The sequence below is a fragment of the Streptomyces flavofungini genome, assembly GCF_030388665.1.
In the GTDB taxonomy this organism is placed as follows: Bacteria; Actinomycetota; Actinomycetes; order Streptomycetales; family Streptomycetaceae; genus Streptomyces; species Streptomyces flavofungini_A.
Map to the genome: position 1 here is coordinate 8,718,346 of NZ_CP128846.1, position 115,343 is coordinate 8,833,688.

Genomic DNA, 115,343 nt, shown 5'->3' on the forward strand with positions numbered 1-115,343 from the left:
CACGGCGCTGCGCGACACGCTGTCCCTGGTCTTCCTGGGCGCCCTGACCGGCATGCTGGTGAGCGCCACGGTCGGCACCGCGGTCCTCGCCGTCACGGGCGCGCTGCGTCCTGGCCGCGTCCGGGCGACCTGGTCGGTGTGGTGGACGGGCGACGCGATGGGGGTCCTGCTCGTCACGCCGCTGCTTCTGGTGCTGTTCGGCGCCTCGTGGCCGCGGCGGGTCCCCGTGGCACGCTGGGCCGAGGCGGCGGCCCTCGCGGCGGCCACGGCCGCGGTCACGCTGCTCGCGACGCGCACCTCGCTCAGCCTGTCGTTCCTGGTCTTCCCGTTCCTCATCTGGGCCGCCTACCGCTTCCAGATCCTCGGCGGCGTGGCCTGCGCGCTCCTCGTGTCCGTGCTCGCCGTGCCCGCGGCCGCCGCGGGCACCGGCCCGTTCACCGGGCACGACGTCGCGACCCGCATGCTCGTCCTCCAGGCTCTGAACGGATCCGCCGCCCTGACGTCCCTGGTCCTCGCCACGGTCGTGGCGGAGCGCAATCGCAGCCACGACCAGCTCGCCCGCGTCCACCTCCAACTCTCCGAGCTGGTCCCCCAGCTGACGCCCTTCAAGGGCCTGCCGACGGGGAGACAGGCGGAGGCCGGGAACAAGGACGCGACCTGACCGCACGGCGGCAACGCGTCCACGGCCCGGACCACGGGGACACCTGCGGCCCGGCCGCCGCCGGAGTCGGCTGGGACAGCGGGCACCTCGACGACAGCTCGGCCTGCGGCCACGTCCCTGGACGGGGCGTGCGGCCGTGGGCGATCCCGTCGCGCAATGTGCCGAAGACGAGCGGCACATCGAGCCCGTGGCAGGCGCCGAGGACGCCGCCGAGACCGGTCGCCTCCCAGGTGAGTTCGTACGCGTACGTGGTGCCGCCGCCCTCGGCGTGCGCCTGGGCCAGATGGAGGCTGGGCATGCGGAACACCCAGTCCGACATCACCAGGTCCCGCAGCGCGGTGGGATCGGCCGCCGCGGGCCCCGTGCGGTATGCGTGTCGACCGGCGTCCCCGGGAGCGAACCACGCCAAGGTGTCGGCGGCCTCCTCCTCGCTCACGACGCCGAGTCGACCCGACAGGACGGTGAACAGCCGGGTCTCGTCGCGGGTGTGACCGGCCATCAGGGTCACCTCGGCGCTCTGCCCCGCCCGGAGCGCCTCCCAGGGCGCACGGGGCAGCACCTCACCGTCGACGACGGGCGCGAACGGCATGCGCGCGCGGGCGGCCCGGCCCCACCGGGGCTCGTACGGGGCGATCTTGTGCAGGACGGCGTCGGCGGCGTCCCGCAGGGCGTCGGGGGTCGCGGCGGTCACGGCGGCCGACGTCGGGGCTGATCCCAGCTCGGCCGCCACGGCGGTTCCGATGTCCGCGGCCGGCGCGGTGCCGTAGAAGGGGCCCGGCACGCTCTGCGCCACCGCCCGGTGGAAGAGCCCGGACGCGCGGGGCATGGCGAGGAGCGCGGCGATCGCGCCCGCACCCGTGGACTCCCCGAAGAGCGTCACCCGGCCCGGGTCGCCGCCGAAGGCCGCGATGTTGTCCCGCACCCACTGGAGCGCGGCCACCTGGTCGAGCAGGGCGCGGTTGGGTACCGCGCCCTCGAAGTGCCCGTAACCTTCGGCTCCCAGGCGGTGGTTGAACGTGACGACCACGGTGCCGCGCCGGGCCGGCGCCGTGCCGTCATAGGTCGGCCCCGCCGAGGTGCCGAACAGGTAGACCCCGCCGTGGATCCACACGAGCACGGGCAGGCCCGCCGCCGCGCCCGGGTCGGGTGTCCGGACGTTCACCGTCAGCCAGTCCCCGGACGCCGCCGTGGACCCGGGCCCTCCCATGGGGCCGAACGCCCGGGACTGCGGAGGGGACTCGCCGAATTCGTCGGCGTGCCGCGTTTCCTCCCACGGCAGCGCCGGCACCGGCGCCGCAATGCGAAGGGCGCCGATGGGCGGCTGTGCGTAGGGGATCCCCCGGAAGACGGCCACCTCGCCTTCCCACCGCCCGCGGACCGTCCCGCACTCCGTACGGACGTCGGACACGCGCTCAGAACCAGAAGCAGAAGCGTTCACGCCGGTCTGCCTTCCCTCGGGGGGGGGGTGCCCGCCGACACGTCGCCGATCCGGGACGAACGGACTACGGGCCGTAGGGCCGGGGCACCCTGGTCGGCACGCCGGTTCAGGGCGCCCCGGTCGGAACGTCCGGTTCGAGACCCACCTGGCCTGGCTCTCGGGGTGGTCCAGGTCGGTGCCGACCCCGCTCAGACGGCGGTCGGCCGCCAGGGAGCCGATGCGGCGGCCCTTGCTTGCGTCGCTCCAGGCGATGACGAACTCGGGGCGACGGCGGGGGCGGCGAGTCGTACGTTCATGTGAAATCCCGTCAGGGCGGGGCGAGTTGGGTCGGTCGTGCTGGGCCGAGCAACTCCTCGGGCCGCCCTCGCCCTCAACCCCTCACAGCGCGGGACCGCTGCCGTCGGTCAGGGCCTGTTGTCCACCAGGTCCTGGATCTGCGGATAGATCTTGTCCATGCGCGTGCCCACGTTGTGCGGGCAGGAGCCGCCCCAGTGCAGGGCGATCACCTTGTGGGAGGCACCGGCGAGGACCGGGGAGCCGGAGTTGCCGCCCGAGGTGTCGCAGGAGTACCCGACGTCCTCGGTGCCGAGCTGGGGGTTGCGGATCCCGCAGAAGGTGCCGCCGTCGCCCTCTTCGTAGATCGATATGCGCTTCGGCTTGGTGTCGCCGTGGCCGGCGATGTAGGCCCGCTCGCCCGAGACCGGCGCCCGGGTCTCCAGGAACAGGGTGCCGAACTGGGTGATCCGGTCGAAGTCGTCCACGCTGAACAGCGAGAAGTCGAGGGCCGGTGAGGTGCGGAGCAGGGCGTTCGCGCCGACCTTGGTCCCGGGGCGCGGATCGTTGCCGCCGCAGGTCGCGCAGTCGTAGTCGAACTGCACCTCCATGGTGTCGAGTTCGGCCTGGTTCCTGACGCAGTGGTTGTTGGTCATCATGTGGTTGCCGCGGCCGACGCGCCACGCCGTGCACCAGCCGCCGCCGTTCTTCAGCATGCGGGCCACGCCGCGCGAGGCGGCGTACTGCGCGGGATGGCTGGTGCGGTAGCAGACCGCGTCCCTGCGGCCGTCGGCGCCGCACACGCTGCGCGGGTTCTCGGCGGTGATCTCCGCCTCGGAGTAGCCGCGCCAGTAGCGGTCGATCGTGACGTGCGACCCCCGCTTGCCGCGGGTGTGCAGGGTGACCACGGCGGTGTCCCCGTCGACCGACATGGCGGCGAAGCCGGTGCGGCCGTGCCGGGTGTACCCGGCGTCGTCGTGGGCGGCGGCCCCGCGCGTCGGGTCGCCGCGGTAGGTGTGCACCTCGCGTCCGGTCGGGTCCGCGACCGTCACGTAGGCGTCGGGGGCGAGGTCGAGCCGGGCGAAGTGCACCTTGACGTACGCCGCTCCGGGGTGGCGGATCCGCTGTCGGGTCGGGGCTCCGGCGGAGCCGAGCCCGAGGTCCACCGCCTTCTCCTCGCCGACCGTGGGGATCGGCGCGGTCTCGGCGCGCGGCGGAGCGGCGTCGCCCGCCGCCGTCGGTGCGACGGGGACGAGGACGGACGTGGCCACGAGCGCGGCGGCCACGATGATGCGTCTCAACACGGTTGCCTCCATGGGGGTCGGCCGGAAGCGGACCGCTGCGCGCGACCGCTTCGACCCCACCAAGGTAGGTGTGGACATGACAAGACGGGAGAGGTGTACCGGCCACTGGTCACCGGCGGGGGTCGGCCACTCCCGCCCGTCGTCCCCCGGACCTGTGCGGGCCCGTACGGGAGGCCACTTGGGCGCGGGAAACGCAACTTCGACAGGGTCCTCGCAGGCAGCTACCTTCACCTGGCGTTCGGCGATCGCCCACGGTCGCGGGGGAGTTCCTCGAGCTGTGCCACCCGTGACGGGGTGAGTCCGTCACGGCCCGAGGAGCCCCCGCCCCATGCGCGAGCGGCCGCACCGGGTCCACATCAGGCACCCCCGACCAGGGAGAGACGCATGCCCCATCTCGCGCTGTACACCTTCGGCGTCCTGAAGTCACCTCTCGCCGATCCGACCCCCCTCACGCGTGAACTCCGCGACAGCGGCGAGGTCGTCTACCGGACGATCAGCCGGCACCCCGGGTACGTCGCTCGCGCTGAGGCGGCGGATCGCGCCCGGGGCACACACTTCGACGTGGACTGGGGTGTGTGGGGGGAGTTCACCGTGCCGACCTGGTACAGCAAGGGCCGTACGGCGGAGACCGCCGCCCTGGACGCGACCCTCTCCCTCTGGACCGGCCCGCGCCCCGCCTTCGACGCCATCTACACGGGTGTGCACCGCGAGGCGCTGAACAGGCGTCACGACTGGTTCGAGCGGACGGAACACCCGAACTACGTGTGCTGGTGGGTCCCCGACGGCGCGATACCCACCTGGCAGGACGGAGTTTCCAGGCTGGAGCACCTTCACGACCACGGCCCCGCGCCGCACGCCTTCACCTTCCGGCACTCGTTCGCCCCGGACGGAACGCCGGCCGGGGCCCCTGGCCGCTAAGGCTTCTCCGACGCCGCGGGCCCGGCGCTCGGCGGCGGGTCGGCCCGCCACTCGGCGGCGATGCCCCGCATCAGGGGCGGATAGACCAGCAGGTGCCTGAAGGGCCCGATCGCGGCCATGTAGGCCTTACCGAACAGGCCGTTCGGTTTGACGAGCACGGCCAGCTGGCCGCGGTAGCCGCCCTTGCCGTCGGGGACCCAGCCCAGGTGCAACACCCCGTGCATGGTCCGGTTGCTCACCTCCGACGCCCACTCGTCGTCCGTGAGGAAGACCGAGCGGAAGGGGAGGCGGTCGAACTCGGGCCCGAAGGGGCCCTCGCGCAGATCGTCCGGCAGCCGGTCCCGCAGCGTCGCCACCCGGGTGCCGACACCGGAGTCGGCCTTGTCCCAGCCGAGCAGCTTCCCGAGCTTCCAGCGGATCGCGAAGAGCGCGCGGGCGATCCGGGACGGGTTGTCGGACGTGTCGCCGCCAGCGGTCTGCCGCACCAGGTGCGGGAAGTCGTCGGGGCCTCCCGGGGTCGGCAGGGCCCACACGTCGTAGAGCCGGAAGTCGCTCGTGATCTCGTGGACCCGCCAGGGCCGCGACGTGTGCGCGGTGTCGGGGAGTTTCATGCGGGGAACCTCCGTCTGCTCGATTCGTGGATGACGGCGCGGGAGTGAGCCCTTCGGGGCGTACGAGGTCGCGTACGGAGCCGCCTTACGGCGAGTGAGCGACGCCGAGCACGCCCGCGACGGCCCGGGCCGCGAACAGCTCGTCGTCCGGGGCCTGGCCTGCCAGCGCGATCACGGTGCCTTCGAGCGCGCCGACGAAGGCGAGTGCGAGGGCCCTGGTCGGCCGGCCCGGCGGGATGGTGCCCGCCGCGCGACCGGCGTCGATGAGGTTGGCGCAGCGGGTGAGGAGGGTCTCGTAGTTCCGCTCGACCTCGCGCCCGACGGGATGGTCCTGGCCGCTGAACTCGAGGCGCAGCGCGATCGGAACGCGCGCCACGTCGCGCCGGCAGAAGACGGCGTGGCCGCGCGCGAGGGTGAGCAGCGCCGCGACGGGCTCCGGCTCCTGCTCGACGAAACGCGCCACCTCGTGCCAGTAGGTCTCGCGGAACCACGCGCACACGGCCAGGGCCAGATCCTGCTTGTCCTTGAACTGGTGGTAGAGCGCACCGCGTGTGTAACCCGCCTCGCGGGCCACCTGCTCCAGCTTGAGGTGGCCGTAGCCGTAGCGGGACAGGCCCCGTGCGGCCGACTCCAGCAGCGCGGCGCGCGAGCGCGCGCTGCGGTCGGCCTGGGTGGCGCGGCGACGGCCGGGACCGGCCGCCGCGGCCGGACTCTCCCGCGCCCCGCCGCGCACGTCCTCCACCGCCTCGCCTCGCACGTCCGGGGTTCGCATGGCTGCTCCGCTCGGTTCGCCGCGTCGGATGACCGAAGTCCCGCTGCAGGAAGGCCGGTGGCCCTCCCTCGCCAGCAGCCATACATGCACGTGTGTATGTTACCGCGGAGGGGGATCCTCGGGCGAACGCGCAGGTAGGGTGCGCAGCCGGAAACCGGAAACCAGGTCGCCCGGCGTCGCGCGCAGCGCCGACACCGTGGGGCCGGAAAGTGAGCAGTCAGATGCAGCCGACCTTCGTCCTGGTGCACGGAGCCTTCGCGAACTCCTTCTCCTTCGCGCCGCTCCAGGCCGAACTGGGCCTCCTCGGCCACCGTTCGGTCGCCGTCGACCTGCCCGGTCACGGATTCGCCGCGACGTACACCCGTGCCTATCAGGCGCCGCAGGACCCGGAGGGGCTCGCCGCCGCACCCGGCGGGATCAAGGGCGTCACGCTCGCCGACAACGCCGCCCATCTGATCGGGATCCTGGAGCGGGCCAAGCGCAACGGCCCGGTGATACTCGTCTCGCACAGCCGCGGCGGCATCACGGCGACCGCCGCGGCCAACGCGCGACCGGACCTCATCGACCGCATCGTCTACGTCTCCGCCTGGTGCCCGGTCGACCTGGACGTCAGCGACTACTACGCCGCGCCGGAGATGGCCGACGTCGACGCCGCCTCCCTGGCCCTCGCGATGGCCGGGAACCCCGCCGAACTCGGCCTGCTCCGCGTCAACTTCCGCACCGCCGATCCGGCCGCCCTCGCGGCGTTCAAGGCGGCCTTCCTCGCCGACGGCACCGACGAGGAGTTCCTGACCTTCCTCAACACCTTCCAGCCCGACGAGAACCTGGACGTCGGCACATCCGCCGACCGGGCGCAGGCCGCGACCTGGGGCCGGATCCCGAGGACCTATGTGCGCCTCGCCGACGACACGAGTCTGCCGCTAGCCCTGCAGGACCGGCTGATCCGCGAGGGCGACGCGCTGACCCCGGACAATCCCTACGATGTCCGCACCCTGGCGGGCAGCCACCTGAAGTGGCTGACCCACCCGGCCCCGGCGGCCCGGGTCCTCGGCGAGCTCGCCGCGCCGTTCCTGGCCTCCGCCCGATCGTGATCGCCGCAGGGTGAGGCGTACGGCGGTCCGCCTACCGCCGAACTCCTCGGTACGTCCTGCCGCCCCGGCGCGGCAGCGCCTCAGGCACCTCCTCGGGCGTCGCCGTCGTCTCCACCGCCAGGTGCAGTTCGGCCCTGGTGGTCGCCGACGACAGCTCCAGGTCCAGGAGCTTGCCGCACTCGGCGAGCCAGGCCGTGAGGGTGGACCGGTGCAGCCCCAGCTCGGCGGCAGCGGGCGCGGTGCGGCCCCGGTGCCGCAGCCAGCAGCGCAGGGTGATGCGGAAGCGGGTGTCCAGCGGTTCGAGCAGCCCCGACGCCCAGCGGACGGCGTCCTGCCTGCTGAGCAGTTCGGTGGGCAGGGGCGGGTCGGTGCGGAGCCGGGGCGGCGCGGTCGACCGGGCCGGAGGCACGGGCAGGACCGGGGCGGTCATCGGGGCGGCGGCCTGCGTGGACACCGGCAGGGGAGCGGCCGGGGCACGCAGCGCGAGCAGCAACTGCGCCTGCACGGTGGGGTGGTCGAGATCCACGGCCAGGAGGGCCGCGGCGGCCCGCAGTCGCGCGCGCACCGTCCCCTCGGACACATCGAGGGCGGGCGCGGCCGTCAGCGCCGAGCCCGATCGCAGCCACGCCTCCAGGGTCCGGCGCTGCTCCCGGTCCAGGGGCCGCAGCACGGCCGCGGACCAGACGCCGAGGCGGTCGGCAGGCACGACCCGGAGCAGCCCGTCGGCGCCGAGGCCGCTCGCGACGGCCAGGCGGCCCGGGGTGGCGCCGTGCCGGGCGGCACCCGCCTCGGCCCAGGCGGTGGCGAACATGTCGAGGGGGGCGGGCTCCGCCGCGCCCCCGGCCAGCTGGTGCCGTTCGGCGATGCGCGTGATGAGCGTGCGCGCCGACGTGTGGTCGTCCTGTCCGCCGTGGCGGGCGACGGCCACCAGCTCCGTCCCCTCGAGGCAGACCAGCATCCGGGGGCCGCCGAGCACCGCTCCGGGCTGCGCCGCGCGCCACAGGGTCTGGTAGGCGGCGTGCACGGTGCGCCCGGTGAGGCGGTAGACCGTGGCGTGCGTCGCGGTGCCGTCGCCCAGGACGGAGACGGCCAGGGCGTGCTGGCCGTGCAGCAGGAGGTTCAGCACGGCGGCGTGCAGGCGCTGCTCGGTGCCGCGCACGTCGTCCGCCCGCCTGGCCCGTACCCGCAGCAGGTCGGCGGTGGCCTGCGCGATGAGCGCGACGTGGGCACCGGGTGTCCGCCCGGGTCCGACGACGAGCACGGAGCCGGAGGCGTCGCCCACGTGCCGGACGGTGAGGTGCGCGTGCGCCTGGGGGTGGGCGGCGGCCCGCTCCCCGTCGGGGCCCGCCGTGCGGGGGGTGCTGTGGACGGCGCCGACCGAGGGGTCCACGAGGACGGCCCAGCCGTCGGCGAGCGCGGCGGCCTCGGCGACGAGGACGGCCCCCGAGCGTGCCGCCGCCCGCGTCAGGCGCTGCGCCCATTGGCCCGACGGGTCCTGTGCGGCGGGGGTGGGCGCGGGTCCCGCGGGGTGCTGCGGGCGGCCCGCGCCCCCCGTCGTCATGAGATCCGGGCGACCCCGCCCCACCCTGCCCGCTCCGTGAGCCGGCCGGTGGTGGCGTCGGGCCGCCAGTTGGGCCAGGACACATAGCCGGGCTCGACGAGTTCGAGGCCGTCGAAGAAGGCGATCGTCTGCTCCGGCTCCCGGAAGATGTAGGGGATCGCGCCGGAGTTGTTGTACTCCTCCTGGACCTCCCGGTGCCGCTCGTCCGCGGCGGTGGAGTGGCTCAGGGACACGTAGCTGCCCGAGGGCAGCCGGGCCACGAGCCGGCGCACCAGCGACAGCGTCTCGTCCCAGTCCACGATGTGACCGAGGACGTCATTGATCACTAAGGCGATGGGCCGGGCCATGTCCAGGGTCTTGGCGGCGCCCTCCAGGACGGCGTCGGTGTCCCGCATGTCCGCGAGTACGTAGTCCATCGCGCCCTCGGGCGTGCTCTTGCGCATCGCGTGGACGTGCAGCAGGACGAGCGGGTCGTGGTCGACGTACACCACGCGGCAGTCGGGCGCGATGCGCTGGGCGACCTCGTGGGTGTTGTTGGCCGTGGGCAGCCCGGCGCCGACGTCGAGGAACTGCCTGATGCCCGCCTCCCGCGCCAGCCAGGTGACGCTGCGGATGAGGAAGCCGCGGGACTCCTGGGCCATCGGCTCGATCATGGGGTACTTGTCGCGGTAGGCGTCACCGGCGGCCTGGTCCGCGGGGAACCAGTCCTTGCCGCCCAGCCAGTAGTTCCAGACCCGCGCGCTGTGGGCGACGGACGTGTCGATCTGCAGGGGGTCTGTCGGCTCGGTCATGACAGTGCCTCTTTCGACTTGTCGGGGTGGAGGGCGGTGGCGCAGGAGTAGTCAAGGAGCAGGCGGTAGTCGGTCACGGTCGTGGGCGCGTCCCAGATGTCGGCGGCGCCGACCGGGCCGCCCTCCCGGACCACCCGGTCGGGGATCTCCGGTGCCTCGACGCGGTAGATGGTGATGGCCGGCTTTCCGGTGAGGGCGTGCGGGGGGCCGTCGAGGGGGTGGACCTGCAAGGTCACGTCCGTCCGCTCGGCGGCGGCCCGCAGGGCCGTCAACTGCTCGGTCATGACCCGGTCGTCGCCGACGCGGGTGTGCAGGGCCACGGCCGACATCAGCGCCCAGATCCGGGTCTGCTGGGTCCGCAGCCGCTCCTGGCGCACCATCAGGAGTTCGGTGCGGGCCTCCTTGGCGGCGGCCGACAGGTCGGGTCGCAGGGCGTCGTCGACGGCGCGGGCGTAGTCCCGGGTGCGTAAGAGGGCGGGGACGAGGGCCGGTTCCCAGGCGCGGATGATGCTGGTCGCGGATTCCACACTCATCAGGTCGAGTTGCCAGGGGTCCATGACCGTGCGCCACGGATGCCACCAGCCGGGCAGGTTGGCGGTCGCGAGCTTACCGAGGAACTCCTCGATCTCCGCGTCAGGTGCCCCGTACGCCCCGAGCAGCGAGCGGACCTGGCCCTCGTCCAGGGACGTCTGGGCCTGCTCGATCCGGCGGACCGTGACCGGGTGGGCGCCGAGGGCGTCCGCGGCCTGTTTGCGCGACAGCCCCGCCGCCTCGCGAAGGATCTTGAGCCGGGTGGCCAGAACGAGATGCGCGAGGGTCGGACCTGACCTTTCGCGGGCCAAGGACCCTCCTTCCGACACTCTCCGCAACTTGCGGACAGTGCACACCTTGTCGCTTGCAATCTGTGTGCGCAACCCTTTGAGTATGTCCATGGCGACAGCCGACGGGAAACCGGTCAAGTCGCCGTGCACTGCCTGAGCTTGCTTCGGCTGGAGTTGACGTGTCGGCGAGCCCGAGAGAGAGCGCGTCGGCACACCATGCGGCTGTGAGCCCCGTCGAGGGACATCACCAACTCCTCGGGCAGAAGGGGGAGATGACATGCTGACACTGGGCATGCTGGTCGGCAGGGCGGAGCTGGAGCTCGCCTTCGCCGGAGGTGTCGACGCTGCCCGGTTCGAGGCAGTCGGTGTGGCCGGATTGACGGCCCTCACCGTGTCGCAGCTGCTGGAGGGCGAGCCCCAGCGGCGCCTCGATGCCGGATGCCTCGTCCTGGTCACCGGGCTTCAGTTCCGCTCCCGGGGCCGGGCGGAGGTCGCCCTGGAGACCCTCGTGGAGCAACTGGCCCTGGACAAGTGCGCCGGCCTCGTGGTGAGCGTCCCGCCCGGCGCCCACCAGCCGCTGCCCCAGCCGATCCGCGATCTGTCCCACGCGCTCTCCGTCCCTGTGCTCGTCACCACCGGCCCGCTGCGGGAGTGGGCCAAGACGCGCCACCGCCTCCAGGAGAGCCGCCTCGCCGGGGCCGAATGGCGCGCAAGCCAGCTGAGCACGCTGGTGCAGCAGGTACCGTCCGAGCTCGCCGACCCCCGCGCGATGCAGCGCATCACGGACTGGCTCGCCCGCGCCCTGCAGGTGCAGGTCCTCGTCAGCGACCCGCACCGGGTGCTCGCCGCCTCACCGGCCACGGCCGCCGAGGCGCTGGCCCCGGCGATCATCCACAGCTCCGTCGACGGCGCGGCGTCCGGCCGCACGTCCGGGCCGCACACCCGGCTCATATCCCTCGGTCCCGCGCGCGGCGCGGGCACGGTCCTCGCCGTCGCCCGCGGCACGGCCCCCTTCGACGACGCGGAGGTGCGCCTCCTCGGGCACGCCGCGAAGCTGCTCGGCCTGCTCGACCAGGCCCGCAGGGAATACCGCGCGGCCGCGGAGACCTCCCGCGCGGCCCGCAGGGCGGCGGTGGAACTCCTCCTCGACGGCGAGGTGGACAAGGCCCGCAGGGTGCTCGCCGCCCAGGCGCCCGGTCTGCTCGACGCCGACACCGTCCGCGTCTTCGTCGTCGACGTGCCGTGCGCCCACCGGGACGTCGCGGTGCGCCGGTGCGAGGTCGCCATGGAGGGCCGCGCCCTGGTGATCGCCGACCCGCGCGCCGACCGGCGGATCCTGGTGGTGCAGCCGGTCCACCCGGGCCGCGCCGACGACGGCGTGGGCGCCGACCTGACGCGGCTGGTCGCCGCCCTCGGTGCCGAGGCCTCCGTCGGCGGCAGCGGCGTCTACTCGATGTCCCTGCTCGCCGACGCGCTCCGGGAGGCCGGCGCCGCCCAGGGGTTCGCCCTGCTGCAACCGGACGCGGCCGCGCTCGCCGCGCCGAACACGGACCTGATCAGCCTGCTCCCGCCGCGCGACGCGCAGGTGTGGGCGAGAGAGCTGCTCGACCCCCTGATGCGCCACGACGGCCAGTGGGAGCAGATGCGCGAGACCCTGTCGATGGCCCTCGCTCACCCCTACACCGTCGCCGCGCGGCGGCTGAACCTGCACCGCAACACCGTCACGCGCCGCGTGGCCCGGGCCGCTGAGGCGCTGCGCGTCGACTTCGCCTCCGTCGCCGACCGGATAGCCGTCGGCCTCGCCCTGGAGCTGGTCACGCACCGGGAGCCGCCGCGGTCCCTGACGCCGGGCGCGTACGCGCCGACCCTTCAGTCCCTCCTCGCCTCGCCCCAGGTCACGGCGTGGGCGGACACCCTGCTGCGGTCGGCCAGGGGTGACCGCAGGGACCTGCTCACGACCGCCACGGTGTGGCTCACCCACGAGGCGCACCTGGAGCCGGCCGCGCGGGCCCTCGGCCTCTCGGAGGCCACCGTGCGCTCCCACCTGCGCGCCCTGGAGGCGCACATGTCCCGGGACCTCGGGTCCCTCAGCGGCCTGCGCGACCTGCAGTTCGCCCTGCACGTCGCGACCGGGAAGGTCGAGATCGCGGAGCCCCGCGGCGTCCTGGTGCAGGCGACGTGACCCCCCGGGGTCTCCTCGCGTCACGGGGGGGGCGCGAGGAGACCCCGGGGGGCGCGGCACAGGACGCACCCGAAGAACAGCGTCACGGGAGGCTCACGAAAAACGGAGGCATCGCGCACCCTGACTGGGTACGCTGTACGCTATTCATGCCGGACAGCTGTGCGAGCCGTACCAAGGAGCCCCCGTGAAGGTCACCCCCGCAGACAGCCACACCCTGATCCAGGTCCGCGGAGCGCGGGAGAACAACCTCAAGAACGTCTCCCTCGACCTGCCCAAGCGGCGCCTCACCGTGTTCACCGGAGTCTCCGGCTCCGGCAAGTCCTCGCTCGTCTTCGCCACCATCGCCGCCGAGTCGCAGCGCCTGATCAACGAGACGTACACCGCCTTCATCCAGTCGTTCATGCCGAGCGTGGGCCGCCCCGACGTCGACGAGCTGCGCAACCTCAGCGCCGCGATCGTCGTCGACCAGGAGCGCATGGGCGCCAACTCCCGCTCCACGGTCGGCACCGCCACCGACGCGTACACGATGCTGCGGATCATCTTCAGCCGCCTCGGCGAGCCGAACATCGGCACGTCCGGAGCCTTCAGCTTCAACCTGCCCGACGGCATGTGCCCCGAGTGCGAGGGCACCGGCGAGGTCTCGACCGTCGACGTGGACCAGCTCCTGGACCGCGAGAAGTCCCTCAACGAGGGCGCCCTGACCCTCCCGTACTACGCGGTGGACTCCTGGAGCTGGCAGATCATGGTCAACTCCGGCTTCTACGACCCCGACAAGAAGCTCAAGGACTTCACCGAGCAGGAGTGGGCCGACCTCCTGCACAAAGGCCCGGTCAAGGTGAAGGTCGGCTCCAACGGCTTCACGTACGAAGGCCTCGTCGCGAAGATGCAGCGCACCTGGCTCGCCAAGGACCGCGACGGACTCCAGCCGCACATCAGGGCCTTCGTCGACCGCGCCGTGGTCTTCCGGCATTGCCCGCTCTGCGAGGGCGCCCGCCTCACCCAGGAGGCGCTCTCCTCGCGGATCGGCGGCGTGAACATCGCCGAGTGCTCCGCGATGCAGATCAACGACCTCGCCGACTTCATCCGCTCCATCGAGGACACCGGCACCGCCCCGCTGCTCGCCAACCTCCTCGACCTGCTCGACTCGCTCACCGAGATCGGCCTCGGCTATCTCAGCCTCGACCGTCCCTCGGGGACCCTCTCCGGCGGCGAGGCCCAGCGCGTGAAGATGGTCCGCCACCTCGGCTCCAGCATCACCGACGTCACGTACGTCTTCGACGAGCCGACGATCGGCCTGCACCCGCACGACATCCAGCGCATGAACGACCTGCTCCTGCGCCTGCGCGACAAGGGCAACACCGTGCTCGTCGTCGAGCACAAGCCGGAGGTCGTCGCGATCGCCGACCACGTCGTGGACATCGGCCCCGGCGCGGGCACGGCGGGCGGCGAGATCTGCTATACGGGCGACGTGGCGGGCCTGCGCGCCTCGGGCACCCTCACCGGCCGCCACCTCGACCACCGCGCCCGGCTCCGTGACACCGTCCGCACCCCCAAGGGGCACCTGTCCATCGAGGGCGCCGACGCGCACAACCTCAAGGACGTCTCCGTGGACGTGCCGCTCGGTGTCCTCACCGTCGTCACCGGCGTGGCCGGGTCCGGCAAGAGCTCGCTGATCCACGGCTATCTGTCCGGGCGGGACGGTGTGGTGGTCGCCGACCAGTCCCCGATCCGCGGCTCGCGCCGCTCGAACCCGGCGACGTACACGAACCTGCTCACTCCGATCCGCAACGCCTTCGCCAAGGCCAACGGCGTCAAGGCGGCCCTGTTCAGCGCCAACTCGGAGGGCGCCTGCCCCAAGTGCAACGGCCTCGGGCTCGTCTACACCGACCTGGCCATGATGCAGGGCGTCGCCTCCGTCTGCGAGGAGTGCCAGGGCGAACGCTTCACCCCGGAGGTCCTCACCTACCGCCTCAACGGCAAGAACATCAGCGAGGTCCTCGGCATGTCGATCGCCGAGGCGTACGACTTCTTCCCCTCGGGCCAGCCGCACACCATCCTCGGCCGCCTCGCCGACGTCGGCCTCGGCTATCTGCGCCTCGGCCAGCCCCTGAACACCCTCTCCGGCGGCGAGCGCCAGCGCCTGAAGCTCGCCATCCACATGGCCGAGAAGTCCTCCACGTACATCCTCGACGAGCCGACCACCGGCCTGCACCTGGCCGACGTGGACAAGCTCCTCGCGCTCCTCGACCGGCTCGTCGACGACGGCAACTCGGTCATCGTCATCGAGCACCACCAGGCCGTCATGGCCCACGCCGACTGGATCATCGACCTCGGCCCGGGCGGCGGCCACGACGGCGGCGAGATCGTCTTCACCGGCACGCCCGCCGAACTGGTAACGAACGGCGACACCTTGACGGCCCGTCATCTCCGGGAATACGTCGGGTCCTGATCGCCGTGGTGGGCGGGGCGTCGACCGGCGGCCCGCCCACCACACCCGGGTGTGACCCAGGACACGACCATGGACCACTCACTTCTCGGCGTGCGAGCGGTCATCCCTGCACGTCCCGCGCGGCGGTTCCGGCGGCCCCGTGCCGCCGGAGTCCCGCGCCTTCGAGGTGAGGAGAGGCGTGGCCATGGGCACGAGGACGAACGCGGAGCGGATGCTCGGCTGGGTGGAGGCGGAGCGACTCGGCGTCGCCGACCTCCTCGCCGATCTCGACGACGCCGAATGGAAGGCGCCCTCGCTCTGCGCGGGCTGGACGGTGCGGGACGTCGCCGCCCATCTGACGCTGTCCACGCGCACGACGTGGCGCATGGTGCTCGGCGGCGCCCTGCGCGCCCGCGGGGACTGGAACCGCATGGAGGCCGAGTTCGCCGTGCGGCGTGCGGCGGCGTTCCCGCCCGCCGAACTGATCGCCCAGATCCGGGAGACGGCGGGGTCGCCCCGCCGGGCCCCCATGGCGGCCCCCGCGGATCCCCTGGTCGACTTCCTCGTCCACGGACAGGACATCGCGCGCCCGCTCGGACGCACCAGAGCCATGCCCGCGGAGCCGACGGCGGCGGCCCTCGACCACGTCGTGGGCAGCCCGTTCTACGGCGCCCGCAAGCGCCTGCGCGGCCTGCGCCTGATCGCCACCGACGCGGACTGGTCGACGGGCGACGGGGCGGCCGGTGCGGAGGAGGTGCGGGGCCCGGCGGCCGACCTGCTCCTCCTGGCGACCGGGCGTCCCGCCGGGCTCGCGGGGGTGTCCGGGCCGGGTGCCGCGCGTCTGGCGGCGGTGCTCTAGCGCCTCGCGCGCGACCGGTGCTTGTGGGGCGGGAAGGGAGGGGCGGTGGCGGGGGACCGGTGCGATCACGCCATTCGTGTCAGCGACTGTCGCGAAGAATTCCGGGGAGAGCTGCGGCCCCTGCGAGGTCATGGGGTACGACGGTCACGGGGGAGCGTCACAAACCGGCCGTGATGCCGAACTCGGGGGCGTCCGGCGCGAAGTTGGCCGAACCGGGCATGTCCCAGATGCTTGCATGGGGCATGAAGTGAGGGTCGGGACACCGCACCACCCGTCCGAGCGCATCGGAGGCCCCCATGGCGCAAGCCGCCCCCTTCCCTCAGGACCGCACCTGCCCCTACCACCCGCCCGCCGGATACCGGCCGTCGAGCGGTCAGGGCCCGGTCAGCCGCGTCACCCTCTACGACAACACCGAGGCCTGGCTCGTCACCGGGCACGCCGAGGCCCAGGCCCTCCTCACCGACCGCCGCCTCTCCACCGACCGGCAGAATCCCGCCTTCCCGATGATCGCCGCACGCTTCGAGCTCTCCCGCCGCGAACCCCTGGCCCTGCTCGGTGTCGACGACCCGCTGCACAACAAACAACGCCGCATGCTCATCCCCGCGTTCGGGGTGAAACAGGTGGCGGCGATGCGCCCGCGCATCCAGCACATCGTCGACGGACTCCTCGACGCCGTCGTCGCCCAGGGGCCACCGGCCGAGCTGGTCTCCGCGTTCGCCCTGCCCGTGCCGTCCATGGTGATCTGCGAACTCCTGGGTGTCCCGTACGCCGACCACGACTTCTTCGAAGACGCCGCCCGCCGCATCCTGCGGGGCGCCACGGCCGAGGAGTCGGAGGCGGGCCGCGTCGAACTCCTCGACTACCTGGGCGACTTGGTCGACCGCAAGGCCAAGGCGGCCGACGGCGGCACGGGTCCGGGCGCCGCGGCCGATGCCACCCCCGACGGCGTACTCGACGAGCTGGTCCGGGAACGGCTGCGCGACGGCAGTCTGGACCGCGACGAACTCGTCCGCATCGCCCTCATCCTGCTCGTCGCCGGGCACGAGACCACCGCCAACATGATCTCGCTCGGCACCTTCACCCTGCTCGAACACCCCGACCAGCTCGCGGCTCTGCGCGCGGATCCGGACCTGACCCGCGACGCCGTCGAGGAACTGCTGCGCTTCCTGTCCATCGCGGACGGGCTCGTACGCGTCGCCACCGAGGACATCGAAGTGGCCGGGCAGACCATCCGCGCCGACGAGGGCGTGGTCCTCGCCGCCTCCACCATCAACCGCGACACCGCCGTCTACCCCGACCCCGACGACCTCGACGTGCGCCGCAGTGCCCGGCACCACCTCGCGTTCGGCTTCGGCATCCACCAGTGCCTCGGCCAGAACCTCGCCCGCGCCGAACTGGAGATCGCCCTGCGGTCCCTGCTCGCCCGCCTCCCCGACCTGCGGCTCGCCGTCCCCGCGGCCGAGATCCGGATGAAGCCCGGCGACACGATCCAGGGCCTGGTCGAACTCCCCGTCACCTGGGGGCGCGGCTGATGCGCGTCACCATCGACACGGACGTGTGCATCGGCGCGGGCCAGTGCGTCCTGACGGCACCGAAGGTCTTCACGCAGGACGACGACGGCTTCAGCGAACTGCTCCCCGGCAGTGAGGACGGGGCGGGCGACCCGATGCTGCGGGAGGCGGCGCGGGCCTGCCCGGTGCGGGCGATCACCCTGCACACGGAGACGTTCCCGAGGGAGGGCCGGCACACCGAGGCCTGAGCGGCCACCGAGGCCTGAGCGGCCGAGCGGAGACCGCCGTGCCGACCCCGAAGTCCGACGGGGGGCGGCACGACGGCTCCGGCCGATCGTCGGCGTACGTGCCGCGCCTGCCTGGCCCGAACGCCAGGTCACTGCCCTGGCCTGGGACACTGGTGCGATGCGCATCCGAGCCCCGCACCACGGTGAGTTGACCCGCCTCCAGGACATCGAACGGGCCGCCGGTCGCTGCTTCCGTGACATCGGCATGCCGGAGATCGCCGACGACGCACCGCCCACCCTCGACGAACTCGCGGGTCACCGACGGGCCGGGCTCGCCTGGGTGGCCGTGGACCCCGCCGATCCCGCCGAGGTGCCGGTGGCCTACCTCCTCGCCGACCGCGTCGACGGCGACCTGCACGTCGAGCAGGTGTCCGTGCACCCCGACCACGCCCGCCACGGCATCGGCCGCTGTCTCCTGGACCACCTCGCCGACCGCGCCGCGGCCGACGCGGTCCCCGCGCTCACCCTCACCACCTTCAGGGACGTGCCGTGGAACGCCCCCTACTACGCGCGGTGCGGCTTCGTGCTCCTCGACGACGCCGAGCTGGGCCCGGGGCTGCGGGCCGTCCGGGAGAAGGAGGCCGCGCACGGCCTGGACCGCTGGCCCCGGGTGTGCATGCGACGCCCCGTGCCGCCGCCCGCCGCGCCTCTCCGGTAGGCGTGGGAGGGGCGGGAGGAAGAAGGGGAGCGGCGAGGGGCGAAAACCGGCCGCAGTGGGCCAGGCCGGGGTCTGTGACGGTCGGAGGGCTTCATACCGAGTTGGTCTGGACCTATCATCGGTCGGCATGAGCGGGCGAGCGTACGCCCTCGGGCCGGGGCGGGCGCCTCGGCTCCGACAGGACGTCCCGCTTGCGGGAGCCACGCCGCGCGCCGTTCAGCACGCAGAGGGACCTCTCCTCCCTGTTCCCGTCCTTCCCCCTCGGCACAAGGAGAGATCACGCATGTCCTCACCGTCCCGTCCCCCTCACTCCGCTCACCCGGCTCACTCCGCCGCCTCCCCTCACGCCGCCGACTCCTCGTCCCCGCCCCCGTCTCCCTCTCCTCACACCTCCGTACCGACGGGCACCCCGCGCCGCCGCGCCCTCGCGGCCGCCGCCGGACCCCAACCCGGCGCTGACGTCGGCCTGTTGGTCCTGCGCCTCGCGGTCGGCCTCACCATGGCCGCCCACGGCTCGCAGAAGCTCTTCGGCTGGTTCGACGGCAACGGCCTCGACGCCACCGCGGCCTTCTTCGCCTCCGACGGCTACAAGGCCGCCAAGACGATGGCCTGGGTCGCCGCGCTCACCGAGACCCTGTGCGGCCTGGGCCTCGCGATCGGCCTGCTCACCCCGCTCGCGGGCGCCGGGATCCTCGGCATCATGCTCAACGCCATGGCCGTGAAGTGGGGCGGCGGCTTCTTCAGCCCCGAGGGCGTCGAGTACGACATCGTGCTCCTGGCCGGCGCGGTGTCGGTGGCCCTCGCGGGGCCCGGCCGCCTCGCCGCCGACGAACTCCTCCCGGTCCTGCGGGACCACCGGTTCGCACGCGGGGTCGCGGCCGTTGTGCTCGGCGCGGTGTCGGCGGCGTTCGTGCTGGTGGTGCTCCGCGACTGAGGCGGTCACGGCTGCCCCCGCGCTCCCGTGCCCAAGGCACTGCAGGCGGCTTCCGCGACCCGGCCCGGGGTCACGTCCGCCGGGCCGTGGGCCAGGAAGCCGTCGGCAGTGCCGCTGAACGTGATGCGGCCCGAACGGAGGACGGTGACGTGGTGCGCCTCGGCCGCGAGGTCGATGACGCGGTGCGCCGCGGTCGGTCGCGGCTGTTGATTCAGCCCCGCTTGCCGAGGCCTTCTCTCCGACGCGCCGGCTGTGATGGGCTGGGTGGCAGAGTTCGCTGAGGGGGAGGGTGAAGCCGGGTGGGGCGCCGTGAGAAACCGATCGATCCCGGGGCGGGGCCGGTACAGGGATCCGCCTTCGCCCTGCGCACACCACGCGGGGAGGCAGGTAGTCCGCCCTACCGGGCCATGGGCGCCGAAGAGATCCACGCCGCCAACGTCGGCACCGCGCCCAAGCTCAACGGCCGGGTCACGCTCGTTGACCACGACCCCCGCTGGCCCCTGGTCTTCGCCGCCGAGGCCGCACGCGTCGGCGGCGCGCTCACGGACCTCCGGCACACGATCGAGCACGTGGGGTCCACGTCGGTGCCCGGTCTGCCCGCCAAGCCGGTCATCGACATGCTCCTGACTGTCCCGGACCCGGGGGAGGAGGCGACGTACGTGCCCGTGCTCGAACAGCTCGGCTACACCCTCGCCATCCGGGAGCCCGACTGGTACCAACACCGAGTGCTGCGCCGGTACGACCTCGCGCCCGGCGCCGCGTCGGCGAACCTGCACGTGTTCCCGGCCGGCTGCGAGGAGACCGCTCGCATGCTCCGGTTCCGGGACTGGCTGCGCGCCCACGACGACGACCGTGATCTGTACGCCCGTACCAAGAGGGCGCTGGCGGAGCGGACATGGGAGTACCTGCAGAACTACGCCGACGCCAAGACGGGCGTGGTCGAGGAGATCCTGGCGAGGGCGGCGGGCGCGGGCGAGGAGGCCGTCGACCCGCCGGGTGCCGACGAGCCGGGCGCACGGGATGCCGAAGGGCCGGGTGCCGAGCGCTGAGCGCCGAGCACTGGCCCCTGTTCCCCGGTCACGGACGACCGCGGGGACTACCATCGCGTCATGCGACCGGCTCGTTACAGCGACGAAGACCTCGAACAGCACTCCCTGCGGCGAAGGGTCGCGGACGACGGCCAGCGCTCGGGGTTCGAGCACGACGTCGACCGGATCCTGTACTCCACGCAGTGGCGCGCGCTCGCGGGCAAGAGCCAGGTCGTCGCCAGCGGTGAACTCGGCGCCTACCACACCAGGCTGACCCACTCGATGAAGGTCGCCCAGCTCGGGCGGAGGATGGCCGAGCGTCTGGAGCGGCGCTACGGCGGCCCCAACCCGGCGCTCGTCGAGGCGGCCTGCATGGCGCACGACATCGGGCACCCGCCCTTCGGCCACGCCGGCGAGACCGCGCTGCGGGCGACGATGGACGAGCTGCGCGCCGTCGGCGGGGCGCTCGACAGCTTCGAGGGCAACGCGCAGACCCTGCACATCCTCACCTTCCTGGCCGCGCACAAGTACCCCGGCCACCGCGGCCTGCACCTGACCCGGGCCTGCCTGGACGCCGCGACCAAGTACCCCTGGGAACGCGCGCCGCGCGACGTCGACCCCGCACGGCACACCAAGTGGGGTGTCTACGCGGTCGACCGGCAGGCGTTCGCCTGGGTGCGGGCGGGCCGCGGCGACGACGCGGTGCCGGTCGAGGAGCAGGTCATGGACTGGGCCGACGACGTCACGTACGCCTGCCACGACGTGGAGGACTTCTACCGCACCGGGCTGATCCCGCTCGCCGCGCTCTTCCCGCCGCCGGGGGCCGCGGGCGGCGACACCGAGCGCGAGACGCGGCGCTTCCTGGACTACGTGCAGGCCAAGCGGCTGCGCGCCGGTGCCGCCTTCGACCGGGACGAGGCGGTGAGCCTGCTCGCCGACATCGCCAAGGCCCTTTCGGTGCCGGGGCCCTACGCGGGGCGGCACGCGGACGACGTCGCCGTCAACGCCCGGACCGCCAAGCTGATCGACCACTTCACCCGGGACATCGACCTCGAGGTCGGCGGCCCGGCGGCGATCCGGCACGGGGCGCGGCTCGTCGTCCCCGCCGAGCGCCGGGCCGCCTGCGACCTGCTCAAGGAGCTGGTCTGGTGCTACGTCATCGACCGCCCGGCCCTCGCCACCCAGCAGCACGGAAAGCGACGTGTCGTCTCCGAACTGCTGCGCTGGACCCATGAGTCGCCCGGACTCCTGCCCACCGACCGGGCCGAGGAGCTGGAGCTGCACGGCGACCCGCTGCGGGCCGCGGCCGACCACGTCGCGTCCCTGACCGAGGGCCAGGCCACGACTCTGCACCGCCGTCTGTCGGGCACCAGCCTGGGATCCGTGAGCGACGCAGGGTGGCTGTGAGCGTCCGAGCCGCCGGGCGTTCCTGCTGCGCGAGGCGGTCGGCGGTCGCCCGCGGCTCCGCCCTGTACTCTCGCGGGTCCGGTCGAGACCGCGGTCGAGCGCGTCGTACTCCGCCGCTTCGAGCAGGTCCACGACGGTGAGGGCCGGCCACCGCATCGCCATCGTGGTGTCCGTGGCGTCGGCAGGCGTGCGTCGAGACGTGCGCGGCGGTACTCGAGTCGCCGGTCACCAGGTAGTAGTGGACGCGCATCGAGGTGAGGGCGGGGCGGGCTGACTTGGCCCCACCATCACGCCGCCGGACAGCGCGTTCGTCACCTCCGGCGGTGATCCGGAAGCGTCCCACGAGCCCGAGCTGATCACCATCCGCACCCTCTGCGTGCCTGACCCGACTGCTGAGCGCTGTGCGCGTCAGCCGGGCCTGGGCGTCACCGCTTGAGCGCGAGGCCCCCGTGCTCGCCGATGGCCACCGGAGCGGGGGACCCGGGGGCCGGGCGCCAGAAGGGGACCGAGACGACGCCGGGGTCCAGGAGTTCCAGGCCGTCGAAGAAGGCCTCGATCTGGTCGACGGGGCGCAGGTAGTAGGGGACGGCGCCGGTTTCGTTGTAGGCGTCCTGGGCCTGTTCGTAGTCGGCGTCGACGCCCCGCGAACCGTCGTTGACGGAGAGGTAGCTGCCGGAGGGCAGTCCGTCGAGGAGGCGGGCGACGATGGTGCGTGCCTGTTGGTAGTCGGCGATGTGGCCCAGGATGTTGCTGAGGATCAGGGCGGTGGGGCGGCTGAAGTCCAGCGTCTCGGCCGCGGCCGCCAGGATGCGGTCGGGGTCGGCGAGATCGGCGTCCACGTAGGCTGTCGCGCCCTCCGGCGTCGAGGTGAGCAGGGCACGGGCGTGCGCGAGGACCATCGGGTCGTGGTCGGCGTAGACGATCCTGGTCTCGGGGGCGAGGCGCTGCGCCACCTCGTGGGTGTTGTCCACGGTCGGCAGGCCGGTCCCGATGTCCAGGAACTGCCGGATGCCCGCCTCCTCGACCAGGTACGTGATGTTGCGGGCCAGGAAGGCGCGGCTGCTGCGGGCGATGGTGACGATGCCGGGGTAGACGGCGCTGTAGGCGTCGCCGGCCGCCTCGTCGACGGGGTAGTTGTCCTTCCCGCCCAGCCAGTAGTTCCAGATCCGGGCCGAGTGCGGCACCGACGTGTCGATGTGCGGTTGCGCGGCCGGGCCGGGCGTCGTCGAGGGGTCGGTCATGGCACCGTCCGTCTTCTGCCGTGGCGTGAACTGTCTCACCGCACAAGGTACGTCCCGATGACCTTGTCGGGGACACCGGTACACGCTCCCGCGCGGGCGGTCTCGGGCATGGGCGGGCGGACGTCAGCGTTCCGGATCCGTCGCGACCGCGCCGCCGCTCCGCTCGCCGGTCCCCGGCGCGCTCGACTCCCGTACGACCAGCTCCGGTGCGAGCCGTATCGCCCGCTGCGGGGCCTCGCTGCGCCCGGCGAGGCGGCGGCTGAGCAACTGCGTCGCCTCCGCGGCCAGTTCGTCGACGGGCTGGCGGACCGTCGTGATGCCGGGGGCGGCGAGCGCGGCCATCGGGATGTCGTCGAAGCCGGTGACGGCGATGTCGCCGGGCACGTCCGCGCCGAGCTGCTGCAGACGCTGCAGCGCGCCGACCGCGATGAGGTCGTTGGCGCACACCAGCGCGTCCGGCCGGGCGTCCCACACCAGGTCGACGGCGGCCCGGCCCCACTCCACGGAGAAACCGCCGAGCGCGACCCGTCCGGGCGCGCCCGGATCGAGGAGGGCGGCCCCGGCCGCGTACGCCGCGTGCCGCTCGGCCGCTGCCGACGCCGTCCCGGCGGCGCCCAGATAGCAGACGCGGCGGCGGCCCGTCGCCGCCAGATGACCGAGGACGAGGGACATGCCCGCGGCGTTGTCGACCGCCACGGAGTCGGCGATGCCCGGGCCGCAGCCGCGGTCCATCAGGACCAGCGGCACCCGGGCGGCGGCCGCGGCGACCGCGTCCCGGCTGCGGTGCTCGTCGGCCGGGATGACGAGGAGGGCGTCGACGCGGCGGCTCAGCAGGTCGTCGATGTACTCGGCCTCGGCCCCGGGGTCGTCGTCGCAGTCGGCGAGCAGCACGGCGCGGCCCTCGGCGTGCAGGGCGTGGGTCAGCTCGCGCACCAGGGCGGGGTAGAACGGGTTGGTGATCTGCGGCAGGACCAGGCCGACGGTGCCGGTGGAGCGGCCGCGCAGGGCGCGGGCGGCCTGGTTGGGGCGGTAGCCGAGGGCCTCGGCGGCCTCGCGGACGCGGCGCGCCGTCTCCGGACCGACGGGGCGGGTCCCGGCGAGGACCCGGGAGACGGTGGCGACGGAGCAGCCGGAGGCCCGGGCCACGTCCCGCAGTGTCATGTCGGCCACGTCTCGGTCCCCCTTCGGTGCGTTTCGGAAAACGTTATCAACGGCTGCCGTTGGCGACCAGGGATTCTTTCGCCCCGGTGGGAGGTTGGGGCAGGCGCGCGCCACGGCGCGTGGATCGGGAAGTGCCGCAGGTCATTGACAGAATTTATACTCCTCCGGAAAGTCTTTGGAGAACGTTTTCCCGAGCGCCGCTCCGCGGTGGCAGCTCAGCCGAACAAAGAGGTTCCGCCGATGGCCCGAAAGATCATCCTCGACTGCGACCCCGGACATGACGACGCGATCGCCATGCTCCTCGCGCACGGCAACCCGGACGTCGAACTGGTCGCGGTCACCACGGTCGTCGGCAACCAGACCCTGGAGAAGGTCACCCGCAACGCCCTCTCCGTCGCCCGCATCGCCGACATCACCGGCGTCCCCTTCGCCGCCGGCTGCCCCCGCCCCCTGGTGCGCACGGTCGAGACGGCCCCCGAGATCCACGGCGAGAGCGGCATCGACGGCCCCGTCCTGCCCGAGCCGACCCTGGACCTCGACCCCCGCCACGCCGTCGACCTCATCATCGACACGGTCATGGCGCACGAGCCCGGCGAGATCACCATCGTGCCCACCGCGGGCCTGACGAACATCGCCCTCGCCGTGCGCAAGGAGCCGCGCATCGCCGAGCGCGTCCGCGAGGTCGTCCTCATGGGCGGCGGCTACCACACGGGCAACTGGAGCGCTGTCGCCGAGTTCAACATCAAGATCGACCCCGAGGCCGCGCACATCGTCTTCAACGCGGGCTGGCCCGTCACGATGGTCGGCCTCGACCTGACGCACCAGGCCCTCGCGACCCCGGAGGTCACCCGCCGCATCGCCGGGGTCGGCACCCGCCCCGCCGTCTTCGTGGGCGAACTTCTCGACTTCTTCGGCGCCGCCTACCGCGAGGCCCAGGGCTTCGAGCACCCTCCGGTGCACGACCCGTGCGCGGTCGCGTACGTCATCGACCCGAGCGTCATGACCGTACGCAAGGCACCCGTGGACATCGAGCTCACCGGCACCCTCACCCTCGGCATGACGGTCGCGGACTTCCGCGCGCCCGCCCCCGCCGACTGTCGCACCCAGGTCGCCGTCGACCTGGACCACGAGCGGTTCTGGGACCTGGTCGTGGACGCCCTCGAGCGGATCGGGGACGTGCCCGCGTGAACGCCTCCCTCGCCGAACCCGCACCGTCCGCCGCCTCTCCCGGCGGCCGACCCGGCCGACCCGTCCGTGTATGGGTCCTCGTCACCGCGCTCCTCGCGGCCTGCTTCGCCTTCCAGCTGAACGCGAGCATGCTCAGCCCCGCCCTCAAGAGCGTCGAGGACTCCCTCGACGCGACCTCCGCCGAGGTCGGCCTGACCCAGACGGCGTTCTTCACGTCCGCCGCGCTGTTCTCGCTCTTCCTGCCCCGCCTCGGGGACCTCATCGGCCGCCGCCGCGTCCTCGCCGCGATGATGGCGCTCATGGCCGTCGGCTGCGTCGTGGCCGCCCTCGCCCAGAGCGTGCCCATGCTGTTCGTCGGCCGCGTCATCCAGGGCGTGTCCGGGCCGACCGTGCCGCTCTGCCTGATCATGCTGCGCAACGAGGTCCACGAGCCGAAGCGGTACGGCACGCTCCTCGGCGTCATCACCGCCGTCAACGGCGGCATCGCGGGCGTCGACTCCATCGCGGGCGGCTCCCTCGCCGACCACTACGGCTTCCAGTCCGTCTTCTGGGTCATGGCCGTCGTCGCCGGACTCGCCATGGTCCTCGTCGTCACCCTCACCCCGGAGTCCACGGCTCGCGCCTCCGGCGCCGACAACCGCATGGACTGGCCGGGCGTGGCGCTCCTCGTCGTCTCCGTCGGCGCGGCCCTCATCGCCCTCAACGAAGCCGGAAAGCTCGGCAAGGCCGACTGGCCGCTCGTGGCCGTGCTCGCCGTCGTCGCCGCGCTCGCCTTCGCCGCGTTCTGGCGCGCCGAGGACCGCAGCGAGCACCCCCTCGTCGCGACCCGGCACCTGCGCCGGCGCTCCACGTGGGCACTGCTCCTGACCACGGTCCTGACGATGACGGGCGTCTTCGCCGTCATGAACGGCCTGATCCCCGCCTTCGCCCAGAACGCGGACGCCGGGTTCGGGATGAGCGCCGAGACGTCGGCCTGGTGGACCCTCACCCCGTACGCCCTCGCGGGCCTCGCCATGGGCCCCCTCGCCGGGCGCCTCGCCGCCACCCACGGCTACGGCAAGGTCCTGCGCCTCGGCCTCGTCGGCTCGGCCGCGACCGTAGCCCTGATGCTCGTGACCCTCCAGGCGGACTCCCGCGCGCTCCTGCTCGTCTCGTCGGTCCTCATCGGCGTCACCTACGCGGGAGTCGGCAACATCGTCCTCAACGGCCTCGGCATCGTCCTCTCCCCGAAGGAGAACCCGGGCTTCCTGCCGGGCCTGAACGCCGGCGCCTTCAACCTCGGCGCGGGCCTGAGCTTCGCCCTCCTGTACGCCGTCCAGACCGCCGTCGAACCGTCCGACAAGACGTCCACCGCGGGCTACTCGGCCGCCATGATCGCCGGGGTCGCCCTCATCGGGGCGGCGTTCCTGACGTCCTTCCTGATCCCCAAGCCGGTGGAGGCGGAGGCACACGAGTGAGGCCGGAGGGCCTGCGGCCGCGCGCCCAGGGTGGGAGGAGCGTGGTGAGGCGGTCTCTGCGACGTGCTCTTTGCGACGGGTCCCAGCGGTGTGACCTCAGCGGTGTGACCGCAGGGGTGTGACCTCAGCAGCGTGACCCCAGCGGTGCGATCCCTGTGATGCGGGCGCCCCATCCGCTCGGCGGGTGGGGCGCCCGCGTGCGTGCGGGTTCGGCGCCGGTGCCGGGGCGGGCGCCATGAGCCCGTGGGGCAGGATGGGCCTCGCACCGGCGGGCTGCGGAGGGGGAGTTGGTATGGGCTACGAACTGCACGCGGTGATCGCCGACAGCGAGTTGCTGCGTGGCGCCGCGCGCGAGGTGGCCGCCGCCCGCCTCGCGCCGCTCGGCCAGGGCCTGTCGCTCATGCCGATGACCGAGGCGCTCTTCGACGCCGTCACGGACGGTGGACCCGTGCGCCTCCCAGGATTCCGGCGGCTGCCGGGCGGCTCCGGCGTTCTCCTCGCGAACTGGTCGGCCGCGGGTCCTGTGGCGTATGTGGAAGCCGAGTACTTCGGTGGCGTGGGCGAGCAGCAGGCCGCCGTGTGGGACGAAGGCGGGCTCGCCCTGGGGCCCCTCCGGCTGGGGGAGGGGCAAGCCCTTCCCGCCGCCGGGAGCCCGATCTCCCAGGCGCTGCGGCGGCTTGGGGTGGTGGCGGGCGCGGCCGAGGACGAGTTCGCGGCGGTCGGGCTCGGGCGGCATCGGGACCCGGAGGCGTGGCTCGCCTGAGGGGCGCGTACCGGAAGCCGGCCCACCGCGGTGGCGAGCACGGCGGCCCCCGCCACCGCGATCAGCGCCGGTCCGCTCCCCGCCTCCGCCGCGACCTGCGCGAAGACCGCCGCCCCGACGGCCCCTCCCGCGAGGTCGAGGGTGCTCAGCCACGACATGGTCTCGGTGATGCGTCCCTCCGGCGCGAGGTCCCCGCCAGTCGTCCGCAGCGCCGCGAAGACGGAGCCGATGGCGAGCCCGGCCACCGGGCAGACGAGCAGCACGACCGGCGGCGAGACGCGTGCCGCGCAGGCCAACGCGCCCGCGCCCGCCGCGAAGACGCACAGCAGCACTCCGAGCCGGCGCCCGGGACCTCCCCACAGGGCGGGCACGGCCCCCAGGACCAGACCGCCCACGACGCTCCCGACGGACAGGGCAGCGAGACACCACCCCGCGTACGCCGCCGTGCCGTGCTCGCGCGCGTAGCTCGGCAGCACCACGTCCATGCCGGTGACGGCGCACACGAACAGGCCGTCCACGGCGAGGAGGCGGCGCAGCGGCGCGCTCCGCAGGGGCCCCCACAGCCCCGGCGGCCCCAGTGCCCCCACCCCCTGCCCGCGCCGCGCGACCGGTCGTGGCGCGGCCGGGAGCCCCGTAAGCGACCAGACCGCCGCGGCCGAGAGCACGGCCACCGTGATGAGCGGAGCGTCCGGTGACACCGACACGCTGAGCCAGCCCGCGAGCGCGGGCCCGACGATCAGCGCCGCACCCGTCATCGCCGAGTCGAGCGCCATCGCCGTACCGACGACGTGGCCCGCGGCACCCTGCCCGACGGCCCGCATCATGACGGCGACCGGCGGCGTACAGGCCCCGAGGAGCGCCGCGAGCGCGAGCAGTCCAAGGGGCGAACCCCGCTCCCGTACGACGACGACCAGGACCGTGCCGACCCCGAGTTGCCCGGCGAGACAGCACAGCAGCACCGGACGGTGGGAGCGGCGATCCACGAGCCGCCCCCGCACCGGAGCCGTGAGCCCTTGCCCGATCGCCGCACAGCTCATCGCCAACCCGGCGATTCCGTACGAGTGGTGACGGCTGATCAGGAGCAGTAGGCCGAGCGAGGTCATGCTCGTGGGCAGCTTCGACAGCATGCCGGTCGCCGCGATCCGCCAGAAGCCGGGGACCTCGCGGAGCGCGCGACAGCCGGACGGGGTGCGGTGCGCGCCGGGTCCGGCCCGCTGGTCTGCGGGCGTCGCGGGCCCTGTGGACTCCGTGGCCTCGGTCGGCTCGTCCGATGCCGATGCCGATGCCGATGGCGGGGTCACCGCGCGCGGAGTGCCGCGACGCACCAGTCGAGGACCGGGGCGAGGCTGTCCGGTGGGGGCCAGCCGTTGACGACGGCGAGCAGCTCCAGATACCGGTCCCGCTGGGGGTCGTTCATGCCCTCCAGGCGGGACAGGAGCCGTCGGCGCAGGTCGTCGGGGTCGAGGCGGCCACCGAGTATGCGCGCGTAGTGGGCCGTGAGGTCGGCGACGACCGGCCCGGCCTCGGGGCCGTCCGGGGCGATGCCCGCCGCAAGGGCGGGGCCGACCCGTGTGCGCAGGGCGTCGGCGAGGATGCGGGGCAGGCCGGTGGTGTCGTCCGGGGCCCGGTCGGCCGCCAGGTCGTGGGCCATCCCGTGCAGGCCGGCGCGGAAGCCGGGGTCCTGGAACAGCTCGGCCAGCTCCACCCACGCCTCGATCTGCTCCACCCCGGGATCTGCGGGCAACTCAGGTGTCAACGACTGCCGCACGCCGACGAACTCCGGGTGCGCGTGCAGGCCGTCGAAGACGGAGGAGAGGAAGTCGTCGATGAGGCAGCGCCGTTCGGCCTCGGAGAGCTTGGCGAGCCGGTGCACGAGATCCAGCTCCTCGGGGGTGGAGCCGCGCCGTGCCACCGCAGTCAGCACGGCACGCCGCCGTCGCAGCCCGCGGATCTGCACGTCGAGCGCCTCGGCGTGCGCCGCCGTGACCTCGGCGAGCGTCAGCTCGCGCTCGACCACCTTGCGGATCGTGTCGAGATCCAGGCCCAGATCACGCAGGGTCCGCACGAGTTCGAGCCGGGCGACGGCCTCGGTGCCGTAGCGGCGGTAGCCACCGGGACTCCGGTCCGTCGGCTCGACGAGGCCCCGGTCCGAGTAGAACCGGATCGTCTTGACGGTCAGCCCGGTACGCCGGGCCAGCTCACCGATCGAGTACAGCACTTCGTCGCTCATGGGCCCACCTTGCAGTCTCCCCCCACGGGAGACTCAAGCGGCTCCGCGGCCCCCGAGGCCGATTTGACCTTGAGCGCACTTGAGGTTGCAGGATCGAGGTACGTCCTGGGAAAGGGGATGGGGCATGGAGTCGTACCGCTCGCGGCTGGACCCGTACGGGGCGCTGTCGGCAGCAGAGCAGCATGAGGTGGAGGTGGGGGTGGGGGAGAGGGCCGGGGAGAGGGCGGTCCCGCCCGGTGACCCGGCCGGGCGGGAGGCCGCGCGGTGTGGGCTCGCGCTCGTGCGGGCCTACGCGCGCGAGGACGCCGCCGGGGTCGCCGCCGCCCTCGACGGCGCGGACCCCGGTGCCGTACGCCAACTTCCCTTCGTCACCGGGGACATCCTGCGCCTGGTCGTCGGCATCGTCCTGTCGGCGCCGCGCACCCTCACCCCGTCGGACGTCGCCCGCGCGGCCGACGCCATCGCCGCGGCCGGTCCGCCCCACCACGAACTCGCCGTGTCCCAGGCGGTGCGGGCCTGGGCCGACGGGGACGACGAGGGGCTGCGGGCGTGGGGGCAGGACGGAGTGGGGTGTGCGCACGGGGCCGCCGTCCTGGCGGCCGCGCTTGCGGTGGGCGCTTGGGGGCGGGAGCCGTTCCTCGGTCTCCTGGAGACGTTCGACGAGGTGGTGGAGGCCTACGGGTAGCCCGATGGGTGCGGGGTGCGCGGCCGGGTGAGGTGCCGCCCCGGTCAGGGCCCCTACGCCGCCGGCTTGCGCAGCAGCATCAGGTAGTAGTCCAAGTGGTCCCGGCAGAAGGAGCGGTAGGGGCCCATCAGCGGATCGGTGTGGGTGAGTGCCTCCTTGCCGAAGCGCTCCTCGATCTCGGTACGCCGGTCCTGGTACAGGGTCGACATCAGCTCGGCGCAGAGCACGGCGTTGGCCGTCATGTCCTGCGCCCGCACGATCCGGAAGCCGGTCTCCTCGATCTCGCCGACGAGGGTGGTGAAGGGCCGCAGCGGCGGACAGGTCCACAGGCGCGTGTACGCCGACGACTGCTCCTCGGTGGGCGTGCCCCGCAGCGCGAACTCCGTGAAGAGCAGGTGCCCGCCGGGCCTGAGCACCCGCAGGGCCTCGCGCAGCGCGGCGGGCCGGTCGGTGAGATGGGGGACGCAGTCGATCGACCAGGCCGCGTCGAAGGAGGCGTCGGCGTGGCTGAGGTCCATGGCGTTGCCGTACGCGAAGTCGACGCGCTCGCCCGCCGGGTGCCCGCGGCGCCGGTCCTCGCAGCGGGCCAGCTGGGTCTTGCTGACGGTGATGCCGCGGACCCGGCCGCCGGTCCGCTCCGCGAGGCGCAGGGCGGGGCCGCCGGTGCCGCAGCCGATGTCCAGGAAGTGCGGGGCCCGGGTGGGGCCGACGGCGCCGTGCAGGGTGTCGATGAGGAATTCGGTCTGCCGGTCCTGCGCGAGGTCGGCGAGGCCGACGAGCGACGTGACGGGCGTGGGCTCGCCGTGCGGCACGAACATGCCGATGTGCAGGGCCGCCGACCCGATCGTCATGGCGAGCAGATCACCGAACTGGTCGTACATCGCCCCGACGTCGTCGGGGGTGGGGTGCGAAGTGCCGTTCGCGGCGCGTGCGTTCGTCGTCGGGTTCGTTGCCAAGGCGGTCTCCTCCGGACAGGTGCGGGCCGCCGGGCCCGCGCGGACAGGTCCGTTCCCGTGCACCCGTCCATTCCACCCGCCACGGAGGCCCCCGTGACGACGCAGTCAAGCCACGCCCGACACCCCCACGAGGGGTGGGAATTAGCCATTGCAATCGCATTCCGTGCGGGTCTCCGGAAGGGATATGGAGAGCGCGCAGAGGCGCGCGGCAGGGAAAGGGCCGAGGAAGCCGACCCTGGAAGTTCGCCGGAATCACCTCGGAAAGGGTCCCTCCGGAACCCGTTCCCGAGTACACCTCGGAGTGCCTTACGATTGTCCGGCTTCTGTCACGGTGCGGCGGTGACGCGTTGGCTGACTTGTTCTCCTGTGGCGTCCTCGTGCTAGGAATACGGGGCGCGCCGCAGGGACGTGAATCGTCCGGCGCGAAACGCATCGCATTGTGCTGTCAGTCGGTCCCACAAGGGGCCACAGGGGGAAGAGGTAACACCGTAGTGAACCGCATGCGCACGTCCGCCGCTGTCCTGGCCACCGCCGGGGCCATCACCGCCGCTCAGCTCGGCCTCGCCGGTGCCGCGTCCGCGTCCGAAGGACCGGTCGCCGCCCCGTCCGCTTCCAAGGTCGCGCCGCGGAGCGCCGGCTGCCCGATCGACATCGTCTACACGTCGAGGTTCTACACCAACTCGAACGGCTGGGTCACCGGCAACGGCCTGTACTTCGGCCTGAAGAACAAGAGCACCAAGAGCTTCAAGAAGGTCACCTTCACGGTGACCAACGTGAAGAACATTCGCTTCGGCAGCGCCAAGGCGAAGGGCGGCAAGGTCACCCGCAAGACGTCGAAGACCGTTTCCGTCCACACCAAGACGCTGAAGAAGAAGGCGAGCCTCGGCGTTCAGGTGCGCACGCGGCTGCTGAGCACCAGGTCCTACAAGGTGAAGTTCACCGTCCGCGGCAACGGCTGGAACTGCGCGGTGAAGCAGGGCACCTGGGGTCGCTGACCTCAGCCCGAGGGAGGGCCGGGGCGCTGCCCTGATCTCCTGACGACATGAGCGGAGCCCGGTCGACCTCGGTCGACCGGGCTCCGCTGTGTTTCGGCGTAACTCATGATCTTGCCCCGCGTTGGTCTGCCTGGGCCGCCCTGTCCGGGGACACCGGACAGCTCCCGGCCCGATCAGAGGGACCCGAATCGTCAGCTCCCAGTGCCTCGCCGAGGGGCCATGAGGGACACGCTCGAAGGAGTGCTCAGCATGTACAAGCTCACCAAGAAGGTCGCCGCCGGGGTGGCCGCCGTGGTCGCCGCGCTCGGTTGCGTCATCGTCGCCGGACCCTCGGCCGTCGCTGACGGCAAGTGGTGCAACCACTCGGTCTGCATCGAGACGTACGACTCGGGCACCTACCTCGGCCGGGTCGAGGTGTCCGTCACCAACACCAACCAGCCGAACCGCATCTCCGCGCGCGTGTGGACCACCAACGGCTGGTCCGCCAGCACCAAGGTGGAGGACGTCGCCAAGTTCAGGACGTACCGCGACCAGGCCTACCCCCAGCGGCACTTCCCGGCGGGCACCCGGCTCTGCGCCGAAGGCTTCCGCGGCGGGGCGAGCGTGGGGCTGCCCTGCGTGACCATCACCAACTGACGAGGGCGACCGTCGCCTCAGTCGCCCGAGCTGTCCTGGAGGAACCGCTCCACCTCGCTGGCGACCCCGGACCTGGCCGACGAGGCCCGGCCGCCGGTGCGGGTGGAGCCCTCGTGGACGCCCAGACCACCGGACCACACGTAGCCGAACGCCGGTTCGCCGTCGATCGACGGGCTGATCTGGATGTCCAGCTGCTTGAGCTTCGCGGCGGGCGCGGCGGCGTACAGCGTGGCCGTGACGCGGCGCTGCGGGTACAGATTGAAGTCACGGACAGCGGCGCCGGCGAACTCGTCGACGAACGCGCCGTGTCCGTCCCTGCCGACGCGGACGTCGTAGTGGCGCGGGTGATCGTGCAGGTCGATGGCGAAGTACGTGGAGCCGCGGTTGTCGAAGGTGACGTCGAACGCGACGTACGTCAGGCCCTTGGCGTCCTCGTCGCGGCCGCGCTGCGGTGTGGCCCTGCGGAGGTGGTGCACCCGCACGCGCAGCCCCGCCCACTCCTGTGACTGATACTCCTGCCAGTCCCCGACGACGTTTGGTATGTCCATCATTCCCACCTTTCCAGGCGTAAGCCTAGGAGGAACGGGCGCTGAGGGAGCCCGTCCCGAGGGGTGACGACGACCACGCGCACGCGGGGGCGGTCGGCCACGACGCTGTGCCGACCGCCCCTCGCGGCTACTTCCTGAGCTTGCAGACAGCCGTCGCGGTCTTGCCCGGGTCGCTCTCCGAGCGGGCGGTGAGCGTGACGCGGTTGTGCCGCTCGGCACCGGGACGCGCCTTGACGGCGACGTCGACCTCGACGGAGCCGCCCGCCTTCGCGGTCGCGAGCCGGTTCGGCAGCCAGGTCGACCAGCCGCGGGCGGAGGACGTGGCGCTGAGCCGGTAGACGTCGGAGGTCAGATATCGCCCCATGGCCTTGGGGTTCTCCGGGTGTCCGGACTGCGGCGGCCGCGCGCGCCCGGTGTTCTCCAGGTCGAAGGAGCACACCGCCCGGCGGTCGGGGTCGCCCTTGGCGTGGCCGCGGCTCAGGTCGGCGCCGCGGCGCTGCGGGCCCGCGCCGTCCAGGGACTTCACGGCGACGGTGTACGAGAGCACACCGGCGCGGGTGCGGTGCAGGTCCAGGACGTAGAAGTGCAGGCGGTTGGCTCGGTCGACGTACTCGTACTCACTGCCGGAACCGGCTCCGGCGTGCAGGAGCGCGTCGCTGAGCTGCCGGTAGTCGCCCATGGTGATCTTCTGCGTGCTGCCGTCGGGGCGCTTGAAGTCGACCATGTCGATGTCTTCGGGGTGGGAGTCGACGACCCAGGCGAACGGGGCGCGGTCCTGGTTCTTGGTCTTGCTGAGCAGGACGCCGTTGTCGGGCGTGAAGGAGTCCATGCCCATGCGGTCGACGACCTCGACGGTGTAGTTGTTGTAGCCGCCGCCGTCGCACAGGGGATCGGTGGCGGTGTCGCAGGCCGGGGACAGATCGCGGTTCATGGCGATGTTGACGCCGCTGAGGCCCTTGTCACCGGGGGGCGCGGAGCGCGCGGTGACGCGCGCGACGACCGTGCCGGAGTCCTTGAGCGCGTCGCGGTCCAGGCGCAGCACGTTCTTCTCGTCGACGATGCCGAGCTTCAGCTTGTCCCGCAGGATGTGCTGGGAACCCATGGACGCGCCGTGGGCGGCCGGGATCTGCCAGCGGGTGTGCGGGCCGCCGGGGCCGTTGAAGGAGCCGCGCGACAGCATGCTCCAGATGCCGGTGTAGGCGCGGCGCGTCGGCGTGCCGTAGGGGTTGTTGTAGTTGTCGGCGATGCCGAGGATGTGGCTCAGCTCATGGGCGTACACGGCCATCCCGGAGCTCTCGGCCTGGGTGGAGGAGCCGCCGGAGGCGTTCGGCCAGATGCGGGCGGCGGCCGCCCACGAAGTCCACGGCACGTAACGGGTGTTGGCGGAGTTGCCCCCGGTGGAGATGGGCGCGGGCGGACCCCACTTCGCGGGCACGTCCTGCGGGGAGGCGAACTTCATCTGCCCGAACTCCTGCCAGACGGACGACTCGTCCTGCCCGGCGGTGAGATAGAAGATGAAGTCGTACTTCGCGGTCTCGGCCTCGCCCACGTCGGCGACCCACGCCGCCTTGCCGTCGGCGCGGATGTCCTTGCCGCAGCTGAAGCCGGTCGGGCAGGCGCCCGGATTCATCTGGGGTTCGATGCCGTACTGGAAGGACTTGTGCGGCATGCGGTAGACGCCGAAGGACGTCAGGTCGACGCCGATGCGTCCGCCGGAGTCCTCCATCCAGTACTCGTTGATGGTGTGACCCCGATTCAGCGCGCCCGGCTTGTTGAGGAAGTCCCGGTAGAACGACGGAACGCGGCTGCGCGGCACGTTCGACGCGCTGGGCTGCGGATTGCCGAACAGGCTTGATCCCGCCGGTTTGGTGACCGTGAACTCCTCGTCGGGGTAGTCCAGAAGGACCAGGGCGCCCTTGAACGTCCGCTTCGTCGGCTCCAGGTCGGGGTTGGTCCAGTCGGTGCCGGGGACGGAGCGGTAGTCGGCCCACGTCATGTCGTCGGGGTTCTGCCAGCGCTGCGGGTCGATCGGCTGGACGAGCGGGTGGCCGCCGGAGGGCTCAGGGTCGGCCTGGGCGGGGACGGCGGCGAGCGGGGACAGGACGAGGGCCAGGAGCGCGGCGAGGAGAACCGCGCGGCGGGCTCGGGGGTGCGTCGTTCTCGCGCGTCGTATGGGTGTGCGGCGGAGGAACAAGGCTCACCTCTTGCCGGAGGGGTGTGGACAAGAACATGACAAGCCGGTCAGCGGTACTTTCCGCCTGGGCCCGCTGGGGAGTCAACAGGCTTTTGGGACGGGTCTGCCCGGTGATGCGCGGGCCGTTCCGCTCGCGCGGGCGTGCAGCTCAAGTGTTCCTCTGAAGCGCCCGGCCCGGGGGTTGCGGCCGCCACCGCGCGGCGACACTGCCGTCAAGTCCGTTGGTCCAGGGGGTGGTTGGCGTGCAGATGCGGTTCAGGCGGTCCACGGCGGCGGGGGGAGCCCGCGGCCCTGGACGTCTGCGACGTGGCGTGCCCCCGGTGGGGCGCAGCGGGTGGTGGACAGCGCGGTGATCGCGCTCGCGGGGCGCGGGCTGCTCGTGGCGCGGGCGTCGCGGGTACGGGCGTCGCGGGTACGGACGACGGGTGCGGGCGAACCCGGGCGCGAGGGAGCTCGACCGCCCCTGCGCCCGGTCGAGCGGGCCCTGCTCGCGGCGTGCCCGCCTGACAGGAGCCGGAGCGTCTACGTGGTGCGGCGCGGGGTTCGCGCCGACCGGGTCCGGGGTGCGGGGCGCCGGGTGCGTCACGAGGCCGGTGCGCCCGATTCCGGGATCACGAGGCCGGTGCGTCCGATTCCGGGATGTCGAGAACGTCGAGGAAGGCGGCTGCCGCCGGTGTGCGGCTGTGGCGGCTCCAGATGACGTACTCCACTCGGGCCGGTGCGTCGGCGACCTCGACGGTGGTGACGCCCGTGAGGTGGGGCGCGTAGGCCGAGGGGAGCATGGCGACGCCGAGGCCCGGTGCGACGAGGCGGGTCATGTAGTCGGCTGCCGTCACCTCGAAGGCGACGTCCCGGCTGAGACCGGCGGCTGAGAAGGCCTGGTCCGACTGGAGGCGTCCGGCGGTGCCCGCGGGCAGGTCCACGAAGGTCTCGTCGGCGAGCCTGCGCAGGCTGACCGACGTCCGTCCCGCGAGGGGGTGGTCGGGCGCGACCACGGCCACGAGCCGGTCGCGGGCGAGTTCGTGGGCCGCGACGCCCCGGGGCCGTGCCGTCGTCGGCAGGCCGAGGAAGGCCACGTCGAGGGAGCCCTCCCTGACCTGCTCGATGAGGTCGTCGCTCGCGCCCACGCGGAGGCTGATCCGCACCTGCGCGTACCGGCGACGGAAGTCCCGCAGCGCGCCGGGGACGTCGACCGCGGCGACGGTGGGGATCAGGCCCACGGCGAGTCGGCCGCGTACCTCTCCCACCGCGGCGGCGACCTCGGCCGCGGCCCGCTCGGCGGCGTCCAGGCACTGGCGGGCCGCGGGCAGGAACGCGGCGCCGGCCGGGGTCAGTCGCACCCGGCGGCTGGTGCGCTCGAAGAGCCGAGCGCCCAACTCCTTCTCCAGGCGCGCGATCTGATGACTGAGGGCGGACTGGACGACGAGACACCGCTCGGCGGCGCGGGTGAAGCTGTTCGTCTCGGCGACGGCGACTACGTACCGCATCTGCTGGAGCTCCATGGTGATCCATCTTGTATCGAGATCGATGAGCTGACAAACATGTGTTGGACTCATTGATCGCGCCGGGCGAGGCTACGGGTATGACAAGTCCTGCAGCACCGAGAGGTTCCGGCGGAACCGGCGCGGGTGCTCTCCGAGGGAATCTGCCCCGCATCGCCCTGACGGCGCTCGCTCCCGCCGTGTGGGGCACGACCTACGTCGTGACGACCGAGCTGCTGCCGCAGGGGCACCCCCTGTTCGCGGGGCTGCTGCGCGCGCTGCCCGCCGGCCTCGTCGCGCTCGGAGTGACCCGGACACTGCCGCGGGGCGCCTGGTGGGCGAAGGCAGCGGTGCTCGGCGTCCTGAACATCGGCCTCTTCTTCCCGCTCCTGTTCGTCGCCGCCGAACGCCTGCCGGGAGGCGTCGCCGCCACGCTGGCCGCGGCGTCGCCCCTCATGGTCGCCGTCCTCGCCGTGACGGTCCTGCACGAGAGCCCCTCCGTCCGGCGCTTCGTCTGGGGAGCGGTCGGTGCCGTGGGCGTCGGCCTGGTCGTCATCCGCCCGAACGCCGGGTTCGACGCCGTCGGCGTGGTGGCGGGCCTCGGGGGAGCGGCCACCATGGCGCTCGGCGTGACGCTCACCAAGCGCTGGGGGAGGCCCGCGGGGGTCGGCCCCACCGCGTTCGCGGGCTGGCAACTGGCCGCCGGTGGGCTGTTCCTGCTGCCCCTCACCTTCCTCGCCGAAGGGGCGCCGCCCTCGGTCGACCTGCCCGCCGTACTCGGCTACCTCTGGCTGGGCCTGGTCGGCGGCCTGATCACGTTCGTCCTGTGGTTCCGCGGCATCACCACCCTGCCCGTCACGTCCGTGGCGGTGCTCGGCCTGCTGTCGCCGCTGGTGGCCGCCGTGCTCGGCGCCGCCGTGCTCGGCCAGACGCTGGGAGCGGTCCAGCTCGTGGGGTTCGGGCTCTCACTCGCGGCGATCGTCGCGGGGCAGCTTCCGCCGTCGGGGCGCACACGTGAGGCCGCACCCGCACCCGGCCCTGCAGCCACGCCCACTCCTCCATCCGCATCCGCATCCGCATCCACTCACACTTCCACCTCTGCCTCCTCACCGCTGTCGAAGGGAACACCCCGATGAAGATCGCCGTAGTCGGAGCCGCAGGCATGGTCGGCTCCCGTGTCGTCACCGAAGCCGCGAGCCGAGGCCATGACCTCATGGCGGTGTTCCGCACAGCACCGACGGCCGACCTGCCACCCGGCGTGACCGCCGTCGAGGGCGACGCCACCGACCCCGACCACATGAGCGCCCTCTTCGGCGGCGCCGACGTGATCGTGGCCGCCACCCGCCCTGCCCCCGGCCACGAACACACGGCGGTGCCGACCACGAAGGCGCTGCTCGACGCGGCCGCGGCGGCGGGCACCCGGATCCTCGTCGTCGGCGGCGCCGCACCCCTGCGCGCCCCGGGACACCCCGACCGGCTCGTCCTCGACAGCCCCGAGTACGTGCCGCAGGAGTGGCGCGACGTCGCTTCCGCGAGCGCCGCCCAACTGGACGCCTGCCGCGCGCACCCGGCGGCCGACTGGGTCTACCTCAGCCCGCCCGCCGTCCTCGAACCCGGCCGACGCAGCGGTACGTACCGACGCGGCACCACCACCCTCCTCACCGACGCCGACGGCATGTCCCGGATCTCGGCCGAGGACCTCGCCGTCGCGGTCCTCGACGAACTCGAGAACCCGCGCGAGGAACGGCACTTCACGGTCGGCGAGAGCTGACGGGCACCCCCGCGGTCGGGGCCACGACGGCCTGCGGCAGGATGGAGCCGTGCCGACCGAGACAGAGCGAATCGAGCTGAGCGAAGACGAACTGCGGGAGATCACGGGCTACTCCGCCGAGTGTGCCCGCCGGGTGCTCGCCGTCTTCGAGAAGGAACTCCCCGCCGACACCCGCCCACGCGAGGCCATCGAGGGGGCGGAGGCCTTCGCCGCGGGGGAGCGGCGCACAACCGCTCTAAGGCAGAGCGCGTGGGCCGCGTACAAGGCGGCGAAGGAGGCCGAGTCACCCGCTGTGGCCGCCGCCGCGTGGTCCGCGAGCCACGCGGCGGCGGCCGCGTTCCTCCACCCCAAGGCCAGCGCCCACCAGGTCAAGCACGTGGTCGGTGCGGCGGCGCAGGCGGCGTTGGCGGCGGAACTGGTCGCCGGCGACGCCCCGGGCGTCGCCGCGGAGACACTGGAATGGGCGCGTCGGCACGCACCGGCAGCGGTCGGCGCGGTCCTCGGCCGCCTGCCCGCCGCGCCTGCCGGGGGCGGGCGCGTGGGCGAGTTCATCCGTGACCTTGACACCGCGCTGCGCGCCTGAACCTCGCTTGAAGGCGCCGACCTTCGCGCTCGTACCGCGGGGAAAGACACAGCACGGTGCGCCGAACGGCCCGTCAAGCCACCGCAACCGCGCAGAAATCGCCGCGCTCCACACCGACCCGCACTGACCCGCACCGACCCGCACAGAAAATGCCGCGCACCTCAGGCATCCCAGGCGCTACGGTCCTGGGATGCTTGATGAGGACGGATACTTCGGCGAACGCATCGCGGCCACCTACGACGAGTCCTCGGCGGACATGTTCGCGCCGGAGGCCGTGGACCCGCCGGTCGACCTGCTCGCCGAACTGGCGCGCGACGGGAAGGCGTTGGAGTTCGGCATCGGCACCGGCCGGATCGCCCTGCCCCTCGCGGCCCGCGGCGTCCCGGTCCACGGCATCGAGATGTCCCGCGCGATGGTGGCCCGCCTGCGGGACAAGCCCGGCGGTGACGCGGTCGGCGTCACCATCGGCGACTTCGCCACGACCCGGGCGCCGGGCGCCTTCACGGTCGCCTACCTCGTCTACAACACGATCAACAACCTCACCACGCAGGACGCCCAAGTCGCCTGCTTCCACAACGCCTCCGACCATCTCCTGCCCGGCGGCACCTTCGTCGTCGAGGTCGGCGTGCCGGACCTGCGCCTCCTGCCGCCCGGCCAGACCGCCGTGCCGTTCCGTATCAGCCCGACCGAGTGGGCCTTCGACACCTACGACGTCGCCACCCAGGCGATGAGCTCGAACTACGTCACCATCACCGACGGCCGCGCCGAGCACTGGGCCGTCCCCTTCCGGTACGTGTGGCCCGCCGAGCTGGACCTGATGGCGCGGCTCGCCGGACTGCGGCTGCGGGACCGGTGGGAGGAGTGGTCGCGGACGCCGTTCACCGGCGAGAGCAAGAAGCACGTGTCGGTGTGGGAGAAGCCCGTCGACTGACCGCTCGGACGCATGGGTGCTGAGACGGCCGACCTGGCGGAGGTGGGGCGGCGGCGTGACGGCCGACCTGGTGACGACGGATGGGCGGCGGGACGGTTGACCCGGCGACGACGGGGGTGGCGGGACGGTTGACCCGGCGACGGCGGATCGGCAGGGCGACGGCGGCTCCGGCGACCGGGCCCCACGGCGAAGCGACCTGGGACCTCACGCACAAGCCCTCGGTGCTTCACGGCCAAGTGGCCCCGTGCCCTAACCACCAAGCCGCCCATGGCTCCAGGACCGGCCCTCAGGGCCTCAGGTCTTCAGGGCTTCAGGTCTTCAGGGCCTCAGGTCTTCAGGGCCTCAGGTCTTCAGGTCTTCAGGTCTTCAGGTCTTCAGGGTCGAGCTGGCCAGGCTCCACGGTGAGCCCCCGAAGCGGAGCCCTCAGCCGAAGCCACCCACGGCCTCAAGCCGAAGCCCCCAAGTCCTCCACGGCCTCCCGCTCAAGCCCCCCAGCCTCACGCCGAAGCCAGCAGCGCCCCCGCCGCCCGACCGAAGACCCGCGCGGCCACCCGTGCCACCACCGGGTCGAGGGCGCGGGGCAGCCACCGGATCCGCAGTTCCTCGCGCCAGACGACCCGTGCCCCCCGGCCCTCCGGCCGCACCTCGATCTCGGCCCAACCCGTCACCACCGTGCCGCGCTTCTCCAGTCGGCACAGCCCGCTGTCCGCCGCGTCCGGCGGGCGCCAGACGGTGACCTCCATCGGATCGTCGAACGCCAGCGGCCCGACCCCCGAGCGCGCCGTGAAGACGGTGCCCAAGCCGTGCGGCGGGCCGGAGACGGTGACGCGGGTCAGGGGCACGACCTTGCCGTGCCGCTCCCAGTCGGTCAGCCGCCGCCAGGCCTCGGCGGGGCTGAGGACAGTGGCGCGTTCGACGCGGAAGAGGGCCATGGGGGGATCGTAGGCAGCGGGCGGCACGGAACGGGCCGAGCCGCGGCGGTGGACGCGAGTCGCGCGTGGTCCGCGGGGCGGCGTCTGCGCGCGTGGTCCGGGGCGTCGCGGGCGGCGGGCGCCCGCGACGCCTTGCGGAGGTGCGGCTGCCCCGCCGACGCCGGCAGCCGTACCTCTCCCGCACCGCCTGAGGGGGAGGCGGTACCGGGCACCCGTGCCTGGCAGCGCGGGACACCTCCGCGCTGCCGGTGCCCACCACGCTCCCGGCCCCCGGGCGGCGGCCTCATCCTCCCGGGCGGCCGGACGCCCCGGCATCGGTAATGGGGAAGAATCCGTATACGTAGCGGCGGACCGGTTGATCGCCGGGCGGCTCGCGCCATGCGTACGCACTCCGGGCGGGTCAGTCCGCGAGCGAACCGGGGATCTCCGCCCGTGAACGGAGGCCGAGCTTGGTCAGGATGCGCTCGACGTGCGTGTCGGCGGTCCGCTTGGAGATGACCAGGCGTTCGGCGACCTCCCGGTTGGACAGGCCGCTCGCCACCAGCGCGGCGACCTCCCGTTCGCGCGGGGTGAGGGAGTCCGAGGCCCGCGCCCGCCGCGCCCCGGGCACGCTCCGCGCCGACGGCGGCACGTCGACGTCGGCGCGCACCGACTCCAGGATCTCCGTGCCCGTCATCCGCGCCCCCAGGCCGTGCCAGCGCGCGAACGCGGCGGCGCCGAGCGCGTCCCGCACGGCGTGCTGCGCGGCCTCCTGCTGTTCGAGGAGCGACGGGAGCATCGCCACCGGGTCGCCGGTCAGCCGCCGCGCGCCCTCGGCGTACCCGAGCAGCCACGCCGCCCGGATGTACCTCCCCTGCCCGGCCGCGTGCCAGCCGAGGCCCAGGCAGCACAGCGCGGCGACCAGGACGTCACCGACCTCGCTGACCGCGTCCAGGGCCTGCCGCAGCGGTGGCGCGCTGTCCTCGTGCCGCCCGGCGAGCCACAGGATGACGCCACGCACCATCAGCGTCGAGGCGTACAACTGCCGGTCCCCGGTGCCTTCGAGGTGGGCGAGACCGGTCGCGCACAGATCGAGCGCCCCGTCGATGTCGCCGAGCACGGCCCGCAGCAGCGCGGCCTCGTAGTGCACCACGCCGATGCCGAGCGCGTCCCCGGCCGCCACGATCCGCAGCCGCCCCCGCTCCAGCGCGGCCAGGCCCTCGTCGACCTCGCCGCCGAGGGCCCGCATCGCGCCGAGGTACGGTTCGGCGAACAGCAGCACCCGCTCCTCGCCGCACCGCAGGGCGACCTCCCGCGCCTGCGCGAAGCGGCCCGGAGCAACCTCCAGGTCACCGCTCCATACCCCGAGCACCCCGCCGAGCAGCAGCCCCCAGGCCCGCTCCCAGCAGTCGTCGGGCACCTGGTCGAGCCCCTTGTCGATCCAGTACCTGCCCTCCGACAGCGTCCCCGCGGTCCGCCAGAACGGCGCCGACTGGGCCGCCAGCCACAGCCCTTGGCGCTCCCGGCCCGGAGTGGCGAACGCGTGGCCGAGCGCCGCCCGCACGTCGGCGACCTCGGCGCGCATCGACCGGAACAGCTCGGCCTGCGCGTCGGTGAGGAGGTCGTCCCACAGCCGCTGGCCCAACCGCCGGTAGTACGCGAAGTGCGCCTCGCGCACCGCCTCCGTGCCGTCGGCCCCGGACAGCCGCTCGGCGCCGTACGCGCGCAGCGTGTCCAGGAGCCGATAGCGGCCCGTGCCCGCGCCGAGGTGCTGCACCACCGACTTGTCGACAAGCCCGACCAGCGCCTCAAGGACGTCCTCCGGCGCCAGTTCACCCCCGCCGCAGACCTCCTCCGCCGCCGCGAGGTCGAAGGACCCGGCGAACACCGAGAGCCGCGCCCAGAGCTCGCGCTCCCGGGGCAGGCACAACTCGTAGGACCAGTCGATCGCCGTACGCAGCGTCTGGTGCCGGGCGGGGGCGGTGCGCCGCCCGCCGGTGAGGACCCCGAAGCGCTGGTCGAGCCGCGACACCAAGTGGGCGAGGGGAACGGCCCGCAGGCGTACGGCCGCGAGTTCCAGGGCGAGCGGGATGCCGTCGAGGCGGCCCACGAGCGCGCTGAGCTGCGCCCGGTTGTCCTCGCCCGCCGTGAAGCCGGGTGCCACGGCGGTGGCGCGCTGCACGAACAGCTCCACCGCGTCGTCGGCGGCGAGCGGCGCGAGGGCCAGGCACTGCTCACCCGGCACGTCCAGGGGCTGCCTGCTGGTGGCGAGCACGCACGTGTCGGCGGCCTCGCGGAGCAGCACGTCGCAGAGTGCCGCGCAGGCGTCCACCAGATGTTCGCAGGTGTCGAGGACGACCAGGAGCCGACGGCCGCGCAGATGGGCCACGACCGCGTCGAGCGGCTCCATCCCCACCTGCTCGGGCAGTTCGAGGACGGCGGCGAGCGTCGCGGGCACCAGCTCCGGGTCCCGCAGGCCCGAGAGCTCCGCCAGCCAGACGCCGTCGGGGAACCGCTCCCCGAGCCCCTCGGCCGCGCGCAGCGCCGTACGGCTCTTGCCGACCCCGCCCGGTCCCACCAGGGTCACCAGCGGGGCCCGCGCGAACGCCGCCCGCACCCGGGCGATCTCCGCGGTGCGCCCGACGAAGCTGGTCCGCTCGACCGGCAGTTGCCCGCCGCGCCGCTGCCCGAAGCCGAAACCCATGACGCCCCCGTGCCCGTCGACCGCCGCGTCCCGGGCAGGCCGACCGTCGTCTCGCTCGCTGTCTCAACCACTTGTCTCGAACGCCGCACGGGATACGTACTCCGTTTCTGTACGTATGCGTACGGCCGCGCAGTGTCAACGCAGCGAGGGGGGCTTCGGTGACGCCCCGGACAGCGCTGACGGTGCCGACCGTGCTGTCCGGGGCGGCTGCGCTGTCCGAGGCGTCACCTACGAGAGCCGTGCGTGGCTCACCTGCGGTGGCTCACATCCGGGGGTCGTCGGCCACCGGGACGGCCGGGGCGACGGGAGCGGCCGGGCCGCCGCGGTCGGCGCCGTTGTCCGCCGAGCGCTGGGACCTGGCCGGGGCCTCGGTGCTGCAGAAGGCCGGTTCGAGGGTGTTGGTCAGGCCCTGCGTCACCGAGGTGTTGTTGGAGGCGTTGCCGAAGACGACGGCGGTCTTCTTGCCGTCGCGGGTGGCGAAGGACTGCGTCTGGAAGCCCTGCACGATGCCGCCGTGGCCGTACACCGTGCCGCAGGACAGTTCGATCGCCCGCAGCCCGAGACCGTAGGAGACCTTGGCGGTGGGCGTGGGCAGGGTGGTCGTCATCTCCTTCACCGACGCGTCGGTGAGCAGACCGCCGGAGCGCCCCTTGAGCAGCTTGGTGAGGAACCGGTCCAGGTCGGCGGCGGAGGAGATGACGGCGCCCGCGCTGCCGACCCAGGAGCCGTTCTGCTCGGTGGAGTCGAGCAGCGGCTTGGTGCGGTCGTCGTTCGTCAGGTAGCCGGTGACGTGCTTTCCGGTGATGGCCTTGGAGGGGACCACGTACGAGGTCTTCTTGAGCCTCAGCGGCTCGATGATCTGCTTGCGCAGGGCCTTGGCGTACGAGCCGCCGGTGAGGTGCTCGATCGCCATCCCGAGCAGGACGTAGTTGGTGTTCGAGTACGCGTACTTGCTGCCCGGCGTGAACTGCTTGCCGCGCTTCACCGACATCGCCACCATGTCGGCGGGCTTGTAGACGGTGTTGCGGATGCGCTCCTCGAACGCCTTGGTGGTCTCCTCGCCCTGCTGCTCGAGCAGGTCGTTGGTGTGGTCGTACACCCCGGAGCGGTGCTGCATGACCTGGCGTCCGGTCATGTCCCAGCCCACCGGCAGGGTGCCCGCAGGGAGGTAGTCGCGCAGCGGCTTGTCCAGGTCGATCCGGCCCCGCTCGGCGAGGCGCAGCACGAGTACGGCCGTGAACATCTTGGTGTTGCTGCCGACGCGGAAGCGCCAGTTGGCGTTCATCGGCGTACCGTCGAGGTCGGCCTTGCCGACGGCCACGCTCTGCTTGGGGCCGACGTGGTCGCGGACCTCCGCGAACGCGCCCGGCGCGCCGGCGGCGACGGTGCGCTCCAGTGCGGCGCGGACGGCCGCGGGGTCGGCTGCCGCCGTGTTGCCGCCGGTCGCGGCCTTGTCCCCGGCCGGCTGGGCCACGGCGGTGGTCGCGCCGACCGCCGCGAGCACCACGCCGGTCACAGCCACGGTCGCCGAACGGGCGAACCCATTTCTCACCATAAGAAGTTCCCCACTTGCCTGTCGGGCCCCGGTCTCGGGCCCATGTGATCGAGATCGTAGCGGGCGACCGCACGCCACACTCTCAACTTCTCATTATGCAAAGTTAGCTGATGCCCTGTCGGAGGCCTACTGGCCGTGGGAACATGCCTCTGTATGTGCAACTGCGTACGCGATATTCGGGCAACTCCAACGAACTGGAACTGAAGACGGCGCGCCGCCTTGCGGCGGGGGAGGACTGACGTGACAGAGAGCGCGTTCCACGCGGGCGACATCGACACGAGCGTTCCGCATCCGGCCCGGATGTACGACTGGTTCCTCGGCGGGAAGGACAACTACCCCGCCGACTGGGCGGCCGCGGAGGAAGTGGTCCGGCTCATGCCCGGCGCCAGGGAGACGGCGTGGGCCAACCGTGAGTTCATGCACCGGGCCGTGCGCTTCGTCGCCGGCCAGGGGGTGCGGCAGTTCCTGGACGTCGGCACCGGTATCCCCACGGAGCCGAACCTCCACCAGATCGCCCAGGACGTCGCCCCCGACGCCCGCGTGGTCTACACCGACAACGACCCCATCGTCCTGCGTCACGCCGAAGCGCTTCTGCGCGGCAGACCCGAGGGCCGCACGGCCTACGTCCAGGCCGACCTCAGAGACCCCGAGTCGATCATCGAGTACGCCCGGGCGCACCTCGACTTCACCCGCCCCATCGCGCTGTCCCTGATCGCGCTCCTGCACTACGTGACCGACGAGCAGGACCCCCAGGGCATAGTCGACACCCTCCTGGAACCCCTGGCCCCCGGAAGCCACCTCCTGCTGTCCCACGTCACCCATGAGTTCGCCCCGGGCATCTGGGAGCGCATCGACGAGATCTACCGCAGCGGCGGCACCCCGGTGCGGGCGCGGTCGCACGCCGAGGTCCGCGCGTTCTTCGCCGGGCTCGAGGTGTGCGATCCGGGGGTCGTCGTGGGACCGAAGTGGCGGCCGGACGCGGCGATGAGGATCGGCGACGAGGGCAAGTCGGTCTATGTGGGGGTGGGGCGCAAGGTGTGAGGGGGCGGGCGGCGCCGACGGGCGATGGGGGGCGTCAGACCAGCGACCAGGAGAGGTCCGAGGAGGCTCGCGGGGTCAGGGCGCGGGCGAGGTCGTGTGAGGTCATGGTGGTCGGTTCCCATCCTGTGCGTAGGTGTGGTCGATCCGGCTGTCCGGGCGAAATTGACACTAGGTCAACTTGCCCCGGGGTTCAAGTGGCTACGATTCACGGGTCGTGTACAGCCAGCCGCACTGGAGTCCCCATGCCCGCACGCCATTTCGATGGCCCGCGACTGCGATCGGCGCGACTGGAGGCCGGGTTCCGCAAACAGGCCGACCTCGCCGCGGTCCTGGGGGTGTCCCGCTCGGCGATCGCGACCTGGGAGAGCGGCCGGGGCCCCGACGGTGAGCGCCTTCCCGCCATCGCCAAGGCCGTGGGCAGGGATATCAACGTCCTCTTCCCCCGGCACGGCGCCCCGGACCTCGCCGACCTGCGGTGCGACGCCGGGTACGCGCAGTACGAGATCGAGCGGCGGGTCGGCGGCAAGGACGCGGTGGGCGAGGCCGAGCGCGGCATCCGGCGCCTCGCCCCCGACCTGGCCACGGCCCTGGCCGCTGCCTACGGCGTGAGCGGGGACGCCCTGCGGGCCGCGGAGGACCGCTCCTTCGGCGGCAGCGAGGCGCCGGCCCCGACGACGCTCGCCGAGAAGATCGCGTACCTCCTCGAGCACACCTACCCGGACCGGCAGCCCCCGTCGGACGCGGAGATCGCCCGCGGTGTCAACGCGGCCGCGGGAGCCGAGGTGATCTCCGCGGAGGGCGTGCGGGGCCTGCGCACCGGCAGGATCGCCGAGGCCTCGCCCGTCGTCCGGCAGGGCCTGTCCCAGGTGTTCGGCGTGTCCGAGTTCTTCTTCCAGCCGAACGACCTGATGGTCCGGCAGCTCGTGGAGGGGCTGCGCACCCTCAAGCTGGCGCGCGCCGGCCGCATCACCCATATCGCGGCCCGCGGCCTGGGGGACGAGGGCCTTTCGGCAGACGTGCTGGCGGTCGTGAACGACTTCGTCGACAACTTCCACGAGGAGTGGGAGCCGCCCGAGGGCGGGCCCGCGGACCGCCAGGGCCTCTCCGGAGGGCGGGTCCCGGCACCTCCGCCCGCCGCGCCGCTCAGCCCGGCAGCGCGCGCAACGCGCGGGAGAGGGTGACGAGTTGCTGTACGTCGGCTTCCCGGTCGCCCACGTGCGGCAGGCGAAGCGGCGTACCGTGCTGCGGCCCTGTGTGTCCGCCGCGCACGTCCTTCGCCGCGCGCCGCAGGCGTACCGCCAGGTCCTCGGGGGTCAGGGACTCCAGAGCCGGTTCCGCGGTCGGGTCGCGGCGCAGGTGGGGACTGATGCGGACCAGGCCGTCGCGGCACTCCACGACCCGGCGTGTGTACGCGCGGTGGGCCCGGCGGCTCCCGGCCGGGTCGGGCAGCACGGTGTCCGGGTACGCGGTGGACAGCAGCAGCCACAGCGGCTCCAACTGGCGGTGCACGCGACGGTGACGGCGTCGGACGCGCCACGCCGTGAAGCGGCTGTGCGCCCCCGGCCAGGTGACACCGAGGACGAAGACCGGGGTGGAGACCACGAGGAGCACGCTCGACGAGAGGGTCAGCCAGTCCGGCACGGCGACGCCCTGGGTGCGGACGACGGCGAAGCCCGAGCGGACGGCGGTGGAGCCGATGTGGCCCAGGAGACCGACGGTGGCGAGCCAGAGGCCGACGGCCTCGTGACCGCGGGACATGCGCGCGTAGCGGTGGGTCCTGCGGCACGACACGGTGTACGCGTACATGAGATACACGCCGAGGCCCAGGTAGAAGGCGGCGACCTGGGGGATCGTCATGTCGGCGCCTTCGAAGGAGCTGCGCAGCGCGCCGCCCTGCGGTGCCGTCGCCGCAGCGACCGCGATGACCACCACGAAACCGAGCAGCCCCAGCGCCTCCAGGCGGACCCTGCGCCGGGTCGGCGGGCCCTCGTCGGCGGAGTACAGATAGAAGACCATGAGGCAATAGCTCATGCACAGGAACAGGATGTCCGCCAGGAGCTTCGCCGCGCCGACGCCGAGCGCGCCGTCGACATCCGCCCTGACCCCTTCGCCGACCAGCAGATAGGGCACCGCGGCACAGGCCAGACACAACGTCAGCCAGCGCAGCGGAAGACTCCTCGGCGCACGGGAGACCTGGTAGAGCTTCCAGACCGTCGCGATCGCCAGGGTCAGGCAGAAGAACCCGAAGTACATCTACAGCCACCCGCGGCTGTCGCCGAGCGCGGAGTGGACCCTGCGCAGTTCGGGGTCGGCGGCCGGGGCGGGCGCCACGCCGTCGAGGACGAGCGCCCACTCCATGACGATCGTCGCCGCCAGCTCCGCCTCGCACTCCTGCCCGTCGTCGTAGGCGCAGCGCCCCATGACCCGCCGCACCGCGTCGGGGCCGAGCCCGGGCACGGTGCGCGTCCAGGCGTCCCACTGGTCGTCGCCCGGGCCACTCGTGTGGTCGCCGCAGATGTGGCCCATCACTTCGTGCAGGATGATGTGGTCCTGGTGCATGGGTGACGTGTGCTGCTGGTAGAGCACCAGGTCAGCGCGGGGGGTGTACACCCACAGTCCCAGCGGGCCCGGGACGGGCAGGGGATGGGGGCGCAGGACGAGCGGGCGCTGCCGCTGCCGCTCCACCGCCCGGCACAGGGCCGTGACGCTCAGCGGGGGCTGGACGCCCAGGTCGCGGAGCTGGCTGCGCAACCGCCGTCGCAGCGCGCGCTCCGCCGACCGTTCGCGACGGGCGGCCAGAATCCGGTGGGTCAACAGGCCGAGCGTTCCGCCCCGGTGATCTGTCGCACCCGCTCGTGCCGTGCCGACTGCCGCTGTGCCGACGTCCGTCGCGCCTGGGCGCTCCTCGTTTCCCACGGGCTCCACGGGATCGACGCTGGGCGGCATCGGCATCTCGCTACCTTCTTCCTGGCCGGGCTCGCGCTGCGCGCATCGAGCCGTGATGCGTCGCTGGAAGCCTGTCGACGGAAGTGTAAGGACACCATCGGTGGCCTTAATCCCGGCATTTAGTAAGATCTCTGACTTTTGGTGCTACTCTCCGTTGCGATTCGGCAATCATGAGCAACATGTAGAGGTGTGCGTGAAGGTCGTCTGCGTCGGAGGCGGGCCCGCGGGTCTGTACCTCTCCATCCTGTTGAAGCGCCAGGACCCGGCCACCGAGATCACCGTGTACGAGCGCAACCCGGAAGGCTCGACCTACGGGTGGGGCGTCACGTACTGGCGCGGGTTGCTCGACAAGCTGCACGCGCACGACGCCGAGTCCGCGCGTGCGATCGAGGAGCACTCCGTGCGGTGGCACGACGGGGTGGCCCACGTGCGGGACCTGACGACCCGCCACCGCGGGGACGAGGGCTTCGGGATCGGGCGGCACCGGCTGCTGCGGATCCTGGCCGACCGGGCGAGAGCCCTCGGCGTGCGGATCGAGTTCGCGCACGAGATGGAGGCCGACGCGCTGCCGTCCGACGCCGATCTCGTCGTCGCGGGCGACGGGCTGCACAGCGCCCTGCGGACCGACGCCGCCGACCACTTCGGCACCGAGGTCAGGGCCGGGCGCAACCACTACACCTGGCTCGGCACCACCAAGGTCTTCGACGCCTTCCACTTCGCCTTCGTGGAGACCGGGCACGGCTGGGTCTGGTGCTACGCCTACGGGTACGGCGCCGAGGGCAGCACCTGCGTCATCGAGTGCGCCCCCGAGACCTGGAGCGGCCTCGGCCTCGACCGCGCGGACGAGGCCGACGGACTCGCCCTCCTCGAGGAGCTCTTCGCCGACCTCCTCGACGGCCACCGCCTCATCGGCCGCTCCGCCGGCGACGGCCGCCCCCAGTGGCTGACCTTCCGCACCCTCACCAACCAGCGCTGGTACCGCGACAACGTCGTCCTGCTCGGCGACGCCGCCCACACCACGCACTACTCCATCGGCGCCGGTACGACCCTCGCCCTGGAAGACGCCATCGCGCTCGCCGACGCGCTGCGCGCGCACCCGGACCTCCCGGGCGCCCTGTCCGCGTACGAGCAGGAGCGCAAGTCCGCCCTCCTGCCGGTGCAGAGCGCGGCACGCTACAGCGCCCAGTGGTACGAGAACCTGCCCCGCTATGTCGAGTTGCCGCCGCACCGCATGTTCGCCCTGCTCGGGCAGCGGCACTCACCGCTCCTTCCGCACCTCCCGCCGCAGCTCTACTACGGCCTCGACAAGGCCGTGGGGCAGCTGACGGCGCTGCGTCGGCTCAAGCGCTGGCTCGGCCCGAAGATCGCACGGGCCGCGCAGACGCGCGCACCGGCCTCCCGGTAGGGGCCGGTCCCGGGCCCCGCCCTGGTGGGGGCGCGGCCCGGACGACTGCGGCGGCTTCGTAGAGTTGGCGCCATGCCGGTGGAATCCCCCCTGATACAGAGCCTGCGGACAGCCGTCGCCGCGGCGCCCGACGACGTCCCCCTGCGGCTGCACCTGGCCGCGCTGCTCCTGGACGCGGGGCACGGCGACGCCGCGGTGGCCGAGACGGCCGTCGCGCTGCAGCACGCCCCAGGGGACGCCGAGGCCCGGCAGTTGATGGCGCGGGCGATGGGGGTGGGAGGACCGCCCGAGGCCGCGCCCGCGCCGGAACCCCCTCCTGCCGCCCCGCAGGAGACCCCGCCAGCCCCGGCGCCCGACTCCGCCCCCGCCCGTCCGGGCTTCGACTGGAAGGCCGCCCAGGACCAGGTCGGTGACGTGCTCCCGCCCCGGTTCGTCGAGGCGCCGCTCGCCGTCGACGGGAGCGGGGACGCGGGGGACGCCGCCGCGTGGGACGTGGAGAAGCCGGGCACGGTCCGGCTCGCCGACGTCGGCGGCATGCAGGAGGTCAAGGAGCGCCTGGAGGCCGCGTTCCTCGCGCCGCTGCGCAACCCCGAGCTGCGGCGCGTGTACGGCAAGAGCCTGCGCGGCGGGCTGCTGCTGTACGGGCCGCCGGGCTGCGGCAAGACCTTCATCGCGCGGGCCGTCGCCGGTGAACTCGGCGCCGCGTTCCTCTCGGTGTCGGTCAACGACGTGCTCGACATGTGGATCGGCAACTCCGAGCGCAACATGCACGAGATCTTCCGCACCGCGCGCCGCCAGGCCCCCTGCGTGGTCTTCCTCGACGAACTCGACGCGCTCGGCGGCAAGCGCAGCCGCAGTCAGAGCAGCGGCATGCGCAACACCGTCAACCAGCTCCTGACCGAGCTCGACGGCGTCGACGCGGGCGCCAACGAGGGCGTGTTCGTCCTCGCCGCCACCAACGTGCCCTGGGACGTGGACATCGCCCTGCGCCGCCCCGGCCGTCTCGACCGCACCCTGCTCGTGCTGCCGCCCGACGGCCCGGCCCGCGAGGCGATCCTCCGCTACCACCTGCGGGAGCGGCCCATCGAGAACGTCGACCTGGGCAAGCTCGTCAAGGCCACCGACGGCCTGTCCGGCGCCGACCTGGCCCACCTGTGCGAGGCCGCGGCCGAGAGCGCGCTCCTGGACTCGGCGCGCACCGGCACCGTGCGCCTCATCGGCATGAAGGACCTGCTCGCCGCCGCGCGGCAGGTCGTGCCCTCCACCGAGCCGTGGTTCGCGTCCGCGCGCAACGTGGCGATGTACGCCAACGACGGCGGCATGTACGACGACCTGGTGGCCCACCTCAAGAAGAAGCGGAAGCTGTGACCACGATCCACCCCGCCGTCGAGCGGGCCGACGCCCTCATCGACCTGGCGCGGTACGACGAGGCGGGCGCGCTGCTCGCCCAGCGCATCGCCGAGGACCCGGCCGATGTCCGCGCCTGGGCCAAGCTCTCCCGCTGCCACCTCGACGCGGGCCGCCCGGACGAGGCGCTCGCGGCGGCCGACGAGGCCCTCGGGCTCGACCCGGAGGACGTCGGCGGGCTCCTCATGCGGTCCTACGCGCTGCGCCGGGTGGGCGGCGCCCGCATGCCCGAGGTCGAGCAGGTCCTGCGCGAAGTGGTCCGCCTCGCCCCGGAGTACTGGCTCGGCCACGCCCTCCTCGCCGACGTCGTCTTCATCACCAACATCGTCAGCCGCGGCCAGGCCAACGGCGGCCAGGTCACACCCCAGGACATGGACACCTCGGCCCGCCTCGCCGAAGTACACGTCAACGAAGCGCTGCGGCTCGCGCCCGAGGAGGTCTACGGCTACGAGGTCGCGTACAAGATCGCGTCGCTCTCCGGCAACGGCACCGTCGCCGACCAGCTCGACCTCGCCATCCTGCGTCTCGACCCGAACCACCCGCAGGCCCTGGAGCGGCAGACCCGCAAGGCCGCCGACACCCCCGGCGTGAAGGCCGTGGAGGCCGCCGACCTGTACGCCGCCGGGCTCGCCGCCGCCCCGGACTCCGAGGAGCTGCGGCGCGGCCTCGACCACGCCACGTACCGCATGCTGCGCGGCGTGCGCTGGCTCGCCCTGCTGTTCCTCGGCCTCGGCGCCGCGATGATCGACCTGTTCGCCGTCGACGGCGAGACCCAGCGGGAACTGCCCGTCGAGCTCGGCCAGCGGCTGTGGTTCCTCGTCCCGACGAGCGCGATCTGGGCCGTCGGCGCCCTGCTGCGCTACCGCCGGCGGCGCACCGGCGTCCGGCTCAACGTCCAGTCCCTGCTCCGGCGCGGCCGCTGGGCGTGGGTCGTGGTCGCCCAGGCGGCCTGGGCCATGCTCTGCACGCTCGTCCTCACCCAAGTGCCCTGGACCGACCGGGCCGTGCCGACGGCCCTCTTCTGGGCCGGTCTGGCGCCGACGTTCGCCACGGTGTGGTTCGACCGGAGGAAGACGGGCTGAGCGGGCCGGTGCAGCCCGCGCTCCGCCACGGACATTGGATACTGGCTGCTGACGGCTCCGCCCGTCCAGCCGACAGCTCCGCCCATCCAGGAGAAGCGCCGTGAGTGAATTCGAGGCGATCGACGCGCTGCTGGCGGGCGCGCCCGACGCCACCCCGCTGCCCCCCGCCGAGCGGCGCCGGCTGCTGCGCGAAGAGCTCGGCCTCTCACGGGCGCAGGTCGCCCGCGCCATGGGGGTCGGCTCGTCGACGCTCGCCGCGTGGGAGGCGGGGCGCGATCCCAGCGGGGAACTGCGCGGCCGGTACGTGTACTTCCTCCGGCAGGCCGAGGAGCGGCACGGTCGGCGGGTGGCGGAGCGGGGCAGTGTCCCGGACGGCCAGGCCGGGCCCGGCTCCCCACCGGCGGCCCCGGAACCGGCCGCGCCGGAAGCGGCCCCGGTACCGACCGCGTCCGCCGGTCCCGCAGCCACCGACGACGACCAGGGCGAACTCGCCGAGCCCCGCCCCTGCGTGCTGTGCGGTCGGCCCGCCCGGCATCAGGTGGAGGGCTATCCGCAGCATCTGGACCCCGCCGAGTGCGCCGCGCCGGCCCCCGAGCCTCCGGCCGCCGCGGCCCAGCCCCCGGCCCGGGAACCGGAGTCCCGTGCCCCCGCGCCGCGGCCCGCCTCCGCCGCGCAACGGGTCGTGCGCAGCCCCGGCCGGGGCATGAAGGTCGTCCCCGTGGGGCGGCGCGCGCAAGCCGCGTCCGACGTGCCCGATCTGATCGGTGACGCGGTCGCCGCAGCGCTCGCCGCGGCTTCCGGCGACGTGGAGGCGGCCACGGCGGCGCTGGTGAAGCGGGCGATCCCGGATGCGATGGCACTGCTCGACGAGACCCGCAAGGGCGCCCGCTACGACGTGGTCGCCCATCCCTGGGTCCCCGACATCCTGCGCAAGCAGACGGCGCGCGGCGCCGACCGGATCTGGGAGGGCCGCCCCAAGTGGACCCGCGGCGAACTGCCGCCCGGCGCCCACGAGGTGACCGCGCTCGACATCAACGGCGCCTATCTCTCCGCCCTCAAGACCCATCTGCCGATCGGCCAGCTGGAACACTCCACCGGCTTCGACCACGACCGCCGCCGCGCGGGCGTCCACCTCATCACCCCGCCCGACTGGCACCACGACGACGTCCTCCCCAACCCGCTGGGCAATCGCGACGAGCCGGGCCCCCTGTGGGTCACCGAACCCACCCTCCGGCTGCTCCTTCGCCTCTCGGGACCGAAGTACGGGCTGTGCGACCCGCCGGAGATCCACGAGTCGTTCACGTCCGGCGCCACCGAGAACCTCCTGGAGAAGTTCCGAGTCGCCCTGAAGGACGCCCGGGACGCGGCGATCGCCGCGGAGGACGAGGTGACGGTGGAGTACGTCAAGGCGATGTACTCGAAGTTCGTCTCGACGATGGGTGAGTCGAACTACAACCGTGAGCTGTACCGCCCCGACTGGATGCACCTCATCCGCTCCCAGGCGTTCGCCAACCTCTGGACGAAGGCGTACAAGGCGCACTCCGAGGGTCTCGCCGTCGTGCGCGCCATGGGTACGGACGAGCTGCACGTCATCGGCGACTGGCGAGCCGTGTTCCCCGAGGGGCGCGGGGTGACCGAGGTGAAGGTCAAGGACACCTACACCGTCGGATCCCCGGCGGTCACCAGCGGTACCAGCGACCCCTGCGCCCACCCACCCCTGCCGGACGGACGATGAAGCCGAGCAGCCACGCCACGAGGACGACGGCCGCCACCAACCACAGGAACTTGAGGGCGAAGCCCGCGCCGAACAGCACGAGCGCGATCAGCAGAACCAGCAACAAAGGAACCATGTCTTTGCACCTCCGCCACACCGAGTGCCCCTTTTCAGGGGTGCCATGCGCGAGGTGAAGGCCGGTCAGACGCGGATCAGTACCGCCGCACCTCGGCGACCTGATCGCCGTCGGGTACGTCCGTGACCGTCACCGCGTCCGTCGGCACGCCGAGCCCCCGCGCGATCGCCGCCGCCAGCCCGGCGAAGTCCCGGCCCGCGGGCACGGGGACCTCCTCGCCCTCGCCGTAGCTCTCGATCGCCTTGGTGAAGTACGTCGGATGCCAGGCCCCGACAGCGCCCCTGACCTCCACCGACGCCACCTCGCGCCCGGCCACCAGGGACCTGACCCGGTCCAGGATCCGGTCCGAGCGCAGCTCGCCCGGGACGTGGAACAGGCTCGCGTGCGCGCCGACCGCGCCGCCCGAGCGGAGCTGGACGGTGACGGTCAGACAGCTGGTGACGCTGGGGTACAGGAGCGTTCCGCCCGGGGCCGCCTCCTTGACCTGGCCCTCCGTCACCACGGTCGTCGCCGCGGTGTCGGCCTTGGCGGGGGCCGCGGCCGGGCGGGCCACCGGCCCGGCGCCCTCGGCCGCGTGGCCCGGAACGGTGCCCGAGAGACAGACCACGAACGCCGCACCGGCCACCGCGGCGGCCGCGGAAGGCCGCCGGGCACGCCGGACCGCCGCCGCGCCGAGGGGCGTGGACCCGGCGTACGTCTGCGGCTTCACTTGTTCACGTGGGGACAAGGGAACAACTCCTGGCTCAAAGGTCCGTGGCTCGCCGGCCCCGGGGCCGGCGAGCCACGGAGAGGTGATCGACGAAGCGGCGCCCGCGACGCACTCGGCCGCGGGCCGCGACTGATCACTCTATGTCGGGCTATGCGGTGCGCCGAGCCCACCAGCGTGCCGTCCCCGAGGTGTCCCGCAGGGCGTTCGTCGCGCAGTGCACCTCCCCGCCGGCCAGGTGCGCCCAGGCGAAGTTCTCCACCCAGTGCACCCGCACCCCACCCGTGGCCAGCGCCTTCTCAGCCGCCTCGCGGAACAGGTCGCGGCCGCGGAGCCGAGGGCCGTGGGGGTCGGGTGCGGCGTAGTCACGGCTGGTCAGGGACAGGCCGTTGGCGATGCTGGGGGAGAGCGCGACCGCGCCCTCAGGGATCTCGGGGTGGACGGTGGCCATGGTGTAGAGCACGGGCAGGCGCACCAGGTCGCGCTCGGTGAGGCCGGTCTCCTTGAGCAGGACGCGGATCTGGCCGTCGATGTGGCCCGCGGCCTTCGCGTTGTCGGCGAGGAACGTGTCGTCGGCCAGGAGCTCGTCGACGGTCGGCTTGTCGGGCATGCTCGTCGAGGCGAACATCCGCTGCCCGCCCTGGCCCGCGCGCTGGGTGCGCCGCAGCAGGTCGAGGGCCTGGCGCGGGTCGGCGACGGCCAGCGTCCAGCCGCGCTCGTTGTTCGCCCGCACCACATGGACCGTCTCGTCCACGTGGCCGACGAGCAGCCAGGACGTGTCGATGGTGAGGGAGGGCTGCTGGGCCTGCGCCTCGATCATCTTCACGTACGACGCGTCCGGCTGCCGGAGCGGATCGGTGCCGTACAGGACCCGCCCCTGCGGGTACCCCGGGGAGGGCGGCAGGGACTCGAAGTTGCCGGTGGCGTTCTGCAGGTCCAGGCCGTCCGGCTCGCGGCCGGACGTGAACTGCTGGACGACGCCGACGTCCGGGCCCCGGAAGTGACGGAACAGCAGCCGTCCGGACCGGCTGAGGGTCGTCTTGCCACCGGTGGGAGCCATCCACTTCATGGGGCTGCGCAGCAGGACGCGCATCGTGTGCACCCGGCCGCCGGGCGCGGGCACGCTCGCCACGGTCGGCTCCACCATGTCCTGGCGCCAGATGTCGCGCCACCACTGCCGGGTACCGGCCGTGAACGTCACGTCCCGGTCGGCGAGCCCCGCGGCGCGCGCGGCCCGGCGCAGGGAGGAGGCGAACGGCTTCCACTCGCGCGGCCGGTAGCCGTTGCCGGGGCCTCCGGGGCCGGGGATGGCGCCGCTGCCGGGGCCCGGCTTGGCGGCGAAGACGCTCCGGGCGCGCTGGAGGTCGTTCTGGAAAAGGACGGGCGCCACCTTCAGGCGCACGTGATCAGAGCTCCGGTGTCCCTGGCCGCGCACGGTGAGGGTCACGTCGACCTGGCCGTTCCAGCGGCGCGTGTCCCGGACGATGTCGCGCCCCTCCAGGGCGAGTTCGACCCCGGCGCGCAGCTCGGCTGCGGTGAGGGGGCCGCGCAGGACGCGCAGGTGTCCGTCGCGCCTGACGAAGAGGCGGACGTAGGGGCGTTGCGCCGCGGGCACCGTGACGTGGCCCGTCGCGTCGTCGCCCACGGTCGTGGGCATGATGCGCAGCGGCGCCAGATCGGCCGCGTCGCGCGGTCCGTTGACCTTCTCGTCGGCCGCGTCGTGGCAGGCGGCGAGGCGGGTGTCCACGGCCGGGTCGATCCGGTCCAGGTCGCCGGGGCGGGTGCGGCAGCGCCGCGAGTCGTCGTCGACGTTCGCGAGGAACACCGCGCCGCGCCCGGGCCGCCAGCTGTCCTCACCGGGCTCGTCGGAGCCGCCGGTGACGTCGACGCGGCCGTCCTGGTTCACGTCGGCACGCAGGTCCGCGTGCCGGCCGGTGCCGGGCGGGCGGTCGGTGGCGGCCGCCGGGGGCCCGGCCAGGGCGGTGGCGGCGAGCAGGGTGACGGTGACGGTCGTGGTGGTGCGCTGCGTCCGTGATCTCGATGCCTTGGGCACGACGGGGCTCCTTGAGGCGGCGGGTGCGAGCAGTGCGGAGCATGTCCGCAGAGCAGTGCGGAGAATGTCCGCATTCCATGCTGGTCGGCGCCGCGGGGCCGTTCATCGTGCCGAGTGCGGAGCCCGCCGGTACATCGATGGGGCTAGCGCGCGGGTCTCCCGTCCTCCTCCGGGTGTGGGCCCGATGCCCGTCCCTCGTCCCGGCCGGTGCGGCCGTCGGCCCGGGCCCGGGCGCGTTCGTGAAAGTGCCGTGAAGATCTACACAACCGTTCCCGCACGTCATGGGTCTTGAGGGTGCAATCCATCGACTTCTCAAAGGGGGAACGGACGTGCGCAGCCACATCCGTCGCGCGATCGTGGTCGCCGCGGCGGCCACGACGGTCACCACACTCACCGGGGGACTGCCGGGCCTCCCCGGCGCCCAGGAGGCCCGGGCCGCCGCGGGCCCCGCGCCCACCCGGTACGCCGACGACTTCAACGGCGACGGGTACCACGACCTCGCGATCGGCGCCCCGGACGGCGGCGTGCGCGTCACCGGCGCCGACGGCGCCACCACCCGGGCCCTGGAGGCGGGCTACGTCACCGTGTCGTACGGCTCGAAGAACGGCGCCCAGAAGACCGGCCTGAAGGCCGTCACGCAGAACAGCCCCGGCGTGCCGGGCGACGCGAAGCCGAACCAGGCGTTCGGAAGGACGCTCGCGAACGGCGACTTCAACGCCGACGGCTACGCGGACCTCGCCGTGGGGTCCCGCTCCGAGAACCGCGACCAGGTCACGCTGCTCTGGGGCGGCCCCACCGGGCTCAAGGGCGGCAGCACGATGCCCGGCACCGAGGCCGGACCCGGATTCGGCTCGGTCCTGAAGGCCGGCGACTTCACCGGGGACGGCAAGACCGACCTGATCGTCGGCTACTCCATGGCGATCCGCCTGCACAAGGGCCCGTTCAAGGCGGACGGCTCGCCCGCGTCGGCCAAGACCGTGGACGTCGGCGCCTCGTTCGACTACGCCGACGCCCAGAAGCGGCTGGCCGTGGGCCGGATCAACAAGGGCGCCATCGACGACCTCGTGGTCCTCGGTGAGGAGCGCAGGCGGGGCCGGGTGCTGCTCGGCGGCGCCTCCGGGCTGCGCAGGACCGCGGCCACCGTGCGGGGCGGCAACAGCGTCACGATCGGCGACTTCGACAAGGACGGGTACGGCGACATCGCGGTCGGCGACTCGACGTACGTACGCGACTCCGAGCGCCACGCGGGCCGCGTCCAGGTCCAGTACGGCTCCTCCGGCGGTGTGGACGAGGACCGCGCCGCCAAGGTGTTCACCGAGGACAGCCCCGGCGTGCCGGGCGGCGTGGAGGCGGGCGACAGTTTCGGCATCGACGTCGCCGCGGGCGACCTGAACCGGGACGGCTACGCCGACCTGGTCGTGGGCGCTCCCGGCGAACGGCACGCCACCTGCGAGCACTGCTACATCAGCGGGGGCGGCCTGTACGCGCTCAAGGGCTCGAAGAAGGGGCTGACCGGCACCGGTGCCGTGTTCACCGCGTACAACGCGCCCGGACTGCCCCGTCCCGCGGGCGTCTACCGCATCCCCCGGCTGCTCAAGATCACGGATCTGAACGGGGACAAGCAGCCCGAGATCACCGTCCCGGTCCGGGCGAACGCCTCGGAGGTCTGGTCGGTCGGAACGAAGGGCGGCAAGATCGCCGGGACCGCGCCGACCCGCGTGGTGAAGCCGCCGGTGGACGCCGATGTCCCGTGGCCCGGCAACGAGTTCGGCGTACTCGCCCGCTGACCGGTCCCGTACCGCTCGCATCCCTCTGATCTGCTCGGGGCCGCTCGGGTCCGGGCGTATCCCGCACGAGGCCCGGGGGCCGCCTTCGACGAGCCGAACGGCAGGGCCCCTGGGCCTCGTTCAGCCCCGGCTCCGGCTCGCGCTGTCGGTGAAGTGCGGCAGGACCATGTCGACCAGGGCGTCGACATCCCTGTCGACCATCGGCTCGCCGGTCATGCCCATCCGGTGCAGCAGGACGCCGACGACGACGTCGATGAAGAACAGGACCCGGTGCTCCGGCTCGCCGAGCGCCTCCTCGAGCGTGCGACGGTAGGGCTCCTGCAACCGCGTGGACAGGATCTCGCGAAGGGCCGGGTCGCTGACGGCGTCGCTGAACACTCCGGCGAACGCGTCTCCCACCCCCGGTTCGCCGATCTTCGCCGCGATCCAGCGGACCGTGGAGGCCATGACCTCGGCCCGGCTGTCGCCCTTGAGCGGCACCGGGCCGAACGCGTCCAGGAGGCAGTCCACGATCAGCGCGCCCTTGGACGGCCAGCGCCGGTAGACCGTCGACTTCGCGACGCCCGCCGCGCCGGCGATGCGCTCGACGGTGGCGCGGGCGTAGCCGACCTCCTGGACCGTGCTCAACGTGGCGGCGAAGACCGCCGCGTTGACGCCGGCGCGTGGGCGGCCAGGGGGTCTGGTGGATGTGGGCGGTGCCATATGCGCACCCTACCTCTTTTCGCTACCTTGAGTATCGATACCTGGAGTCGCGAAACTCTCCGGGTGTCGACCGCTGGGTGTCGACCGACTCTGGGCGGATCATGTCAACTCTGGGCGAGGAGAAGGAACATGAGTGAGATCACTGCCGCGCAGCGGCCGCAGGAGCCCGACTGGTCGACGATCACCGCCGAGGAGCTCGTCGCCTACCGCGAGGCGGAGAACCGCTTCCGGGCGTCGAGTGCCGCGCGGTCGTTCCTCGGGGAGCCGGACCCCGGTGCCACGATCCGATGGGAGCGGGTGGCGCTGCCGGGGCGTGAACTCCCGGTCCGGGTGTACCGGCCCGTCCAGGAGGAGGACGGCCCGGACTCCGGGCCGGCCGGCCTGCCGCTCGTGCTCCACGTGCACGGGGGCGGGTTCGTGGGGACGGCGGCGCAGTGCGACTGGGTCACCAGCCATGTGGCGGCCCGGCTGCCCGCCGTCGTCGTCTCGGTGGAGCACCGCCTCGTCGACCACGAACACCCCCTCGCGGCCGCCGTCGACGACGGCTGGGACGTGCTGCGGCACGTGGTGTGCGAGGCCGGGCGCTGGGGCGTCGACCCGGCACGGACCGCTGTCTTCGGTGAGAGCTGCGGCGCGTTGATCAGCGCCCTGGTGGCGATCCGGGCCCGGCGGGCCGACGTGGACCTGCGGGCGCAGGTGCTCGTCAACCCGGCCGTCGACGTGACCGGGACGATGTTCGAGTACGACTCCATCGCCGAGCATGCGGACACCCCGACCCTCGCCCTGCCCCAACTGCGCCTGTTCCAGCGGCTCGCCGTGCCGTCCGGGGCCGACCCCCGCGCGCTCTCGCCGCTGTACGCCGACGACCTGGGCGGGCTGCCCCCGGCGCTCGTCGTGGTGCCGACCCGCGACCCGCTGGCCGACCACGGGCGTCGCTACGCCGAACGGCTGCGGAAGGAGGGGACGCCGGTGCGGCTCGCCGAACACCCCGAAGCCCCGCACGCGTTCCTGAGCCTGCCGGGTGTGGTCCCGCAGGCCGAGGCCGCGCGGACGCAGGTCCTCGACTTCCTCCGCGCCTCGCTCGCCGGATGAGGGCGAGCCTTGATGCGTCGCGCGCCTCGACGTAGCGCATGCGCGCTGCGGCGCGGTGTCCGTCGGTCGGGCGCGCCCCTGCGAGAGGGCCGGCCGGGGAATCCGGCCGGCCATCGGGTTCGAGTGAGGAACGGCAAAAGACCTGTCGCAAAAGGCGGTTGTCGGGGTGGTGGCAGGTGCGTACAGAATGGTCCAGACCAAGATGCCTCCGTTTGGGCATGCGAGCCGACGCAAGAGCACGCAGTCGGCCCGCGGCCCTTCGCGCGGGCTTCTGGGTGTCCTTCGCGACGTGTCCGTCCGGGCGGGTGATCGAAGGTCACATCGCAACAGTGAACTGCGAAACAGATCCCAAGTCGCCCTCGGGGCCGCTGTGGTGATGGAATTTCGGCGGTCAACCTCTTGCGTCCTCCGTGACTCCTCTGCCACATTCACCCCAGCCGAGCATGGCATGCACGCGCCAGGGGAAACCCGCCTTCCGCGTGCGCGCTCCACCCGCATACCTATGCGGTCGCGTCCTTATCGCAGGACGTTTCATCCCCCACACAATGGAGACGAACATGCGAATATCCAGACTCGTCCCCGCGCTCGCGGCCACCGCGCTCGCCGTCCTGGGGCTCGCCCCCACGGCCGCCGCCCAGACCGCGCCGTCCGCCAACGCGCCCACCGTGAAGGCCGGCACCTCCGCGCAGCCGATCATCGGCGGCGGCTACGCCAGCAACGCGCCCTGGGCGGCCCGCCTGTTCTCCAACGGCCGGCAGACCTGCAGCGCCACGATCATCGCCCCGACCTGGATCCTCACCGCGAAGCACTGCGTCAGCGGCGGCGGCCTTTCGTTCCGCATCGGCAGCCTCGACCAGACCTCGGGCGGCACCACGGCCAACGGCGTCAGCGTCCACAACCACGCCGGCTCCGACCTGTCCCTGGTCAAGCTCGACCGCTCCGTGGCGGGCACCTACGCGCGCCTCGGCAACCCGGGCTCCGTGCAGGTCAACCAGACCGTGCAGGTGTACGGCTGGGGCGCCACCTCGCAGTGCGGCCAGGAGATCAACTGCCAGTCGCGGCTCCTGAAGGTCGCCAACGTCGTCGTCACCGGCGGCTGCCGCGACGCCTACCAGGGCCAGGCCATCTGCGCCCGGCGCGGCAACGGCATCACCGCGGGCGGCGACTCGGGCGGCCCGATGATGGCCAACGGCATCCAGGTCGGCGTCGCGTCCACCAGCGACCGCCAGACCACGACCGCGTACACGAACGTGACGGCGTACCGCTCCTGGATCCAGAGCGTCGCGGGCGTCTGACCGCCCCGCCGCCTCCCTCACTCGAGTGAGCAGGCGACACGCTGAGCGGACACCACGCTGAGCAGGCACCACCCAAGCCAGTCCCGTCGCCTCCGCGCGGTCACCGCGCGGAGGCGACGCCGGTACCGCAGCCCCGGCCGACCGCCCGGCCCTCCCGCACAGTTCGGAGACCAGCACGTTGCGTTCCCGCCCGCGCGCCCTGACCGCCGCAGCCCTCGCCGCCACCCTGGCCCTCGGTCTCGCCCCCGCCGCCGACGCGGCGCGACCGGACCACGGACCACCACCGGCGCACACGGAACGGCAGGACCTCGCACGGCAGGACTCCGCAGCGCCCGCCACCCCGGCGACGCACCCGCACGCGACGGTCCCTGTCCGCTCGTACGCGAACGTCCTCGACCTGCAAGGCGTCCCGACCGCCGCGCAGCCCGGCGAGTTCAACCCGGTCAACGTCTTCGCCGACCGCGGTGCCTGGCACGCCTACGCGCTGCCGTCCGCCGACGACCAGGCCTCGTACGGCGGCTTCAGCGGGCCGCTGCACATCGCCCAGGAGTACCCCTGGTGGCTGAGCAAGTCCTTCAGCCGCATCCGGCTCACCGAAGCGGGCAAGAACCTCGACCTCGGCGCGGGCGGCGCCCCGCGCCTGACCTCGCTGCCCGGGGCGCTGCGCCAGACCTACCGCCTCGACGGCCTGCGGCTCACCCTGGACCTGCGCTTCGCCACCGACCGGACCGCCCTGGTCCGGGCCCGGATCCACAACACCGGCCGGGTGCCGCGCACGCTCGGCGCAGGCTGGACCGGCACCCTGCTGCGGCCCGACGCGCCGCCCCAGCGCGACGCGCCCGCCCTCACCGCCACCGCCCGCGGCGCCGCCGTCGGCTTCGCCAGGGTCCGCGAGAAGTGGGACTACCTCACCGACGGCACCGAGCGCTTCGAGGTCACCCATCGCGAGCCCGTCCGCACCACCGTCACGGGCGACACCTACCGCAGCGACCTCGTCGCGCCCCTGACCCTCGCCCCCGGCGCGGCCCGCAGCCTGGACTGGACCGAGAGCTACACGTTCACTGCCGCCGAGCGGGCCCGCGAGGCCACCTCGGTACGTCGCGTCCTCGCCCACCCGGACGCCAACGCGACCGCTGGGGAGGCGCGTTGGCGCCGCTACGTCGCCGCCGTCACCCGCGGCGTGCCCGCCGACCGGCGGCGCCTCGCCGTGAAGTCGCTTCAGACCCTCGTCACCAACTGGCGATCCGCCGCCGGGCGGATCCGGCACGACGCCATCAGCCCCTCGATCTCCTACAAGTGGTTCACCGGCGGCGTCTGGGCCTGGGACACCTGGAAGCAGGCCGTCGGCACCGCGCGCTTCGACCCCCGGCTCGCCCAGTCGCAGATCCGCGCCATGTTCGACCACCAGGTCCGGCCGGACTCACCGACCCGGCCGCAGGACGCCGGCATGATCCCCGACGCCGTCTTCTTCAACGCCCCGTCCGACGGCGGCGGCAACTGGAACGAACGCAACAGCAAACCCCCGTTGGCCGCCTGGGCCGTGCGGGAGGTCTACCGGCGCGGCGGCGACCGTGCCTTCCTGCGCGAGATGTACCCGAAGCTCGCCGCCTACCAGGCCTGGTGGTACCGCAACCGTGACCACGACCACGACGGGCTCGCCGAGTACGGCGCGACCGTCGACCCGGCCAACGACAGCGCCGAACAGCGCAGGCTCGCCGCCGCCTGGGAGAGCGGCATGGACAACGCCCCGCGCTTCGACGCCGCCCTCGGCACCTCCGTCGTGACCAACCGCGACGCCTCGGGCACGGTCACCGGCTACTCCCTCACCCAGGAATCCGTCGACCTCAACGCCTATCTCGCCGCCGACCAGGAGCACCTCGCCGCCATCGCCCGCACGCTGGGGGACCGCGCGGGGGAGCGGCGCTGGCGCGGCCGGGCCGAGGCCACGCACCGGGCGGTGCGCGAGCGGATGTACGAGCCGGGGGACGGTTGGTTCCACGACATCGCTCTCGACGGCGGTGAGCGGCTCACCGCGCGGGGCCGGGGCATCGAGGGCGCCATCCCGCTGTGGACCGGCACGGCGTCGCGCGCACAGGCCGCCGCCGTACGCGACCGCCTCACCGACTCGCGCGAATTCGCCACCCCCGTCCCGTTCCCGACCGTCGCCCGCAGCTCGCCCCACTTCGCCCCGCAGCGCTACTGGCGCGGCCCCGTCTGGCTGGACCAGGCCTACTTCGCGCAGGCGGGCCTGCGGCGCTACGGCCACACGGCACCGGCCCGCGCCCTCACGGACCGGCTCCTGACCGCGGCCCACGGCCTCTCGGCCCGGGGCCCGGTCATGGAGAACTACGACCCCCTGACCGGCGCGCCCCTGAACTCGCCCAACTTCAGCTGGTCGGCGGCGCTGCTGCTGCCGATGCTGAGCCGGCGCTGAAGCCGCTGGTGTGGGTGTGGGTGCGGGTGCGGGTGCGGGGGCTGGCGCGGGCGTCGGCGGACGGGAATCCGGGGCAGGACTTTGAGTCAGGATCTCGCGCCAGAATTCGGCGTGAGGACTCCGCGCCAGGATTCCGCTCAGGGCGTCCAGCGGTGCGCGTATCCCTCGCGCAACGGGCCGCCCAGCAGGTCGAGCACCTGTCTCGCCGCCGCGGCGAGGGGCGCGGGGTCGGCCCGTTCGGCGACGGTCCGATGGCCGCGCAGGAGCGCCGCGCCCAGGACCGGATCCGCTTCGAGGAGCCTGCGGGGAAGCCACTTGCCGACGCCCGTCCACGCGTGGTGGTGGGCGGTGGGCAGGTGCGCCGCCTCGCGCAGGACGTGGTCGGCGACGGACAACTGCTCGTAGCGCCCGGCCGGTTCGGTGCGGTCGGACACGTCGCCCGGGGTGGTCAGGTCGACCAGGTCGTCGACATAGCAGGTGAGGGCGTAGCGGCCGTACTCGCGCTCCTGCGGAGTGAGTGGGGCGGGCCCTGACGCCAGTACCTGCCGGGCCAGTTCGCGGGTGCGGGCGACATGGCCGTGCGGGTCGGCCAGGGGCACGCCCCGGTCGTAGAGGAAGAGCACGGTGCCGCGGCGCCGGGCCCGGTCCCAGGCGAAGAACTCCGGCAGGTCCGCCACGGTGTTGAGGAACAGCTCGGCGACGCGGCCCTCGTGGCGGACCACCTCCCGGCCGCTGTGGCCCCGGTCCGGCAGGAGCACCGCCACGTCGAGGTCGCTGCTCGCCGTGGCCCGGCCGTGGGCGGCCGAACCGCCGAGCAGGGCGCCCAGCGCGTGCGGGTGGCGCGCCGCGACCAGCCGGGCGGCCGCCGCCCGGAACGCGCCCTGATCCTGTCCGTGCTCGGTCATCCGTGCCCCTTCATCCGTGCCCCTTCGCCCGTGCCCCGTCATCTGTGGTCGCTCATCCCCGACCTCTCATCCGCGACCTCTCATCCGCGACCTCTCATCCGTGGTCGCTCATCCGTGGTCGCTCATGGGAGCAGCAGCTCCTCGGCCTCGGCGACCGCGTGCGCCGACGCGGCGGGGTCGTCCGGCCGCAGCCCCGCCACGACCGCGTCGATGCCGCGCAGGCCCGCCCGGCGCAGGAGCTGCTTCTCGTTGGTGACCCAGGCGCCGCGCTCGGCGAGGACGGCGTGCGCGGACTGCAGGGCGGCCGTGGCGATGGCGCCCGCGGTCTCGGTGGCCTGACCGCGCGGTGCGTAGGCGGACTTGGCGTGGCCGAGGGTCATGGCGGCGCGCCGGCGCCACACCGGCGGGGCGGCCTCGCGCAGGGCTCGCGGGTACGCGGGGCGGGGGAGCGTGCTGCGCAGGACCTGGTTGAGGGCGAGTTCGGCGACGACCAGGTAGCTGGGGATGCCCGCGAGGTGGAACATCAGCGGTTCCCAGCGGAACCGGCCCTGTCGGGCCTCGGCGAGCTCGTGCTCGACCGCGTCGAGGTCGCGGTAGTGGACGTCGACGCTCCGGCCGTCGACCGTGAACCACCCGCCGCCGTTGAACACACCGCCGCCCCAGCCGCCGATCTCGGAGGCCTCCCCGGGCCAGCCGACGGCCCGCAGGTCGGCCGGGTCGAAGCGGTCCCGGTAGTACACCGCCAGGTCCCAGTCGCTGTCCGGGGTGTGCGTGCCCTGGGCCCGCGAGCCGCCGAGAGCGACGGCGTGCACGCCGGGGAGTGCCGCGAGCCGGTCGGCGACGGTGTCGAGGAAGCGGTCGTCGTTCGTGTCGGTCATCAACGCTCCGATCGTGTGCCTGCTCACTGAGCCCCCACCACGCACCAGCCGCGCCGGTCCGCTTCGGCGAGGACGCGCCCCCAGTCCTCGAGGAGGCCGGTGAACTCGTCGAAGGTGCGCACCCAGCCACCCCCCTGAGGCTTCGCGGCATGGGGGGGGGAAGGCCGCACGCAGCCCACCCGGCCGAGGCCGCACCCGCTCCCACGTCCCGGCCAGGCGCCGCACGCCGTCGGGTGACCGTGCGAGCGGCACGCCGTGCGGGACGGCGGAGCCCGCGCGGCCACTGCCAGTCACCCTCGACCGCACACGCGGCGCCCGGGCCGAGGTCCCACAGGCCCGTCTCGTCGGCGTACCAGGCCTCCCGCAGCCGTGGCAGCCGTTCGCTGGGCGGCATCCCGCCGAGCCACGACCGGTCGGCGATCAGCACGTTGATGTCCAGGCCCATTGGGACGAGCTTAGTGAGGGGGCGCTCGCGCCCGGGTACCCCCTCCCACCGGGCTCACCAGCTGTGCTCGACCTCGGTGCTGTGACGTTCAGTGTGTCGGCCAGTTCTGGGACGTACCGAGCGTGCCGGCCCCGAAGCTCCCACCGGGGCACCGGGAAGGCGATAGCCCCCGGTGGTTCTCGGGACTCCGCACAGGCCCCGGTCGAAGGGGCAACGGAGAGGTGCAAGTTGGAGTCCCGGCAGAGACATCACGTCCCAGTCGCATGGCCGTGCGGGCGCGGGCCCCGCGCATCTGACCCGCCGATACCGAAAGAGAGACCAGGAACGGCTGCGTCTTGCCGAGGCGGGTCCGGAACGCTCACCGGCCGATGAGTTCCGGTGGTGCCTGGGGTCCTACAGGATGAACGTCACTCGTCCGAAGGGACCCACCATGCCCGCGCACACCGAACAGCACCGCAAGGTCATCGCCGACGCTGTCGTCTCGATGGACGGATACACCAGTACAGGCCCCGAGGACGACATGAGCTGGGCCATGGAACACATCACCAGCGAGCAGAGCGAAGTCATGTATGAGGGGATCTGGCGCGGAGTGAGCACAGCGGTCGTGGGTCGTGTCAACTGGGAGGGGTTCACCTCCGTATGGCCCGGCCTGACCAGTGACCCGAGCAGTTCGGCCCGGACCCGCGATCTGGGCCATTGGCTCGCCACCGTCGACAAGGTGGTCATCTCCACGACCCTGCAGCAGTCCGACCTCGACAAGACGGAATGGACCAACGCCCGAGTCTCCCGCGACCTCGAAACCGAGGTGCGCTCTCTCAAGGCAGCGCCGGGCCGCGACATCCTCGTCCTGAACAGCGCCAGCATCATCCAGGCGTTGCTCAAGGCCGACCTGATCGACGAACTCTGCATGACCGTACTCCCGACGACCCTCGGCCGGGGAGTGCGCCTGCTGCCCGACGGCCTCTCGTCGAAATGGCGGCTTTCCCACGCCATCACCATCCCCGAGACAGGCGCCGTCGCCCTGACCTACCGCCGCCCATGAGGGTGCCGCGACTGCGGGGAGCGCGAGAAGGAGACCTACGTCGCCTCCCGGCGAGAGCGGCCGGTCATGGTTCCCCCCTGCGCCGGAGGTCATCCCGACCGCTCGCTGCGCCCACGATCCAGTAGATGCCCAACCGCCCACCTGGGGTCAGGACAGCGCCGTGGGAGTCAGCCGGCCGGTCGGAGGGGGAAGCCGCGGGCGGAGAGGGCTGAGTTCACCGGGGTGCGGGGCGGCGCCCGCGTCGTAGCCGCGGGTGGCGCACCCCGATCAAGTCGGTGAACTCCATCGCCTTGTGCCACCCGCGCACGATCCTGACCGGATCGACAACACCTGGCTCGTCCCTGCCCTCGGGTCCGTCCCACCACGCGTCGTCGTCTTCCTCACCGAGCTCCGCCTGCTCGAACCGAGCCTGGTTGGCCAGCTGACGTGTTTGCTGGTCCACCATCGCCTTGAACGCCGCCTCCGGCCGGTGCGGCAGACCACACGCCGCCTGCGCCGGGACCTGCTCGTCGGTGGCTGATCAGTGCTGGTAGCTGGTGTAGGTGGCGTAGCCCGCCGTGCCGCCCTGGTACCAGGTGTCGGGGTCGGCGGTGGCCAGGGGCAGGCTCGCGCGGAAGCGCTCGACGAGGTCGGGGTTGGCGAGGAAGGCGCGGCCGTAGCTGATGAGGTCGGCGCCCTGGGCGAGCCAGTGCTCGCCGGCGGCCCGGTCGCCCGCCCGCGGGCCTATCTGTCCGCCGGGGTTGACGATGTAGGCGCCGGGCCACGCCTTGCGCAGCTCGACGAGGGTGTCCTCGTCGGTGCCGGTGAGGACGTGCAGGTAGGCGAGGCCGAGCGGGGCCAGGGCCGCGGCGAGCGCGGTGTACAGCTCGGGCACGTCGTCCTCGACGATGTCCCAGACGGTGCCGCCGGGGGAGAGGCGCAGGCCGACGCGGTCGGCGCCGATGGCCGCGGCGGCGGCCTCGGTGGCCTCGACGGCGAAGCGGATGCGGCCGGTGATCGATCCGCCGTATGCGTCGGTGCGGCGGTTGGTGTTGGAGGCGAGGAACTGCTGGATGAAATAGCCGTTGGCGCCGTGGAGTTCGACGCCGTCGAACCCGGCGTCGACGGCCCGCCGGGCCGCGTCGGCGAAGACCTGCACCTCGTCCCGGACCTCAGCCGTGGTGAGGGCGCGCGGGACCGGGGCGGCCCGACGGCCGCGCGGGCCTGTGAACAGGGGCGACTCAAGGGCGATGGCGGACGGCGCGACGGGGTGGTGTCCGGCGACGTCGGGGTGGCCGACGCGCCCGGCGTGCATGAGCTGGGCGAAGACGCGGCCGCCGTTGGTGTGGACGGCGTCGGTCACCGGCCGCCACGCGGCGACCTGTTCGTCGGTGTGCAGGCCAGGGGTGTGGGGGTTGGACTGGCCCGTGAGGCTCGGCTGCACGCCCTCGGTGACGAGGAGCCCGGCGGTCGCGCGCTGCGCGTAGTACGTCGCCGTGAGCTCGCCGGGGATGCCGTCGGCGGTGGCGCGGGCGCGGGTCATGGGTGCCATGACGAGGCGGTTGGGCAGCGTCAGGCCGCCGAGCTGGAAACTGTCGAACAGGCTGGTCACAGTCGTGTCCTTCGCGTAGTACCGGCGAGTGCGGGGTGGTGCGTCGGCTACGCTAAAACCTGACGTTGACGTCAGAGGCAAGTGTGGGCGGCGGCGGGCCGGGGCCAAGTCCGGCCGGGACCACGTACGGCGGGCGGCGGCGCCCGGCCGGTGGGGCGTGCGGGATCGGAGGAGGGCTCTTGAGGATCGGTGAACTCGCGGCGGCGACCGGGGTGAGCGTGCGGGCGCTGCGGTACTACGAGGAGCAGGCCCTGCTGTCCGCGGACCGCAGCCCGAGCGGCCAGCGGCACTACCCGGCCGCCGCGGTCGAGCGCGTCCGGTGGATCCAGCAGTTGTACGCGGCCGGGCTCGCGAGCAAGACCATCGTGAAACTGCTGCCCTGCTTCGAGACCGAGGACGTGACCCCGCAGGTCCTGGAGCTGCTGCGCGCCGAACGCGCCCGTATCGACGGGCAGATCACCGGCATGCTGGAGACCCGGGACCGCCTCGACGCGGCGATCGCCATGACCGGTGAGGCTCGGGACCGCGGCCGCCCCTGCTGACCCTGAGGTCGCGCCGGGTCCTCCGGGACCGGGACCTCGACAGGCGCTGCGTGCGGTGCGGTGTCAGGTGCCGATGACCCGCAACGACACCCACAGCGCGAGCGTGGCGACGAGCAGCGCCGCGGGGACGGTCAGGAGCCCGAGGACCGTGAACTCCTTGAGTCGCACGTCGTGCTCGTGCTGATGGGTGATGCGGCGCCAGAGCAGCGTGGCCAGGGACCCCGCGTAGGTGAGGTTGGGGCCGATGTTGACCCCGATGAGGACGGCGAGGACCGCTCCTGGCCCCGAGGCGGCGGCCAGCGGGGTGAGGGCGAGCACGGCGGGCAGGTTGTTGATCAGGTTCGCGAGGACGGCGGCGAGCGCGGCGGTGCCGAGGAGCGCGGGCAGGGACGTGCCGTCGGGCAGGGCGTGGCCGAGCGCGTCGCCGAGGCCGTTGTCGATGACGGCGCGGACGACGACGCCGAGGGCCAGGACGAACGCCAGGAACGGCAGGCTCGCGGAGCGGACGATGGCCGCCGGTGTGGTGTGCCGCCGGGTCAGGGCGCGGGCCGCCATGACGGTCGCGCCGGCCGCCGCGGCCCAGGCCGGGTCGACGTCGACCGCGGAGGCCACCGCGAACCCGGCGAGCGTCGCGGCGACGGTCACCAGCGCGAACAGCGGCACCTCCGGGCGTTCCTCGGCCCCGTCGTCGGCGGTGGGCGCGTCGAGGTCGGCCGCGAAGTAGCGGCGGAACACGAGGTACTCGACGGCGATCGCGGCCAGCCACGGCAGCAGCATCAGGAGCGCGAAGCGGGTGAACGTCAGCCCCGTCGCGGTGAACGCGAGCAGGTTCGTCAGGTTCGACACCGGCAGCAGCAGCGACGCTGTGTTCGACAGGTGGGCGCAGGCGTAGGCGTGCGGCCTGGGCGACGTGCCCATGCGCGTCGCCGTGGCGAACACCACCGGGGTGAGCAGGACCACCGTGGCGTCCAGGCTCAGGGCGGCGGTCACGACCGACGCGAGCGCGAAGACCGAGCCCAGCAGCCGTCGCGGCCGGTGCCGGGCCCAGCGGGCCGTCCAGGTGCCGCAGGCCCGGAAGAGACCCTCGTCGTCGCAGAGCTTCGCGAGTACCAGGACGGCCGCGAGGAAACCGATCACCGGACCGAGCCGGGCCGCCTCGTCGCGCACGTCGTCCAGCGGGATCGCTCCCGTGACGATGACGAGGGCGGCAGCGGGCACGGCGAACACCGCCTCCGGCCGCCCGAAGGGACGGATGACGGCGCACACCAGGACGACGATCAGGGCGCCGACGGACAGAGACTCGAGGAGCATGACCTCGATCATTCACGGTGCCCCGCCCGGGCCCGGACGCCACCCCCGGAACAAGCGGAGCAATTGGTTCAGTCGCGGCCCCGGGCCTCGCGGAACCGCGCCAGGCCCTCCGCGAGATCGACGATCGGCTCGGGGTAGTCGAAGCGGGCGCGGTCGAGCCCCTCCAGCCGCCACGGCTCGTGCGCCGCGGCGCCGTCCAATTCCGCCAGTTCGGGTACCCAGCGGCGTACGTACGTCCCGTCCGGGTCGTGGCGCTTGCCCTGCAGCACGGGGTTGAGGACGCGGTTCGGGCGCATGTCGTTGCCGGTGCCCGCCGTCCACTGCCAGTTCAGCTGGTTCGCGGCGATGTCGCCGTCCACCAGGTGGCGCAGGAAGTGCCGGGCGCCGACGCGCCAGTCCACGTACAGCGTCTTCGTCAGGAAGCTCGCGACGATCAGCCGGCCGCGGTTGTGCATCCACCCTTCGTGCGCGAGCTGCCGCATCGCGGCGTCCACGACCGGGAACCCGGTGCGCCCCCGCCGCCACGCCTCGATGTCGTCGGCCGCCTCGTCCTCGTCGCGCCAGCGGTCGTGCCGGTCCCGGTAGTCGGCCGACGCCACGCGCGGCCGGGCCGCGAGCACCTGGTGGTGGAAGTCCCGCCAGCACAACTGGCGCACGAACGCGTCCGGGCCCGGCCCGTCCTTCCCGCCCGCGCGGTGGACGAGTTCCACCGGCGAGAGCGTGCCGAAGTGCAGATGCGGGGAGAGCCGGGAGGTCAGGTCGCCCGCCAGATCGTCGTGGCCGTCGGCGTAGCCCGCGATCCCCGAACGCAGCCACGCCGCCAGCACGGCCCGCGCCTCCGCCTCGCCGCCGGGCGGCACCCCGGGCGACACGTCCTGTACGTCGGCGCGCGCCGGCACCCGGTCCGACACGAGGCCGGACGGAACACGGACGGCGCGCGGGGCGGCGACGACGTCCCGCAGGCCGTGCTGCGACCAGCGCCTGAAGTACGGCGTGAACACGGCGAAGTGGTCGTTGCCCGCCGGGGTCACCGCGCCCGGCGCGACGGCCGTGACCACGCAGTCGTGGACGTGCAGCGCGCAGCCGCGCTCCGCGAGGGCGGCCCGCAGCCGCCGCTCCCTGGCCTGCGCGAAGCCGCTGGTCCCCGCCGCCATGTGCACGGACCCGGCACCCGTCGCCGCGATCACCGCCGTCACCTGGTCCACGACGTCCCCGGACCGCACGACGAGCCGCCCGCCGCGCTCGCGCAGGGACTCGTCCAGCGCCGTCAGGCAGTCGGCGAGAAAGGCGAGGCGGTTGGGCGCGGCGAACCCCGCGGCGTCGACGCGGTCGTCCCGGACGAAGAGCGGCACGATGTCGGCCGCCTCGTTCAGCGCGGCACGCAGCGGGGGATGGTCGTGCAGCCGCAGGTCGGACGTGAACAGGACGATCGACACGTTCATGGCGCTACTCCTGGGTGCGGTACTTCGGGCGGGGGCCGCGGCACTTCGGGTGAGGTTGCGGTACGTCGGGGGGCCGCGGTACTTCGAGTGAGGTTGCGCTACGTCGGGGCGGGGGCGCGGCAGCCGACGGTGACGACGTACGATCACCTGCCGCTCAGTCTCTCCGTAAAGGTCCCTGCCCGTGCCCTCCGCCATACCGAGCCCCTCGCGATCCGGCCCGCCGTCTCCGGAGACGGTCCTTTCGCCCCCGAAGGGCGTCCGGCTGTCCCCGCACGGGGGCGTGGTGTCTCCGGAGACGTGTACGAGGGATGAGGGCGGCGAGCGGCTGCGGGCCCTGCTGTGGCGTGCGGGGCCGGGCTGGCGGATGGTCAGCAGCGCTGTCCTGGGCGGTGGCATCGGAGAGCGCTCCTGGGTGCTCAACGCACAGGTCTCGCACGGCTATCGGCGCACCGACCCGGAACGGCACCTGGCGGAACTCGCCCGCGCGGCGGGAGCGGACGGGCCCGGCGTCGGCCTGATGACCGCCGCCGACGTCTCCGCGTACGCACACGCCGACGACGGCGGCGCGGAGGCCGTCGTGACCGCGGGCGTCAGGGTGCGCGGCTGGGCGGCGGCCCCGGACGAGGGGTCCCTGCACCCGGCACGGCCCGGCACGATCAACATCGTCGTCGCGCTACCGGTCGCCCTCACCGACGCCGCCCTGGTGAACGCCGTCGCCACCGCCACGGAGGCCAAGGTGCAGGCGCTCCTGGACGCCTCCCACGACTGCTCGGGCACCCCCACGGACGCGGTGTGCGTAGCCGCCCGCGTCCCACGCGCCGGGGACGAGGTGCACGCCTTCGCCGGGCCGAGGTCCCTGTGGGGCGCCCGCCTCGCCCGGGCCGTCCACCGCGCCGTGCTCACGGCGAGCCGCCCACCGGCCGCGCCCGCCGGGCCCTGAGGGCCTGACTGCGCACCCCCGCCCGCGCCCGGACGCCCGGCACGTACGCTCGCCGCACGTCGCGGCGCCCGCGTCCACCCGGGCCCAAGGCCTGCCCCCCGGCTGCCCCACCTGCCGCAACGCGCGGTCCCGGACGGCTGACCCGGCCGAATCGCCGACCCGGCACCGCACCGATGTCAGTGCCCCCTGCGAACGTGGAGGCATGACCACCACCACGCGCGCCGCACCCGGCGACCTGGTCGCGGCCCTGCGACTGCCGGTGTGGAACACCCTGTCCGCGCGCGCCGAAGGGCTGCGCCGGGAACTGCCGCCCCGCCCCGACGCGCCGGCCGAGCGCTTCGCGTGGCTGCGTTCCCTCACGCCCGAGCAGGCCAGGGACGCGGCCCTCCTCGACCACCTCGACGCGCTCTGCGGACACCTCGACGGAAAGCCCGCCCTCGGCTACGCAGCCGACGACCCGCTGCCGGACGCCGCCCTGGAGGCCGCCGAGGGCTTCAACCCGCAGCTGACCGCGCTCATCACCCGCTATCGGGCGGCACGTGGCGCAGGACCCGCCGGACGGGCCGAAGGACGGCGCCACGAGCGGCCCTGACCCGGCCGCTTCCGGACCGGGCGCCCGGAGGGGCTGGTATCGGTGGCTCGAATGGCTCGAATGGAGTGGAACTGGCCCACGAGGTGGGGGTTTTCTGGTGGGGCGGCTGCACAAGGAGGATTTCCGGCCATGAGCATGACGAAGATACCGGGCCCCGACCCCCGGCCGGACGGCGGTGTGGGCGCCGTCACGGAGGCGGGCGGTCTGCACCAGTACCAACTGCGGCTGCACGCCGAGTACGGCCCCGTCGTGCGGTTCCAACTGCCCGGCGCGGAGACAGCCGTGTCCGTCGCCGACCCCGTGCTCCTCGAAGCCACCGCGCACCTCAACGAACGCCCGGACCAGCTCTTCGAATTCCTCACGCCGCTGTGCGAGGCGGACAACCTCCAGGTCATCCCGGCCGCCGACCACACGCCGTGGCGCCGGATCCTCCTGTCGGTGTTCGCCGGCCGCCCCTCCCACGAGCGGCACTTCGCGACCTTCACCGCGCTGACGCAGGACCTCGCCGACGGCTGGGCCGCGCGGGCCGACGGCGAGCCCGTCGAACTCCAGAAGGACCTCACCGCCCTGACCCTGCGGATGATCTGCGCGTACGCCCTCGGAGGCACCGGCGCCGCCGACCCCGACCGCGTCATCACCGCGTTCGAGGACGTCCTCACCGAGTACCTGGGACGGCTCTACCACGTGCCCGTCCCCGGCACCCAGGAGGAACGCGCCGAGCGCGCGGAAGCGGCCCTGGCCGAGCTGCGCGCGACGGTCGACCAGGTCGTCGCGGCGCACCGCTCCGACGGCCGCGCCGACCGCAGCGACCTCATCGGGGCGCTCGTCGAGGCCGGGGAACCGCCCGCGCGGATCCGCGACACCGTCATGGCGACGCTCCTCGCCGCCCACCACACCACGGGCGTGGCCGTCTCCTGGACCCTGCACCTGCTCGCCGGGCACCCCGACGTGGCCGCGCGCGTCACCGACGAACTGGACCGTGTGCTCGGCGACCGCGCCGCCCCCGACTACGCCGACCTGCGCCGGCTGACGTACCTGGACATGGTCCTCAAGGAGTCGATGCGGCTCTACCCGCCAGGACCCTACGGCGCCCGGGAGACCACCGACGCCCTCGTCGTCGGCGACTACGAGATCCCCGCGGGGGCGACGGTCTTCTACCCCTTCTGGGCCGTCCACATGAACCCCGAGCACTGGCCCGATCCCGAGCGGTTCGACCCCGGGCGGTTCACGCCCGAGGAGATCGCGAAACGGCCGCGGCTCGCCCACATCCCCTTCGGCATCGGCCCGCGGAGCTGCGAGGGCGCGAACCTGGCCGTGGTCGAGGCCCAACTGATCCTGGCCGTCCTGCTCAAACGCTTCCGCTTCCGGCCCGTACCGGGCCACGAGGTCACGCCGGTCGAGCGGTTCGTGCTCTGGGCCGCCGACGACATCCGCATGCGGGTGAGCCCCCGCCGCCCCGCGTAGGACAGGGCACGGCCCCCGTGCGGGACGGGGAACATCCGTCCCACACGAGCAGGCCGGAACCGGCCAGGGCGGGGGCACGGCCCGGCGGCGTCCTGCCGCACGCCGAGAGCGGCCCGGGACCCGTCCCGCAGCGCACACCACGTACCGCGTGACGCAGAAGACGCACCTGGCGAAAGGGAAGACACAGTGACGAACGACGAGGTTCGCGAGGCCACTCCCGACGACGCACGCCTGGTCATCGAGTACGCCTTCGGAGGGGTGGCGGCGCAGGCCATGCGCGCGGCCCTGCGCCTGCGCGTGGTCGAGCTGATCGGCGACAAGGAGACGACGGCGGACGACGTGGCCGCCCGGGCCGCCGCGGCCCCACAGCCCATGGCACGGCTGCTGCGCGCCCTGGCGAGCATGGGCCTGCTGGAGGAACGCGCCGCGGGCACCTTCGCCGTCACGCCCGCCGGAGCCCTCCTGGACCCCGCGCGCCCCGGCTCCCTCGCGTCCATCGCCCGGATGTTCACCGACCCGATGATGCTGCGCGGCTGGGAGCGGCTGGACGACAGCGTCCGCACCGGCGACATCGCCTTCGACCAGGTCTTCGGTACGGACTTCTTCGGTCACCTCAAGCAACACCCGGACCTGTCGGCCGAGTTCAACAAGGCGATGAGCCAGGGGACCCGGCAGACCGCCGCGGCGCTGCCGGGCGCCGTCGACTTCGGGCGGTTCAAGACGGTCATGGACATCGGCGGCGGCGACGGCACGCTGCTCAGCGCCGTGCTGCGGGAGCACCCCGCCGTCACCGGCGTCGTCTACGACACCGAGGAGGGCCTGGCCCAGGCCCCGGCCACGCTGAGCCGGGACGGGCTCACCGACCGGTGTTCCCTGGTGGCCGGGGACTTCTTCCGCTCGGTACCCGAAGGCGCCGACCTCCACATGATGAAGAGCATCGTCCACGACTGGTCGGACGACCAGGTGGTAACGATCCTCAGCCACTGCCGCGCGGCGCTGCCGCCCGGCGGCCGCGTCCTGATCGTGGAGCCCGTCCTCCCCGAGACCGTCGACCCGCAGACCGCCGGGCGCGTCTACCTGAGCGATCTGAACATGCTGGTGAACGTCGGCGGCAGGGAACGCACCCGCGCGGAGTTCGAGGAGGTCTGCCGACGGGCCGGGTTCACGGTCACGTCCGTCACGCCGCTGCCGCAGGCCCCGCCCTTCCACGCCATCGAGGCCGAGGTCGCCGCCGACTGACGGTGCGGCGGTCCGGCGGGCGGCCCGGGACGCACAGGGGCCCTGGTCCCGGGGGAGGTGCCACCCGGGACCAGGGCCCCTGTTGTCGTGGTCTACGCCAGTGGCGCCCCGCCCGTGCCCGCGGCGTCACCCGGGTCGGCGCCCAGGGCGAGCCGCACCAGCTCGTCGGTGCTCATCGCGTCGACGGCGCTGTCATGGCCGGGCCCGTCCTCCCCGTGGGCCCCTTCCGTCCCGTCGGCCCCTTCCGAGCCGGACGGCCCACCGCCGTCCGCCGACACCTCCAGCGGTCCGCCCGCAGGAACCGCCAGGTCGACGGCGAGGCGGTCGGCGAGGGCGCCGGGGCTCGGGTGGTCGAAGACCAGGGTCGGGGGCAGCCGGACGCCCGTCGCCGTGCTGAGCCGGTTGCGCAGCTCCAACGCCGTCAGCGAGTCGAACCCGAGGTCCTGGAACCGGCTCGCCGCCGCGACCCGCTCCGGCGCCGCGTGCCCGAGGACGGCGGCCACCTCCGTCCGCACGGCCTGGAGGATGATGTGCCGCTGCTCCTTGTGCGGCGCCGCGGCGAGACGGCCGCGCAGCACCGCGGCCGGGGCCTCCGTGGGCCGTGCCGCGGCCGCCCGCGCCGGAGCCGCCGCCGGGGCGAGGGCCCGCAGGACCGGCGGGACCGCGCCGGAGTCGAGTCCGCTCAGGTCGAGGCGGGCGGGTGCCAGAACCGGAGCCCCGTCCGCCACGGCCGCGTCGAAGAGGGCGAGGCCCTCGTCGGCGGACAGCGGGGCGACACCGGACCGCGAGAGGCGCAACAGGTCCGTGTTCCCGAGCCCCGCGGCCATGTCCCCCTCGCCCGCCCACAGGCCCCACGCCAGCGACACGGCGGGCAGCCCCTCGGCGTGCCGCTGCCGCGCCAGGGCGTCGAGGAAGGTGTTGGCGGCCGCGTAGTTCGCCTGGCCCGCGGTGCCGAGCATGCCCGAGAGGGAGGAGAACAGGACGAACGCCGACAGGTCCAGATGCCGGGTCAGCTCGTGCAGATGCCGGGCGGCGTCCGCCTTGGGCCGCAGGACGGCGTCCAGGCGCTGCGGGGTGAGCCCTTCCACGGGCACGTCGTCGAGGACGCCCGCCGAGTGCACCACGGCGGTCGGCGGCTGCTCGAGCCCGTCCAGGAGCGCCGCCACGGCGCCCCGGTCGGCCGTGTCGCAGGCGGCGACCGTCACCTGCGTCCCGGCGGCCTCCAGCTTGGCCACGAACTCCTCGGCGCCCGGCGTGTCCAGGCCGCGCCGCCCGGTCAGGACGAGGCGGCGCACGCCGTGCAGTTCCGTCAGATGACGCGCCACGACCCGGCCCAGGGCACCGAGACCGCCGGTGATCAGTACGTTGCTGTGCGCGCCGAACGGCACGGCGGCGCCGGCGCCCGGCCGGTGCTCGCGCAACCGGGGAGCGAGTGACGTACCGGCGCGGACGGCCAGTTGGGGCTCGTCGGAGGCGACGGCCCGTACGAGGGCGCGCACGGAGTCGGGGTGGTCGTCGGTGTCGACGAGCGTGAACCGGCCGGGGTGCTCCGCCTGTGCGGACCGGACGAGCCCCCACACCGCGGCCCGTGCCGGATCCGGGTGCTCGCCGTCGGCCGCGGCGACCGCGCCCCGGGTGAGCAGGACGAGGCGGCTCGCGGTGAACCGGTCCTCGGTGAGCCAGCGCTGGATCAGTTCGAGGACCTCTGCGGTGGCCGCCCCGGTGGGTCCGCCAGGTTCGGTGGACCCACCGGGTGCGTCGGATCCGCGGTGTGCCGCGGGCCCGTTGGCTCCGCCCGGTCGGCCGGGCGCGCCGGATCCGGTGAGGTCGCCGTGTGCGGCGGCCCCACCGAGCGCGAGGACGACGACATCGGGCGTCCTGGCCCCGTCGTCGTGCGTGCGGAGCAGGTCGTCGAGGGCCGCGTGGGCGCGTACGGTCACGCCGCCCGCCCGCACGGTGTCGCGCAGCGCGTCCGTGCCCTCGCCGAGCAGGGCCCAGGCGCCCGCCGGAGCGGGCGCGGGCAGCTTCTGCTCGGTCCAGCCCAGGGCGAAGAGGGCGGCCTTGTCGTCCGGTTGGCCCGTGCCGGGCGGCAGCTCGCGCAGGGTGAGCGTGTCGATGCTGAGCAGCGGGGCGCCGGACGCGTCGGCGATGAGGAGGGAGTAGGTGTCGCCGCCACCGTGCCGCATGAGCACACGCAGGGGGGAGTCCTCGGTGCCGCTCGTGGAGTCGGCGGCCGCGGTGCCTTCGCTGTGCAGCCTCAGGCCGCTGCACGCGAACGGCACCAGGAGCCGATCGTCGTCCCGGGCGGCGCCGAGCAGGGAGTGCAGGGCGGCGTCGAGAGAGGCGGGGTGCGGCATGAACCCGGTCCCGAGCGCGCCCGACGGCGCGCCGATCTCCGCGTACAGCTCGGCCCCGGAGCGCCAGAGGCGACGCAGGCCCTGGAAGGCGGGGCCGTAGGCGTAGCCGCGGTCGGCGAGGCGGGCGTAGAGGTCGTCGATCGGCACCGGGGCGGCCTGCCGGGGCGGCCAGGCGGTGAGGTCGGCCGGACCTCGCGCGGCCGCCGTCGACCCGCCGGCCGCGCCTGATCCGGCGACCCCGGCGGCCCCGTCCGGATCGAGCGCGCCGGTGGCGTGCCGCGTCCACGGAGTGGCCGGCGCGCTCGCGGGCCGGGAGTAGAGCGCGAGGGAGCGGCTGCCGTCGTCGGCGGGGGCGCCGACGATGACCTGGACCGCTGCGGGCTCCGCGAGCGACAGCGGCTGTTCCAGGGTGAGGTCGGCCACCTGCGCCGCACCGGTGCGCCGCGCCGCGTACAGGGCGAACTCCGCCATGGCGGCACCCGGCAGCCGTACGGAACCGGCGATGACGTGATCGGCGAGCCACGGTTCGGCGTACGGGTCGAGGTGCCCCGTGAACAACAGGGCCTGGCCGTCGGCCAGTTCCACGCCGTCGTCGAGCAGCGGGTGGCCCTGGCCCGCAGACGCCGCGGGGGCGGCCGGGGCGGTCGGCGCGCTCAGCCAGTACCGCTCGCGCTGGTAGGGGTAGGTGGGCAGGGGCACCGTACGGCCGCCGGGGAAGAAGTCGCTCCAGTCGACGGGGGTGCCGCCGACGTGGCTGCGGGCCAGCGCCGTGGTGACGGTGCGGACCTCGTCGTGGCCGCGGCGCAGCAGCGGCGCGACGGAGACGTCCTCGCCCTCGCTGCTGCGGACCATGGCGGTGAGCACGGCGTCCGGACCGATCTCGAGGAAGGCGGTCACGCCGTCCGCGGTGAGGTGGCGCACGCCGTCGAAGAAGCGGACGGTGCCGCGCAGTTGACGTACCCAGTAGTCCGGATCGGCCAGTTCGTCGGCGGTCGCGACCCGGCCGGTGACGTTGGAGACGACCGGGACGCGGGGTGCGGCGAACGTCAACCGGGCCGCCACGGCGCGGAATTCGGCGAGGACGCCGTCCATGTGCGGCGAGTGGAAGGCGTGGCTGACGCGCAGGCGGGACGTGCGGCGGCCCTTGTCCCGCCAGGCGCGGGTGAGTTCGAGGGCGGCTTCGACGTCTCCGGTGACGACGACGGACGTGGGTCCGTTCACGGCGGCGACGTCGAGGCGTCCGGCGTAGGGAGCGAGGGCTTCGCGCACCTCGTCCTCGGTGGCCTCGATGGCCGTCATCGCGCCGCCCGCCGGTGCGGACTGCATCAGCCGTCCCCTGGTGGCGACCAGGGTGCAGGCGTCGGTGAGGTCGAGCACGCCCGCGACGTGGGCGGCCGCGATCTCGCCGACGGAGTGGCCGAGGAGGTGGTCGGGGGTGATCCCGAAGTGCTCCACGAGCCGGAACAGGGCCACCTCGACCGCGAACAGGGCGGGCTGCGTGTACTGCGTCTCGTCGAGCAGGGCCGCCTCGTCGCTGCCCTCATCGGCGAGGACCAGCGCCCGCAGGTCGATGCCCGCGACGGCCTCCATCCGGTCGCAGATCTCGTCGAAGGCGGCGGCGAACACCGGGAAACGGGCGTGGAGTTCACGGCCCATGCCCGGCCGCTGGCTGCCCTGACCGGTGAAGAGGAACGCGGTGCGCACCGGTCCCGCCACGCCGCCGGTCACCACGTTCGGCGCCGACTCACCGTCGCGCAGGGCGTCGAGCCCCGCGAGCAGCTCCGCTCGGTCGGCCGCGAGGATCACGGCACGGTCGGTGAGGGCGGCGCGGGACGCGGCGAGCGAGTGACCGATGTCGAGGTCCGCCTGGCCGAGGTCCGACAGGCCGACGGCGTCGAGGGCCGCTGCGGTCCCGACGGCCTCGGTGGCTCCGGTGGCTCCGGCGGCCTCGGCGGACGCGGCAGCCGCGACAGCCGCGACGGACTGGATGGCCTGCGCGGACGCGTCGGACGATGCGACCTCGGCGGACATCTCGCGCAGGAAGGCCCCAGCACCTCCGGCGGCTTGGCCGGCCCCACCCGCTCCACCGGCTCCAGTGGCGGCGACGGAGGACCCGCCCGCCCCGGCCGCGAGCGGACGCAACTGCGCCGCCTGCGCCCGCAGCGCCCCCGCGCCCCGCGCCGACACCAGCCACGGCACGAGCCCCGGCCCGGCGGACATCCCGGACTCGGCCTGCCCGGCCCCCGGCTGCCCGGGCGGGCCCGCGGGCGAGGCGTCGACAGCCGGCGCCTCTTCCAGTACGACATGGGCGTTCGTGCCGCTGACGCCGAACGACGACACCCCGGCCCGCCGCGGCGCCTCGCCCGCGTCCCAGGGCCTGGCGTCCGTGAGCAGCGACACCGCGCCCGAGCCCCAGTCGACATGCGGCGTCGGCTCGTCCACGTGCAGAGTGCGCGGCAGGACGCCGTGCCGCATCGCCTGGACCATCTTGACGATGCCGCCGACACCGGCCGCGGCCTGCGCGTGCCCGATGTTGGACTTCAGCGTGCCCAGGTACAGGGGCCGCCCCGGGTCCCGGTCCTGGCCGTACGTGGCGAGGAGGGCCTGTGCCTCGATCGGGTCGCCGAGCCGGGTGCCGGTGCCGTGCGCCTCGACGGCGTCGACGTCGGCGGGGGAGAGCCCGGCCTGGGCCAGGGCGTCGTGGATGACCCGTTCCTGGGAGGGGCCGTTGGGCGCGGTGAGGCCGTTGCTCGCGCCGTCCTGGTTGATGGCCGAACCGCGCACGACCGCGAGGACCTCGTGGCCGCTTCGGCGCGCGTCGGACAGCCGCTCGAGGAGCAGCACGCCCGCGCCCTCGCTCCAGGCGGTGCCGTCGGCCGTGCCCGAGAACGCCTTGCAGCGCCCGTCGGGGGCGAGGCCGCGCTGGCGGCTGAACTCGATGAACGTGGTGGGCGCCGACATGACCGTGACACCACCGGCGAGGGCGTAATCGCACTCGCCGTTGCGCAGCGCCTGTGCCGCCAGATGCGTGGCGACCAGCGACGAGGAGCACGCCGTGTCCACGGTGATGGCGGGCCCCTTGAGGCCGAGGGTGTAGGAGACGCGGCCGGACACCACGCTGGGCGAGTTGCCGGTGAAGCCGTACGCCTCCACGCTCTCGGGCGTGGCGCGAAGCCGCGACGTGTAGTCGCTGTACATGACGCCGCAGAACACACCGGTACGGCTGCCGTGCAGGGACGTCGGCGCGATGCCCGCGCTCTCCACGGCCTCCCAGCTGGTCTCCAACAGCAGGCGCTGCTGCGGGTCCATGCCCGCCGCCTCGCGCGGGCTGATGCCGAAGAACTCGGGGTCGAAGCGGTCCGCGTCGTACAGGAAGCCGCCGTGCCGGGTGTAGGACTTGCCGGGCTTTCCGGGGTCCGGGTCGTAGAGGTTCTCGACGTCCCAGTCGCGGTTCTCCGGGAACGGGCCGATGGCGTCGGTGCCCTCGGTGACGAGCCGCCACAGGTCGTCCGGGGTGCGGACGTCGCCGGGGTAGCGGCAGGCCATGCCGACGATCACGATCGGGTCGTCGTCGTGGACCGCGGCCGGTGCCGTCCGCGCCGTGTCCGGCCGGGCGGCGGGGGCCCGGTCGAGCCGGGACACGACGTGCTCGGCGAGCGCGGACGGGGTGGGGTGGTCGAAGACGACGGTGGCCGACAGCTTGAGGCCGGTGGCCGTGCCGAGCCGGCCGCGCAGTTCGAGACCGGAGAGGGAGTCGAGGCCGAGGTCACGGAACGCCGCGTCCGGGGCGACGCCCGCGGCGCTCGGCAGCGCGAGCACGGCGGCCACCGTCGAGGCGACCAGGTCCAGCACGGCGCGCCGGCGTTCGGCGTCCGGCAGCGCGGCCGTGCGCGCGGCCCACGAGTCCGCGCCGGTCCCTGCGCTGTCGGCGGCGCGGCGGCGGGAGCGGGTGCGGGGTGCCAGGGTGCGCAGCAGCGCGGGCGGGGACGCGTCGGGGGCGCGCAGCGCCGCCACGTCCAGCTCGACCGGGACGAGCAGCGGCGCACCCGAGGCCAGGGCCGCGTCGAACAGCTCCATGCCGCGCTCGGCCGAGAGCGGCAGGATGCCGTTGCGGCCCCAGCGGGCGACGTCCGCGTCGGACAGCTCCGCGGCCATGCCTCCGGCCGCCGCGTCCCACATTCCCCAGGCCAGTGATGTCGCGGGCAGACCGTGGGCGCGCCGGTGCTGGGCCAGCGCGTCCAGATGGGCGTTGGCGGCGGCGTAGGCGCCCTGGCCCGGGTTGCCGAGGAGGCCGGCGATCGAGGAGAACACCACGAACGCGGCGAGCGGCAGCTCCGCGGTGAGTTCGTGCAGGTGCCGGGCGCCGTCGGCCTTGGCGGCGAGCACCCGGTCGACGTCGTCGGGACGCAGGTTGTCGAGGGTGGCGTCGGCGAGGACACCGGCCGTGTGCACCACGGCCGTCAGCGGGTGCTCCGTCGGAACGGCGGCGAGGACCTCGGCCAGCCGCTCCCGGTCCGTGACGTCGCACGCCACGACGGTGGCGGTGACGCCGGACCCGGCCAGCTCCGCGACCAGTTCGGGAGCGTGCCCGCTGCGGCTGCACAGCAGCAGGTGCCGCACCCCGTGCCGGACGGCCAGATGCCGGGCGACGAGTCGGCCGAGGCCCCCGGTGCCGCCGGTGACCAGGACGGTGCCGTCCGGGTCGAGCGTAACCGCCGCGTCCTCGGGGACGGCCGCCCGGGTCAGGCGGGGCGCGTACAAGGTGCCGCCCCGAAGGGCGAGTTGGAGCCCGTCGGCGGCGGCGAGGGCGGCGGCCGCGTCGAGCCCGGTGGAGCCGTGGCCCTCGCCGGAGCTGCCGGAGCCGTCTGTGCCGGCGTCGGCGTCGACGTCCAGGAGGGCGAACCGTCCCGGGTGTTCGCTCAACGCGGTGCGCAGCAGCCCGTGCACGGCGGCGCCGGGCAGATCGTGGACGTCCTCGCCGGACGTGGTGGCGACCGCCTCACGGGTCAGGAACAGGAACGTGGTCGACTGCAGCCGCTCGTCGGCGAGGCAGCGCTGCACGGCGGCGAGGGTCCGGCGGACCGCGGCGGCTGTCTCCGCCGGTTCTTCGCGCCGGTCTTCGGGGGTGCGGTAGGGCAGTACGAGGACGTCGGGCGCGGGTTCGCCGGAGGCCAGGGCGGCGTCCAGGGCGTCGAGGTCCTGGTACGCAGTGCCGGTGAGGCCGGGCACGCCGTCGCCGAGGACGGCCCGACGGCCGCTGCGGGACGCGTCGTCGACGGCCGGGAGCGGGTGCCACTCCACAAGGTGCAGGCCTTCGCGGACGGTTCCGGCCCCGGCGGCGATCCGGTCGAGGGACACCGGACGCATCGTGAGCGAGTCCACCGTCAGCACGGGCTGCCCGGCCGGGTCGGTGGCCTCCAGGACGACGCCGTCGCCCTCGCCGGGGGTGAGCCGGACGCGCAGCCGGGTGGCCCCGGTCGCGTGCAGGGTGACGCCGTCGTACGAGAACGGCAGGCGCAGCGCGCCCGGTGCGTCCGGCTCGCCGAGCAGCAGGGCGTGCAGGGCCGCGTCCAGGAGCGCGGGGTGCAGGCCGTACTCGGCTGCCTCCGCGTGCTGTTCCTCGGGCAGCGCCACCTCCGCGTACAGCTCCGGGCCCGAACGCCAGGCGGCCCGCAGCCCTTGGAACGCCGGGCCGTAGGCGTAGCCCAGGTCGGCGAGGCGCGCGTACAGGCCCTCGTGGTCGAGCGGCCGGGCGCCGGGCGGCGGCCAGCTCTCCCGCGTGTCGGACGCGGGCGCGGGCGCACCGGCCGCGGCGAGGACGCCCGACGCGTGCAGCGTCCACTCGCCCTCGCCCCACGCGGCCCCCTCGGCGGCCTGGTCGCGGCGCGAGTGGACGGCGACGGAGCACTCGCCGGATTCGTCCGCGGGGCCCACGGTGAGCTGCACGCGGATGCCGTCGGCGGGCAGGCGCAGCGGCTCTTCGAGGACGAGTTCGCGCAGGCAGCCGAGTCCGGCCCGGTCGCCCGCGGCGACGGCGAGTTCCACGAGGGCCGCGCCGGGCACCAGGGTGGAGCCCGCGATGAGGTGCTGGGCGAGCCAGGGGTGCGTGTGCGCCGAGAGCCGCCCGGACAGGAGCAGGCCGTCGCCCGCGGCCAGGCTCGTCATGCCGCCGAGCAGCGGGTGCCCCGCAGCCTCCAGGCCGAGGCCGGTGGCGTCGCCCGTGGGTGCGGGCGTGTCGAGCCAGTAGCGGCTGCGCTGGAAGGCGTACGTGGGCAGCACGGTCCTGCGGGCGCCGGGGAACAGGGCGTCAAAGTCCACGGGCGCCCCGTGCAGGGCGAGGTGGGCCAGCGCGGTGGCGAAGGTGTGCGCGGCGGGCCGGTCGGGGTGCAGTACGGAGACCGGTCGTGGGCCTTCCTCGCCGAGGCAGGCCCGGGCCATCGCCGCGAGCACGGGCGCCGGGCCCAGCTCGACGTAGGTCGTGACCTTCTCGTCGTCGAGGACGCGGACGCCGTCGGCGAAGCGCACGGTGTGCCGCAGGTGCCGCACCCAGTACTCGGGGTCCGCGAGATCGTCGGCGGTGGCGACGCGGCCGGTGACGTTGGAGACCACGGGGATGCGCGGCGGCGCGTATGTCAGCCCGGCGGCCACCTCGCGGAACGCGTCGAGGACCCCGTCCATGTGCGGCGAGTGGAAGGCGTGGCTGACCTTGAGGTCGGTGGTGCGGCGGCCCTCCTCCCGGAAGGCGGCGGCGAGTTCGGCGGCCGCGTCGGTGTCTCCGGTGACGACGACGGAGCCGGGGCTGTTGACGGCGGCGACGTCGAGGCGTCCGGCGTACGGGGCCAGGGCCTCGCGCACCTCGTCCTCGGTGGCCTCGATGGCCGTCATCGCGCCGCCCGCCCGCGCGGACTGCATCAGGCGGCCCCTCGTCGCGACGAGGGTGCAGGCGTCGGCGAGGTCGAGCACGCCCGCGACGTGGGCGGCCGCGATCTCGCCGACGGAGTGGCCGAGGAGGCGGTCGGGGGTGACCCCGAAGTGTTCGAGCAGCCGGAACAGGGCGACCTCCAGCGCGAACAGGGCGGGCTGTGTGAACTCCGTCCGGTGCAGCCGGGCGTCGTCCGCGGCGAACACCACGTCCTTCAGCGGCACCTGGAGGTGCCGGTCCAGCTCCGCGCACACCGCGTCGAACGCGGCCGCGAACACCGGCTGGGAGGCGTACAGTTCGCGGCCCATGCCGTGGCGCTGGCTGCCCTGCCCGGTGAACAGGAACGCCGTCCGGCCGCCCCCGGCCGCGCCCACCGGACCGCGCACCACGTCGGCGGACGGCGCGCCCTCGGCCAGCGCCGCCAGAGCGCCGAGGAAGCCCTCGCGGTCCTGCGCGACCACGGCCGCGGCGTGCGCGAAACGCGTGCGCGCGGTGGCGAGCGTCAGACCGATGTCCGCGAGGGCGGGCCGCGCGGGACCCTCGGCCTGGTCGGCCTGGTCGGTGTGCTCGGTGACGAAGGCGTGCAGGCGGGCCGCCTGGGCGCGCAGGGCGTCCTCGGTGCGGCCGGAGAGGAGCCAGGGCTGGGGGATGGTGTGGGGGAGGGCGGGGCTGCCGGCGGTGTTCCTGCTGTCCGTGGCGTCCGTGGCGTCCCTGCCGTTTGTGGCATCCGTGGAACCGGAACCGCTGGCGCCGACCGCGTTGTCGGTTGCGCCGGAGCCGCCGACGCCGACCGCGTCGTCCGTGCCGCCGGATCCGCTCACGGCATCCGCGCTGTCCGTGACGACAAGCCCGCCCGTGGCGTCCATGCCGCCCCCGGCCACCGCCCCGGTCGCAGCGGCCGCCACCGGCGCCTGCTCGATGATCACGTGCGCGTTGGTGCCGCTGATGCCGAAGGAGGACACCCCGGCGCGCCGGGGACGGCCGGTCTCGGGCCAGGGCAGTGCCTGCGACAGCGGGCGCACCGCGCCGGCGCTCCAGTCGACGTGCGACGTGGGCCGGTCGAGGTGCAGGCTGCGCGGCAGGGTGCCGTGCCGCATCGCCTGGACCATCTTGACGATGCCGCCGACCCCGGCCGCGGCCTGGGTGTGCCCGATGTTGGACTTCAACGAGCCGAGATACAGGGGCTGTTCGTCCGCGCGTCCCTGCCCGTACGTGGCGAGCAGCGCACCGGCCTCGATCGGGTCGCCGAGCCGGGTGCCGGTGCCGTGCGCCTCTACGGCGTCGACGTCGGCGGGCGCGAGCCCCGCGGCGGCGAGCGCGGCGTGGATGACGCGCTCCTGGGCCGGTCCGCTCGGCGCGGCGAGGCCGTTGCTGGCGCCGTCCTGGTTGATGGCCGAACCGCGGACGACGGCGAGGACCTCGTGGCCGTTGCGGCGCGCGTCGGAGAGGCGTTCCAGGAGCAGTACGCCCACGCCCTCGGCCCAACCCGTGCCGTCCGCGTCCTCGGCGAACGCCTTGCAGCGGCCGTCCGGGGACAGGCCGCGCTGACGGCTGAACTCGACGAACATGCCGGGGCTCGACATCACCGTCACGCCGCCCGCGACCGCGAGTTCGCAGTCACCGGCGCGCAGCGCCTGCGCGGCCAGGTGCAGGGCCACCAAGGACGAGGAGCACGCGGTGTCCACGGTGACGGCGGGGCCGCGCAGGCCGAGGGTGTAGGCGACGCGGCCGGACAGGACGCTGGTGAAGTTGCCGGTGAGCAGGTACCCGCCGGCCTTGTCGTCCGCCTCGTGCAGGCGCGGGCCGTAGTCCTGGGCGAGCGCGCCCAGGTACACGCCGGTGTCGGTGTCGTGCAGGGCGGCCGGGTCGACGCCGGCCCGCTCCAGGGCCTCCCACACGGTCTCGAGGACGAGGCGCTGCTGCGGGTCCATGCCGAGGGCCTCGCGCGGGCTGATGCCGAAGAATTCGGCGTCGAACCGGTCCGCGTCGTGCAGGAATCCGCCCTGGCGCGTGTAGGAGCGGCCCGCGCGGTCCGGGTCGCCGTCGAACAGAGAGTCCAGGGGCCAGCCGCGGTTGACGGGGAAGCCTGAGATGACGTCACGCTCGTCCACGACGAGCTGCCACAGGTCCTCCGGCGATGACACGTCGCCGGGGAAGCGGCACGCCATGGAGACGATGGCGACGGGCTCGTCCGCGTCGGCGCTCCGCCGGGCCGCGGGCGCCGTGGGCTTCGTGGCATCCGCGGTGCCGGACAGTTGCGCGGCGAGGTGCTGGGCGAGGCGCTCCGGTGTCGGGTGCGCGAACACGACGGTCACCGGCAGGCGCATCCCGGTGGCGTCGACCAGGCGGTTGCGCAGCTCCACCGCGCGCACGGAGTCGAAGCCGAGGTCCTTGAACGCCCCGGTGTCGTCGAGTTCGGCGTCCGCGTCGAGGCCGAGGACCGCGGCGATCTCGACCCGTACGACGTCGAGGAGGCGGGCCACGGCCTCCTGCGCGGACTCCTCGGACGAGGTCGCCGCACCGTGCGGAGCATCGGCGTCCGCTACCGGGTCGGCGAACGGCAGGACCGACGCGGGCAGTTCGACGGGTGTGGCGTCCGGGCCGAACGCGGGCCGCCAGTCCACCGCGGCGCCCCCGGCGTGCAGGCGGGCCACCGACGTGAGGAACCGGCGGGTCCCGGGCTCGCGGCGCCGCAGCGACTCCACCACGACGGCGTCCGACTCGAGGTCGTCCAGGGTCTGCTGGAGCGCCATGGTGAGGACCGGGTGCGGGCTGACCTCGATGAAGGCGTGGTGGTCCGCGGCCAGGGCGCGGGTCGACTGCTCGAAGAGCACCGTGCCGCGCAGATTGCCGTACCAGTACGCGGCGTCGAGCCCGGCCGTGTCGAAGTAGTCGCCGGTCGCGGTGGAGTGGAAGGGCACATTCCCTGTGCGTGGCCGCACCGGCGCGAGGCCGGTCAGCATCTCCTCGCGGATGGCCTCGATGTGCGAGGAGTGGGCCGCGAGGTTCACGGGGACGCGCCGGGCCCGCACGCCCTCGGCGGTCAGCTCCTCCAGGACCGCGTCGACCACGTCGCGGTCGCCGGACAGGACGACGGACTGCGGCCCGTTGACCGCGGCGACGGCGAGCCGGTCGCCCCACCGCGCGACCTTCGTGTCCAGGTACGCCCGCGTGGCCGTCACCGAGATCATCCCGCCGAGGCCCGCGAGCCGCGCCTGCGCCTTGCTCCACAGCGACACCACGCGCGCCCCGTCCTCCAGGGACAGACCGCCCGCGACGACGGCCGCCGCGATCTCGCCGACGCTGTGCCCGAGCACCGCGGCGGGCCGCACCCCGAAGGACTGCCACAGCTCGGCCAGGCCCACCATCACGGCGAACAGGGCGGGCTGCACCACGTCGTCGCGGTCCAGGGACGCCGCGTCGGGCGTCCCGCGCAGCACGTCCTCCAGCGACCAGTCGAGGTACGGGGCGAGCGCGCGGGTGCTCGCGTCCACGGAGGCGCGGAACACGTCGGAGTCGTCGAGGAGTCCGGCCGCCATGCCGAGCCACTGCGCGCCCTGGCCGGGGAAGACGAACACGGTCCGGTCGAGCGTCCCGGCGACCCCGCTGATCCGGGTGGCGCTGCGGCCGCCCTCGGCGAGCGCCGTCAACTCCTCGACGAGCTGCCCCTCGTCGTCGGCCCACAGGACGGTGCGGTGCCGTGCCGACGTCGGCGCGCGCCCGGCGTGCTCGCCCGCGGTGTCGGTGCGGGCGGCGGCGTGGGCGGCTGCCAGGGACAGGCCGAGGTCCGCCGCGGCGGGCCGGTCCTCGGCGTGGAGCGCGAGCAGCCGCTCGGCCCGCGTGCGGACGGCCGCCGGGGTGGCCCCGGAGACGACCAGCGGAATCGTGCCGCTACGGAAGAGGGGTTCCCCGGCGGACCCGGCATCGGTGCGCGTGCGGTCGGCAGACACGGTTCTACTCGCTCTCGGTCTAGGTGGATGCCGTGCGGCGGCACGGGGTGGCTGGGACGGCCGTGACGGAACTCGTCAGGGCGGTCCGAAAGAAGGCCGTGCGGTATTCGGGCGGCGTTATTTCTCCGTCAGGAAATCGTGCGGACCCGGTCGTGGTCCAAAACTCCGGGTCTCATGGCGACACATGCCGCGCCTGATTCGGCACAGGCGGTCGGGCCGCTCTCGGGCCGAGTTCGAACGTACCCCGTCACCGAGCCCTGGTGAACCGAAGAAAGGCTCGCCGAGGAGGGCTGTCCCGGTGACGGGACACGGCTGGTCAGGACTTGTGCGAACGGTGTGGACCGACCGATTCGAAGGTCATTCCGACACCCGCGAGAAGCGCTGTGAGAACGGTCGGCACACCCCACCTGACCTGCGGCGCAGTGGGTGGAAGGCGCGCCGCTGAATCGGGTGTTGAGAAGGTACATTTACCTCCTTTTGGGAATATCGCGCAACGCGCGGCGATGGAGGCGTGAGAAAGGACATGCGCGACGTCCGCCCAGGACGCGCACACCACGCCGGGCAACGGTCCGCGTGGTTGAGAACGGTGGGCGTCGCGACGGGGGAAAACCAGTGGTCGGACGGCCCTGAACTCGTTGCGTTACGGTTCCCCGGCAGGCAAGCGAGACCGGAATCCAACGGCGGAGTGGAGACGGTTCGGACCGACGGAAGTGCGCCGCACTTCGGGTCGATCCGCCTTATCCAAACGATCCCCGGAGGCACCGGCGAATGCTGGGTTCCGCTGCGCTGCCATGGCTCGCCGCCGCCGCACCGGCGTCGCGAACTGTTCGCTCACCGCGTCCCGCACGGAATTTCTGAGCCTCTGGAGCCTTCGTGACCGACCCTCATGAGTCTTGTGCCGCAGCCCCCGCCCCCGACGTGACCGTCGCCGCGCTCTTCGAGCGGCAGGCGGCCGCGACCCCGGACGCGGTGGCGGTCGTCGGCGAAGCAGACGTCGTGTGGACCTACCGCCAACTCGACGAGCGCGCCGACCGGCTCGCTCGCGTGCTCACCGGGCACGGGGTGCGCCAGGAGTCGGTCGTCGGCGTGGCCCTGCGCCGGTCACCGGAGTACGTCGTGTCGGTCCTCGCCGTGCTCAAGGCCGGCGGCGTCTACCTGCCGGTCGACCCCGACTACCCGGCCGAACGTCTCGACTTCATGCTGCGCGACGCCGCGCCCACCGTCCTGGTGACCGACACCGGGACCGCCCCTTCGCTGCCCGCGACCACGGTCCCGCACCTCGTCCTGGACGAACCCGGCACACGCGAGACGATCGCCCGGAGCGAGCCGCGCACGACGGCGGCGCTCACCCCGGCCGGGCCCCCGCCCGGACACCCCGACACCCTCGCGTACGTCATCTACACCTCCGGCTCGACCGGCACCCCCAAGGGCGTGGCCGTCACCCACCGCGCCGTGGTGACCCTGGCCCTTGACGGCCGCTACCAGGGCGGCGCGCACGCCCGAGTCCTGCAGCACGCCCCGCTCGCCTTCGACGCGTCGACGTACGAACTGTGGGTGCCGCTGCTCTCCGGCGGCACCCTCGTCGTGGCCCCGCCCGGCGTCCTCGACGCGGGCGCCCTGGCCGCCCTCATCACCGAACACCGCGTCACCGCCGCCTTCATGTCCGCCGGTCTGTTCAAGGTGGTCGCCGAGGAGCGGCCGGAGAGCTTCACCGGGATGCGGGAGGTGTGGGCCGGGGGCGACGTGGTGTCGCCGGAGGCGGTGCGTCGGGTCCTGCGCGGCTGCCCGGACCTGACGGTCGTCAACGGCTACGGCCCCACCGAGACGACGACGTTCGCCCTGTGCCGCCCGGTGTCCGAACCCGCCGACGTGGCCGAGCCGTTCCCGATCGGCTGGGCGATGGACAGCATCGACGCCCACGTCCTGGACGAGGGCCTGCGCCCGGTCGCCCCCGGCACCAGCGGCGAGCTGTACCTGGCGGGGCCGGGCCTCGCCCGCGGCTACCTGAACCGCCACGGCCTGACCGCGGAACGCTTCGTGGCCTGCCCCTTCGGCGAGCCCGGCGTGCGCATGTACCGCACCGGCGACGTCGTGTCCCGCGCCCCGGACGGCGAAGTGAGCTTCGAGGGGCGCTCGGACGCCCAGGTGAAGATCCGCGGCTTCCGCATCGAGCCCGGCGAGATCGAGGCCGCTCTGGAACTGCATCCCCGGGTGGCGCACGCCGTGGTCGTCCCGCACGAGGGGCGCGGCGGCAAGCAACTGGTCGGCTACGTCGTCCCGGCCGCCGCCGACGCCGCACTCGACGCCGAACGCGGCAGCGGCACCGGCCACTTCGCCCTGGCTGCCGGTCTCGGCCCCGGCGAGCTGCGCGCTTTCCTCGCCCGCACCCTGCCCGCATACCTGATCCCCGCCGCGTTCGTGGTCATCGACGCGCTGCCGCTCACCGCCAACGGCAAGCTCGACCGGGCGGGCCTGCCGGAGCCCGAGTTCCGCGGCGCGGCCTACCGGGCGCCGCGCACGGAGCGCGAGGAGGTCCTCGCCGCGCTGTTCGCCGAGGTGCTCGGCGTGGAGCGGGTCGGCGTCGACGACGACTTCTTCGTCATCGGTGGGGACAGCATCCAGTCGATCCAGCTGGTCACGCGGGCGCGCGCTCGCGGCGTGGCGCTCAGCACCCGGGAGGTCTTCGAGCGGCGCACGGTCGCCGAGCTCGCCGAGCACGTGGCGGACGCCGCCGGGACCGGCACGGACACCCCGGTCCTCGCGGAGTTCGAGAGCGGCGGCATCGGCTTCGTGCCGCACCTGCCGGTGACGCGCTGGCTGCGCGACCGCGGCCCCGGCTTCGAACGGTTCCTCCAGGCGATGGTCCTCGACCTGCCCGAGGGCATCGACGAAGCAGGGCTCGCGGCGACCCTCGGCGCGGTCGTCGACCGGCACGACCTGCTGCGGGCCCGCCTGGTGGACGGCGTCCTCAGCGGCCTCGTCACCCGGGCGCCGGGCTCCGTGGACACGGCCTCGCTCATCCGGCGCGTCGCGTGCGCGGGCCCGTGGGACACGGACGAGTGGCACAAGTCGCTGCTCGCCGAACTGGACGCCGCCGCCGGACGCCTGGACCCGGTCGGCGGGACCGTCGCGCAGTTCGTCTGGTTCGACGCCGGGCCGCAGCGGGCCGGGCGGCTGCTGGTCGCCCTGCACCACCTGGTCGTCGACGGCGTCTCCTGGCGCATCCTGATGCCGGACCTGGCGGCGGCCTGGCAGCAGGTGCGCGCCGGTGCGGCACCCGAACTCGCGCCGGTCGCCACCTCCGTGCGCCGCTGGTCGCACGCCCTGGTCGAGGAGGCGGGCCGCCCCGGCCGCACCGCCGAACTGGAGCACTGGAAGTCCGTGGTCGAAGGGCCGGACCCGGTGCTCGGCGCCCGGCGGCTCGACCCCGCCGTCGACGTCGTCGCCACCCTCGGCAAGGTCCGGGTACAGCTGCCTCCCGCCGTCACCGAGGCGCTCCTGACCACCCTGCCAGCGACCTACCGGGGCGGGGTGAACGACGGCCTGCTCGCCGCCCTGGCGATGGCGGTCGCGCGCTGGCGGCACGGCCGCGGCGTCGCGGAGCCGTCCACGCTGATCCGCCTGGAGGGACACGGCCGTGAGGAGGCCGTGGCGCCTGGCGCCGACCTGTCGCGCACCGTCGGCTGGTTCACCAGCGTCTTCCCGGTCCGCCTCGACCTCGCGGGCACCGACCTCGACGAGGCCTTCGCGGGCGGCGCCGCGGCGGGCCGCGTCGTCAAGACCGTTAAGGAACACCTGGCCCACGTCCCCGACAAGGGCATCGGCTACGGCCTGCTGCGCTACCTCAACCCCGACACCACCGACGTCCTCAAGGGCTACGAGGCCGGCCAGATCTCCTTCAACTACCTGGGCCGCTTCTCCGCCGCCGCCGACATGCCCGAGAACCTGCGCGGCCTCGGCTTCACCCAGACCCCCGGCCTCACGGAACTGGCCGAACTGGACGCGGGCCAGGACCCCCGCATGGCGGCCCTCGCCGAGCTCGACATCAACGCCCACGTCACCGACACCCCCGAAGGCCCCTGCCTCGGTGCCCTGTTCACCGCGCCCCAGGGCGTGCTCAGCGCCGCCGAGGTGCGCGAAATCGCCGACCTGTGGTGCGCCGCCCTCAGGGGCCTCGCCCGGCACACCGCCGACCCCGGCGCCGGTGGCCTCACCCCCTCCGACGTGCTCCTCGCCCCCGTCCGGCAGGGCGACATCGAGGACTGGGAGCGGCGCTACCCGGGCCTGTCCGACGTCTGGCCCGCCTCCCCCCTGCAGTCCGGACTGCTCTTCCACTCCAAGCTGGTCGCCGAGTCCGGATCCGACTTCGACGCCTACCACGAGCAGTACGTCCTGCACCTGTCAGGACCCGTGGACACCATCCGCCTCCGCACCGCCGCCCAGGCCCTGCTCGAGCGCCACCCCGCCCTGCGCGTCGCCTTCGTGCCCGGCCCCGACGGCGACCTGGTCCAACTCGTCGTCGACGGGGTCGAGGTGCCCTGGCGCCACCTCGACCTCACCGGCCACGCCGAGGCCGAACGCGCCACGGCGTACGAGGACTTCCTCGCCGCGGACCTCAAGGCCCACTTCGACCCGGCCGCGCCGCCGATGCTGCGCCTGGCCCACATCACCACGGAGGCCGGCCGCCACGCCGTCGTCCTGACGGTGCACCACGTCCTGGTGGACGGCTGGTCGCTGCCGCTGCTCATCCAGGACCTGCTGCAGCTCTACGCCACCGACGGCGACGCCTCCGCGCTCGGGAGGGCCCGCAGCTACCGGGAGTACCTGGCCTGGCTGGAGCGGCAGGACCCCGAGGAGTCGCTGCGCGCCTGGGCCGCCGAACTGGACGGCGTCACCGAGCCCACACTGATCGCCCCCGCCGCCCTCGACACGGCGAGCACCGGCATCGACCAGACCGACGTGCCGCTCACCCCCGCTGAGATCCGGGAAATCGCCGCCCGCGCCGCCGACTCGGGCGTCACCCTGAACACCCTGGTCCAGGGCGCCTGGGGCGTCCTCCTCGGCCAGTTGACCGGACGGCAGGACGTGGTGTTCTCCGCGACGGTGTCCGGACGGCCGCCCGCGCTGCCGGGCGTGGACGCGGTCGTCGGCATGTTCCTCAACACCGTTCCCGTACGCGTCCGCTGCGCACCCGCGCACCCGTTCGCGGCGGTCCTCACCGAACTCCAGGACCGACAGGCCGCCCTCCTCGACCACCACCACCTCGGCCTCACCGAGATCCAGCGCGGCACCGGGCTCGCGGCGCTCTTCGACACCGTGGTCGCCTTCGAGTCGTTCCCGCTGGACCGCACCGGCATCGCCGAGGCGAGCGAGGCCGCCGGGATCACCGTGAGCGGCCTGCGCTCCTTCACCGCCAGCCACTACCCGGTGACCCTGTTCGTCTACCCCGACGGCGCCCACCCGCGCCTGACCGTCCAGTACCAGCGGCACGCCCTCGACGCGGCCGCCGCCTGCGACCTGGCCACCCGCCTCGGCCGCGTCCTGACACGGCTCACCGAGGAACCGGGCACCCCCGTGGGCCTGGTCGACCTCCTCGACGAGGGCGAGCGCCACCGCGTCCTCGGCGAATGGAACGACACCGCGGAGCCCACGGCCGCGCAGACGATCCCCGAACTCATCGAGAAGCAGGTCGCCGAGACGCCCGACGCCACCGCCGTGGTCTGCGGCGAACACTCCCTCACGTACCGGGAGCTGAACGCCCGCGCGAGCGTCCTCGCCCGCGAGCTGTGCGCGCGCGGCGCCGGGCCCGAGCAGGTGGTGGGCCTGGCCCTGCCGCGCACGGCGGACCTCGTCACCGGCATGCTCGCCGTCCTCAAGTCCGGCGCCGGGTACCTGCCGATCGACCCCGCCTACCCCAGCCACCGCCTGGACTTCATCCTCGCCCAGGCCCGCCCCGCCCTGATCCTCACGGACTCCGCGACCGTCGACGTGCTGCCGAGGACGGACACGCCGTGCCTGTACCTCGACGACGTCGACCTCTACGGCGCACCGGACCGGCCCGGACCCGGCGACCCCGACAGGACCCGGCCGCCGAGCCCGGACCACCTGGCGTACGTGATGTACACCTCCGGCTCCACCGGCACTCCCAAGGGCGTCATGATCACGCACGCCAACGTGGTCAACGGCGTCGCCCGGCTCGCCCGGCGCGTGGGCGTGGACGCGTCCACACGGATGCTGGCCGGGACCTCGGTCAACTTCGACGTGTCGGTCTTCGAGATCGTCACCACCCTGTCCCGGGGCGGCTGCGTGGACGTGGTCCGCGACGCCATGGTCCTCGGCGAGCGGGGCTCCCTGACCGCCGACGTGATCAGCACGGTGCCCTCGGTCTTCGCCGAGCTCCGCGACCAGATGGGCACCATCAGGGGGCTCAAGGCCGTGGTGTTCGCCGGTGAGGCACTGCCCGCGTCCCTCGTCACCAAGGTGCGCGAGACCCTGCCCGGCGTACGCGTGATCAACGCCTACGGCCAGAGCGAGTCGTTCTATGCCACCACCTTCACCGCCGACGACACCTGGCAGGGCACCGGCAGCGCCCCCATCGGCACCCCGATCGGCAACATGCGCACCTACGTCCTCGGCCCCGGCCTGACCCCCGTACCGCCCGGCGTCGTCGGCGAGTTGTACGTGGCGGGCAGCCTCGGCCGCGGCTACCACCGGCACCCGTCCCTGACCGCCGAGCGCTTCGTCGCCGACCCCTACGGCCCGGCGGGCGCGCGCATGTACCGCACCGGGGACCTCGCCCGCTGGAACACCGAAGGACAGCTCGAGTACGCCGGGCGCGCCGACGACCAGATCAAGATCCGCGGGGTGCGCGTCGAGCCCGCCGAGGTCGAGGCCGCCCTGACCGCCCACCCCGACGTGGCACAGGCCGTCGTCGTGGCCCGGGACGTCACCGGCAAGGCGGGCAGGCAACTCGTGGGCTATGTGGTGCCGGAGCCGGACGACGGGGCCGGGGGAGAGGGCGGAGCAGGACGGACCGGCGCCGCGGTCACCGCCGGCACCCGCACCGCCGCAAGCGCCGACGCCCTGATCGCCTCCCTGCGCGAGCACCTCACCGCGGTCCTCCCGGCCCACCTGGTGCCCACGGGCCTGGTGGCCCTCGCCGAGATCCCGCTGACCGCCAACGGCAAGGTGGACCGCAAGGCCCTGCCCGACCCCGCGCCCGCCGCGCGGAGCGCCGGACGGGCCCCGCGCACCCCGCAGGAAGCGCAGCTCTGCGCGTTGTTCGCCGACGTACTCGGCCTCGACCGGGTCGGCATGGACGACAACTTCTTCGACCTGGGCGGCCACTCCCTGCTCGCCACCCGCCTGACCAATCACATCCGCGACAGCTTCGGCGTCGACGTCCCGATCCGCGCGGTGCTCGACTCCCGCGACGTCGCCGACCTCTCGCGCACCGTCCTGGGGGCATCGACCACCAGGCGGCCCCGTCTGCAGAAGATGAACAGGAGTGCAAAGTAAATGATCCCGTTGTCCTATGCGCAGCGCCGTCTGTGGTTCATCGACCGCTTCGAGGGCCCCTCGGCCACGTACAACCTCCCGTTCCTCATCGAGCTGACGGGTGAACTGGACGTGGCGGCGCTCACCGCGGCCGTACGGGACGTGGTGGTCCGGCACGAGAGCCTGCGCACCCTGATCATCGACAACGCCGACGGCGTACCGGCACAGGAAGTGGTCCCCGCCGAGGACGTCCACCTGGACGTACCGCTCGTCGAGGTGGCCTCCGCCGACCGGGACGCGGCGGTCACGAACGCGGCCCAGTACGCGTTCACCCTGGCCGAGGAGATCCCCGTACGGGCCACCCTGTTCCGCAGCGGCCCCCAGGACCACCAGCTGCTCCTGCTCGCCCACCACATCGCCACCGACGGCGAGTCCATGGCCCCGCTCGTCCGCGACCTCGCCGCCGCGTACGCCGCGCGCGCCCGGGGCGCGGCACCCGACTGGCCCGAACTGCCCGTGCAGTACGTGGACTACACGATGTGGCAGCGCGACCTGCTCGGCGACGAGAACGACCCGACGAGCATCCTCGCGACCCAGCTCGACTACTGGCGCGGCGAACTCACCGGTGTACCGCAGCCGCTGCGCCTGCCCGCCGACCGGCCGCGCCCGCCCGTCGCGGGACGCCACGGCGACGTGGTGGACTTCCGGATCGACGCGGAGCTGTACGGCCGCGCCGAGGAGCTGGCCCACCGCACCGGCGTCACCGCGCCGATGGTGTTCCAGGCGGCGCTCGCGGCGCTCCTGCAACAGCTCGGCGCGGGCGCGGACGTCACCATCGGCTCCACCGTCGCGGGCCGCATGGACAGCCAGCTCGACGACCTGGTGGGCTTCTTCGTCAACACCTGGGTCCTGCGCACCGACCTGTCCGGCACCCCGTCCTTCGTGGAGCTGCTCGGCCGGGTCCGCGAGAAGGCCATGGCCGCCTACGACCACCAGGACGCCCCCTTCGAGCGCCTGGTGGAGATGCTCAACCCCGAGCGGTCCACGGCCTATCACCCGCTGTTCCAGACGATGTTCACCTGGGAGACCCACCGCTCGGTCACCCTCGCCCTCCACGGCGGACTCACCGCCCGCTGCACCGGCCTGCCGACGCCGACCGCCAAGTTCGACCTGGAGTTCAGCTGCTTCGCGGACCCCGAGGAGCCGGGTCTCTCGGTGTCCCTGGAGTACGCCACCGAGCTGTTCGACCGGTCCACGGCCGAGGCCGTCGCCGAGCGCTACGTCCGCCTGGTGCGCCACCTCGTGGACGCGCCCGAGCGACCTGTCGCCCTCGCCGACGTCCTGGAGGCGGGGGAGCGCGAGCTCGTCCTCGGCACGTTCAACGAGACCGCCGCGAAGACGCCCGAGCTGAGCATCGCGGGCCTGGTCGAGGCCCGCGTCGAGGCGACACCCGACGCGCTCGCCGTGGTCCACGACGACACCGAGCTGACCTACGCCGACCTCGACGCGCGGGCCACGCTGCTCGCCCGCGCACTCGTGGCGCGCGGCGCCGGTCCGGAGCAGGTCGTCGGCCTGGCGCTGCCGCGCTCCGCCGACCTGGTCGTGGCGATGCTCGCCATCCTGAAGTCGGGCGCCGCCTACCTGCCGATCGACCCCCGCTACCCCAGCACCCGCCTGGACCACATACTCCGCGACGCCCGCCCGTGCCTGGTCCTGACCAGCGCCGACACCGTGGGCGTGCTGCCGACGACGGACGTGCCGACGCTGTTCGTCGACGACGTCGACTTCGACTCCGCGGGAGAGCGGGACGGCTCGGGAGCGGACGGCGGCGAGCTGCCGCGTGTGCTGCCCGCGAACGCCGCGTACGTGATGTACACCTCCGGCTCCACCGGTGTGCCCAAGGGCGTGACCATCACCCACCGCGACGTCGTCAACGGGGTGCTGCGCCTCGCCGACGCCATCGGCATCGACGCGGGCACCCGCACGCTCGCCGGTACCTCGGTCAACTTCGACGTGTCCGTCTTCGAGACCGTCACCACCCTCGCCGTCGGCGGCACCCTCGAAGTCGTCCGGGACATCCTGGTCGTCGGCGAGCGCGGCGGCTGGTCCGGCGGCGTCATCAGCACCGTTCCCTCGGTCTTCGCCGAACTCCTCGACCAGGTCGGCGGGAAGCTCCAGGCGGACGCGGTGGTCTTCGCGGGCGAGGCCCTGCCCGCGTCCCTCGTCGAGCAGGTGCGCGAGGCCATCCCGGGCGTGCGCGTCGTCAACGCCTACGGCCAGACCGAGTCGTTCTACGCCACCACCTTCACCGCCGACGACACCTGGAGCGGCACGGGCAGCGCGCCCATCGGCTCCCCGATCGGCAACATGCGCGCCTACGTGCTCGGATCCGGCCTGGAGCCGGTGGCACCGGGCGTCGTGGGCGAGCTGTACGTCGCGGGCAACGTCGCCCGTGGCTACCACGGCCGGGCCGCGCTCACCGCCGAGCGCTTCGTGCCCGACCCGTTCGGTGAGCCCGGCGCCCGCATGTACCGCACCGGCGACCTCGCCCGCTGGACCCCGGAAGGGCAGCTGGAGTACGCGGGTCGCGACGACGCCCAGGTCAAGGTGCGCGGCTTCCGCATCGAGCCCGGCGAGATCGAGGCGGCTCTCACCGCCCACCCGGGTGTCGCCCAGGCCGTCGTGACCACCCACGCGGGCCGCGGCTCCACCCGGCTCGTGGGCTACGTCGTGCCGGTGGACACCGGCGAGGGCGGCCTCGACAGCGTCTCCAGCCTCGGCGACCTGGACCTGGACCTCACGGCGATCGTGTCCGCGCGGGACCTGCGCCGGTTCGTCGCCGGTCGGCTGCCCGAGTTCATGGTGCCGTCGGTGTTCGTGATGCTCGACCGCCTGCCGCTGGCGCCCAACGGCAAGCTGGACCACAAGGCGCTGCCGGAACCGGAGTTCACCGGCGGTGCCTACCGCGCCCCGGCCACCGCCGAGGAGCAGACCCTCGCCGCCGTGTACGCGGAGGTCCTCGGCCTCGAACGCGTCGGTGTCGACGACGACTTCTTCGCCATCGGCGGCGACAGCATCCGCTCCATCCAGGTGGTCTCCCGCGCCCGCGCCCAGGGCGTCGACGTCACGCCCCGGCAGATCTTCGAGTGCCGCACCGTGGCCGAGCTGGCGCAGGCGGCGGGCGAAGGCCCCGGGCGCGCCGTCCTCGACGAGCTGGACGGCGGCGGCGTCGGCTTCGTACCGCTGCTGCCCATCGGGCACTACCTGACTCAACTGGGCGGCGGCACCGACCGGTTCACCATGTCGATGACCGTGGACCTGCCCGCGGGCATCGACGAGCGCGGCCTGCTCACCACCCTCGGCGCGGTCCTCGACCGGCACGACATCCTCCGCTCCCGGCTCGTGAGCGAACCCGCACCCGGACTCGACGTCACCGGCCCCGGCACGGTCGACGCGGGCGCCCTGCTGCACCGCGTCACCTGGAGCGGCGACTGGGACGGCGCCTGGCGCGAGCGGGCCGCCGCCGAACTGGACGCCGCCGCGGACCGCCTCGACGCGCGGCGCGGCGTGATGGCGCAGTTCGTGTGGTTCGACGCGGGCGCCGACACCACGGGACGGCTCCTGATCCTGCTGCACCACTTCGTCGTCGACGGCGTGTCCTGGCGCATCCTGCTGCCCGACCTCGCCGAGGCCTGGCGCCAGGTCCGTGAAGGACGTACCCCCGAGCTCCCCGAGGTCACCACCTCCGTGCGGCGCTGGGCGCACGCCCTCGCCGACGAGGCGGCCACCGAGCGGCGCACGGGCGAGCTCGCGCTGTGGCGCTCCATCGTCACCGGCCCCGACCCGGACCTCGGCGGGCGGCCGTTCGACCCGGCGGTGGACGTGTGCGCCACCGTGCGGACGGTCCACATGGACCTGCCGACGGCGGCCACCGAGACGCTGCTCACCACCCTACCCGGCGCGTTCCGCGGCGGCGTCAACGACGGCCTGCTCGCCGCCCTCGCCCTCGCCGTCGCCAAGTGGCGGCGCGGCCGGGGCGTCGCCGACGACGCGTCGGCCTCGACGCTGATCCGCCTGGAGGGCCACGGCCGCGAGGAGGCGGCGGCGCCGGGCGCCGACCTGTCCCGCACGGTCGGCTGGTTCACCAGCGTCTACCCGGTGCGCCTGGACGTGGCGGGCGTGGACGTCGACGACGCCCTCGCGGGCGGCCGCGCCGCCGGTGCCGCCGTCAAGGCCGTCAAGGAACAGCTCCTCGCCGTGCCGGACAAGGGCGTCGGCTACGGCATGCTGCGCCACCTCAACCCCGAGACCGCCGAGATCCTGGAGCGCTACCCCACCGGGCAGATCTCCTTCAACTACCTGGGCCACTACACCGGTGCGGGCAACATGCCCGAGCACCTGCGCGGCCTCGGCTTCACCCAGGCCGAAGGCACCACCGAGCTGATCGCCGACCTCGACGCGGACATGCCGGCCCTCGCGACCCTCGCGGTGAGCGCCTACGTCACCGACACCCCGCAGGGCCCCCGCCTCGACGCCCGCCTCGACTTCCCCTCAGGGCTCCTGACCCAGGACGACGCCGAGGAACTGGCCGCCCTGTGGCGCACCGCCCTCGAAGGCGTCGCCCGCCACGCCGACCAGCCGGACGCGGGCGGCCTGACGCCGTCCGACGTGCCGCTGGTCACCGCCGACCAGGCGCAGCTGGAGGCCTGGGAGGAGCTCCACCCGCACCTGGCCGACGTCTGGCCGCTGACCGCCATGCAGGACGGCCTGCTCTTCCACGCGGAACTGGCCGGCGCTACTTTCGACGCCTACCAGATGCAGCTCGTCCTGCACCTGAAGGGCGAGGTCGACGGCGCCCGGATGCGCGCGGCAGGACAGGCGCTCCTGGAGCGCTACCCGACCCTGCGGGCCTCGTTCGTCATGGCCGACAGCGGCCGCCGCGTCCAGCTCGTGCACGAGCACGTCGAGCTGCCCTGGGCCGAGTACGACCTCAGCGGCCTCGCCGACGGCGAGCGCGAGCAGCGGCTCAAGCGCCACCTCGCCGAGGAGCACGCCCGCCACTTCGACCCGGCCACCGCGCCCCTGGTGCGCATGTCCCTGGTCAAGCTGGCCGCCGACCGGTGGGAGCTGGTCTTCACCGCCCACCACGTCCTGTTCGACGGCTGGTCGCTGCCCCTCGTCCTTGAGGACCTGCTGCGCCTGTACGGCTCGGGCGGCGACGCGAGCGGCCTCGGCCGGATCCGCGACTACCGCGACTTCCTGACCTGGCTCGCGGACCGGGACGAGGGCGCCGCCGCCCGCGCCTGGGCCACCGAGCTGTCCGGCGTCGAGTCACCGACGCTCCTGGCTCCGCACGCGGCCGAGGGCGACGCGGAGCCGGCCGGCATCGCCATGGCGGACGTACCGCTGTCCCCGGAGACGGGCCGCGACCTGGCGCGCCGGGCCGCGGACCTCGGCATCACCCTCAACACCCTGATCCAGGGCTCCTGGGCGGTCCTCCTCGCGGGCCTGACCGGCCGTCAGGACGTGGTGTTCGGCACCACCGTCTCCGGCCGCCCGCCCCAGGTCACGGGGGCCGACGAGATGGTCGGCCTGTTCATCAACTCGCTGCCGGTGCGGGTGAACTGCGCCCCGGGCACCACCCTGCGCGAACTCCTGACCGACCTCCAGGAGCGCCAGAGCGCGCTGCTCGACCACCACCACCACGGACTGCTCGACATCCACCAGGCGGTGGGCCTGCCGACGCTGTTCGACACCATGGTGGGTTACGAGTCCTTCCCGATCGACGCCGTCGCCCTCAGCGAGGCCGGTGCCGCCGCCGGCATCGAGCTGACCGGCATCAGCCCGCTCAGCGGCGCGCACTACCCGCTGGTCGTCATGGCGCTCGCCGAGCCGCACCTGAAGGTGGGCATCGAGTACCGGCCGCACGTCTTCGACGCCGCCCAGGTCGGCGCCATCGCGGGCCGCCTCGCGCGGATCCTGGAACTCCTGGCGCGCGACGCGGACACCCCGGTGGCCGCCCTCGGCATCCTGGAGGACGACGAGCGCAAGCGGATCCTCACCGACTGGAACGACACCCCCGCCGCGATCGCCGAGCGGACCGTCCCGCAGGTCTTCGAGGCGCACGTGGCACGGACCCCGGACGCCCCCGCCGTCGTGGACGGCGACCGCACCCTGACCTACCGGGAACTCGACGAGCGGGCCAACCGCCTCGCCCGGGTCCTGGCCGCGCGGGGCGTCGGGCAGGAGTCGGTGGTCGGGCTCGCCCTGCCGCGCTCCGTGGAGCAGATCGTCTCGCTCCTCGCCATCGAGAAGGCGGGCGGCGCCTATCTGCCCGTCGACCCCGAGTACCCCGCCGACCGCCTCGCGTTCATGCTCGGCGACGCCGACCCCACCCTCGTCGTCACCGACGCGCGGATCGCCGCCGGTCTGCCCGAGAGCCCCTGCCCGTTCCTGGTCCTCGACGAGCCCGGCACGGCCGCCGAGATCACCGCGGCCCCGGCGGAGCCGCTGGCCTCCGCGCAGGCCGGGCACCTGGACCAGCTCGCCTACCTGATGTACACCTCCGGCTCCACGGGCCGCCCCAAGGGCGTGGGCGTGACCCACCGGGGCGTCGTGAGCCTCGCCGCCGACAGCTGCTACGCGGGCGGCAACCACGAGCGCGTCCTCATGCACAACGCGCAGGCCTTCGACGCCTCCACCTACGACCAGTGGATCCCCCTGCTCGGCGGCGGCACCATCGTCATCACCCCGCCGGGACGCCTGGACGCGGCCACCCTGGCGGCGGCCGCCCGCGAGCACGACGTGACCGGCGTCGTCATGACGGCGGGCCTGTTCATGGTCATCGCCGACGAGATGCCCGAGGCCTTCACCGGCGTCCGCGAGGTCTGGTCGGCCGGTGACGCGGTGGCGCCCGCCCTGGTGCGGCGCGTCCTCGACACCTGCCCCGGCCTGCGGGTCGTCAACGGCTACGGGCCCACCGAGGCCACCATGGCCACCTCCATCCACAACATGGAGCGCCACGAGGACATCGGCGAGGTCGTGCCGATCGGCCGCCCCCTCGACAGCACCCAGGTCTACGTCCTGGACGCCGCGCTGCGGCCCGTGCTGCCCGGCGTGCCCGGCGAGCTGTACATCGGCGGGGAGCGCCTGGCCCGCGGCTACCGCAACCGCCCGGGTCTGACCGCCGAGCGCTTCGTGGCCTGTCCCTTCGGCGCGCCGGGGGAGCGGATGTACCGCACCGGCGACGTCGTGGCCTGGACCGAGGAGGGCCTGCTCGTCTTCCACGGCCGCGTCGACACCCAGGTCAAGATCCGCGGCTTCCGCATCGAACCCGCCGAGGTCGAGGCCGCCCTGTCCACGCACCCCGGCGTCGCCCAGGCCGTGGTGACGGTCCAGGAGGACGAGGCCGGCGAGCGACGCCTCATGGGCTACGTCGTGCCGCACCTGGACGGCACCGGCCAGAGCGCCGCCGCCGAGCGCCAGGTCGAGGAGTGGGAGACCATCTACGACCAGGTCTACTCCGCGGCGAACACCGTCTGGGGCGAGGACTTCACCGGCTGGGACTCCACCTACACCGACCGGCCGCTCGCTCTGCACGAGATGCGTGAGTGGCGGGACGCCGCGGTCCGGCAGATCCTCAGCCGGGGCCCGCGCCGCGTCCTCGAAATCGGCGTCGGCTCCGGCCTGTTGATGGCACACGTCCTGCCGCACGTGGAGCAGTACTGGGCCACCGACCTGTCCTCGGCCGTCATCGAGCGCCTCGCCCACGAGGCCGAGCAGGCCGGATTCGGCGACAAGGCGACCCTGCGCCACCGGGCCGCCGACGACGTGACCGGGCTGCCCCAGGGCCACTTCGACACCGTCGTGCTCAACTCGGTGGTGCAGTACTTCCCGGACGCCGACTACCTGGACCGGGTCCTCGCGCAGGCCTTCGAACTCCTCGCGCCCGGCGGCCGGATCATCGTCGGCGACGTCCGCAACGCCGCCACGCTGCGCCTCTTCCGCGCGGGCGTCCAGCACGCCCACCAGCCGGAGGCAGCCCCCTCCCAGGCCCGCGCCGCCATCACCCGCGCCATGCTGATGGAGCAGGAGCTGGTCCTGGACCCGGAGTGGTTCACCCAGTGGGCGGCGCGGCACGGCGCCGCCGGCGTCGACATCCGCCTCAAGCCCGGCCGCGCCCACAACGAACTCACCCGCCACCGCTACGAGGCCGTGCTGCACAAGCACCCCGCGGCGCCGGCGGACCTGACCGAGGCACCCCCGCTGTACTGGGGCCGTCAGGTCGGCGACCTGCGTGAGCTGGCCCAGCTGTGCGCCGCCCGCGAGGACACCGAGGTGCTGCGGGTCGTGGGCATCCCCAACGCCCGCCTCGCGGAGGAGGTGGACCTCGCGGTCGCCGCGGGGCTGATGACCGCCCCCGTCGCGACGGGACCGGCCGTGGACCCGCAGGACGTCTGGGACCAGGCCGCGGAGCAGGGCTGGACGGTGCTCCTGACCTGGTCGGGAGCCGTCGCCGAGAGCTTCGACGTGCTGGTCTTCCCGCAGGGCCCCGAACTGCCCCAGCCGTTGACGGGCCTGTTCGTGCCCGCCGGGCGCGCCGAGCGCGAGCTGGCCAGCGAACCCGCCGCGGCCGGACGCATCGGCACGCTCGTGGGCTCGCTGCGCGACTACCTCACCGAGCGGCTGCCCGCACACCAGGTGCCCGCGTCGGTGGTGGCCATCGCCGAGGTGCCCCTGATGGCCAGCGGCAAGCTGGACCGCAAGGCACTGCCCGTCGCCGACTTCGTCGCCCAGGCCACCGGACGGGACCCGCGCACCCCCCAGGAAGAGCTGCTGTGCGGCCTGTTCGCGGAGGTGCTCGGCCTGGACCGGGTCGGCATCGACGACGACTTCTTCGCGCTCGGCGGGCACTCGCTGCTCGCCACCCGCCTGGTGAGTCGCATCCGTGCCGTTCTCGGCGTGGAGCTGCCGATCCGCGCGGTGTTCGCCGCGCCCACGGTGGTGGGTCTGTCCGGTCACCTCTCCACGGGCGACCGGGCCCGCCCACCGATGGTCCGCGTCGACCCGCGCCCGGACCGCGTCCCGCTGTCCTTCGCCCAGCGCCGGCTGTGGTTCCTCGACAAGTTCGAGGGCCCCTCGGCCACGTACAACGCGCCCTTCCCGCTGCGCCTGACGGGCGAGCTCGACCCGGACGCGCTCGCGGCGGCCGTGCGCGACGTGGTGACCCGGCACGAGAGCCTGCGCACCCTCTTCGCCGAGGACGCCGACGGCACCCCCTACCAGCGGGTGCTCCCGGCCGCCGAGGTCCGCCTCGACGTGCCCGTGGTGGACGTGACGGCGGCGGACCTGACCGCCTCGATCATGGACTTCGCGGCCTACCGCTTCGACCTGGCCACGGAGATCCCCGTGCGCACGGTGCTCATGCGGCTCGCCGAGCGCGATCACGTCCTGGTCCTGATGGTCCATCACATCGCCAGTGACGGCTCGTCGATGGCGCCCATGTTCCGTGACCTCGCCGACGCCTACGCCGCCCGGCTCGCCGGGCAGGCGCCTCGCTGGCCCGAACTCCCCGCCCAGTACGTCGACTACACCCTGTGGCAGCGCGACCTGCTCGGCGACGAGAACGACCCCGACAGCCTCCTGAGCGCCCAGTTCGACTACTGGCGCGGCGAGCTGACCGGCGTACCGCAGCCCCTGCAACTGCCCACCGACCGCACCCGGCCGCCCAAGGCCACCCACCGCGGCGCCCACGTCGACTTCGCCCTCGACCCCGACACCGTCGCGGGCATCGGCGAACTCGCCCGGGAGCGCGGCGCCACAGTGGCGATCGTCCTGGAGGCGGCGCTCGCCGTGCTCCTGAACCGCCTCGGCGGTGGCGACGACGTCACCATCGGCTCGCCGATCGCCAACCGCACCGACGAGAACCTGACCGACATGGTCGGCTTCTTCGTCAACACCTGGGTGCTGCGCGCCCGCCTCGACGGCAACCCCACCTTCAACGACGTCCTCGACCAGGTGCGCACCAAGTCCCTGGCCGCCTACGACCACCAGGACGTGCCGTTCGAGCGTCTGGTGGAGGTCCTGAACCCGGAGCGGTCCACGGCGTACTCGCCGCTGTTCCAGGTGATGTTCGCCTGGCAGAACTTCAACCGGCAGGACTTCGAACTCTCCGGTCTTCAGGTCGAGTTCGAGCGCGTGCCCAACGACACGGTCAAGTTCGACCTGTTCTTCAACATGGCCGACCTGCCGGGGCGTGGCGTCCTCGGTGTCCTGGAGTACGCCACCGACCTGTTCGACGAGGACACCGCCCGCACGATCGCCGACCGCTTCGTCCGCCTGATAGACCGGCTCGCCGCCGAACCCGCGCGGCCCGTCGCCACCGTCGACCTGGTCGAGCCGCACGAGCGCGAGCTGGTTCTGCGCGGCTTCAACGACACCGCCGCCGAGACCCCCGACCTGACCGTGCCGCAGCTCATCGCCGAGCAGGCGGCCAGGACCCCGGACGCGACGGCCGTCGTCTTGGGCGAGGAGCAGCTGACCTACGCCGAGTTGGAGGCCCGCACCGACCGGGTCGCCCACGCCCTCGCCGCGCGCGGCGTCGGCCCGGAGACGATCGTCGGGCTGAACCTGCCGCGCTCGGCCGACCTCGTGGTGGCCATGCTCGGCATCCTCAAGTCGGGCGGCGCCTACCTGCCGATCGACCCCAAGTACCCGAGCACCCGCCTGGATCACATCCTCGACGACGCCCGCCCCGCCCTGGTCCTCAAGAGCCTCGAGGACCTCGGGGACCTCGGGGACCTCAGCGACCTGCCGGACGGAGGCGCGGACGCCCCGGTCACGGCGGCCCGGCCCGCGAACGCCGCGTACGTGATGTACACCTCCGGCTCCACCGGCGTGCCCAAGGGCGTGACCATCACCCACCGCGACGTCGTCAACGGCGTGCTGCGCCTCGCGGAGTCCGTCGGCATCGACGCGGGCACCCGCACCCTGGCGGGCACCTCGGTCAACTTCGACGTGTCCGTCTTCGAGACCGTCACCACGCTCGCCAAGGGCGGCACCGTCGAGGTCGTCCGCGACGTCCTCGTCATCGGTGAGCAGGGCGGCTGGTCCGGCGGCGTGATCAGCACCGTCCCGTCCGTCCTCGCCGGGCTGCTCGACCAGGCCGACGTGGACATCAGGGCGGACGCGGTCGTCCTCGCGGGCGAGGCCCTGCCCGCGTCCCTCGTCGAGCGCGTGCGCGAGGCCATCCCGGGCGTGCGCGTCGTCAACGCCTACGGCCAGACCGAGTCGTTCTACGCCACCACCAGCACCATCGCCGAGGACGGCACCGGCGCCGCGGGCGCCCCCATCGGTGCCCCGCTCGGCAACATGCGCGCCTACGTCCTCGGCCCGGGCCTCGCCCCCGTACCCGTCGGCGTCGTCGGCGAGCTGTACGTCGCGGGGAACGTGGCCCGCGGCTACCACGGCCGGGCCGCGCTCACCGCCGAACGCTTCGTGCCCGACCCGTTCGGTGAGCCCGGCGCCCGCATGTACCGCACCGGCGACCTCGCCCGCTGGCGGGCCGACGGCCAGCTCGACTACGTCGGCCGGGGTGACGCGCAGGTGAAGGTGCGCGGCTTCCGCATCGAGCCCGGCGAGATCGAGGCGGCCCTCACCGCCCACCGCGCGGTGGCCCAGGCCGCCGTGGTCGCCCGGGAGGTGCGCGGCAGCACCCAGCTCGTCGGCTACGTCGTCCCGGTGGAGGTCGACGAGACGGGCGACAACTACGACATCACCGCCGGTGTCGAGGCCAGGGACCTGCGCAGGTTCGTGTCCGCGCGGCTCCCGGAGTTCATGGTGCCCGCCGCCTTCGTGATGCTGGACCGCCTCCCGCTGGCCCTCAACGGCAAGCTGGACCACAAGGCGCTGCCGGAGCCGGAGTTCACCGGCGGCGCGTACCGCGCTCCGGGCACCGCCGAGGAGCAGATCCTCGCCGCCGTGTACGCGGAGGTCCTCGGCCTGGAGAGCGTCGGCGTCGACGACGACTTCTTCGCCGTGGGCGGCGACAGCATCCGCTCCATCCAGGTGGTCTCCCGGGCCCGCGCCCAGGGCCTGGAGGTCACGCCCCGGCAGATCTTCGAGCTGCGTACGGTCGCGGAGCTGGCCGAGGCCGCGGCCGCGGGCCGCACCCGCACGGTTCTGGAGGAGCTGGAGGGCGGCGGCGTCGGCTTCATGCCGCTCCTGCCGATCGGGCACTACCTGCTCGAACTGGGCGGCGGCAGCGACCGGTTCACCATGTCGACCGTGGTCGACCTGCCGGCGGGCATCGACCACGACGGCCTGGCGGCCACCCTCGGCGCGGTCATCGACCGCCACGACATCCTCCGCTCCCGCCTGGTCCGCACCGGGCACAAGGGCCTGGAGGTCGCCGAGCCGGGCACGGTGGACGTGGCCGCGCTGATCCACCGCGTGGAGTGGCGGGACGGCTGGGACCGCCCCGACTGGCACGAGCGTGCCGCGGCCGAACTGGACGCGGCGGCGGGCCGTCTCGACCCGGACGCCGGGGTGATTGCCCAGTTCGTCTGGTTCGACACCGCTGCCGCGCCCGATGACACCGAGGGCGCCCCCGCGCCCGGACGCCTGATCATCGTGCTGCACCACTTCGCCGTGGACGGCGTGTCCTGGCGCATCCTGCTGCCCGACCTCGCCGAGGCCTGGCAGCAGCTCGTCCAGGGCCGCACCCCCGAACTCGCCCCGGTCGCCACCTCCGTACGCCGCTGGTCGCACGCCCTTCAGGAGCACGCCACCGACGCCGACCGCGTCGCCGAACTCCCGCTGTGGCAGCGCATCCTGGACGGCCCGGACCCGGTCATCGGCTCCCGCCCGTTCGACCCGGCGCTCGACGTGCGCGCCACCGTGGAGACCGTCCACCTCGAACTGCCGGTGGCCGCGACCGACACGCTCCTCACCACCCTGCCCGCCGCCTTCCACGGCGGCGTCAACGACGGCCTGCTCACGGCGCTGACCGTGGCCCTGGCCCAGTGGCGGCGCGCACGCGGCGTGGACGAGCGCGACGCCTCCTCGGCCCTGATCCGCCTGGAGGGCCACGGCCGTGAGGAGAGCGCCGCACCGGGCGCGGACCTGTCCCGCACGGTGGGCTGGTTCACCAGCATGTTCCCCGTACGCCTGGACGTCGGCGGCTTCGACCTCGACGACGCCGCGATGGGCGGCCGGGCCGCGGGCGGCGCCGTCAAGGCCGTCAAGGAGCAGCTGAACGCCGTACCGGACCACGGCATCGGATTCGGCCTGCTGCGCTACCTCAACGCCGAGACCGCCGCCGTCCTCCAGGGCCACGGGACCGGGCAGATCTCCTTCAACTACCTCGGCCGGTTCGCCGCCGCCGACATGCCGGAGAGCCTGCGGGGCCTCGGCTGGACCGCCACGCCGGACGTGGACGACCTGTTCGCGCAGCCCGACGCGGACATGCCCGCGATGGCCACCCTCGAAGTCACCGCGTACGTCACCGACACCGAGGACGGACCACGGCTCAGCGCGGGCATCGGCTTCCCCGGCGGGCTGCTCACCCGGGACGAGGCGCAGCAGCTCGCGGACCTGTGGCGCACGGCCCTGGTAGGCCTCGCCCGGCACGCCGAGCGGCCCGGCGCGGGCGGCCTCACGCCGTCGGACGTGCCGCTGGTCAAGGTCAGCCAGCGCGACCTCGACGTGTGGACGGAGAGCCACCCGGGCCTGGTGGACGTGTGGCCGGTGACGGCGATGCAGTCGGGCCTGCTGTTCCACAGCATGATGGCCGACTCGTCGTTCGACGCCTACCACGTGCAGCTGACCTTCCACCTCTCCGGCGACGTCGACCCCGAGCGCATGCGCCGGGCCGGTCAGGTGCTCCTCGACCGGTACCCGAACCTGGGCGCCGCTTTCGTGACCAGCGCGGCGGGCGAGCCCGTCCAGCTCATCCGCGACCGCGTCGAACTGCCCTACAAGGTCGTGGACCTGCGCGACCTCTCCGACGAGGCGCGCGACGCCGAGCTGGAACGGCTGCTCGCCGCCGACCACGCGGACCACTTCGACCCGGCGAAGCCGCCCCTGATGCGGCTGACCCTGGTCCTGATGGAGCCGGGCCGCTCGGAACTGGTCTTCACCGCCAGCCACGCCCTGTACGACGGCTGGTCGATCCCGCACCTCCTGCAGGACCTGATCCGCGCCTACGGCACCGACGGCGACACCTCCGAGCTGCCGCGCGTCCGCCCCTACCGGGACTTCCTGACCTGGCTCGCCGGACAGGACCGCGCCGCCTCGGCCCGCGCCTGGGCCACCGAGCTGGACGGCGTGGACACGCCGACGATGCTCGCCGGAGCGGGCGGCTCACCCGTCGGCGACGGCGGCGACGACGGCGGGTTCGGCTCGGCCGAGGTGCCGCTGTCCACGGAGACGTCCCGGTTGCTCTCGCAGCGGGCCGCCGAACTGGGCGTCACCCTCAACGTCCTGGTCCAGGGCACCTGGGGCGTGCTCCTCGGCGCCCTCACCGGGCGGCAGGACGTGGTCTTCGGCACCACCGTCTCCGGCCGCCCGCCGCAGGTGCCCGGCGTCGACGACATGGTGGGCCTGTTCATCAACGCCCTGCCCGTGCGCGTGCGTTACTCGCCCGAGGACACCCTCGCGCAGGTGCTCACCCGCCTCCAGCAGAGCCAGGCCGTCCTGATGGACCACCAGAACCACGGTCTGAGCGACATCCAGGACGCCGCGGGCCTCGGCACCCTCTTCGACACCATGGTCGTCTTCGAGTCCTACCCGATCGACCGGGCGGGCCTGGTCGAGGCGCACGACGAGGCCGGCATCGCCATCACCGGTGCCCGACCCGTCACCGGCGCCCACTACCCGATGGGCGTGGCCGCGGAGGCCTCCCCGCACCTGCGCACGGGCCTGCACTACCAGGAGAGCCTGTTCGACCCGGCCACGGCCGCACGCATAGCCGCCGGCCTCGGCCGACTCCTGGAGCAACTGGCCGCCGACCCGGGGACACCGCTCGGCCACCTCGACCTCATGCCGGAGGCCGACCTGGAGCGGGTCGTCACCGCATGGAACGACACGGCCACCCCGGTGGTCGCGCGGACTGTCCAGGAGGCGTTCGCCGAGCAGGCCGCGCAGGGCCCGGACCGGATCGCGGTGACCCTCGGCGAGGAGCGCGTGACCTACCGGGAGCTCGACGAGCGGGCCGGGCGGCTCGCCCGGGTGCTCGCGGCGCGCGGTGTCGGACAGGAGTCGGTGGTCGGACTCGCGCTGCCGCGCTCGATCGAGCAAGTCGTGGCCGTGCTGGCCGTGTTGAAGGCGGGCGGCACCTATCTGCCCGTCGACCCGGACTACCCGGCCGAGCGCCTCGCGTACCTCCTCGGCGACGCGGCGCCGGTGCTCCTGGTGACCGACGCGGAGATCTCGGAGCGGCTCTTCGACAGCCCCTGCCCGCACCTGGTGATCGACGAGCCCGGCACCGCCGACGAGATCGCCCGGGCCGACGCCGGGCCGCTCGCCGCGGGACACCCCGACCAGCTCGCCTACGTGATGTACACCTCCGGCTCCACGGGCCTGCCCAAGGGCGTCGGCACCACCCACCGGGACGTGGTGCTCCTGGCCGCCGACAGCTGCTTCGGCGGCGGCCGCCACGAGCGGGTGCTCATGCACAACCCGCAGGCCTTCGACGCCTCGACGTACGAGATCTGGATCCCGCTGCTCAGCGGCGGCACGGTCGTCGTCGCGCCGCCCGGCCGCCTGGACGCGGCGGCCCTCGCGAAGCTGATCGCCGAGCAGGGCGTGACCGGACTCGCCCTCGCGGCGGGGCTGTTCATGGCCATCGCCGACGAGAGCCCCGAGGCGTTCCGCGGGGCCCGCGAGGTGTGGACGGTCGGCGACGTGGTGGCCCCGGCCTCCCTGGAGCGGGCGCTGCGCACCTGCCCCGGACTCCGGGTCGTCAACGGCTACGGCCCGACCGAGACCACCGCGGCCACCTCCCACCACTGCCTGACCGACCCCGAGCACATCCCCGCCACCGTGCCGATCGGCGGCCCCATGGAGAACACCCGCCTGTACGTCCTCGACACGGCCCTGCGGCCTGTACCGCCGGGCGTCCCCGGAGAGCTGTACGTCGCCGGGCAGCGGCTCGCCCGCGGCTATCTGGGGCGGCACGCCCTGACCGCCGAGCGCTTCGTGGCCTGCCCCTTCGGCGGCTCCGGGGAGCGGATGTACCGCACCGGTGACGTGGTGGCCTGGACCGAGGACGGCGGCCTCGTCTTCCAGGGCCGCGCCGACACCCAGGTCAAGATCCGCGGCTTCCGCATCGAACCCGGCGAGGTCGAGACCGTCCTCGCCGGCCACCCCGGCATCACCCAGGCCGTCGTCATCGCCCGCGACGACCGCGGCACGGGCAAGCGCCTCGTCGCCTACGTCGTCCCGGCCGACGGGGACGGCCCCGACACCGAGGAGCTGAGGGCCTTCGCCGCCGAGCGGCTGCCGGAGCACATGGTGCCGGCCGCGTTCGTCACCCTGGAGTCCATCCCGCTGTCCGGCGCCGGAAAGGTCGACCGCAAGGCGCTGCCCGCCCCCGACCTCGTCAGCGGCGCCGCCTACCGCGCCCCGCGGACCCCGCAGGAGGAGGTGCTCGCGAGCCTGTTCGCCCAGGTCCTCGGCGTCGAGAAGGTCGGCGTCGACGACAACTTCTTCGACCTCGGCGGCCACTCGCTGCTCGCCACCAAGCTCATCAGCCGCATCCGCACGGTCCTGATGGTCGAGGTGCCGATCCGCCTGGTGTTCCAGTCACCGACCGTCGCCGACGTGGCCGCGCACCTGACCGGGGGCTCCGAAGCCACCGGGGACAGCGACCCGTTCGGCGTGGTCCTTCCCCTGAAGACCGG

Annotated in this window: 69 protein-coding genes and 1 pseudogene (2 of these 70 only partly in view); 39 read left to right on the plus strand and 31 right to left on the minus strand. The window is 73.6% G+C overall.

What is annotated here, in order from left to right; genetic code table 11:
• Positions 1-661, plus strand: partial view of an MASE1 domain-containing protein gene (locus QUY26_RS37820; RefSeq protein ID WP_289954825.1) — the 3' portion only. It extends 344 nt beyond the left edge of the window; the window shows 661 of its 1,005 coding nt (coding positions 345-1,005); its start codon lies beyond the left edge, outside the window; its stop codon occupies positions 659-661.
• Here QUY26_RS37820 and QUY26_RS37825 read toward each other — a convergent pair.
• On the minus strand, positions 606-2,069 hold the full coding sequence (locus QUY26_RS37825; protein WP_289954827.1) for a carboxylesterase/lipase family protein: 1,464 nt from the start codon (positions 2,067-2,069) through the stop codon (positions 606-608). The genes QUY26_RS37820 and QUY26_RS37825 overlap by 56 nt on opposite strands.
• Before the next feature lie 434 nt (positions 2,070-2,503).
• A complete protein-coding gene (locus QUY26_RS37830) occupies positions 2,504-3,676 on the minus strand; it encodes a trypsin-like serine peptidase (RefSeq protein WP_289954829.1) in 1,173 nt (390 codons plus the stop codon).
• Positions 3,677-4,060: 384 nt separating this feature from the next.
• Here QUY26_RS37830 and QUY26_RS37835 point away from each other — a divergent pair, with 384 nt between their 5' ends.
• Positions 4,061-4,594, plus strand: a complete 534-nt coding sequence (locus tag QUY26_RS37835) for a DUF3291 domain-containing protein (protein WP_289954830.1) — start codon at positions 4,061-4,063, stop codon at positions 4,592-4,594.
• Here QUY26_RS37835 and QUY26_RS37840 read toward each other — a convergent pair.
• Together QUY26_RS37840 and QUY26_RS37845 are read right to left on the minus strand one after the other, a co-directional pair.
• Complete coding sequence (locus QUY26_RS37840; protein WP_289954832.1) at positions 4,591-5,205, minus strand: DUF2867 domain-containing protein; 615 nt, start codon at positions 5,203-5,205, stop codon at positions 4,591-4,593. The genes QUY26_RS37835 and QUY26_RS37840 overlap by 4 nt on opposite strands.
• An 85-nt stretch (positions 5,206-5,290) precedes the next feature.
• Positions 5,291-5,977: a TetR/AcrR family transcriptional regulator gene (locus tag QUY26_RS37845; protein ID WP_289954834.1), complete on the minus strand. Its 687-nt coding sequence runs from the start codon at positions 5,975-5,977 to the stop codon at positions 5,291-5,293.
• A gap of 221 nt (positions 5,978-6,198) precedes the next feature.
• On the opposite strand from QUY26_RS37845, the gene QUY26_RS37850 reads away from it, so the two are divergent.
• Complete coding sequence (locus tag QUY26_RS37850) at positions 6,199-7,068, plus strand: alpha/beta fold hydrolase (RefSeq protein ID WP_289956369.1); 870 nt, start codon at positions 6,199-6,201, stop codon at positions 7,066-7,068.
• Between the two features lie 31 nt (positions 7,069-7,099).
• On the opposite strand, the gene QUY26_RS37855 is transcribed toward QUY26_RS37850, so the two are convergent.
• Genes QUY26_RS37855 through QUY26_RS37865 form a run of 3 tightly spaced genes read right to left on the minus strand, consistent with a single transcriptional unit; the run spans position 7,100 to position 10,262 of the window.
• A complete protein-coding gene (locus QUY26_RS37855) occupies positions 7,100-8,629 on the minus strand; it encodes a helix-turn-helix domain-containing protein (RefSeq protein WP_289954836.1) in 1,530 nt (509 codons plus the stop codon).
• A complete protein-coding gene (locus tag QUY26_RS37860; RefSeq protein WP_289954838.1) occupies positions 8,626-9,420 on the minus strand; it encodes an SAM-dependent methyltransferase in 795 nt (264 codons plus the stop codon). Before QUY26_RS37860 ends, QUY26_RS37855 begins: the two co-directional genes overlap by 4 nt.
• Positions 9,417-10,262: a helix-turn-helix domain-containing protein gene (locus QUY26_RS37865; protein ID WP_289954840.1), complete on the minus strand. Its 846-nt coding sequence runs from the start codon at positions 10,260-10,262 to the stop codon at positions 9,417-9,419. Before QUY26_RS37865 ends, QUY26_RS37860 begins: the two co-directional genes overlap by 4 nt.
• Positions 10,263-10,518: 256 nt before the next feature.
• Here QUY26_RS37865 and QUY26_RS37870 point away from each other — a divergent pair, with 256 nt between their 5' ends.
• The 9 genes from QUY26_RS37870 (at position 10,519) to QUY26_RS37910 (ending at position 21,535) form a co-directional block, all read left to right on the plus strand.
• Positions 10,519-12,423 (plus strand): PucR family transcriptional regulator, encoded by a 1,905-nt coding sequence (locus QUY26_RS37870; RefSeq protein WP_289954841.1) that lies wholly within the window; start codon positions 10,519-10,521, stop codon positions 12,421-12,423.
• Between the two features lie 184 nt (positions 12,424-12,607).
• Positions 12,608-14,872 carry an excinuclease ABC subunit UvrA gene (locus QUY26_RS37875; RefSeq protein ID WP_289954843.1) on the plus strand — a complete coding sequence of 755 codons (2,265 nt, stop codon included), beginning with the start codon at positions 12,608-12,610 and terminating at the stop codon, positions 14,870-14,872.
• 184 nt (positions 14,873-15,056) lie between these two features.
• On the plus strand, positions 15,057-15,710 hold the full coding sequence (locus QUY26_RS37880) for a maleylpyruvate isomerase family mycothiol-dependent enzyme (protein ID WP_289954845.1): 654 nt from the start codon (positions 15,057-15,059) through the stop codon (positions 15,708-15,710).
• Between the two features lie 296 nt (positions 15,711-16,006).
• Positions 16,007-17,242 (plus strand): cytochrome P450, encoded by a 1,236-nt coding sequence (locus QUY26_RS37885; RefSeq protein ID WP_289954847.1) that lies wholly within the window; start codon positions 16,007-16,009, stop codon positions 17,240-17,242.
• Positions 17,242-17,469: a ferredoxin gene (locus tag QUY26_RS37890; protein ID WP_289954849.1), complete on the plus strand. Its 228-nt coding sequence runs from the start codon at positions 17,242-17,244 to the stop codon at positions 17,467-17,469. The genes QUY26_RS37885 and QUY26_RS37890 overlap by 1 nt, the downstream gene beginning before the upstream one ends.
• A 157-nt stretch (positions 17,470-17,626) precedes the next feature.
• Positions 17,627-18,166, plus strand: a complete 540-nt coding sequence (locus QUY26_RS37895) for a GNAT family N-acetyltransferase (protein WP_289954851.1) — start codon at positions 17,627-17,629, stop codon at positions 18,164-18,166.
• Positions 18,167-18,449: 283 nt separating this feature from the next.
• Entirely contained in the window at positions 18,450-19,100 is a 651-nt protein-coding gene (locus tag QUY26_RS37900; RefSeq protein ID WP_289954853.1) for a DoxX family protein, read from the plus strand.
• Between the two features lie 407 nt (positions 19,101-19,507).
• Positions 19,508-20,149, plus strand: a complete 642-nt coding sequence (locus QUY26_RS37905; protein ID WP_289954854.1) for a GrpB family protein — start codon at positions 19,508-19,510, stop codon at positions 20,147-20,149.
• Positions 20,150-20,209: 60 nt separating this feature from the next.
• Positions 20,210-21,535, plus strand: coding sequence for a deoxyguanosinetriphosphate triphosphohydrolase family protein (locus tag QUY26_RS37910; RefSeq protein WP_289954855.1), 1,326 nt, complete (start codon positions 20,210-20,212; stop codon positions 21,533-21,535).
• Between the two features lie 425 nt (positions 21,536-21,960).
• Here the strand turns inward: QUY26_RS37910 and QUY26_RS37915 are convergent, their stop codons facing one another.
• Entirely contained in the window at positions 21,961-22,776 is an 816-nt protein-coding gene (locus QUY26_RS37915; RefSeq protein ID WP_289954857.1) for an SAM-dependent methyltransferase, read from the minus strand.
• Positions 22,777-22,899: 123 nt separating this feature from the next.
• Positions 22,900-23,937 (minus strand): LacI family DNA-binding transcriptional regulator, encoded by a 1,038-nt coding sequence (locus QUY26_RS37920; protein ID WP_289956370.1) that lies wholly within the window; start codon positions 23,935-23,937, stop codon positions 22,900-22,902.
• 240 nt (positions 23,938-24,177) lie between these two features.
• On the opposite strand from QUY26_RS37920, the gene QUY26_RS37925 reads away from it, so the two are divergent.
• On the plus strand, positions 24,178-25,125 hold the full coding sequence (locus QUY26_RS37925; protein ID WP_289954860.1) for a nucleoside hydrolase: 948 nt from the start codon (positions 24,178-24,180) through the stop codon (positions 25,123-25,125).
• Entirely contained in the window at positions 25,122-26,582 is a 1,461-nt protein-coding gene (locus QUY26_RS37930; protein WP_289954863.1) for an MFS transporter, read from the plus strand. Before QUY26_RS37925 ends, QUY26_RS37930 begins: the two co-directional genes overlap by 4 nt.
• Positions 26,583-26,879: 297 nt before the next feature.
• Here the strand turns inward: QUY26_RS37930 and QUY26_RS37935 are convergent, their stop codons facing one another.
• The gene (locus QUY26_RS37935) at positions 26,880-28,646 is read right to left on the minus strand and encodes an MFS transporter (protein ID WP_289954864.1); all 1,767 of its coding nucleotides are present in this window, start codon (positions 28,644-28,646) and stop codon (positions 26,880-26,882) included.
• Positions 28,643-29,575: a MerR family transcriptional regulator gene (locus tag QUY26_RS37940; RefSeq protein WP_289954867.1), complete on the minus strand. Its 933-nt coding sequence runs from the start codon at positions 29,573-29,575 to the stop codon at positions 28,643-28,645. Before QUY26_RS37940 ends, QUY26_RS37935 begins: the two co-directional genes overlap by 4 nt.
• A 124-nt stretch (positions 29,576-29,699) precedes the next feature.
• Here QUY26_RS37940 and QUY26_RS37945 point away from each other — a divergent pair, with 124 nt between their 5' ends.
• Positions 29,700-30,260 (plus strand): hypothetical protein, encoded by a 561-nt coding sequence (locus QUY26_RS37945; protein ID WP_289954869.1) that lies wholly within the window; start codon positions 29,700-29,702, stop codon positions 30,258-30,260.
• A gap of 53 nt (positions 30,261-30,313) precedes the next feature.
• Here QUY26_RS37945 and QUY26_RS37950 read toward each other — a convergent pair whose 3' ends face one another.
• Positions 30,314-31,216 carry a class I SAM-dependent methyltransferase gene (locus tag QUY26_RS37950; protein WP_289954871.1) on the minus strand — a complete coding sequence of 301 codons (903 nt, stop codon included), beginning with the start codon at positions 31,214-31,216 and terminating at the stop codon, positions 30,314-30,316.
• Between the two features lie 500 nt (positions 31,217-31,716).
• Between QUY26_RS37950 and QUY26_RS37955 the strand changes: the two genes are divergently transcribed.
• A complete protein-coding gene (locus QUY26_RS37955) occupies positions 31,717-32,211 on the plus strand; it encodes a hypothetical protein (protein ID WP_289954873.1) in 495 nt (164 codons plus the stop codon).
• A gap of 249 nt (positions 32,212-32,460) precedes the next feature.
• Positions 32,461-32,847: a hypothetical protein gene (locus tag QUY26_RS37960; protein WP_289954875.1), complete on the plus strand. Its 387-nt coding sequence runs from the start codon at positions 32,461-32,463 to the stop codon at positions 32,845-32,847.
• 17 nt (positions 32,848-32,864) lie between these two features.
• On the opposite strand, the gene QUY26_RS37965 is transcribed toward QUY26_RS37960, so the two are convergent.
• The 3 genes from QUY26_RS37965 to QUY26_RS37975 all read right to left on the minus strand — a co-directional run bounded on the left by QUY26_RS37965 (position 32,865) and on the right by QUY26_RS37975 (position 37,091).
• On the minus strand, positions 32,865-33,395 hold the full coding sequence (locus tag QUY26_RS37965) for a hypothetical protein (protein WP_289954877.1): 531 nt from the start codon (positions 33,393-33,395) through the stop codon (positions 32,865-32,867).
• Between the two features lie 127 nt (positions 33,396-33,522).
• Positions 33,523-35,589: a M6 family metalloprotease domain-containing protein gene (locus QUY26_RS37970; protein WP_289954879.1), complete on the minus strand. Its 2,067-nt coding sequence runs from the start codon at positions 35,587-35,589 to the stop codon at positions 33,523-33,525.
• A gap of 611 nt (positions 35,590-36,200) precedes the next feature.
• Positions 36,201-37,091: a LysR family transcriptional regulator gene (locus tag QUY26_RS37975; protein WP_289954881.1), complete on the minus strand. Its 891-nt coding sequence runs from the start codon at positions 37,089-37,091 to the stop codon at positions 36,201-36,203.
• 80 nt (positions 37,092-37,171) lie between these two features.
• On the opposite strand from QUY26_RS37975, the gene QUY26_RS37980 reads away from it, so the two are divergent.
• From QUY26_RS37980 to QUY26_RS37995, 4 genes are all read left to right on the plus strand, one after another.
• Entirely contained in the window at positions 37,172-38,206 is a 1,035-nt protein-coding gene (locus QUY26_RS37980; RefSeq protein ID WP_289954882.1) for an EamA family transporter, read from the plus strand.
• Complete coding sequence (locus QUY26_RS37985) at positions 38,203-38,841, plus strand: NAD(P)-dependent oxidoreductase (protein ID WP_289954884.1); 639 nt, start codon at positions 38,203-38,205, stop codon at positions 38,839-38,841. Before QUY26_RS37980 ends, QUY26_RS37985 begins: the two co-directional genes overlap by 4 nt.
• A 49-nt stretch (positions 38,842-38,890) precedes the next feature.
• Positions 38,891-39,424 (plus strand): putative immunity protein, encoded by a 534-nt coding sequence (locus QUY26_RS37990; protein ID WP_289954885.1) that lies wholly within the window; start codon positions 38,891-38,893, stop codon positions 39,422-39,424.
• A 190-nt stretch (positions 39,425-39,614) separates the two neighbouring features.
• Positions 39,615-40,355 (plus strand): class I SAM-dependent DNA methyltransferase, encoded by a 741-nt coding sequence (locus tag QUY26_RS37995; RefSeq protein WP_289954888.1) that lies wholly within the window; start codon positions 39,615-39,617, stop codon positions 40,353-40,355.
• A 497-nt stretch (positions 40,356-40,852) separates the two neighbouring features.
• Here QUY26_RS37995 and QUY26_RS38000 read toward each other — a convergent pair whose 3' ends face one another.
• From QUY26_RS38000 to QUY26_RS38010, 3 genes are all read right to left on the minus strand, one after another.
• The gene (locus tag QUY26_RS38000; protein ID WP_289954890.1) at positions 40,853-41,287 is read right to left on the minus strand and encodes an SRPBCC family protein; all 435 of its coding nucleotides are present in this window, start codon (positions 41,285-41,287) and stop codon (positions 40,853-40,855) included.
• A 400-nt stretch (positions 41,288-41,687) separates the two neighbouring features.
• The gene (locus tag QUY26_RS38005; RefSeq protein WP_289954893.1) at positions 41,688-43,970 is read right to left on the minus strand and encodes a LuxR C-terminal-related transcriptional regulator; all 2,283 of its coding nucleotides are present in this window, start codon (positions 43,968-43,970) and stop codon (positions 41,688-41,690) included.
• Positions 43,971-44,232: 262 nt separating this feature from the next.
• Positions 44,233-45,525 (minus strand): serine hydrolase domain-containing protein, encoded by a 1,293-nt coding sequence (locus tag QUY26_RS38010; RefSeq protein WP_289954894.1) that lies wholly within the window; start codon positions 45,523-45,525, stop codon positions 44,233-44,235.
• Positions 45,526-45,765: 240 nt separating this feature from the next.
• Here QUY26_RS38010 and QUY26_RS38015 point away from each other — a divergent pair, with 240 nt between their 5' ends.
• Positions 45,766-46,566: an SAM-dependent methyltransferase gene (locus QUY26_RS38015; RefSeq protein ID WP_289954895.1), complete on the plus strand. Its 801-nt coding sequence runs from the start codon at positions 45,766-45,768 to the stop codon at positions 46,564-46,566.
• A gap of 242 nt (positions 46,567-46,808) precedes the next feature.
• A complete protein-coding gene (locus QUY26_RS38020) occupies positions 46,809-47,747 on the plus strand; it encodes a helix-turn-helix transcriptional regulator (RefSeq protein WP_289954897.1) in 939 nt (312 codons plus the stop codon).
• Here QUY26_RS38020 and QUY26_RS38025 read toward each other — a convergent pair.
• The gene (locus QUY26_RS38025; RefSeq protein ID WP_289954899.1) at positions 47,710-48,819 is read right to left on the minus strand and encodes an MAB_1171c family putative transporter; all 1,110 of its coding nucleotides are present in this window, start codon (positions 48,817-48,819) and stop codon (positions 47,710-47,712) included. The two genes, QUY26_RS38020 and QUY26_RS38025, sit on opposite strands and share 38 nt — an antisense overlap.
• Positions 48,820-49,380: a hypothetical protein gene (locus QUY26_RS38030; RefSeq protein WP_289954901.1), complete on the minus strand. Its 561-nt coding sequence runs from the start codon at positions 49,378-49,380 to the stop codon at positions 48,820-48,822.
• 325 nt (positions 49,381-49,705) lie between these two features.
• On the opposite strand from QUY26_RS38030, the gene QUY26_RS38035 reads away from it, so the two are divergent.
• From QUY26_RS38035 to QUY26_RS38050, 4 genes are all read left to right on the plus strand, one after another.
• Complete coding sequence (locus QUY26_RS38035; RefSeq protein ID WP_289956371.1) at positions 49,706-50,917, plus strand: FAD-dependent monooxygenase; 1,212 nt, start codon at positions 49,706-49,708, stop codon at positions 50,915-50,917.
• A 72-nt stretch (positions 50,918-50,989) separates the two neighbouring features.
• The gene (locus QUY26_RS38040; protein WP_289954903.1) at positions 50,990-52,285 is read left to right on the plus strand and encodes an ATP-binding protein; all 1,296 of its coding nucleotides are present in this window, start codon (positions 50,990-50,992) and stop codon (positions 52,283-52,285) included.
• The gene (locus QUY26_RS38045; RefSeq protein WP_289954907.1) at positions 52,282-53,406 is read left to right on the plus strand and encodes a bacterial transcriptional activator domain-containing protein; all 1,125 of its coding nucleotides are present in this window, start codon (positions 52,282-52,284) and stop codon (positions 53,404-53,406) included. The genes QUY26_RS38040 and QUY26_RS38045 overlap by 4 nt, the downstream gene beginning before the upstream one ends.
• Positions 53,407-53,506: 100 nt before the next feature.
• Positions 53,507-55,141, plus strand: coding sequence for a helix-turn-helix domain-containing protein (locus QUY26_RS38050; RefSeq protein ID WP_289954908.1), 1,635 nt, complete (start codon positions 53,507-53,509; stop codon positions 55,139-55,141).
• Here the strand turns inward: QUY26_RS38050 and QUY26_RS38055 are convergent.
• The 3 genes from QUY26_RS38055 to QUY26_RS38065 all read right to left on the minus strand — a co-directional run bounded on the left by QUY26_RS38055 (position 55,086) and on the right by QUY26_RS38065 (position 58,015).
• Complete coding sequence (locus tag QUY26_RS38055; protein ID WP_125262918.1) at positions 55,086-55,256, minus strand: hydrophobic protein; 171 nt, start codon at positions 55,254-55,256, stop codon at positions 55,086-55,088. The genes QUY26_RS38050 and QUY26_RS38055 overlap by 56 nt on opposite strands.
• Before the next feature lie 76 nt (positions 55,257-55,332).
• Positions 55,333-55,983: a hypothetical protein gene (locus tag QUY26_RS38060; RefSeq protein WP_289954915.1), complete on the minus strand. Its 651-nt coding sequence runs from the start codon at positions 55,981-55,983 to the stop codon at positions 55,333-55,335.
• A gap of 130 nt (positions 55,984-56,113) precedes the next feature.
• On the minus strand, positions 56,114-58,015 hold the full coding sequence (locus tag QUY26_RS38065) for a protein-arginine deiminase family protein (protein WP_289954917.1): 1,902 nt from the start codon (positions 58,013-58,015) through the stop codon (positions 56,114-56,116).
• A gap of 329 nt (positions 58,016-58,344) precedes the next feature.
• On the opposite strand from QUY26_RS38065, the gene QUY26_RS38070 reads away from it, so the two are divergent.
• Positions 58,345-59,802 (plus strand): FG-GAP and VCBS repeat-containing protein, encoded by a 1,458-nt coding sequence (locus QUY26_RS38070; protein ID WP_289954920.1) that lies wholly within the window; start codon positions 58,345-58,347, stop codon positions 59,800-59,802.
• Positions 59,803-59,922: 120 nt separating this feature from the next.
• Here QUY26_RS38070 and QUY26_RS38075 read toward each other — a convergent pair whose 3' ends face one another.
• On the minus strand, positions 59,923-60,504 hold the full coding sequence (locus QUY26_RS38075; RefSeq protein WP_289954922.1) for a TetR/AcrR family transcriptional regulator: 582 nt from the start codon (positions 60,502-60,504) through the stop codon (positions 59,923-59,925).
• Between the two features lie 129 nt (positions 60,505-60,633).
• Here QUY26_RS38075 and QUY26_RS38080 point away from each other — a divergent pair, with 129 nt between their 5' ends.
• The 3 genes from QUY26_RS38080 (at position 60,634) to QUY26_RS38090 (ending at position 65,325) form a co-directional block, all read left to right on the plus strand.
• On the plus strand, positions 60,634-61,596 hold the full coding sequence (locus QUY26_RS38080) for an alpha/beta hydrolase (protein ID WP_289954924.1): 963 nt from the start codon (positions 60,634-60,636) through the stop codon (positions 61,594-61,596).
• 557 nt (positions 61,597-62,153) lie between these two features.
• Positions 62,154-62,891 carry a S1 family peptidase gene (locus QUY26_RS38085; RefSeq protein ID WP_289954926.1) on the plus strand — a complete coding sequence of 246 codons (738 nt, stop codon included), beginning with the start codon at positions 62,154-62,156 and terminating at the stop codon, positions 62,889-62,891.
• Between the two features lie 178 nt (positions 62,892-63,069).
• Complete coding sequence (locus QUY26_RS38090) at positions 63,070-65,325, plus strand: MGH1-like glycoside hydrolase domain-containing protein (RefSeq protein WP_289954929.1); 2,256 nt, start codon at positions 63,070-63,072, stop codon at positions 65,323-65,325.
• A 137-nt stretch (positions 65,326-65,462) separates the two neighbouring features.
• Here the strand turns inward: QUY26_RS38090 and QUY26_RS38095 are convergent, their stop codons facing one another.
• Both QUY26_RS38095 and QUY26_RS38100 read right to left on the minus strand, forming a co-directional pair.
• Positions 65,463-66,230, minus strand: a complete 768-nt coding sequence (locus QUY26_RS38095) for a nucleotidyltransferase domain-containing protein (RefSeq protein WP_289954931.1) — start codon at positions 66,228-66,230, stop codon at positions 65,463-65,465.
• 122 nt (positions 66,231-66,352) lie between these two features.
• Positions 66,353-67,108, minus strand: a complete 756-nt coding sequence (locus QUY26_RS38100; RefSeq protein WP_289954933.1) for a nucleotidyltransferase domain-containing protein — start codon at positions 67,106-67,108, stop codon at positions 66,353-66,355.
• An 875-nt stretch (positions 67,109-67,983) separates the two neighbouring features.
• On the opposite strand from QUY26_RS38100, the gene QUY26_RS38105 reads away from it, so the two are divergent.
• On the plus strand, positions 67,984-68,595 hold the full coding sequence (locus QUY26_RS38105) for a dihydrofolate reductase family protein (protein ID WP_289954935.1): 612 nt from the start codon (positions 67,984-67,986) through the stop codon (positions 68,593-68,595).
• Positions 68,596-68,809: 214 nt separating this feature from the next.
• On the opposite strand, the pseudogene QUY26_RS38110 reads toward QUY26_RS38105, so the two are convergent.
• Positions 68,810-69,097 (minus strand): annotated as a pseudogene (locus QUY26_RS38110) (hypothetical protein); the annotation flags it as partial.
• A gap of 18 nt (positions 69,098-69,115) precedes the next feature.
• Complete coding sequence (locus tag QUY26_RS38115; protein WP_289954937.1) at positions 69,116-70,186, minus strand: alkene reductase; 1,071 nt, start codon at positions 70,184-70,186, stop codon at positions 69,116-69,118.
• Between the two features lie 179 nt (positions 70,187-70,365).
• Here QUY26_RS38115 and QUY26_RS38120 point away from each other — a divergent pair, with 179 nt between their 5' ends.
• On the plus strand, positions 70,366-70,728 hold the full coding sequence (locus tag QUY26_RS38120) for a MerR family transcriptional regulator (RefSeq protein WP_289954939.1): 363 nt from the start codon (positions 70,366-70,368) through the stop codon (positions 70,726-70,728).
• A gap of 63 nt (positions 70,729-70,791) precedes the next feature.
• Here QUY26_RS38120 and QUY26_RS38125 read toward each other — a convergent pair whose 3' ends face one another.
• Together QUY26_RS38125 and QUY26_RS38130 are read right to left on the minus strand one after the other, a co-directional pair.
• The gene (locus tag QUY26_RS38125; RefSeq protein ID WP_289954942.1) at positions 70,792-72,039 is read right to left on the minus strand and encodes an SLC13 family permease; all 1,248 of its coding nucleotides are present in this window, start codon (positions 72,037-72,039) and stop codon (positions 70,792-70,794) included.
• 68 nt (positions 72,040-72,107) lie between these two features.
• On the minus strand, positions 72,108-73,481 hold the full coding sequence (locus QUY26_RS38130) for a cryptochrome/photolyase family protein (protein ID WP_289954943.1): 1,374 nt from the start codon (positions 73,479-73,481) through the stop codon (positions 72,108-72,110).
• Positions 73,482-73,743: 262 nt separating this feature from the next.
• On the opposite strand from QUY26_RS38130, the gene QUY26_RS38135 reads away from it, so the two are divergent.
• The 4 genes from QUY26_RS38135 to QUY26_RS38150 all read left to right on the plus strand — a co-directional run bounded on the left by QUY26_RS38135 (position 73,744) and on the right by QUY26_RS38150 (position 77,716).
• Entirely contained in the window at positions 73,744-74,421 is a 678-nt protein-coding gene (locus QUY26_RS38135) for an adenosylcobinamide amidohydrolase (protein ID WP_436840554.1), read from the plus strand.
• A 202-nt stretch (positions 74,422-74,623) separates the two neighbouring features.
• A complete protein-coding gene (locus tag QUY26_RS38140; protein ID WP_289954948.1) occupies positions 74,624-75,013 on the plus strand; it encodes a hypothetical protein in 390 nt (129 codons plus the stop codon).
• Positions 75,014-75,142: 129 nt separating this feature from the next.
• Positions 75,143-76,477, plus strand: coding sequence for a cytochrome P450 (locus tag QUY26_RS38145; RefSeq protein WP_289954951.1), 1,335 nt, complete (start codon positions 75,143-75,145; stop codon positions 76,475-76,477).
• A gap of 186 nt (positions 76,478-76,663) precedes the next feature.
• On the plus strand, positions 76,664-77,716 hold the full coding sequence (locus tag QUY26_RS38150; protein ID WP_289954953.1) for a methyltransferase: 1,053 nt from the start codon (positions 76,664-76,666) through the stop codon (positions 77,714-77,716).
• A 92-nt stretch (positions 77,717-77,808) separates the two neighbouring features.
• Here the strand turns inward: QUY26_RS38150 and QUY26_RS38155 are convergent, their stop codons facing one another.
• Positions 77,809-90,945 (minus strand): type I polyketide synthase, encoded by a 13,137-nt coding sequence (locus QUY26_RS38155; RefSeq protein WP_289954954.1) that lies wholly within the window; start codon positions 90,943-90,945, stop codon positions 77,809-77,811.
• 873 nt (positions 90,946-91,818) lie between these two features.
• On the opposite strand from QUY26_RS38155, the gene QUY26_RS38160 reads away from it, so the two are divergent.
• Both QUY26_RS38160 and QUY26_RS38165 read left to right on the plus strand, forming a co-directional pair.
• The gene (locus QUY26_RS38160) at positions 91,819-98,463 is read left to right on the plus strand and encodes a non-ribosomal peptide synthetase (protein ID WP_289954956.1); all 6,645 of its coding nucleotides are present in this window, start codon (positions 91,819-91,821) and stop codon (positions 98,461-98,463) included.
• Positions 98,464-115,343, plus strand: the 5' portion of a protein-coding gene (locus QUY26_RS38165; protein WP_289954958.1) for a non-ribosomal peptide synthetase. The gene runs 673 nt beyond the window's last position; only the first 16,880 of its 17,553 coding nucleotides appear in the window; its start codon is at positions 98,464-98,466; the stop codon falls past the right edge of the window.

Bases quoted from the DNA above. Each gene is read 5' to 3' on its own strand.
- QUY26_RS37845 (WP_289954834.1), bottom strand. From the start codon at position 5,977: ATGCGAACCCCGGACGTGCGAGGCGAGGCGGTGGAGGACGTGCGCGGC.
- QUY26_RS37955 (WP_289954873.1), top strand. From the start codon at position 31,717: ATGCGCACGTCCGCCGCTGTCCTGGCCACCGCCGGGGCCATCACCGCC.
- QUY26_RS37965 (WP_289954877.1), bottom strand. From the start codon at position 33,395: ATGGACATACCAAACGTCGTCGGGGACTGGCAGGAGTATCAGTCACAG.
- QUY26_RS38075 (WP_289954922.1), bottom strand. From the start codon at position 60,504: ATGGCACCGCCCACATCCACCAGACCCCCTGGCCGCCCACGCGCCGGC.
- QUY26_RS37905 (WP_289954854.1), top strand. From the start codon at position 19,508: ATGGGCGCCGAAGAGATCCACGCCGCCAACGTCGGCACCGCGCCCAAG.
- QUY26_RS37885 (WP_289954847.1), top strand. From the start codon at position 16,007: ATGGCGCAAGCCGCCCCCTTCCCTCAGGACCGCACCTGCCCCTACCAC.
- QUY26_RS37840 (WP_289954832.1), bottom strand. From the start codon at position 5,205: ATGAAACTCCCCGACACCGCGCACACGTCGCGGCCCTGGCGGGTCCAC.
- QUY26_RS38040 (WP_289954903.1), top strand. From the start codon at position 50,990: ATGCCGGTGGAATCCCCCCTGATACAGAGCCTGCGGACAGCCGTCGCC.
- QUY26_RS37940 (WP_289954867.1), bottom strand. From the start codon at position 29,575: ATGAGCGACGAAGTGCTGTACTCGATCGGTGAGCTGGCCCGGCGTACC.
- QUY26_RS38085 (WP_289954926.1), top strand. From the start codon at position 62,154: ATGCGAATATCCAGACTCGTCCCCGCGCTCGCGGCCACCGCGCTCGCC.
- QUY26_RS38080 (WP_289954924.1), top strand. From the start codon at position 60,634: ATGAGTGAGATCACTGCCGCGCAGCGGCCGCAGGAGCCCGACTGGTCG.
- QUY26_RS38005 (WP_289954893.1), bottom strand. From the start codon at position 43,970: ATGGGTTTCGGCTTCGGGCAGCGGCGCGGCGGGCAACTGCCGGTCGAG.
- QUY26_RS38130 (WP_289954943.1), bottom strand. From the start codon at position 73,481: ATGAACGTGTCGATCGTCCTGTTCACGTCCGACCTGCGGCTGCACGAC.
- QUY26_RS38095 (WP_289954931.1), bottom strand. From the start codon at position 66,230: ATGACCGAGCACGGACAGGATCAGGGCGCGTTCCGGGCGGCGGCCGCC.
- QUY26_RS37975 (WP_289954881.1), bottom strand. From the start codon at position 37,091: ATGGAGCTCCAGCAGATGCGGTACGTAGTCGCCGTCGCCGAGACGAAC.
- QUY26_RS37835 (WP_289954830.1), top strand. From the start codon at position 4,061: ATGCCCCATCTCGCGCTGTACACCTTCGGCGTCCTGAAGTCACCTCTC.
- QUY26_RS37850 (WP_289956369.1), top strand. From the start codon at position 6,199: ATGCAGCCGACCTTCGTCCTGGTGCACGGAGCCTTCGCGAACTCCTTC.
- QUY26_RS38140 (WP_289954948.1), top strand. From the start codon at position 74,624: ATGACCACCACCACGCGCGCCGCACCCGGCGACCTGGTCGCGGCCCTG.
- QUY26_RS37910 (WP_289954855.1), top strand. From the start codon at position 20,210: ATGCGACCGGCTCGTTACAGCGACGAAGACCTCGAACAGCACTCCCTG.
- QUY26_RS37880 (WP_289954845.1), top strand. From the start codon at position 15,057: ATGGGCACGAGGACGAACGCGGAGCGGATGCTCGGCTGGGTGGAGGCG.
- QUY26_RS37945 (WP_289954869.1), top strand. From the start codon at position 29,700: ATGGAGTCGTACCGCTCGCGGCTGGACCCGTACGGGGCGCTGTCGGCA.
- QUY26_RS38020 (WP_289954897.1), top strand. From the start codon at position 46,809: ATGCCCGCACGCCATTTCGATGGCCCGCGACTGCGATCGGCGCGACTG.
- QUY26_RS37895 (WP_289954851.1), top strand. From the start codon at position 17,627: ATGCGCATCCGAGCCCCGCACCACGGTGAGTTGACCCGCCTCCAGGAC.
- QUY26_RS38000 (WP_289954890.1), bottom strand. From the start codon at position 41,287: ATGGCCCTCTTCCGCGTCGAACGCGCCACTGTCCTCAGCCCCGCCGAG.
- QUY26_RS38145 (WP_289954951.1), top strand. From the start codon at position 75,143: ATGAGCATGACGAAGATACCGGGCCCCGACCCCCGGCCGGACGGCGGT.
- QUY26_RS37980 (WP_289954882.1), top strand. From the start codon at position 37,172: ATGACAAGTCCTGCAGCACCGAGAGGTTCCGGCGGAACCGGCGCGGGT.
- QUY26_RS37860 (WP_289954838.1), bottom strand. From the start codon at position 9,420: ATGACCGAGCCGACAGACCCCCTGCAGATCGACACGTCCGTCGCCCAC.
- QUY26_RS37995 (WP_289954888.1), top strand. From the start codon at position 39,615: ATGCTTGATGAGGACGGATACTTCGGCGAACGCATCGCGGCCACCTAC.
- QUY26_RS38025 (WP_289954899.1), bottom strand. From the start codon at position 48,819: ATGTACTTCGGGTTCTTCTGCCTGACCCTGGCGATCGCGACGGTCTGG.
- QUY26_RS37915 (WP_289954857.1), bottom strand. From the start codon at position 22,776: ATGACCGACCCCTCGACGACGCCCGGCCCGGCCGCGCAACCGCACATC.
- QUY26_RS37870 (WP_289954841.1), top strand. From the start codon at position 10,519: ATGCTGACACTGGGCATGCTGGTCGGCAGGGCGGAGCTGGAGCTCGCC.
- QUY26_RS37920 (WP_289956370.1), bottom strand. From the start codon at position 23,937: ATGACACTGCGGGACGTGGCCCGGGCCTCCGGCTGCTCCGTCGCCACC.
- QUY26_RS37900 (WP_289954853.1), top strand. From the start codon at position 18,450: ATGTCCTCACCGTCCCGTCCCCCTCACTCCGCTCACCCGGCTCACTCC.
- QUY26_RS37960 (WP_289954875.1), top strand. From the start codon at position 32,461: ATGTACAAGCTCACCAAGAAGGTCGCCGCCGGGGTGGCCGCCGTGGTC.
- QUY26_RS38105 (WP_289954935.1), top strand. From the start codon at position 67,984: ATGCCCGCGCACACCGAACAGCACCGCAAGGTCATCGCCGACGCTGTC.
- QUY26_RS38125 (WP_289954942.1), bottom strand. From the start codon at position 72,039: ATGCTCCTCGAGTCTCTGTCCGTCGGCGCCCTGATCGTCGTCCTGGTG.
- QUY26_RS37855 (WP_289954836.1), bottom strand. From the start codon at position 8,629: ATGACGACGGGGGGCGCGGGCCGCCCGCAGCACCCCGCGGGACCCGCG.
- QUY26_RS38100 (WP_289954933.1), bottom strand. From the start codon at position 67,108: ATGACCGACACGAACGACGACCGCTTCCTCGACACCGTCGCCGACCGG.
- QUY26_RS37890 (WP_289954849.1), top strand. From the start codon at position 17,242: ATGCGCGTCACCATCGACACGGACGTGTGCATCGGCGCGGGCCAGTGC.
- QUY26_RS37925 (WP_289954860.1), top strand. From the start codon at position 24,178: ATGGCCCGAAAGATCATCCTCGACTGCGACCCCGGACATGACGACGCG.
- QUY26_RS37985 (WP_289954884.1), top strand. From the start codon at position 38,203: ATGAAGATCGCCGTAGTCGGAGCCGCAGGCATGGTCGGCTCCCGTGTC.
- QUY26_RS38055 (WP_125262918.1), bottom strand. From the start codon at position 55,256: ATGGTTCCTTTGTTGCTGGTTCTGCTGATCGCGCTCGTGCTGTTCGGC.
- QUY26_RS38010 (WP_289954894.1), bottom strand. From the start codon at position 45,525: ATGGTGAGAAATGGGTTCGCCCGTTCGGCGACCGTGGCTGTGACCGGC.